Raw genomic sequence first — 115,343 nt, 5'->3', positions numbered from 1 at the left:
AGTTTACGTTGTGCTTTGGTAGTGGCTATTTTGACAATGCGCCAGTTACGTAAGATAAATTCTTGAATTTCGGCTTTGATCCAATGCACGGCAAATGAAATCAAGCGCACGCCTACTTTAGGGTCAAAACGTTTAACCGCTTTCATTAAACCAATGTTACCTTCTTGAATCAGATCGGCGAGTGCAAGACCATAACCCATATAAGTCTGTGCAATATGTACGACGAAGCGTAGGTTGGCAATGATAAGCTTTTTGGCGGCGACTAAATCTTGGTGTTGGTAATAGCGTTCGGCGAGTGCGGTTTCTTCTTCAGCGCTTAATACGGGGATTTGTTTTAACCGCGCAATATAGGCGTCGGTACTGTTAATAGGTAGTGATTGATAAAGTGTTTGTAAGTGAGTATTCATGACCATCTCCGTTGTCTTTAGACTTGTTTTAGTGGGTTCACTTGACTTCATAATGTGCTAGAGTATACCGCAATAGATTCCTATTTTCATCCGCATTTAAAAAATAAAGGAAAATTTTCTATGACAGAATCTGGGCTTTCACCTATCGTACGCCGCATCAGCACACCCGTTCAAGTAGGCTCGGTTCAGCTTGGTGGCGGAGCGCCTATTATTGTCCAATCGATGACCAATACCGATACTGAAGATGCGGCAACCACGGCTCAGCAGGTCATAGAATTAGCTCAATCCGGCTCTGAATTAGTTCGAATTACGGTTAATACCGAACAAGCGGCGCAGCAAGTGCCTTTTATTCGCGATAAAGTCCGGGAGGCGGGCTACTCGGTGCCGATAGTCGGCGATTTTCATTACAATGGTCACCGGCTTTTACAGGCGTATCCGGCCTGTGCCGAGGCCCTAGATAAATACCGTATTAATCCGGGTAACGTGGGTTATGGCGAAAAACGCGATGCCCAATTTACGCAGATGATCGAGGTCGCGCTGAAATATAACAAGCCGGTACGGATAGGCGTGAATTGGGGTAGCTTGGATCAAGATCTGAGCTCACGTGAGATGGATAAAAATGCGGCATTGGCGCGTCCACGCTCGGCGGCGGAAGTGTTGCAGGAAACCTTGGTACTATCGGCTTTACTGAGTGCCGAATTGGCTGAAAAAATTGGCATGCCAGCGAGTATGATCGTCTTATCCTGTAAGGTAAGTCGCGTACAGGATTTGATTGCTATCCATCGTAATCTAGCCGCACGTTGTACCTATGCGATTCATTTGGGTTTAACCGAGGCAGGGATGGGTTCAAAAGGGATAGTGGCGACCACAGCAGCGCTAGCGGTTTTATTACAAGAAGGTATCGGTGACACGATTCGGGCCTCATTAACACCGGAGCCGGGTGGCGATAGAAGTCGCGAAGTGGTCGTTTGCCAACAGATTTTACAATCTATGGGCTTACGCGCCTTTATGCCGTCAGTATCTGCATGCCCTGGCTGCGGACGTACTACCAGTAGTTATTTCCAAGAATTGGCCCAGCAAGTCGAAGGCTATATTAAAGAGCGTATGCCGACTTGGTCACAACATTATACGGGTGTAGAGAATTTATCGTTGGCAGTGATGGGATGCATAGTCAATGGGCCGGGCGAGAGTAAACATGCCAATATTGGCATTAGTTTACCGGGTACCGGCGAACATCCGATTGCGCCGGTATTTGCCGATGGACGTAAAGTCGCCACATTGCGTGGAGATAATATTGTTCAACAATTTCAAGTTATTATAGAAGATTATGTGGTGAGTCATTATGCAAAAAGAGAACAAGTTGTTACAACGCAAAGTTAATCGGTTTAGAGCGAGTGTATTATTGAGTTTATTTTCTTTAGCTACACTTAATTCTGTAGGGGCACAAACTCCATCGGTGATGGTTCCTGCTTATTCACGTCTCGAAAAAAAGTTAGCGTTTTATCAACAAGCAGTACAACATCCTTGGCCTCGTTTACAGACTAACGAAGTGTTATCGGTAGGCATGCAAGATCCAATGGTTGTTGTGTTGCGCCAACGTTTATGTGCGAGTGAAGATTTGCCTGTAAGTGCTTGTACCGACGTGCCCAATCCAAACGATTTTGATGAACAAGTCGAAGATGCAGTTGCTCTGTTTCAAGAACGGCATGGATTAAACGATGATGGCGTGGTAGGCGCGACGACACGACAAGCAATGAATGTTTCTGCGACACAACGTTTACATCAGATTGAATTTAACTTGCAACGTTGGTCACGATTGATTGCTTTAGCCAATCCTTCCTATATATGGATTAATGTACCCGATCACCGTTTACGATTAGTTAAAGATCATCATGCAATTTTAACCGCCCGCGTTATTGTGGGTAAACCATCGCGACCAACACCGGAGATTAATTCCGAAGTGACGCGTATCATATTGAATCCTTATTGGACCGTGCCGCCTGGAATTGCGCGTAGAGATGTTATTCCTAAAGCGATGCGTGATCCTAATTATTTGAGTCGTAGTCACATCCGAATATTTGCTGTCAATCAACCCAATAAAGAATTAGATCCCAATGCAGTGGATTGGTTAGCAGTGAAAAAAAATCCTGGACGTTATATTTTACGTCAGGATCCAGGGCCGCATAATTCATTGGGACAAATAAAATTTGAATTTGCTAATCCACATTTAGTATATCTGCATGATACGCCATCAAAAGCGCTATTCGATGCGGAACGACGTTTATTTAGTTCCGGTTGTGTGCGTTTAGAAGAGCCGTTCGAATTTCTTGAAGCCTTAGAAGAATTCGATCCTAGCTTGCAACAAGCAGCGACACGCATCGAAGCCGCTTTAGAATCGGGACGTACCACGGTGATTAATTTAAAAACACCAATACCCATTCATTTAACTTATATTACCGTCTGGGTAGATAAACATGATGTATTACATTTTTGGGATGATGTGTATGGTCGCGATCCAGCACTCCCAACCAATAAAGAGCAATTAGCCAATGATCTGCCAGAACCTATCTAAGGATAGGTTCTTAGCAACAGTTGGCTTCTTAAGGGGTGAAACTGTTTTGTGGATGATTGTTTGTTATTCCACTATCTGAAGGCGTTAATGGTTGAAATAGTGTGGAATGCTTCTTAGGGCTGTCATCGGTTGGGTTTATTTTGCTTAATAACTGATTGATATAGTGATTTATTTGGCTTATCGAATCCGTTTTTTTGGAAAGTTCAATGATTTCGTCAAAAACTGATTGGCTAAATTTATTCTCTGGAATTCGATAGAACAAATATCCGCCATGTTCTGTGAATTCAAGATTCTTCAAAGCAAATAATATGTTTAAATTTTCTTGTGTGGCAAGTTTGGGACCAATTGCGTTTAAAGCACTGCTAATACGCTGTGGATTAAGATGTGCTTGAAGAGTGTTGCTGTTTTGTGATGTTAAGAGATTATTTTTTTTCAGTTCGCATAATGCGTAAGCTAAAGCTATAGGTTTAATGTGAGCTGCAATTCCTGCTTTATGTTCTGAACTGATATGATTTTCTTCAAGCATTTTTAATGCGGTTTGAATATTTGCTTCTGAAGCCATTTAAAACCTCTCTATAAAATGGCCATCCTTTGCTTCTATGATTTAAATACAATAAAGATTTATACAAGAAGAAACTTAAGGAAATCTTATTTATCTATGACCAAGAATTTTTCGTCATTGCGAGCACCATAGGTGCGTGGCAATCCATGGATGGCCACGGCCTCACTGACGTTTCGGTCTCGCCATGACGGTCTCATTAATTTTTCTGTGAGATCAATGAAAAATTTTTTAAAACTTATTTAATAAAATTGAATAATTTATGTTAAGCTTGATTGAACGGATTTTCTCTCAGGTATTGAGGTTTTATGGCGAAAATTAAACAGCAAAAAATAACTGAACTTCAAAAAAATTTAGCTAAAAAAATAAAGCAATTAAAAGACGAAATTAAAAAGCTTCCAGCTTATGTGCGAAGAAAAAAAGATGAAAAAAATTGGGAGACTTTTTTTCTCACTTTCGCTTTTATTTCCCTAACAGGAATTATGATTTTTGGTACAGGTGGGTGGTTGGCAGTTGCGGCATCGGGCGCGTTGTTAACATTAATCATTGTTGAATCGGGATTATTTTTATCGCTAGCAATTGGTTTCAGTGCTTGGCCAGTATATAACGTTTATTTATGGGCACGTGATTTATTGAGTGCTGAAAAAATAAAAAGTCAAAATAAAGATTATGATCAATGTCACAAAAATCTGATTGAATTAAAAGCGTTAGCGGCTGAAAAAAACTACTTATCTGCAAAAATAAATTTCAAACTGAATAATGCGATTAAGTGTTTTCCATCTGGGCTTTTTGCTCAAGAAAACGCAAACTTTGCGCAACTCGGCTTAACCGATCAAATACACCGATTAGAACAACAAAAGAAAAAACTTCCCGCTTATTCCAGAAAGCAAAAGGATAAACATATTTGGGATAAAATTTTTCGATATTCTGCAGCGATTTCCTGTGCGGGTTTAGGTTTATATGCAATTGCTTTCATTATGACGGCAGGCGCATCGGCTTCAATAGTAATGGGTCCTGTCTTTCCTGTTTTAGTTATTATTGAGGCTATCAATGTTTTAATTATTATTGGACCTGTACTGGTGAGTAGTGTATTGCATGCTTCTTATTTATGCATACGTGATCTGTTTAGTTCTGCTGAAATCAAAGCCAAAAATAAAGAATATGCGCAACTGAAAAAAACTATTAGTGAATTAAAAAAATTGGACAAGCAAGATAGCCAGTTAGATGAAAAAATTAATAGTAAACTTCATGAGCTTGAAGATACCAAGCCATCACAAACTTCGGATGAGAAAGAAACTACAAAAAATCTTTCAGTAAATACTGAAAATAAGAAAAATGAATATGTTTATAAGCTGTTTCAAGAACCTATAGTTCCAGCTAATGAAACAGATCTTATTAAAGCAACTAAATTATCCAGCTTAAAAGTTAACTAATCAGGAGTTTCGCGATTAGAGCCTAACAAAAGGAGAATTTAAGCTTTTCTCCGCTAAGGTCTTAGTCATTGCGATCCCGAAGCGCACGGCAATCCCAGAAGCATACTCACATTGGATGCAGCGCCTATTCAGCAATCAACAAAGCTGCCGCCACGTTGCGTCCTTCAGACATTAATACCGTGTAAGTGCGGCAAGCGGCACCGTTATTCATGACTTCTACACCTATTTTTTGCTGATAAAACACGTTTAATAACGCAGCATCGGGAAAAGCTAAGTTTTCGCCACTGCCGAGTAATACGATGCTAGGATGTAGATCGATAATTATTTGCAAATAGTCGGTAGTTAGGTCAGCGATGCGGTGCGGTGGCCAAGGATCAATCAGCTGATTAGGCATGACAATCAGGCTATGTCGGATTTTTTGCTCATTAACTTGGATAAAATCGTTAGCATAGGCACGAATCTGATATCGACCTTCGCCAGTGTCTAGGTTTAATTCCATAACGGACTATCAAGTTAAAAATATTTACGTTAAATTATACAGTATGACAAAAATAATTATACTCATTGCCTATTTAAGCATGAGTTACTTCCTACTTCCTAGCCATGCGAGTGCTGAAATCATGTCAAATAACTTAAACAATGAATTACGATCCGGTCAGTCACTGCAATTGGTTACACTGGATAGCCCTGAGCATAGTGTTTTAAGGACGCCGGCTAAAACCATTAAGTTTCCGCTCGATAGTGAAACACAACAATTTATTCAGGATTTGCAAAGTTTTTTCCACGATCTGAAGAGTCCTTTAGGCAGTCCAGCGGGATTAGCGGCGCCACAAGTGGGTTATGGATTGCGAATTATCATTATCCAAATACCCGAATCGGCTAAGGCTAGACGTAAGGACGTGTATGATGTAGTTCCACCTACGGTTTTAATTAATCCTTCGTATACGCCCGTAGAGGCTGCTGGTGAGAGTAAAGATTGGGAAGGGTGTTTTTCGGTGCCGGGAAAAATGGGTGAGGTATATCGTTATAATGAAATCCATTACACAGCCTATACAACTGAAGGCAAGCAAATTAGTGCGGTGGCGCGAGGGTTTTTGGCTAGATTGATACAACATGAAGTCGATCATTTAAATGCAGAGCTGTATATCGATCGCTTGCGTCCCGATTGTCGTTATGACTCCGTTGAAAATGTAATGAAAATGATTAAAGCGACGACTGAAAAAAGTGAATAACTTTTTTATAGGCATGGATTGCAAATACGCTTATAGCGCCATGAAGCTTAGGGACACGCCATTAATATCATGAATAAAACCATCTTACGTCGCCAATTTAATTTAGTCGAAAGTTTAAATCATTTACATCCAGTTTTGCAGCGTGTGTATGCGGCACGCGGTATCCAATCCGCAGAGGAGTTGGATTATAGTTTGCAATATTTACTGCATTATCAATCATTAACCGGTATCGAAGCAGCGGCACAGTGTTTGGGTCATGCAGTGATGCAGCAACAACGTTTACTGATAGTCGGTGATTTTGATAGTGATGGCGCAACCAGTAGTGCTTTAGCAGTCAGTGCGTTACGAGCTTTTGGCGCGCAGCAGGTAGATTTCTTAGTGCCGAATCGTTTTGAATATGGGTATGGCTTAACCCCCGAGATAGTTGAATTGGCTTTACGCACGAAAAAACCGGATGTTATTGTCACCGTTGATAATGGTATTTCTAGTCATGAGGGTGTTATCGCCGCAAAAGCTGCTGGATTGAAAGTAGTGATTACCGATCATCATTTACAGGCCGCCACATTGCCAGCCGCGGATGCGCTGGTTAATCCTCAACAGAGCGGGGATCAATTTCCGAGTAAGAACTTAGCCGGCGTAGGTGTTATTTTTTATGTGATGTTGGCACTTAGACACTATTTGCGTAACCAAGATTGGTTTGGAAAAAGCAATAGCGCTATACCGAATATGCTGCAGTTTCTGGATTTGGTGGCGTTAGGAACGGTCGCTGATTTGGTTAGCTTAGATCGGAATAATCGCTTATTAGTCACTCAAGGTTTGCAATGGATTAAAGCCGGTAAAGCGCGGCCAGGGATTTATGCCTTACTAAAACTCGCCAAACGCGACGTGGAATATCTGGTTGCGGGTGATTTATCGTTTAGCGTTGCGCCACGTTTAAATGCTGCAGGTCGTTTGGCGGATATGTCATTAGGGATAGCTTGTTTGTTAGAAACGGATCGCAATCGTGCGCATGAGCTTGCGTTGCAGCTCAGTCAATTGAATGAAGAACGTCGTTCGATAGAAAATACCATGAAGCAAGAAGCTTTTATTATTTTAGAAAAATTAATCGAGAAAGAACCTTTAGAAAAAGGAATTTGTTTATACGATAGCCGTTGGCATCAAGGTGTGATCGGTTTGTTGGCTTCGCGATTAACCGAGCGTTTGCATAGACCGACGATCATTTTTGCTGAGGGTCATCAAGCCGACGAATTAAAAGGTTCTGCCCGTTCTATCACCGGCTTGCATATTCGTGATCTATTGGAAACCATTGCAATGCGTCATCCGCATTTGATTACTAAATTTGGCGGACATGCGATGGCTGCAGGATTGAGTTTGAAAAAAGAATCATTTGTCGAATTTGCTAAGATTTTTCAGCTGGAATGTGAGCAACAATTACGACCTGATAGTTTACAGGCTACCTGTTATACCGATGGTGAATTAACACAACAAGAGCTAGCTTTAGAGTTGGCTGAACTGTTACGTTATAACGCAGGCCCATGGGGTCAAGATTTTCCAGAGCCGTTGTTTGAAGGTGGTTTTCGTTTACTTGCGCAACGGTTGGTGGGTGATAAGCATTTAAAAATGACCTTAGCCAGTCAAGATGTTGGTAAACAAATCGATGCCATTGCATTTAATGTTAATCTAAGTCACTGGCCAAATCATCGTGCCGAACGCATCAATGCGCGCTATCGTTTAGGCGTAAATTATTATCAAGGCCGCAAAATCCTACAATTAATTGTTGAGAATTTAGAACTTATATCCAAGTAGCTTCACGAATATCGTCATGGCGAGCGAATGTAATGAGCGTGGCCATCCATGGATTGCCGCGCACCTTCGGTGCTCGCAATGACGATCGATATTCTAGGTGCTTGCAATGACGATGAATATTTTACGTGTTCGCGAGGATAAATAGATTTTTTGGCGTTCGTCAAAAGTGGAATAAAAAAAGGCCGATGAAATCGGCCTTTATATTTTAACAAAATTAAGTTGTGTAAATTAAGACTTAATTGAGTTTTTTTCTGTTTGATCCTTTTCTGCTGCGGAGTTAAGCGTGTTTAGCTCATCAAGTTTAGCAGTGTCTTTTGCTTGTTTAGGATCTGTTTTTCTTTCCAAAGAAACTTTTTTGTGACCTTTTCTATGATGAACAGCTTCTTTTTTAGCGGGGGTTAGTACTGCAGGTGATTGGTTGTTAGCAGTAGGTAAGCTATTCAGATCAGTCGCTGATTCAGCTGCGAAAGCTGGGATAGCTAAAATCGCGCTGCTTAAACCGATGACGAGAGCTTGTTTCAATTTCATGACGAGGACTCCAAATTGTTATTATTGTAAAACAGGCTTTGTGTAACAAAGCGAGTGAGGCTATCATACCAGTAAAAAACCAGCATGGAAGCCCCCTTACCAGAAATAAATCATGCTAAAGCCGCAGAAACAGTCGATTAGTTCATATATGATAGCACCAATGATGGGTTGGACTACCCGCCATTATCGTTATTTTTTCCGTCTAATTTGTAAAAAAGCACTGCTATACACCGAAATGCTGACCACTGGTGCTATTTTAAATAGTCCACAGCGAGATCGTTTATTAATCTTTGATCCGAGTGAAAAAGCTTTGGCCATACAATTGGGTGGTGGTATCGCTTCCGATCTAGCGCAGGCGGCCAAAATAGCCGAACCCTATGGTTATTCTGAAATTAATCTGAATGTCGGTTGTCCTAGTGATAGAGTGCAATCAGGTTGTTTCGGTGCGGTATTACTTAAAGATCCGATGCGTGTCGCTGATTGCATTGCTGAGATGAGTGCGGCGGTTAAATTGCCGATTACCGTTAAAACCCGAATTGGTGTCGATGATTGCGAAAGCTATGATTATCTGGCCCAATTTATCCAACAAATAAGTTTGGCTGGGTGCCAAACGTTTATTATTCATGCGCGTAAGGCTTGGCTATCAGGATTAAGCCCTAAAGAAAATCGTGAAATTCCGCCTTTAAATTATAACTGGGTGTATCGCATTAAACGCGATTTTCCTCATTTAAATATCGTTATAAATGGCGGGATAACTTGTTTAGACACCGCGCAGGAACATTTGCAGCAGGTTGATGGTGTCATGCTAGGTCGTGCCGCTTGGTATAATCCCTATCTATTTGCTGAACTCGATCAACTGATCAGCCCACAGGATACATGGAGCATTCCTAGTCGATTATCTATCGTTTTACACTATCTACCTTATTTGGAAAAAGCTTTTGTGTCAGGTGAAAACTTGGCGCATTTAATACAACCTTTGTTTGGTTTATTTCATGGTGTCGCGGGCGGCAGACGTTGGCGACAAAAATTAAGTGAAATCTTACAGCTGGGCAATCCGTTAAGGATAAAAGAGATACTGCAAGAAATGTATTGATTGTCTCGGCATGTAAATATTGGTCGTTATTGCGAGCACCGTAGGTGCGCGGCAATCTAGGAATATGAACTGTGGATGGCCACGCGAATGACATTCGCTCGCCATGACGGAATCAATGACTTGGTCGTTCTACCCACTGATAGAGAGCAAATGACTCCGGGGTACATTTAATACAGCGTGTTGCACAATTAGGGGTTTTAAAACATTTTTTTACACAACCTTTATGTATTAATAGTTCTAAAATCGCCAAGGTTTCTTCTTGCTTAGTTCCAAAGGTTTGTAAAATAAGCGCTAGATTAACACATTTTTTTTCAGCAATAAATTTTTTTAAAGCAAGTAAGCTAATCATGACAGTTGCTTCGACTAGATGAAAGTGGAAGCGGTAATTCGGTTAGTGTGGTTGTTTTGGAACGTAAGAAAATACGTGTCGCAAAAAGCGCAGTAGCAACGATGAGATACCAACCCATAGTCATTATGGGATGTTGGCTAAATGTGGCGGTTTGATAAAATAAAGTAGCAACGGCATAGGCAATTCCGGTACTCCATGTCATAGAAAAATAAGCCCAACCTTTGCCGATTTCGCGTTGCATCACTGCCATGGTCGAAATACAGGGAAAGTACAATAAAATAAATAACAAATAAGCAAAAGCACCCAGTTTGCCAGCGAAATAATGTGACATCACACCATAAACGCCTTGTGTTACTTCAGGTGCTTGTGCTTTAAGCGCCATCGGATTGCTTAGAGTTTTGCCGAGATCGTGTAAATTTTTAGGAATAGATAACACAGCGGTTTTTAATTCATCGCCTATTGTGGATTGTTCGGCAGACTCTGTCAGCTGGCCCACTTGCGAATATAAAGTATTTAAGGTTCCGACAACTACTTCTTTGGCTAATAAACCCGTCGCTAAACCGACAGTGGCGGGCCAATTATCACTTTGTATGCCCATTGGAGCAAATACCGGAGTGATGGTTTTTCCAATGCTGGATAATAAGGACTGTTGATTGGCTTCACCGCTGATGAGTTTGCCATGGATGCTAATCGTATTGAAACATCCTATCAACATACAAATTGGAATAATAAAACGACCGGCTTTAAATAAAAATAATTTCAAACGTTGCCAAGTGCTTCGAAAAATACTACCCCAATGCGGCCAATGATAGGTCGGCAATTCTAAGATCATGGGTGTTGTTTCTGCTTTTAAGCTTGTCGAACGCAATAATAATCCAGTGAAAATGGCGGTTAGTATCCCTATACCATATAACGCGAAAATAATCAGTGCTCCGCCTTGCGGGAAAAAAGCAGCGACAAATAAGGTATAGACAGTAAGACGGGCGCCGCAAGACATAAACGGCGCCATCATCACAGTTAAAATACGATCCCGTGGTGAAGCCAAGGTGCGAGTAGCCATTACCGTAGGAACATTACAACCAAAACCAACAATTAAAGGAACAAATGCTTTTCCCGGTAAACCAATGGCCCCCATTAATTTATCGACCACAAATGCTGCGCGTGCCATGTAACCGGAGTCTTCTAATAAGGATAAAAATAAAAACATCGCGCCGATGACAGGTATAAAGCTAATCGTGGTATTAATACCTTTACCTAAACCATTGGCAATTAATGCAATCAACCAAACAGGCAAATGTAATTGCGTTAATACATGAATACTGCCATGAATAAACAATGCGGTACTACCGATATCAAAAAAATCTTGGAAAGCGCCACCGACATTAATAGCAAATAAAAAAAGTGAGTACATGACTAAAAGGAAAATAGGAATACCTAACCAACGATTCAAAATAATACGATCGATGCGTGCGGTGAAAGTTATGCCTGGCGTATGTGTGATTAAACTTTGTTTTAGTATGGATTGTATCCAAGCATAGCGCGCATCGGCTATCAACAAATCAATTTCTTCACCGTATTGTGTTTTGAGTATCTCAATCAATGATTGTGCAAAGTTAAGTTCTTCTGCTGTGACAAAGTTGCGAGCAAGCGCATCATCTTCTAATAGTCGACAGGCTAACCAGTTTCTAGGCACGGTTTTTGCGGATAATTTTTCGGAGAGCGTTTGTACAGCGCTTTCTAATAAGGGTTCAAAAGAATAAGGGAAAGTAGCGTGGGTTGAAATAGTTGACGATAAGGCCTGACGTAATTCTTGAATACCCTTACCGCGAATGGCGGTTAGCGGAATGATAGGGCACTTTAACGATCGACTTAGTTTCTGAATATCGATGTGAATCCCGCGTCGTTTAGCAATATCCATCATATTAAGTGCGATAATAACCGGTATCTGCATTTCTAAGAGTTGTGTCGTCAAATACAGTTGACGTTCAAGATTGCTGGCATCTAATACATTAATAACGACATCGGGACGATTGCTAACCAAGTAATTGCAGGCTATGCATTCATCCATGGCACAATTATTAGCGACTACGCTTAAAGAATAAGTACCAGGGAGATCAACGATTTCATAGCTTGTTGCACCGACATTAAAATAGCCGCTTTTTTGCTCAACAGTGACACCTGCCCAGTTACCGACTTTCTGCCGACTGCCGGAGAGAGCGTTAAAAATGACGGTTTTACCACAATTTGGATTGCCTGCTATGGCAATAATCTTGTTTTTTTGCATGAGTTTTTAGTTTAGTTTGAATATTCTACGTAAATATGACAGGCTTCACTGGAACGTAAACTAAATTGGCTACCTAATATTTGTAATTGTAAGGGGTCACCCAGCGGTGCACGACGAATTAAAGTAATGGTTGTTTGTCGGGTAATGCCCAAATGTTGTAACAGTTTGCGGCATTGCGGTGCGATGTCTGGACTGAAGCCTTGTACCGTAGCAGATTGTCCGTATCGCAATTGCGTCAGTGGTATAGCGCTCATAAATATTTTAAATGAGAATCATTATTATTTATAATAGAGGTTTTTTAGTGACGAAGCAAGTCTTAGTGGATCATAAAATAAAACCATTTAGTGTGTATTTTTTATGCAGTTAAGTCATCTATTAATGGGGTTGGACGTTCCGGTAACAACGGATGTGATCATTAAAGGACTTTGCCAAGATAGTCGTCGACTGCAAACTGGGGATTTATTCTTTGCTTATCCAGGGTTGGGTAGCGATGGACGCCATTTTATACCAGAAGCGATAGCCAAAGGAGCTGCGGCTATTTTATTTGAACCGGATGGCGGAGATTCTATTGATCTTACTACAACATCTATCCCGCTATTACCTATTCGTCATTTAACGGCTCAATTAGGCCCGATTGCGGCGCGATTCTATGATTATCCGAGTCGTTATATGCCCGTACTAGGCATTACCGGTACGAATGGTAAAACTTCCTGTACGCATTTTTTAGCGGATAGTTTGCAGCAGTTACAAAAACCTTGTGGCGTCGTCGGCACCTTAGGTAATGGTTTTTATGGTGATTTAAACCCAGGTCAGTTAACGACACCCGATGCTATTGAACTACAACAATTGCTGGCAGATTTTCGCGATAAACAAGCACAAGCAGTGGTGATGGAGGTATCTTCACATCGTTTAGCTCAACAGCGTTTAAATGGAACAGAATTTTCTGTTGCCGCATTTACCAATTTGACGCGCGATCATCTAGATTATCATGGCAGTATGGAAGCTTATGCGCAGGCCAAACGTTCTTTTTTTGATTTACCTGGTGTGCAGCAGGCGATATTAAATGCCGATGATCCTTATGCACAACAGTGGTTAACTGAACTTGCCCAACAATTACCGGTGTATGCGTATTCATTACATAAGCCCAAAGCGGCCTGGTCACATATTCCACACATTACAGTAAAAAAATTCAATTTTAATCAACAAGGTTTAAGTGCAGAAATCGATACTCCTTGGGGTGAAGTATTTATTGAAAATCCATTTTTAATGGGACGGTTTAATTTAAGTAATTTGTTGTTGGTATTGACGCTATTAAAAAGTTTACATTTTTCTTTAGCAGAAATTTCACAAGTGATATCAAAATTAAAAGGCGTAAAAGGACGCATGCAAGCTTTTCATACCCCGGGAAAGCCTTTAGTTGTCGTTGATTATGCGCATACACCGGATGCCTTGCAGCAAGTGTTGCGTGCTTTACGCCCACATTGCAAAGGCGATCTGTATTGTGTATTTGGTTGTGGGGGTGACAGAGATAAAGGAAAACGGCCAATAATGGCCAAGATTGCCGAGCAGGAAGCTGACTGTATTATATTAACCAATGATAACCCGCGCTATGAAGATCCATTGCAAATTTTGCAGGATATTCAACAAGGTTTTACAGACAAAAAATCCGTCTATCGTGAACCGGATAGACGAGCTGCGATTGCCTATGCCTTAGCAACTGCCCAGCCGTCTGATGTAATTTTAGTGGCGGGTAAAGGACACGAAGCCTATCAATTGATTAAAGGCATCAAATATCCTTTTGATGATGCCGGCGAAGTGCAGCACCTATTAAAAACCTAATTCATTGATGGCAAAAATGGATGTCAGTCCAACTCTTGCTAGCCAGTTATAACCGTATGAATTGAGTAGATTCGATATATCGGAGGTGTTAGCAGCTTCCATGCTGCCAGCATAGTCTTCGATGGAGATAACCTTGGGTTTTACTATCGAGAAATCAAAGTCCTTTATAATTCTTTCGTCATAACCTTCAATATCAATATTTAGATAATCTATATTAAAAAGTTTATTTTCGGAAACAATCTTGTTTATTGATAGCGTAGGTATTTTTACGTGTTCTTTGAAACTACGTTCTAATGCAACATGGGGGCAACACGTAGCAATCGCAGAGAGGCCATGTTTACCGTCTTTTTTACTGGGGAGTGATAAATCAATTTCTTTAATAGTTTTGCATTCTTCTTCGGTAATAACCGCAGCGCAGAGATTGATATCACTTTTCCTTATTTTGTTAAATAAGGCTATAGTTTTTGGATTTGCATCGACATTGACGCCATGCCACCCTTTTAGCCATAAGTAGGCGGTATTAGAATATTTAAAAGGATGATAGGCCCCAATATCTAAATAAATTCCCGACGTTTTTTTTCCTGGAAATAGCCTTCTGACCAAGACATCTTCGGCCCATTGACCGAAATAACATTTACAATCTCCTGATAGAATGGTTTTTAATAATCGCGTGATATACATAAAGGATGCTTAAATTGCGCCAATTTTTTGTAGACTAGCACGGTTTATCCGTCATTGCGAGCGCATAGCGCGCGGCAATCTAGAAAATCTCGCTCGCGTTTGCAATATAGGTTAAGCGCAAAATAGTGACTTATTTTAAAACCTGTTGGTAAGCTTGTAACGTTGCATCGATAAAATATTTTTTGTCGAACTGTTGTATCGCTTTAGTCCTTGCATGCAGTGACATTTGCGTGAGATCTGTTTGCGTTAGTCGCGTTAAAATAGTTATTAGCAGATGAGTCAAGCTAGGAATATCATTAATGGGAACTATCCAGCCATCATATTCAGCGGTTATATTTTCAGGAAGACCACCGAAATTTGAAACTATGACGGGAAGCCCCATCGATATCATTTCTCGACAAGCAAAAGAGATAGTTTCTGATGCATTGGATAATACAAAACCTATATCACCCATAGCAATAATAGGCCTGGTATCGGGAACGAATCCAGTGAAAATGACTTGATCCAGAAGATTAAATTTTTTTACGGTATCATTTATTTCACATTCAGTGGGCTGATGGCCAGCAATAATAACTTTAATTCTATTTTTTAATTGGGGTGATAACGCGGCTATAGCTGCAATAAGGTGAGCCCAATTTTTACATTTAGCTGTTCCAGCATTCGAAACCAAAACAAAATCATCGTCGTTTATGCTATATTCTTGACGTAATAGTCGTTTTTTTTCTGACGAAGAGGGCTGATAAAAATCAGTATCTACCCCATGGGGAATAAGTTTAGTAGATTTCGAGCTGACTGTTTGAAGCAATTGTCGTTGGGTATGTTCACAGGCCGCAATAATGGCGTCAGTGAAGTATCGCATTCTGAGTTTAGCACCCCATTTTGGGATTAAAGCATGATGTTTAGTAAATATTAACTTAGGTTTATGCTTTAAGAAGGGATAAAGGAGTAAAATGACTCGATGACAAGCAGAACCATTGAGGTGAATAATGTCGAAATGGTTTTGAGCGATCCATTGTTTAAATAGATAGAGTTGCTTAAGATTTCTAACCCATTTTTTTAAAATACGGTGATAATCAATGGCGTAGCGAGCAACAGCTGGGCTTAGAGATAAATAGAGTTGAGAAGAGGCTGGGCAGGCTACTGAAATAGTATGATTTTTCTGTAAGTAACCCTCGATCAAGCTCAAAATATAGGTATTATGCCCACCGGTATACCCCGTATGGAAGTTGCAAAACAAAATGCGCATATTATTATTATTTTAGTATTTAAAGCCTGAGATTATAGTATAGAATGTTGTAAGTCTAGAATGAACCATCTAATTTTTGGTAATCTGTGAAATTGTCATTATTGGCTAGAAATATCCAGGGTAAGCTATTGGGTTCGGATGTGAATTACACCGGACTGAGTCTCGATTCGCGTAGCATAAAACCCCATGAGCTTTTTATTGCACTTCGCGGTGAGAAGTTTGATGGACATCATTTTATTGAACTTGCCAAACAGCGTGGCGCTGCAGCTGCTATGGTTGATTATGCAATAGAGACTGATTTACCTTTAGTACGAGTACAGGACACTCGAAAAGCCTTAGGCGAATTAGCCAAACAACATCGACGTCAATTTTCTATTCCTATTATCGCCTTAACGGGTAGTTGCGGTAAAACCACAACCAAAGAAATGATTCGATCTATTTTGGCCGAAGTGGGTCCAGTGTTAACTAATTTTAAGAATTTCAATAATGATATCGGTTTACCCTTAACCTTACTGAATTTAAATACGCAGCATCGTTATGCTGTGATCGAAATGGGCGCGAATCACGCCGGAGAAATTGAATATTTGACGCAACTCACGCAACCGAATGTTGCGTTGATCACCAATATTGGACCTGCACATTTACAAGGGTTTGGATCCATGGCGGGCGTTGCAGAGGCTAAGGCTGAGATTTTTTCTGGTTTAGTCAGAAATGGCGTGGCTATTATTAATGCTGACGATAAGTTTGCTGATACTTTGCAAAAAGCAGGTGCGCCTTTTCGTGTGCTGCGTTTTGGCTTATCCGACGCAGCTGATTTTTTTGCAACGAATATTCAGATGGATGTTGATGGAAAAGCAAGCTTTTTGTTACATGCCCCTCACGGCAAAGAAATGATGATTAGTTTAAGTTTGCCTGGTCAGCATCATGTGTTGAATGCTTTAGCCGCAGCGGCCGCGGCAAGTCAAGTGGGTATTGAATTATCCCATATCAAATCGGGTTTAGAAAAAATGCAGCCAGTGCCCGGAAGAATTATTGTGAGCAAAACAAAATTGGGTGCGACACTGATCGATGATAGCTATAATGCCAATCCAAGTTCAGTGGCCGTAGCTTTAAAATTATTGGCGCATTATTCTGGACAACGAATTTTTGTTATGGGTGATATGGGAGAGTTAGGTCCAAATGCTGTAGATTATCATCGGCAAATCGGACAATTAGCCAAAGAATTAAATATCGATGATGTCTATACTTGTGGTGATTTAAGTAAAGAAACAGCCAAAGCATTTGGCGCTAACGCAAAGCATTATCCTAATCATCAAGAATTAATTTTAGCTCTGAAACCGCACTTGCAAGAGAATGTGACCATTTTAATTAAGGGTTCACGCAGTGCCCAAATGGAAAAAGTAGCTGCAGCTTTAATGGATTAAACATTTTTCGTCATTGCGAGCACCGTAGGTGCGTGGCAATCCATGGATGGCCGCGGCCTCACTAACGTTCGGCCTCGCCATGACGGGCTCATTAATTTTTATCGGGAAAACGAACGACATGTTGTTATGGTTAACGGCCTTTTTATCAAATTATTATCGTGCCTTTCATGTCTTTCAATATTTAACGTTAAGGGCCATTTTAGCTTCTCTCACTGCATTTCTTATCTCACTTTTACTAGCACCTAAGATGATACGTACGTTAAGTCATCGACAAATCGGCCAATCCATACGGTCTGACGGACCACAAGCGCACTTAAGCAAAGCCGGGACGCCGACGATGGGAGGTGCATTGATTTTAATTGCCATCGTTATGACGACTTTATTGTGGGCCAATCTTAACAATCATCTGATTTGGATAGTGCTCTTAGGCATAGTGGGATTTGGTCTGATAGGCTTTGCCGATGATTACCTAAAACTGATGCTAAAAAACAGTCGCGGACTCATTCCACGTTGGAAGTATTTATGGCAATCGCTATTAGGTTTAACCATTGGTGTGCTGTTGTACATGAATGCAGAATTACCGGTAGAAACCCAATTAGTGATACCTTTTTTTAAGAATCTCTTGATTCCCTTAGGAATATTTTATATTCCCTGGGTTTACTTGGTCATCGTGGGTAGCAGTAATGCCGTCAATCTAACCGATGGCTTAGATGGATTAGCTATTATGCCGACGGTATTAGTGGGAAGTGGTTTAGGTATTTTTGCCTACCTTACTGGAAACATTACGTACGCCAAATATTTAGCAATCCCTTTTGTTCCCGGCGCTGGCGAGATAGTCGTCATTTGTGGTGCTATAGTCGGAGCGGGTCTAGGTTTTTTATGGTTTAATACCTATCCTGCGCAAGTATTTATGGGCGATGTGGGTGCTTTAGGGTTGGGTGCGGCATTAGGTTGCATTGCTGTCGTGGTAAGACAAGAATTTGTGTTACTCATCATGGGCGGTGTTTTTGCTTTAGAAACTATTTCAGTGATCCTGCAAGTTGCTTCCTTTAAGTTAACCGGGAAAAGAATTTTTCGCATGGCACCTATACATCATCATTTTGAGCTAAAAGGTTGGCCAGAACCGAGAATTATTGTAAGGTTTTGGATTATTACCTTTATATTGGTGTTGTTTGGGCTAGCCACTTTGAAATTACGTTAATGTACTCTTCGCACTGGAATTTTTGTCTGTGTTGCCACTCAATTCGCAATCCTCATGTATGATAATACACTCCGCTTGCTTCACTACGTGGCCCATTCCAGAAAAATCCCATTGCTGTGAGTACGTCCATTTTATTTATCTTAATACGTCATGCAAAAAAACGAAAAAAAAAATGTCGAACGTAGTTTAGCGCTAGCGGGGGTTTTCCAATCTGCTGCTTTAGTTCGCGATCTTGCTAGGACTGGAAAAACTGAACAGCTTGCATTTGATACCAGTATCCAAAGTATTTACACGCTAGACGTTAGTACAGTGGAACAAGTTTATGGCGGCACGATTAGCGGCTTACGTTTAGGGTTGCAGGAGTTAGTTAATCTGCTCGGTTATACTAAAATCAGACAGGATCGCGAGTTAACACGATATCTAATTGGTTTAATGCACCTCGAACGTAAACTGGTTCGTTCTCCAGAAACCAAAAAAAATTTAAGTCGACGCATTAAACATGCTATTTCTCAAGCTAACTATTTTGCAGCTTCACCCCAGCTTATTATCAATAGTTTAGCGGATATCTATGTCACTACATTAGGTGCATTACCTTTCCGTTTGCATGTCATCGGACAAGGCAAATATTTAGCGCATGCCGAAACGGTCTGCAAAATACGTGCCGCCTTATTGGCCGGCGTTCGCTCAGCGGTATTATGGCGTCAATTAGGCGGTTCGCGTTGGCAGCTTTTTCTCAAGCGCCACACCTTAATAGGTATCGGTAAAAAATTACTGAGCAATCTTAATTCGAAATAAATATACCGGTAGTTCGACCTAGAAGCCTGCGAAACTTTTTAATTTTTTTATAGAGTATTATCAAAAATGATAATTATGTTATAATTTATTTAAATGAGTTAAAAATATAAATCTGTATTAATCGCTCCTTAATAATTATTAAAATAATAATGGGTACTTCAAAGGTTCTTCAGAAAAACAACTTAGAAAATCTTGAATCAACCAGTGAGTTTTCAAGAGTTTTGGTTACATTTACTCAATCCATGCTGAATTCCACTTCCAGTCTATTACAGCAGCATTGGTTTAAATCTATTTGCTTTCCATTAGCTTTTATCTTAGGGCTTTTCGCCAATCTTTTTATGGCGATTAATTTTATTCAAATTGATTTACTCATTAATTTAATCATTTTTTTATTACCGACTAACGAAAAGTCTGCTGAGAATATTCTCACAGTGATGGAAGAAAAAATATTTATTAGTCAGCAAAATTATAAAAAAATAATGTTACAATTTAAGTATTTTAATAATGATGATCAAGACGCTAATAAAAATTGGAAAAATTATGAAGATTTTTATTAACTTTAGCAAAAAAAGATAATTGATGAATTTTGTAAAAACATATACTCACAGCAATTGGATTTTTGGCAAGGCGCCGCGATAATGAAGCAACCGGAGTGTATTAAAATACATGAGGATTGCGAATTGAGCGGCAACGCAGACAAAAATTCAAGTGCGAAGAGTATAATAAGAGGGATGATAAATGAAACCAGATGAAGATAATAAAGTTTTAATCTTAGGTGCTACTGGAACTTTTGGTAGGAAGATTGCAAGGGGATTGGTAGCAAAAAATATTGCCATTATTATTACCGGCCGCCATGAGGAACCTTTATTAGCCTTAAAAAAACAACTTTCTAAAGTAGCCGTCGATACCTGTATTGATATACTTTGTTTTGATTTTAAAAAGAGATTATCCCAGGAGTTAATACGGCTTAAGCCGCCATTGGTTATCAATGCTTCAGGTCCTTTTCAACCCGCTAATTTTACCACAGCAATTAATTGTATACTTTTGGGCGTAAATTATATTGATTTAGCCGACGCAAGAGAGTATGTGAATGATTTTTTAATGTTAGAAGAACAAGCGATCAAGAATAATTGTATCGCCATTACCGGTGCTAGCACGTTACCTTGTTTGTCAGCGGCAGTTTTAAACTATTATAAAGATGAGTTTAAGACGATAGATTCTTTAGTGTATGGAATTACGTTAGGTCAAAAAGCCGAGAGAGGATTAGCTACCTTCAAGTCTATTTTGAGTTATGTAGGACATCGTTTACAAGATTTTCGTGGTATGCCGAAAAAAATGTATGGATGGCAAGATCTCTATCGACAAAATTATCCACTATTAGGAAAACGTTGGATGGCAAATTGTGATGTTCCAGATTTAGATTTATTACCGGGTTTTTTTCCTATTAAATCGATCCGATTTTCCGCGGGAATAGAAAGTAGTGTTGCACATCTGGGTTTATGGTTTTTATCTTGGTTAGTCCGATTGAAATTTCCGATTAAATTAGAAAACCATGCGGAAACCCTGTTAAAATTTAGTCATTACTTTGACTCGTTTGGAACCGATGCCGGCGGTATGCACATGCTCATGTCGGGTACCGATCATAAGGGAAATCATAAGAACATTAAATGGTTTATGGTAGCCAAAAGTGGCGATGGTCCTCATATTCCGACTATCCCGGCCATTCTCTTAGCAAAAAGAATATTACAAGAAGAAATCGTTGAAATCGGGGCGATCCCTTGTATGCATTTAATTTCACTGGAAAGTTATTTGGCGGAATTAAAAAAATTGGATATACATGTCTTTTCAGAAGTCAGTAAAAAATTTTAATATACTCTTCGTACTTGACATTGACTGTGTTGCTGCTCAATATGAGCTTAATTTTTGCAAATTTGCCTATTAGATTCGGTCGTTTGGGTAGAGGATTCTTGATCTTGTCGGCGTTTATGAGCTGGAAAGAAGCTTGCACCGCAAGGATAAATAGATAAATTCGAATGTTTAGATAGAATAGCGAATTTTTTTAATTCCTTGGGGACATCGGGTAAAGAATTTTTTTCTTGTTGTGAGCATATGAGTTGCTCAAACATCGTTTGCGTCAAGCTATTTTGTCTATTAAATCCACTCAGCAGATTGCTTGCAGCTACTAGATGGGGATGAGATAAAACGCTATCGAAATTTCTTTGTGTAAAAAGATCGGCATAATAAAGTTTGAAAAGTATACTGGCCACAGCATGTGGATCGTTTTTTCCTTGAATAGCGGCTCTATTTTCTGAGGTTAATAAGTTAACGCTGTGAAGTAAACGTAATACTAAGGCAATTCCTGTAGGGCTAATATGCCTTTCTAAAGCTTTTTTATTCTCAGCATTTAAAAGATTTGCATCATGCAGTTGAATTAAGCCCGAGGATAGTTCAAATGGGGAGGGGTGTATGAGTATGAGAGAAAAATTTTCTAAATTAAGAATACCTTTATCACGGATGCTAGCTAATCCCATAGCAATATCGAATGGCTTCGTGCTTAATTGATTTAATTTAGTTTGGAAAACATCTCGGGGTGTGCTTTTCCGGGACGTAAAATAGTGATAGAGCTGTGCAATTGATTGATGGTCGTTTTGTTTTTTTGTCAGGGATAAAACCATGGACATTCCTTGTTGTAAATTGAATACTCCCTCTCGCTTTTTTAAAAAAGCGTTTTAAACGGCTGGGCATTATGTCAAGTTTCATTTCATAAATCTATACGCTTCGCACTCGAATCAGAAGCGGTTAAAGGGCAAGCATAGCTTCATGCGACGAGACAAGGACAGAACCAAGTTCGGAATTGAGGAGCCCGCGATAGGCGTGCATTTGCTAAAAAACTTAAGAGTAGAAATATTTATAAAATAAATTTCTTTTTAGGATATTTCAGACCCATCAAACCATTGCTCATCGCCTTCAGCAATTGCTTTTGCATGCTCGGTAATTTTTTCAAACGACCAATTCCACCAAGCTAGTTTGATTAATTTGTGAATTGTCTTATCATCAAATCGTTTGCGAATCAATTGCGCAGGATTTCCGCCAACAATGGAATAAGGTTCTGCATCTTTGGTTACAACGGCTCGCGATGCAATAATGGCTCCATCATCCACTTTTACTCCAGGCATAATTATAGCGCCATAGCCAATCCAAACGTCATTGCCAATGATAGTATCGCCTTTATACTCTGGAGTAAGCGGCACATCTTGCCATTCACTACCAAAGGCACGAAACGGGAAACTCGAAAAACCATTGGTTGCATGATTAGCTCCATTCATAATGAAGCGTACATTGGTGGCTATTTGACAGAACTTGCCGATAATCAGCTTATCGCCAATGAAATCAAAGTGGTACAACACGTTTTTGTTAAAGTTCTCAACACTTTCAGGATCATCGTAATAGGTATAGTCTCCTACGATAACGTTCGGGTTCTTCACAATATTTTTTAAAAAGCACAGCCGATTTATATTAGGCATGGGAAATTTAATATTTGGATTAATCATATTCTCTTTTTTCTTCTAATTTACTCGATCCGGCTTAGTCGATATAAAACATGTCGACAAAGAGAACTGTTTGTTAGTAGCTTTGGGTGATCAAAGTCGTCATGTTGGGTATGATGCATACCAATCTTTTCCATAACCCGACGCGATCGTATATTATTTTCTACGGTAAATGAAACAACTTCTTCTAACTTCAGTGTAGTAAAAGCAAAATCGACTACGGCTTTTGCTGCCTCGGTAGCATAACCCTTCCCCCAGAGTTGAGAATCTAATCGCCAGGCAATTTCAACCGCAGGCGTGAAATGCGCCTCAAATGAAGGAATCAACAACCCTACAAAACCTATAAATTTACTATTTGATTTTAATTCCACAGCGTACGCTGTAAAACCATATTTTTCATAATGATTAATAAAAAGTTGAATTAAAGTTTTTGTCGCTGCTCGATTTCCAACTTGAGGGAGAAATTCACAGACTAAAGGATCTTGATTAATTGCTGACATGGGATCAAGATCTTGTTCGTTCCAAGTTCTAAGTATTAAACGCTTTGTTTTTAAGATAATCATAACTTTTTTAATTGGGTCTAACTCAGCAGAGTAAGATTACAAATAAAGTCTATTCTTCAAATTTTTAATATTTCTGCACAATCGAGAAAGGGTTGCCAAACTTCTCCATTATCTTCAAATGACCACCACGCGGCTAGTGCTGCTTTAGAAAAAGCCCAACCCAAGATTCTTTGCCTATCAAATCCAGAAACTTCAATAAATTGATCGAGTCGGCGTTTAATGGAAATTTTATTAACGTTTCCAGCTTCCGAAATACGAGGAAAAGGAATTTCATATTCTCGTTCGCCTATTACGCCCTTAGGATCAATGCTTAACCAACCGTGTTTATCCGATAATAATATATTAGCGTAATGCAGATCTCCGTGCAGTAAGACTAGGGGGCCCATAGAGGCTAATAATTCTTTGTTTATAGCTTGGGCTCGGTCAATCAGCTTCTTGGGGAAAGGACCGGTTTCGCCTTGGAAGTACTGATAAAGACGATCAAATCCTTGAAACCAATTTGCTAAACTAGGAAATAAAGGAATTTCTTGTTCTTGAATTGTCTTATGTAACTTGTTCATTAATTCTACACTAATGAGCGTATTTTGCATTTCGCTAGAGGATTCTTCTAAGAATGTTCCAGGCGTTAACTTTTCCAATAACATAATGCCGGTATGATGATCTGAGCGAAGTATTTTTACGGCGCCTATCCCACTAAAATGCTGCAATGCGGCTATTTCATTAGTAAATTCTTTACTTGGAATGCTGCATTTTAAAACAGCTGGGCTTCCATTAGTTAAAGTAACCGCTGCACCAACATTAAAGCTGGCATTATTAAAAAAATCTTCTAATATAAATTGCCATTTTTTCTCATAAGAAGATATAAAAGAAGGTAAAGCATCCAACCATTTTTTACCTTGTACACCATGAATATTGATGAGATTTTTAATAAGTTCTTTAGATAAGTTCATTTTTATAAATTGGACTCATGAAAGGATTCCCTTTTTTTATTATGCCATATTGTTTGTTAGAGCCTTTGTTAAAAAAGAAAAATATAATAATAATTCTTATCACATGTAGAATTGGGTAACTTGATTCGAGAGATATTTGTGGTTGCGTATCAAATTATGTTTTACTAAAAATTGAAGAACAACCAGCAGACACGAATTTAATTTTTTGTTTGTAATTTTTTCTATATTGATTCATAGTATGTTACCTGATTGCTTTTTATCTTTTTGAAATTATAATAAAAAATTTAACATTCATCGCCAAGGATTCGTTCATTGTATAACTAAAACGAAAGGTGTCCAGTGCAACTCACATATTCTATTCTAGTCAGATATAATTCCGAAGGTAAATTATCTCAGCTACTAATCACAGAGCTTGGTAATTTTGACTTACTTCCTAGAATAAGAACCAAAATGCGTATATCCGGTGTTGGAAGTAACTCGTTTTTTGATAAAAAAGAGGAAGAACAACCACTCATAGAAAAGAAAAAGGAAGATATTGAGATAAATTGGCGGTCTTATATTTCCGCTGTCCTTAAAGAACATATTGAAAATATTTTAAGTCAAGATCCCTGTTTTAATTGGCCTGAAAAAATTGATCCGCCTAAAAATAGAAAGAATTTGGGGAAGTACGATCATTTTGAAATTGTGATGGCTGAGGTAGATGTTAAACTAGGTTTTTTTGAGAGAAATTTGGGGACGTTAGGAAGTAGCATTAATTTTGTAGCTGCCTTAGCAAATATGGGAGTGCAAATACTTTCGATAGAAATGGCGACTGGTGATGAGAAATCATCAGGTAGAAAATATGCTATTCCGATGTCACTCATTGCATTTACGATGGCCATACTCACATATAACTATTCTGATGCCCCGACTGTTTTGTCAAGCTATGGAAAAAAAATTGATAACTTAAATATTATTAAACGGTTAACTACTCTTTTTCCATTTAAACATATGGGCTCTTATACTGCTTGTGTGGGGACTTGCTGGGGTTCTTTGAAAGCGCATTTTTTCTCGAAAAGTACGACTGAAAGCTTAGAAGATGGTAATGGATCTTATACTAAAAGTACTATTTGTTACAGGTTGGCTAAGCTGGTTCCACCCGCAGTAATTATCGCTATGCAAGTAACATGGACCACTGCTGCTAGCATTGAAGCATTTCAAACCTCATATGCAACAGCTAGAGCATCAAAAAAAGTTGAATCGTTTATGACGGATGATATAGCATATGGGTTGGCGTTTACTCTAGCTATTTCAAGTGGTATTTCTATGGGTAGTTTCTATATTCCATTTATAACAAATTGTATAGCAGAGTGGTTAAAAAAAGTAGATGCGCATTATCAATCATATATATTAGATCCTTCTCATATCCGCTCATACAGTGAAACGAGCAGGCCAAGTAGGAGGAGTGAGGCAGAAGATTGGGATCATGATCTTTTATCGCCGGATATCGAGGTTCCTGTCCAAAGCAGAGCTTTTGCTTACTGAAATTAGATTTCTCTTTATATTTTTCAGCTCTATTTTTACCATTAATATTCTTAAATGGATTTCCCCCCGAAAATGAATAAGACCCGATTTTGAGTTATTAGCCGCTATAGAAAAAACCATGGCTGAAGGTGATATGGCTTATAGCCATATAGAGTTGGCGGAAGCATATAAAAATCTCCAAAAAATGTATGCAGGATTAAAGCATACTACTTTAAGAAAAAAAAATTTGTCCATGGGACTTCCCACTTTTTTGTTGTCAATTCAAGTGGAGCTTGCCGCTTATTTACGAACTCGTATGCCCGCAACCTTTGCAGTAGCGAATAAAATATTAAAGCAAATTTTTTCTTTTAAGCTATCCAACAAAAAAATTGAAAGTATTCTTGATCTTGGTACAGGAACAGGAGCTGTTTTATGGGCAGCAATGGAAAACACAAACCTTAGTAAGGTGAGGTGCGCTTGATCAAGACGCAGCAATGATTAAACTTGCTCAAAAAGTAGCTGGTTATAGTGCCAACCCATTTTGGCAGCGAGTTAATTGGGAAGCATATGAACATTGATAAAAATCTTGAGCTGCCCTTCCCACGATCTTGTAACTCTCTCTTATTTCCTTATAGAGCAACAGAAAGATTTGAGACAAAACCCTTTTTTGAGAAAGTATGGGTGTTAGCCAATCAAGCAATAGTTATTATTGAGCCTGGAACACCAAGAGGGTTTAGTAATTGCATGGAGGGCTCGTGACTTTTTTCTATCAAAAGGGAGGATTTATAGCGGCACCTTGTTCACATCATGGAAGGTGCCCCAATACACACATAATAATGATGATTGGTGTCATTTTGCTGAGCGTATTGAAAGATCTTTCTGGCAGAAATCCCTTAAAAAAGGAACTCTTGGTTATGAAGATGAACCCTATTCTTATTTAATTATTACAAAAGAAGTTGTTGATAGAGAAGGAGATCGGATTTTAAAGCCCCCTTCAAAACATTCAGGTCACATTCTATTTGATGTTTGTGCATCAGATAATATAAAAAAAATAACTATTAGTCGTAAACAAGGGTAGTGTCTTTAAGACAGCTAAAAAAATGAAATGGGGTGAAGCCTTAGAGATACCACGATGAAAATTCTTTCTATATTTGGGACACGTCCAGAAGCAATAAAAATGGCTCCTGTTGTGAAAGCTTTAGCAGCGGAGTTTGGAAGTAACTCCATGACTTGTGTAACGGCACAGCATCGAGGCATGCTTGATCAAGTTTTAGATCTTTTTCAATAAAGCCAAACTATGATTTGGATTTAATGAAGATTAGTCAAAATCTCACCGATATAACAGTCAATGTGCTTAATAAACTCAGAATAGTTTTAAGAGATTGTATGCCGGATAAAGTCATTGTGCATGGTGATACATCGACAACATTTTCTGCTTCATTGGCCGCATTTTATGAAAAAATACCTGTTGTTCATGTTGAGGCAGGCTTACGCAGCGGAGATATGTATTCTCCTTGGCCAGAAGAAATAAATAGGAAACTCACGACAGCCATAGCGGACATACACTTTGCCCCAACAGAAAATGCGAAGATGAATTTGTTACGAGAGGGTATTGAGCATAAAAAAATCATTGTTACAGGGAATACGGTTATTGATGCTTTAATATATGTTGTACGGAGGATAGAAAATGAGCTTGAGTTACGTGCTAGTTTACATGCCAAATTTTCTTATTTGAACGATCAGAAAAAACTGATTTTGATAACCGGACATCGGAGAGAAAATAATATCAAAAAATTTAAATCTATTTGTGAGGCGATTGCTTTGTTAGGGGCGCGCGATGATGTTGAGGTGATATATCCGGTTCATCCAAATCCTGCCGTTAACCACTATGTGCGAGAAACCTTAGGAAATAAAAAAAATATGTTCTTAATAGAACCCCAAGATTATTTATCATTTGTTTTTTTGATGAAAAAATCTTACTTGATATTGACAGATTCAGGTGGGATACAAGAAGAGGCGCCTAGTTTAGGAAAGCCTGTACTGGTTATGCGCGATAATACAGAAAGACATGAAGCGTTGCTTACGGGTACTATAAAATTGGTCGGAACCTGTCAAAAAAGAATATATGCCGAGGCGATAAAGTTATTAGAAGATGAAACGTATTATAATAAGACGAGCTTTTTACAAAATCCCTTTGGCGATGGAAAGGCTAGCCAACGGATTGTTAATAGCTTAAAAAATATTATAAAAGATCAATATGATTTCAGCGCCATGATTAATCTTGATGCGAACTCACAGCGAGCAATATATTCGATCACGTGACAATAGCTTTTAAAATTACAAACTTGCGCGATACTATATCCATGGAAAAAAAGTCGCTAATTGCAGTAGTATATATGTTAACTGCTGTTTTTTTTGTATCTCTTACTTCTGTATTAGTTAAATGGACAAGCGCAACGTATGCGATTACTGAGATTATATTTTTTAGAAATGCCATTGCTGTCATTATGTGCTTGGGAATTCTATCTAAAAAACAAATTAAATATACAAGCTCTCACCTTAAGTGGCATTTCTTGCATGCTTTTTTAGGATTGAGTGCTATGTTTTTTTTTCTATACTGCACTTTCTAAGTTACCCATTGCCGATGTTACTGCAACTTTGTTCTCGGTTCCCTTATTTGTGATTATTTTTTCATCGATTCTTTTGAAAGAAAGGGTTGGTTTTGAAGGTGGGAGTTGTGTTTTGGTTGGATTAATTGGTGCGCTTATGGTTGTACGTAGCAGCGCAAGCATTTTGCAGTTAAACTCAATATTTGCTTTGTTAAGCGCGATATTTACCGCATTAGCTTTGATTACTATTCGTTATATTGGAAAATATGAAAATAGTATTACCACTACTTTTTATTACACCCTAATAACCACTGCGGCTTTATTTCCTATTTTACCGATACACTGGACCACTCAGCGCCAAGCGTGTACGATCTATTGCTATTAATTTTGCTAGGGATTGGTGATTGTTTAGGTCAACTACTTATGACGCAATCTTATAGGGATGCCCCTTCTTATCTTGTTGCCCCATTAGGTTATACTTCTCTTATTTGGACGGTACTTTTTGGATTTATTATTTGGTCAGAAATTCCAAAAACAATAGCTTTTGTAGGCGTTTTTTTAATTATCGCTAGTACACTCTCTCTGATTAGCTTCCAAAATAAAAAAAAATAATGCTTTGCTTGTTAGTTAGATTCTTGTAAATTACAGCCTAAGTAACTTTTCCAGGATGGAACATTTATATGAAGTTAGCTATAAAAAAGATACTTGTCTTAAGCTATTATCACTTATGGATTGCAGGGGGTGGACATAGGCCGCATCAATTATTAGTTGAGGATTTAGGTCTAGTCCGTCAAATAATTTTTGTATGTGCAAGTGATACCGATATAGAAAATGTCAGCAAATGGTATGCTAACGATATTTATAAAAATCTTTCTTTATATGTTTTATCTGGAAATTGTCTAAGGTGTCTAAAACCTTTTTCGGAAAATGAATATAATTCCTTTTCTTCATTAGAGGAGTTAACAGCCACTTTTAAACCAGATTATATACGTGCGCATAATCCCGTTGATTTATACTTGGGATATCTAGAGTTCATCAATAAAAAAAATATCCCATTTATTTATGATCAGATGGACTATTGGGAAGCATTTTCTGTTCAGCCATGGGGAGATAAATATGTAGAAGAACAATACATACAATCAGCCACCCATATCACTACTATCAGCCAGTATTTAATAAATTTACTACCGAAAGAGAAACCAAAATTACTGTTAGAAAATGCAGTTAGTAATCAATTCATACAGAGAATCGAAGAGTCAAAACATGAAAAGGTAATTAATAACAACAGTAAAAATGTTTTATATATCGGCGCAATTTGGCCATCCTGGTTTGATTGGGATTTAAGCATATATTTGGTACGAAAGTTTCCTAAATATAATTTTACTTTCATTGGCGCTGTAACATCGACTATTGATGAAAATGATGGGGTTGATACTGTTAAGTTAGCTGAAGAGTTAGGTTCTCATTCTAATGTCACAATGCTACCTGAAATATTACATACGGATTTAGCGCAATGGTTAATTAAATCTGATGTTGGGATCATTCCCTTTAAAGTGAATGAATTAACACTAGCTTGCTCCCCGCTAAAAGTATTCGAATATTTAGCAGCGGGATTACCGGTAGTTTCTCCAAATCTAACGCAAATTACCGGGTACCCACAAGTTTATACAGGAAATAACTTTGATGAAATTGCTCAGAGCCTTGCGAAAGCGCATAAACAAAATATCGCTGAAAAAGACAAGGCTGATATGGATAAATTTAGGCAGAGTAATACTTGGCAGCATCGTCTCAATGCGCTTGACTATTTTATAGGAGCTCTTTGATGATCATTTTAGGCATTTCTGGAGGACATGATGCTAATTGGTGTATCGTTAAAGATGGAAAGTTGTTGGGTGCTTTTGAGAAGGAACGTTTCACGAAAAAGCGCCATGATTCAGGCGAAATAGTTTCCTTCATTGCACGTTCACTAGGCTATCTTGGCTTGACAGTGAATGATATTGATTGCATTGCTACAAGCGAACCTGTCCATAAAAATACAGAACCTGGATTTTTGACATTAACCGGTAAAAAATACAAGATACCTGAGCAGTGGGAAATGCATACAGTTGAAATATTCAATAAAATTTTACCTGCTGTATCCATTCCACATCATTTAGCGCACGCATCGTATGCGCGTTATACCAGCGATTTTGACAATACCTCCGTTATCACATGGGATGGAGGCGGCGATTTCTATACAGAAGATGCTTATTCCTCTACAACTATTTCTTCTTGGAAAGATAACAAATTAGAGTGGCTAAAACGTATAGATAACTCTGATTTTGGTTCACTCTGGTTTACCTACGCGAACACAATATTTGGCGATGGAAATACGGCAGGAAAACTAATGGGGTTAGCTGCTTACGGTTCCGATGTAATGGTCGATCAATTTAGAGAGCGTTTTTATGCACCTGTTCGTAATATTTTGGAAGGAGCCTTTACCATAAAAAATTGCTGGCCAGATCATTTTTCGCCGCCATTTATATCACCGGGAATATCATGGAAAGAGAAAATTTCAAAAGATGTTGCTTACGCAATACAGTACATAACAGAAGAAGCAGGATTATCAATTGTTGAAAAATTTGCAAAGATTTCCACTTATAAGAATCTTGCTTTATCAGGAGGAGTCGCACTTAATGGATATTTAAATACTCGGATAAGAGAGAGTGGTTTCTTCGAAAATGTATTTGTACCGCCATCTGTTCATGACGGTGGCATTGCAGTAGGTTGTGCCTTGTTTGCAACATATCATGTTTTCGATATGCCATGGCGACCCATTAATAATGAACTTGCTTTTCTAGGGTATTCATATTCAGAAGAGAGTATTTTACAAGCATTAAAAAAATATAATTTGACTGCTAATAAAATAGAGAAGGAAGAAGCTATTGAATTGGCTTCAAAAGCCATTGTAGATGAGCGTATCGTTGCTTGGTATGAAGGACGTTCAGAGCATGGGCCAAGAGCGTTAGGAAACAGGAGTATTTTAGCTTTACCTCATGCCAAACGAAGTAAAGATATTTTGAATGAAAAAATTAAGTTTAGAGAATCATTTCGCCCGATTGCTCCCGTTGTTATGGAAAAGAATGTATCAAAATACTTTGATACGAATGAATCATCCCCCTATATGATGTACATTTTGAAAAGTCATGAAAAGGCTAAGCAATTAATACCGTCTGGGTTACATATTGATGGCACAGCTAGAATACAGACTGTTACAGGAGAATCTTCTTTGGGAAAAATTACTAGCACTATTGAGAAACTCTCAGGTGTTGGGTGTGTGTTAAATACTTCTTTTAACATTAGAACCCCAATAGTGGAAACACCCGATGACGCAATTGAGGCATTCCTACAAGTACCTATTGATATTCTTTATCTTGGAGGGCATCTAATAAAAAAGAGCGTAAAAGTTACAACGAGTGCTCAGAAAACTGAGAAAAGAGACTATGTTAATGCCACCTGCTAAACCTACTGTCTATATCATTATTCCCGCTTATAACGTAGAACAGTGCATTAAACGCTCTGTTATGAGTGTGCTTGATCAAAAAGAAATCGATATAAAAATATTAATTGTTAATCATGGATCATCAGATGGGACCAGTGATGTTATAGCTACTAACTTTCGACAAGAAAATCGGGTTATCTATCTCCCATTAAAAAGAATACCTCAAGAAAAGCCAAGTGCCTCCAGGCCATTAAATGCAGGTTATGCTTATATTAAAAAAAATTACTTGCTTGATGATTCTTGCTGGATAATGCGACTGGATGCAGATGACTTTTTAGTCGATCAATATATCATTAGTCACTCATTGCAGCTTGGAAAATATAATAAAATAATTTGTGGAATATTAACATTTTTTGATGAAAAAACTTATGTTTCAACACTTTATGGAACAAAAATAAAATTTAGAACAAAGCAGGGAATGCTAAAAAAAGGCGCCTATGCTGCAGCCCATCCTGCAATTTTTGTAAGAGGAGACTTTTTAAATTCGTTACCTTTATTTCCTGTAGTTTATGACGAAAATATAACTTATGGTGAAGATTTAGATGTAACTCTGCGTTTATTTAGGCATGGCTTTGATTTTGATTGTGAGTTTCTTGAGAAATCAGTTCTATTTAAGTCATTAAATGAATTTTCCTTGACTTCCATCACGTCTAAGAAAAATCAATGGAAAGATATTTATTATGTTTTTAAAAAAAACCAGTCTATATCTAAATTGCTTTTAGTATACTTTTTTTGCGATCTTCTCCTAAGAAATAAAAAACAACGATTTTATTTTTTACGGAAGATATTTGGGCTTCCAGCAAATAAAGTGGGTGATATTATTTCAATTTCGTCTAAATTTGTTTTAAAAAGGCTCCAAGAAATTGAATAAAAAACATTCTTATTCTTTAGTCGTAGATAAACTCTATATTCCTATGAGAGATAATCTGCGGCTTGTTGCTGACTTTTTAATTAAATCGGATGGTATCCCTCATCCTGTGCTTTTGTTGCGAACGCCTTATATGCGTCAGGATGCATTGTCACACATAGATGCGATTAATTTAGCGCGACTAGGTTGGGCGGTGGTTGTGCAAAATGTTCGAGGGAGGGTGGAATCTGAAGGAAGTTTCTTGCCATTCATTCAAGAGATTAATGATGGCAAAGATACGATTGAATGGATAAAAAAACAACCTTGGTGTAATGGAAAAATAGCAATGTCAGGCACATCTTATGTGGGTTATGTCCAATGGTGTTGTGCCCATCAAGATATTCCGGGACTAGGGGCAATCAGTCCGCAAATAACAGCAAGTGGTATTTATAAGCATTGGTTTTTTGAGAACGGAACGTTTAGGCATGCCTTCGCACAATCTTGGGGATTAAGCTTTGCATACACTGCTTTTTCTAAGTCTGAAAAAAAGACTAAAGAGATGCAAGAGTATGTTTATAAATTGGAAAAACTCTATGAGTATGCGCCTGATTGTTCACCGCTTAGGCAGTTTTTTAAACCTTATAATGATTGGTTAAAACAAGCAGATGATCAATTTTGGCAACGATTACCAAGCATTGAGAAAAAAATACCGTCTATTCCCGCATTTCACTTAGCTGGATGGTACGATATTTTTTGTGAGGGGAGCTTGGAAGATTATTCCTTGATGAGAAATCAACTTCCGAAGGGATACGCTCAAGAAAGTCAGAGATTAGTCATTGGTCCATGGTCACATACGCAATTATATTCACCGATTGTGGGTCAATTAGATTTTGGAGTTAATGCGGATGGTTTTTTTAGCGATACGATGAATGAAATACATGAGTGGCTGTTGTCCGCTTTAGAAAAAAAACCAGTCAAAGGAGGTGCGCGAGTTTTTATCATGGGCGAAAATAGTTGGCGTGAATTTACAACTTGGCCTCCCACTGCGGAAACAAAAGTGATTAATCTATACTTACATAGTAAAGATAATTCGAAATCACCTCCATTAAGGCATAATTTAGAGTTCTCTAAACCAGTTGACTTCAATGAGGGAAAATTTTTTTATGAGCCAGCATCTTTGCCATCTCCTCTTGGCGGGAGATTTTTAGATCCTACTCTTTTTGGTGCTCCAGGTCCCTTCAACCAATCTTTCCACTTTGATAGGTATGATTTACTGTTATTTGTTTCATCTAAATTAGCAGATAGCTTAACAATTGTTGGGAAAGTAACTGCGCGGATATATCTAAGCGCAAACGTTGAATCGCTTGATATCGTTATGACATTACTAGATATATATCCTGATGGTTCTATATATAATATGGTTTCAAGTGTTCATAGAGAACGATTAAAAAAAAATGATATAAATATTTTTGACTTGGATGTGGGATCAACAGCGGTAACTTTTCGATCAGGACATTGTATCGGCTTTAAAGTTGCTTCTTCTAATTTTCCACATACTGATTTGAATCCCAATAGGGCAATAGTAAAAATTTATATGGGACCCAATCATTTATCACATATAAACCTGCCAGTATTGGGAGATTATCCAAAAAATGGGATATCCTTTTAAAGTCTTAGAAATTAGCATTACCAAAATATTCCTTTGCTAGATGCAGATTTTCCGCATCGATATTCATAAGTCTAAAGAAGTAAATCTAAGTCCCGCACGGGAATTTGAGGTAAAGTCTGAAAGTGATATAACTGTTTGATTTATCTGGTGGCCGAAGGTGGAATCGAACCACCGACACAAAGATTTTCAGTCTTCTGCTCTACCGACTGAGCTATTCGGCCTAAAAGATCTGCACAAAAGATTATGCTAATGCATAGGCTGTGTATTAAAGCGTTTAGTTAAAGTTGAGTCAAGCGAATCATGAAATTTATTAATCAATAGAAGTCCAAGACGGTATTTTAAAATACCTGGATAGCAGGGCGGGTATGAGCATTGAAACTCCTATATTAGATGCTATTTCTCAGCTTTAAATTTGCTGTCAGTTGCTGTATGATTCCCGCCATAAATGATAGAATATTAACCAAATAGGGTCATGGGACTATTTTATGGCACGGGTTCCTACAGCAGCACATTGGCGTGATTCAGCGCGCATACCTCGATTTTTTTTAATCGATGCGCGTGCGGCTTTCCCATTACTCTTATTTTTGTTACATATTCGCGTTTGGAGCTTTGTATTGGCGTTACTGGCCATGGCCTTTTTTGGCTTATTAGAGCGCTATGGTTTTTCGGTTACGGTTTTTTTACGTTGGTTGCGTACGGTATTGGCTGGGCCGCGTAAGATAGCTATTCCATGGTGGAAGGAGTAGACCCTATGGAATTAAAAAAAGCATTACATTCCATTGCCAAGGCCTTACGGGCCAATTTTACTTTAAAGGGTAGACCCATTACCTATGATGAGGTTTTTTCTGAAGTGGGGTTGTTGCCTGCTATTGCTCGTCGAGCTGATCAACTATGTTCGCTTTGTTTAGGCTATGGAATTGGTGTTAGTTTTGATGAGATAGAACAATCTTTGCTAGGCGTGAAAGCAAATTTTGATGAAGTCACACCAAATATTTTACGTTATCTTTGTATTACGGATGTATTATGTGAGTTGATGCAAAATGGAGGCTCAACTACTCAAACCCCGCTTGATGAACTCATGTACGACTAGTACAACATTTAAAAGGCAACCATGAATAATTCTGCAAAGAATGTTGGTTCATGCTTTTAGAAATATATAAAAAAATAATTTGTGGAATTAATATAGAGGCAAATAATGTCGTTTCCCTTAATATCAGTTAAGAAAAATCCGTTAAGATTGGCTATAGCACAAGCTTATTATGCTGATGAAACGTCGTGTGTTAAACAGTTATTGCAGCAAGCGGCTTTACCTCGTCAGGTGACCGAAAAAATTGCGCAACGTGCGGCTAAATTAATTGAGCAGGTTCGTGCGCAGCGTTTATCGAAAGGTGGCTTGGACGCGTTTTTATACGAATATGATTTATCGAGTGAGGAAGGGATTGCATTGATGTGCCTGGCAGAAGCACTATTACGTATACCGGACAGCGATACCATCGATGCCTTATTAAAAGATAAAATTACTAACGCCGATTGGGCTTCGCATCTTGGTCAAAGCGCTTCTTTTTTTGTTAATGCCAGTACCTGGGGTTTAGTATTAACGGGGAAATTATTACAGTCGGATCAAACCAGCGGTTTAACGAATGTATTCCGTCGCTTTGTGGGTAGAACCAGCGCGCCTATTATCCGTAAAGCAGTCAAGCAAGCCATGCAGATGTTGGGGCGCCAATTTGTGATGGGTCAAGGAATTGATGAAGCATTAAAACGAGCTAAAGCTTATGAAGCAAAGGGTTATCGTTTTTCTTATGATATGTTAGGTGAGGCGGCACGTACCGAGAAGGATGCTGAACGTTATTTTCAAGCCTATCAAACCGCCATCATTGCTATTGGTAAGGCGGCATCAGGCAAGTCACTGAATGATGCACCGGGTATTTCAGTCAAGTTATCGGCGCTGCACCCGCGTTATGAATTTGCTAAAAAAGAAGTCGTCGTTCCTTTTTTAATTAAGCAATTAAAAACATTAACATTAGCTGCCAAAGCTAACAATATTTCACTCACCGTCGATGCCGAAGAAGCGGATCGCTTGGATATTTCCTTAGATATTATTGGTGCGGTATTTTGTGATCCTGACTTAGCGCATTGGGAAGGATTTGGCTTGGCCGTGCAGGCTTATCAAAAACGCGCACCTTTTGTTATTGATTGGCTAGTTGATTTGGCTAAACAACAAAATAAACGTTGGATGGTACGATTAATTAAAGGCGCTTATTGGGATACCGAAATCAAAACTGCACAAATAAAAGGTTTGCAAGCCTATCCAGTGTTTACGCGTAAAGCAGCAACTGATGTTTGTTTTGTTGCTTGTGCAAAAAAATTGTTGGCACACTCGGCACATATCTATCCGCAGTTTGCCACACATAATGCCTATACCTTTGCGACGGTACTCGAGTTGGCCGGAAAGAATCGAGATTTTGAAATGCAATGTCTATATGGTATGGGATATACCTTGTACGATCATATCGTAGGTCCTAAACAGCTTAATATTCCTTGTCGGGTTTATGCACCTGTCGGCGGGCATGAAGATCTACTCGCTTATTTGGTGAGACGTTTGTTAGAAAATGGTGCGAATACATCATTTGTGAATCGTATTATAGATCCAAGCATTCCTATCGAAGAAATGTTGGAAGATCCCGTGCAAAAATTATATCAATTGGATAGGATTCCACATCCTAAAATTCCTTTACCGAGAGATATTTATGGAGCGGGTCGGAAAAATTCTCGAGGTATCGATTTTGCCGATAGCGAAACTTGGGAACCACTTGCTAGTGAAATAGAGAGTGCCGCTAAAAAATCTTATAACGCAGGACCTTTAATTAATGGTGTTTTAGAAGCAGGCGAAAAAACACGTGCTATCGGCAATCCGGCCAATCCACAACAAATTGTTGGACATGTTAGTTTAGCGAGTAGCGAACAATTAGAGCAGGCGATAAGCAACGCCCATCAGAGAAACTTTGCTTGGGCAAATACACCGATAGAGACACGTGCGGCTTGCTTAGAACGTGCTGCCGATCTTTTTGAACAACGCTTGAGTGAATTTATGGCCTTAGCGATCAAAGAGGGTGGCAAAACACTCAATGATGCACTCGCTGAAGTCCGAGAGGCGGTTGATTTTTGTCGTTATTACGCCATGCGCGCCCGCTTAGATTTAATGCCACAATTATTGCCTGGTCCGACGGGTGAGGAAAATTGGTTAAGTTTTCAAGGTCGGGGTGTTATTGCCTGTATTAGTCCCTGGAATTTTCCTTTAGCGATTTTTATTGGTCAAGTGACGGCTGCTTTAGTGACGGGTAATACCGTTATTGCTAAGCCTGCGAGTCAAACACCGTTAATCGCAACCGCAGCGGTACAACTCTTACATGAAGCGGGGATTCCAGGTGATGTACTACAGCTTTTACCCGCCAGTGGTGCGGTCATCGGACCAAAAATAACCTTCGATCCGCGCATTAAAGGAATCGTATTTACGGGTTCAACTGAAACAGCACGTGAAATCAATCAAGGTTTGGCAAATCGTGAGGGTGGAATTTTACCTTTCATTGCAGAGACGGGTGGACAGAACGCCATGATCGTCGATACTTCAGCGCTTAAGGAACAAGTGGTGGTTGACGTATTGAATTCGGCTTTTGGTAGTGCTGGACAACGTTGTTCGGCGTTACGTGTATTGTTTGTACAAGAGGAAATGGCGGACTCCTTAATTGAAATGCTCTGCGGTGCGATGGCCGAGCTTAAATTAGGTGATCCTAGCGACTTATTTACCGATGTCGGTCCCGTGATCGACAGCGCTGCCAAGCAGACCTTACAAGAACATTTTGATCGTATGTCACAAGAAGCTAAATTACACTATCAATGCAAGCTGCCGAGTGGATTAGATCAAACCAATTTCTTTGCCCCCAGTCTATTTGAATTATCGAGTTTAGATCTTTTAAAACGCGAGGTTTTTGGTCCTATCTTGCATGTGATTCGTTATGCCGCTAAAGATCGTGAACACGTGATCCATGCTATCAATCATACCGGATATGGTTTGACCTTAGGTATACAAAGTCGCATTCAACATACCGTCGATACGATTTCACGACAGGTGCATGTTGGAAATCAATATGTTAATCGTTCTATGATAGGCGCGGTGGTGGGTGTACAACCTTTTGGTGGTGAAGGTCTTTCTGGAACGGGACCTAAAGCAGGCGGACCGCATTATTTACCTCGTCTTTGCTTAGAGCGCTCATTGTCCATCAACACGACGGCGGCTGGAGGTAATGCCTCTTTGCTTTGCCTGGAGGAATAATGGATCACAATTTTGTCTTTTCTATTTTTGTCATTTTTACTGGCGCTGCTGTATTAGCGACGATAGCCCTATATACTCGTCAATCTTTATTAGTCGCTTATATTTTATTAGGTTTGATATTAGGTCCTAGTTGTCTAAAGTTAGTACCTAACATAAGTTTGGCGCGCGGCATTGGCGATGTCGGCATTATCTTTTTGTTATTTTTAGTGGGTTTAGATTTAACACCCCAAGAGTTTTATCGCAGCTTACGTAAAACTGCCATAGTGACCTTAGTTTTCAGTGCTTTATTTACTACAATAGGTTTTGCAGTCGGTTATTTATTTAGTTTCACGCTCTTAGAAAGTTTATTAATAGGCGCTAGTTTAATTTTTTCGAGTACCATCATCGGTCTTAAGTTATTGCCCACCTTGGCGTTGCATCATAAACCGATTGGTGAAACGATGATCAGCGTGTTGTTACTGCAAGACTTATTAGCTATTGGAATGTTATTATTCTTACACGGTGCACATATGACCGGTTCCAAATTAGCTGATCTCGGTTTAACCTTAATTACCTTTCCTTTGTTATTGGTTTTTGCTTTTGTCGTACAACGTTATTTCATTAGTAAATTGTTTGTTCGTTTTGATCGCGTGCAAGAATATCTTTTTTTAGTGGCATTAGGTTGGTGTTTAGGGTTAGCAGAATTGTCCCGCGCATTAGGTTTATCGGCAGAAATAGGTGCTTTTTTAGCCGGTGTATCGATAGCAGAAGGGCCGATTGCAGTTTTCATTGCCGATAATTTAAAACCATTGCGCGATTTTTGTTTAATTATGTTTTTCTTTGCTATAGGTGCGAGTTTTGATTTGCATTATTTACCGATGGTATTTATACCCGCCTTTTTATTAGCGGCGCTGGTATTATTAATCAAACCTTGGTTGTTTCAGGTACTATTGCAAATGTCGGGTGAAAAAAAATATATAGCCCGCGAAGTGGGCATACGTTTAGGACAAGCCAGCGAATTTTCTTTATTGATTGCTTATTTGGCCGCTGAAACAACCCCTGCCTTAATCGGCAGTAAAGCCAATTATCTGATCCAAGCGGTCACTATTTTGACATTTGTGGGCTCATCTTATTGGGTGGTATTACGTTATCCTACACCTTTGGCCTTGAATGAAAAGATGCGAGTAGACTAAACTAGGTTTTTTTAATATATACTCATATTTTGGTTTCAGCCTTAACAAAGCATTTTTCGTCATGAGCGCGAAAAATATTAATCGTCATTGCGAGCACCGTAGGTGCGTGGCAATCCATGGATGGCCACGGCCTCACTGACGTTTCGGCCTCGCCATGACGGGCTCATTATTTTTTGTACTGTGCTGAAATAATATATACTCAATGCGAAGAGTATAAAACAATAATTTTTAAACATTAGGGCTGGACGCCCGGAGGAAGATCATGACATTTATTACATTGTTACTGTGCTTAGGACTGGAACGTTTCTTACATCGAGGTAACTTTTTAGCTCGTTTTAATTGGTTTGAACAATATGTCAGCAAAATTAATGACATGACTAAAAATATTACATGGGCACAGCAATATTTTATTCCTTTAATATTAGTTGTATTGCCTATAGTGATACCTGCAGCAGTGATTTATTTTTTAAGTGCCGCTTTTATTCAAGGTTTATTAGCTTTTTTAATTGGCGCTGTAGTGCTTTTTTATTGTTTGGGCCCTATCAATATTTTTGATACTAAGAAAATACATCAGCCGATATTTTGGCAAGCCAATGAGTCTTTGTTCGCAGTGATTTTTTGGATGGCTTTATTAGGCCCGATCGCGGCATTGGTCTATCGTTTAGTTGAACGTTCTGCTCATATTCATGCCAGTTATCCCGCTTTAGGGAAGTCAGCGCAACAAATTCGAGCGTTGTTGGATTGGTTGCCCGTGCGTTTATTTTCGATATTGTTCGCCTTAGCGGGTAATTTTGTGCAAACCAGTCAATTTTGTTTAGATTATTTACTAAAAGATGTTTCATTTAATCGCGAACTGATTGAAAAAAGTGGACGTATCGCATTAGGACTCGATGAAACGACTGAGTTTACTAATGAAAACTATGGTTCCGCTTTAAAGCTCATAGACCGTGATTTAATCCTTTTTTTAATTATCGTATTCGCCGTGACACTGGGTGTGCTGTTATAATTGGCTCACTAAATAATTAGTTTAAATAACAATCAATTATTAAAAGAATTTCTAAAGGTAAGCCTCCTATGACACAGCAAACCCCTTATGTCGATAAGGATCCGCTTGAAACTAAAGAGTGGATAGATGCACTTTCATCTGTATTGAAGTTTGAAGGTGCAGATAGGGCGCAATTTCTTATCCAACAGCTTATCAATAAGGCCCGCCAACGGGGTTTAGATATAACGGCTGGTCTCACACCCTATGTAAATACCATTCCTGTTGAGTTAGAGCCCGCTTTTCCTGGGGATGAAAAGCTAGAGAAACGGATTGCCGCTTTAATTCGTTGGAACGCGGTAATGATGGTCTTACAAGCAGGTAAAATTTCTTCTGAGCTAGGTGGACACATAGCGACCTATGCTTCGGCGGCGACGCTGTATGAGGTTGGCTTTAATCATTTTTTTCATGCCGCTAATGCTGAACATCCTGGCGATTTATTGTACATCCAGGGACATTCTTCACCGGGTATTTATGCGCGTGCCTTTTTGGAAGGACGTTTAACAAAACAGCAACTAGCACATTTTCGCCAAGAAATCGGCGGAAAAGGTCTTTCTTCTTATCCTCATCCCTGGCTAATGCCAGAATTTTGGCAGTTTCCCACCGTTTCTATGGGCTTAGGTCCGATGCAGGCCATTTATCAAGCCCGTTTTTTGAAATATTTACAAAATCGTGGTCTCTTAGACAACCATGATAGAAAAGTGTGGATGTTTTGTGGCGATGGAGAAATGGATGAACCCGAATCGCTCGGAGCACTTTGTATTGCTGCACGAGAAAAATTGGATAATCTAATTTTTGTTGTTAATTGTAATCTACAACGACTGGATGGGCCGGTACGTGGCAATGGCAAGATAGTCCAAGAATTAGAAGGTGTATTTCGCGGTTCAGGTTGGAATGTGAATAAAGTGTTATGGGGTAGCGCTTGGGATCCGTTATTTAAAAAAGATAAACAAGGCTTATTACCTCAATTAATGATGGAAACCATTGATGGTGAATATCAAAACTTTCGTGCTAAAGATGGTGCTTATATTCGTGAACATTTTTTTGCGAAATATCCAGAATTAAAAGCGATGGTTGCCGATATGAGTGATGAACAACTTTGGCTTTTAAAGCGCGGCGGTCATGATATTAAAAAAGTTTATGCCGCTTATAAAGCCGCCGTCGAACATAAAGGCCAACCCACGGTTATTTTAGCAAAAACCATCAAAGGTTATGGTATGGGCACAGCCGGCGAAGGTCAAAATATCACGCATCAACAAAAAAAGATGACGCAAGAACAATTACTTGCGTTTCGCGATCGCTTTAAACTGTCGATGACTGATGCTGAGGTTGAAAATTTAAGTTTTTATCGTCCAGATGAAAAAAGTCCAGAAATTAACTATTTAAAACAACAGCGTAAAAAACTTGGCGGCTATTTACCCGCGCGTCGTACACATTCTGACGAAAGTTTAGCGGCGCCGCCATTAAGCAATTTTGATAATATATTACAAGGTTCTAAAGGGCGAGAAATCTCTACGACGATGATATTTGTGGAAATTTTGCGTCATCTGTTAAAAGATAAAACCTTAGGTCCGCGTATTGTGCCGATAGTACCCGATGAATCACGTACGTTTGGTATGGAAGGATTATTCCGTCAAATCGGTATTTATTCTCCCGTAGGCCAACTGTATGATCCGGTCGATGCCGGTCAATTAATGTATTACCGTGAAGATAAGAAAGGTCAATTACTCGAAGAAGGAATTAATGAAGGCGGCGCATTTTGTTCGTGGATGGCGGCTGCCACTTCTTATAGTACGAATAATTTAAGCATGATTCCTTTTTATATTTATTACTCGATGTTTGGTTATCAACGCGTGGGTGATTTTGTTTGGGCCGCGGGTGATATGCAAGCGCGTGGATTTGTTTTGGGCGCAACAGCGGGCAGAACAACCTTAGCGGGTGAAGGTTTACAACATCAAGACGGACATAATCTGTTATTTTTTTCGGTAGTGCCTAATTGTGTGGCTTATGATCCTTGTTTTGGTTATGAATTAGCGGTCATTATTCAAGATGGTTTGCGTCGTATGATGCAAAATCAAGAAAATGTATTTTATTACCTGACCTTAATGAATGAAAACTATGCGCATCCTGCCTTAAGCGAAGTTAATAAAGAAGGCATCCTTAAGGGAATGTATTGTTTATCCGAAACTAAACCTAGTAAACGACACGTACAATTATTAGGTTCAGGTACGATATTAAATGAAGTGATAGCCGCTGCGGAATTATTAAAAACAGATTTTGGCGTGACGGCGGATATTTGGAGTGTGACAAGTTTTTCAGAATTACGTAAACAAGCGTTAAGTGTTGAGCGAGAAAATTTATTACATCCTGATAAAACCGAGCAACAAAGTTATGTGTCACAATGTTTACAGAATCGATTAGGCCCGGTGATTGCAGCTACTGATTATATCCGTTTAAATGCCGACCAAATTCGCGGATTTGTTAAAGCACCTTATGTGGTGCTCGGAACGGATGGTTATGGACGTAGTGATACACGCGAGCAATTACGTCAATTTTTTGAAGTAAATCGCTATTATATCGTCATCGCCAGTTTACATGCATTAATGACAGAGGGTTTAGTGACTCCTGTTGAGATCGAACAGGCGTTTGAAAAATATGCTATCGATCCTAAAAAACCTAATCCTTTTACCATTTAATGTTTATGTGTATACCCATCATGGCGAGCGAATGTAGATTGCCGCGCGCTACGCGCTCGCAATGACGACCAATACTTTCGTGCTCGCAATGACAAAAGAGGAGAAAACGTTTGTCTAGTTTAAAAGAAATCTATGTTCCAGATTTAGGTAATGTGACCGCGGCGGCTATTATTGAAATACCCGTTACAGTGGGCCAAGTAATCGATGTAGAAGATGCCTTAATTACCTTAGAAAGTGATAAAGCATCGATGGATATTCCTTCGCCTTTAGCCGGAAAGCTGAAAGAATTAAAAGTTAAAGTGGGTGATAAAGTTTCTAAAGGTGATTTGATTGCTATTTTAGAAACAACCGAATCAAATGCTAGCGATGAAAAATCACAGACTACTTCTGCTGCTTCAGCGAGTGCAGAAAAAAAATCCATCCCAGATGCAAGTGCTACCACGCCTGCGCCAGAATTAACCAAGGTAGAAATTTCTTCTCGATCGGCAGAATTGAAAGATGAAGGTGATGAAGAAAATGATGAAGATCAAGAAGATATTCATGCCGGTCCTGGAGTTCGACGTTTAGCGCGAGAGTTTGGACTCGATCTGAATAAAATTACCGGTACCGGACAAAAAGGTCGCATCATTAAGGAAGATTTACAAAAATTTGTTAAAGCACATCTCAGTCAAAGTGCTCATGGCCAAATGGGTTTACCCTCGGCGCCGGAGATTGATTTTAATCAATTCGGCAAAACAGAAAAGCAGGCTTTATCTCGAATTAAAAAATTAACTGCGCAATATTTACATCGTAACTGGTTGTTGGTGCCGCATGTCACGCAATTTAACGATGCAGATATCACCGAACTAGAAGTTTTTCGCAAAGCACAAGCAGGGTTTGCTGCCAAACAGAATATTAAATTAACGCCGTTAGTTTTTATTATGAAGGCAGTGGTAACCAGTTTAAAAGCATTTCCGTCGTTTAATGCCTCTTTGTCGGCCGACGGTGAGGAATTGATTTTAAAAAAATATTATCATATTGGGATTGCTGTTGATACACCCGAAGGTTTAGTGGTTCCGGTGATACGTGATGTGGATAAAAAAAGTCTTTTAGAATTAGCGCAAGAATTGGGAACGGTCAGTCAAAAAGCACGTGCCAAACAACTGACAGGTGCTGATTTACAAGGTAGTTCATTCACCATTTCAAGTTTAGGTGGTATCGGTGGTACGGCATTTACGCCTATCGTGAATGTACCGGATGTCGCCATTTTAGGTGTATCCAAGGCGCAGTTTAAACCCGTTTATCAAGACGGCGAGTTCGTTCCGCGCTTAATGTTACCTTTATCTTTATCGTATGATCATCGTGTGATCGATGGTGCGGAAGGAGCTCGTTTTATTATGCATTTGACGGCCTGTTTGTCGGATATACGGCGCTGGTTATTATAGGCTCGACTGATCCGTTTATTTATATAAATTATTTTAGAGGAAACTATGGCTGAATTAGAAATTAAAAAAACCGAAGTACTCGTGTTAGGTAGCGGGCCAGGGGGTTATAGTGCAGCGTTTCGTGTTGCCGATTTAGGCAAAAAAGTTATTTTAGTGGAAAGAGAATCGACCTTAGGTGGAGTGTGTTTAAATATTGGTTGTATCCCTTCTAAAGCGTTATTACATGCTGCTAAAGTGATAGAGGATGCCAGCGCCATGGCGGAATTTGGTGTGAGTTTTGGCAAACCTAAAATTGATATCCAACAATTGCGTACTTGGAAAGACAATGTAGTAAAAAAATTAACCGGCGGTTTATCCCTGTTAGCCAAACAACGTAAAGTTGAATGTGTTTTTGGAGAAGGAAAATTTACGGGTAAAAATGAGCTAACCGTAGGAAAACAAAAAATTGTTTTTGAGCAAGCGATCATTGCTGTGGGTTCACAACCGATACGCTTGCCTTTTTTACCGGATGATCCGCGGATTTTTGATTCAACCGGTGCGCTCGAATTAAACGAAGTGAAAGGTAGTTTATTAGTTTTAGGTGGTGGGATTATCGGGATGGAAATGGCCACCGTTTACCACGCGCTGGGCAGCGATATTACCGTAGTCGAAGCAGGCGATATGATCATCAATGGCGCTGATAAAGATATGGTGATGCCACTTTATAAGCGTTTACAAAAACATTATAAATTCTTATTAAAAACCAAAGTAACCAAAGTCGAAGCTAAGAAAGATGGACTATGGGTTACATTTGCAGGTGAGGGAGACACAAAGCCACAACGATTCGATCGAATTTTATCTGCTGTAGGGCGTAAACCGAATGGAAAATTGATCGGTGCTGAAGCCTTAGGTATCAACGTCACTGAACAAGGCTTTATTCCGGTCGATAAACAACTCCGAACCAATATCCCACATATCTTTGCTATTGGTGATGTCATTGGTAATCCTATGTTGGCACATAAAGCCGTAGCTGAAGGTCGTGTCGCAGCCGAAGTAATTGCCGGTAAGAAACACTTTTTCGAACCGCGTTGTATTCCTTCCGTGGCTTATACGGATCCGGAAATTGCTTGGGTTGGTTTAACGGAAATTGTTGCCAAAGAAAAAAATATTACGTATGAAAAAGCCGTTTTTCCTTGGTTAGCCAGTGGCCGTTCCTTGGGACAAGGGCGTGATGAAGGTCTGACCAAATTATTATTTGATCCTAAAACACAGCGTGTTTTGGGTGCGGGCATCGTCGGTCCTAATGCCGGCGAATTGATCGCTGAAATTGCACTCGCAATAGAAATGGGTTGTGAAGCTGAAGACCTAGCATTAACGATACATCCACATCCAACACTGTCCGAGAGTGTGATGTTAGCGAGTGAAATCTTTGAAGGTACGATTACCGATTTGTATATGCCGAAGAAGAAAACATCCTAGATTGCCGCGCGCTACGCGCTCGCAATGACGAGGAGTGCTACGCGCTCGCAATGACGATCATTACGCTGCCATGACGAATAGATCAATGTCATGGCAGCCTGTTGAAAAAATAAAAAGAAGTGTATTAGGTTTTATTTTAAGTATAAAATAAAACCCTTGCATACTAACAATGATAAATTTTTAGGGAAGAAAATGCCGAACAATAAAAACCATTCCGAAACAACGATTATCGAAAGCAAATGTCGAGCTTGCCTAACAAGAACCCTTACCGATCCAGATTTACATGCCCGATTAAAAGAAGAAGAAAAAAATTCGCTGAAAAAAAATAGTTTACAGCGATCTCGAACGCAATCATTTTCGAGTGTTTTTTCTGATGATACGGCAAGTTCATTACCCCGCACACCTTATCACACACCGAGTTCATCATACGCTAGCATAGTAAAGTTTTATTTTTCGTCATCTTCATCATCTGAAATATCTGAAACTGATTGCAATGATACTAATAATTCAGCTTACAGACGTTACACGTTCTAGCACGCATGCTTGAAAGAAATAAAAATAAATTTCTGTTAAGTGAGTAAATAATAAAGCTGCATTTTTGGTGAAATGCTAGAGGGAAAAAAAATGCCAAACAATGAAAATAATTACCGCATTCAATTAGAATTCGCCTCTTTTTTAAGAGGTTTACCAGGTTTCAGAATAACTAGGGAATCAGTAGGTTTTGTCAACGTGGAGATTAGCCAGGTTCAGGGCTACCATCCGCATTACATCATTGAGCAGTTATTTAAGGAATTAGAAAAAGATTATGTCGATCATGAAGAGCTGATGCATATTGGAAGGATTTTTAAAAAGTATTTGTTGTTGTTAAAACAAATAGATATTGATCGTACGTATTATAGAGTGACGCCGGGTTTGATGGCAGGTCTTTTTATCGTTTTACATCTTAGCTTATTATTTTTTCCTGATAACAGGACATTAATGTACAGTAGTTTAATGGCTGATCTGTATGGTTTAGGTTTTTGGGTATTCTCAGTTTGGTCATCTAGTCAACATGAGCGAGCCTTAGGCTCATTAGAAAATAAACTCATCAAAAAAATAAGTTTCCTTAAATCACTTTCTTTTCCTAGGCAAATAAACCCTTATTATCTGGGATCTTCTGCATCCAGACTTCCTTCCTATGAGGATGTATTGTTGGAAGATGCGACGAGCGTGGAAACGCCCACATTGTCTGTGACTACATCTTTAAATAGGCCCAATTTTTTTTATTCTTCGTCATTAAACAACGAGCGTGAGTATGATACGGACAATACTGATCCAAGACCAGAAAGATGTTATTCTGTTTAAATCGTCATTGCGAGCGCGCAGAATATTGACGTCATTGCGAGTGGTGTAGCACACAACCCTCGTCATTGCGAGTGGTGTAGCCACAACCCTCGTCATTGCGAGCGCGAAGCGCGCGGCAATCTAGTACTTAATTGAAGAATGGATACTGCCATTCATTTGCAAGGAGAAAAGTATGAAGACTTATCGGATAAAAAGCCAATTTGCATATTTTTTAATGGGTTTGCAAGGACTGTACATAACCCCATCAGAATGCATACATTATATGAATGTCAAAGTGTTTGATCATCAAGTCGTTCTAAATGATTTATGTGCACGCCATGGGCTGACTAGTTTGCCGAAAAATTGCGATGGTGAATTAGTCACTGCTATTTTCGAACAAATACAACTTGGTAAAGCAACTGTTGCATCAGTCAAAATGCTGAGCGAATATCTGCGATGTGCTGAAAAAAAAGATAAAAATAATGAAATAAAATCTGATATAAAATCTGATATAAAGGCATCGCTTAAGGAAATTTTTTTGGGCTTATTGCTTATTGTAGGGGGTGGTGTCGGTGGTTTGGCGTTGATGGTTGTTCTTATGGGTTTGTTTCCAGCTGTTGCCAGTTGGATAGCTTTACTTAGCATTCCGACAATGGCTGCTGCGGTTTGTGGAATTATAACTGCGGTGATAGGTTGTCTGAAGCTGGGGATAGGAATTTTCTCATTTTGTTTTAGAGAAAAAAATACTGAAGAGTTGCCGGTGTTAGAAAATGCATTAAAGAACTCCTTCTTTCAACCGCCACTTTACGATGAGGTGAAGGAAAATTACACGACATATCCTACTGCGCCAGTATTGTATTCAGAACTTCCTAATTATCAACAAGCAATTAAGAATATAGCGGCACCATCCACCAGGATAGTAACGCCATCTATGGATATTCCTGCATTGGTTTTGCCCCAGCATTCGCCGCATTTTTTTCATCATCATCCTCCTCATTCCGTTGCTAGCAACAGTGCAATGAATGCTAATCTTCCACCTGCTTATTCTCATAGGTGTCAGTGATAAAACAGTTAGCAAAAGCAGTAGGCTCATTTAAACCTTGCTATAGCTGCCATCGTTGTTTTCTGCCCAACGTTGAATGATGGGCTCGATTAAATAGGGATATTCGGTGTGCAGCGTGCTGCTAAGATTAAGGACATGCGGAATTAAATCATGATCGCGTTTTAGATCGGCAATACGCAGTTGTTTCCAGCCGGTTTGGCGCAAACCCCAAATTTCACCAGGACCGCGTAATTCTAAATCGCGTTGCGCAATCATAAAGCCATCATTGCTATTGCGCATAATACCTAAACGTTCTTTGGCTAATGGCGATAACGTTTGATACAGTAAAATACAAAAACCTTTGGTTTCACTTCGGCCTACACGGCCGCGCAATTGATGAAGTTGTGCTAAGCCTAAGCGTTCGGCATTTTCTATTACAATTAAATTAGCGCTACTGACATCAACGCCGACTTCGATGACTGAAGTAGCTACTAATAAGTCTATCTCACCATTTTTAAAATCACGCATAATACGTTCTTTTTCTGCGCTAGGTAGTCTTCCATGTATCAATCCTAAGCGTAGATCAGTTAAATCAGCCTTTAAGGTTTTGAAGGTCGTTTCAGCGGCTTGATAATGTTGTAAATCCGATTCTTCTATGAGTGGGCATACCCAATAGACTTGTTTTTGTTGTGTACACGTGGCTCGTACTCTTTCTATGACTTGTGAACGGCGATGATCAGAAAGAACTATCGTTTGTACGGGTAGACGACCGGGTGGTAATTCATCCAGAAAAGAAATATCTAGATCGGTAAAACTTGTCATCGCTAAGGTTCGCGGAATCGGTGTGGCGGTCATAAAAAGTTGATGAGCTTGTAATTTTTCTTGCTGACCTTTTTTCCATAATGCTAAACGTTGTTGCACGCCAAACCGATGTTGTTCATCGACGATGATGAAACCTAAGTTGGCAAACTGCACACCTTCTTGAAAAAGAGCGTGAGTGCCGATAGCAATATGCGCTTTACCGCTTTTTATTTCAGCCAGCGTTTGATTCTTAGCTTTGCTTTGTAAGCCGGCGTTTAAACAAACCACATGAAAGCCTAAGGGTGCTAACCAGCGATAAAAGTGCTGATAATGTTGTTCACTTAACAGCTCGGTGGGAGCCATCAAGGCGACTTGGTAATGATTAGCAATGGCAAGTAATGCCGCAAAGGCGGCGACTACGGTTTTACCGGAACCGACATCTCCCTGTAATAAGCGCTGCATGGGAATGGTGACTTGCATATCCTGATTAATTTCTTTGATAACGCGTTTTTGTGCTTGGGTTAATTGAAAGGGTAAGGCGGTTAGAAAACGTTTAATCAAAGCAGGATCGGATTTTAAACGGGGTGCTGTTTCCGTCGCACGTTTTCTTTTCATTTGTTGTACGCTGAGCGAATGGGCCAGTAATTCCTCTAAAGCTAAACGTTGTTGAGTGATATGTCGGCCACTGGCTAACTCTTCTAAGGGGGCATCAGCAGGAGGGCGATGGATGTAATATAAAGCTTCCAAAAGCGAAGGAAATTTTATCCGTTTTAATAAATCTTCAGGTAAATATTCGGGAAAATAATGTTGTTGTTTTTTAATGAGTTTAGTTTCAGCATGCGTGAATAATAAATGAAATACTTGGGCGATCAGTTTATGCCACAGTCGTTGTGACATGCCGGGTGTGCTGGGATAAATACCAGTTAGATAACGGGGTAAAATAAGCGGATTATTATTGCGCAAGAATTCATAATCTGGATGGAGCATTTCACATTCAAAAAATCTATTTTTTTTGGCACGAACTTCACCAAAGCAAAGTAGACGCAGTCCTTCTTTAAATTGATGAAATTGTTTAGGTTTGAAATGAAAAAATCGTAGCTTGATACTACCGGTTTCGTCGCTGAGTTTGCAAGAAAAGCTTTTTTTGCTTTTAACCGCATGTAAATCGTGATGTATAACGCCTGAAATCAGTGCAGGAGTTCCACAGCGAGCATCTTTGATTGCGGTGAGTTGCGTTCTATTTTCATAACGTAAGGGTAAATGTAGCAGCAGATCTTGTAAGCTAAGTATTCCACATTTGCTGAGATAATTACTAATTTTTGGACCAACGCCAAGCAATTGTGTACAACTAATCTCTGACAAGGTCAACTTGTGAGCGCCATTCGGGTTTTTCAAACCTAGGTTTTGCATAATGCGATTCTCAATACTACAGCAGTCTCAGCTTAGCAAACATAAGTATATAAAGACTAGCAAAGTTAGCTAGGATATGCTCCAATATGCAGCATATTGTTGTTTGAAAAAGAGGCCGTTTTTTATGGATTCGGAAAAAATTAATCAGCTTATTAAACTCCTAAATGAGCATGGTTTGACTGAAATTGAATTTTCTGAAGGGGACCAATCGATACGCATTAAGCGTGAGTCTTCACCTGCTCGAACAACACTCTTACAGCCTAGTCCTTCGAGTGGGATTATGCCACCTCAATCGATTTCTGCAGAAGCTGAAGTAAGCGGTCATAAGGTGCGTTCTCCGATGGTGGGTACCGTTTACTTGGCGCCTAATCCAGATGCTGCTCCTTTTGTAAACTTAGGACAGATCGTTAAATTAGGTGAAGTATTGTGCATCGTTGAAGCCATGAAAATGATGAATCAGATTGAAGCAGATAAAGCAGGCGTGATTAAAGCGAGATTGGTAGAAAATGGTATGCCGGTAGAATACAATCAACCCTTATTCATCATTGAATAGTATAAAAAACACGTCATGGTGAGCGAATGGGTAGATTGCCACGCACCTTCGGTGCTCGCAATGACAAAAACCAACTATCCGTCATGGCGAGCTCACGAAGTGAGCGTGGCCATCCAGTTGGATTGCCACGCACCTGCGGTGCTCGCAATGACGATTAACATTTTACGCGCTCGCAATGACGATTAATGTTTTACCCGCTTGATGTAGAGCTAGAAAAATTGATAGGTAAAAATAATGCTAAATAAAGTCGTTATTGCAAATCGTGGCGAAATTGCTTTACGTATTTTACGTGCCTGTAAAGAATTAGGCATACAAACGGTTGCCTTGCATTCTACTGCCGACGTTAATTTAAAGCATGTGAAATTAGCCGATGAAACGGTATGCATTGGTCCTCCCCCTGCAACGGCTAGTTATTTAAATATTCCCGCTATTATTAGCGCCGCTGAAATTACTGATGCGATGGGCATACATCCAGGCTATGGTTTTCTTTCTGAAAATGCAGATTTTGCTGAGCGTGTACAACAAAGTGGTTTTGTTTTTATCGGACCTGAACCTGAGACCATACGCCTGATGGGCGATAAAGTATCGGCAATTGCTGCGATGCGTAAAGCTAAAATTCCTTGCGTGCCGGGTTCTGAAGGTGAATTAGATAATGATGATAAAAAAAATCTAAAAATTGCGCAAAAAATTGGTTATCCAGTTTTGATTAAAGCGGCCGGTGGTGGTGGTGGGCGAGGGATACGCGTAGTGCATAGTGAAGCAGCGTTGTTAAATGCGATTGCGATTACACGTGCCGAAGCACAAGCTAATTTTAAAAATGCGAGTGTTTATCTGGAAAAATTTTTAACCAATCCCAGACATATCGAAATCCAAGTGTTAGGTGATGGACAAGGTCATGCTATTCACTTAGGTGAACGTGATTGTTCTATGCAACGCCGTCATCAAAAAGTGATTGAAGAAGCACCTGCAGTTGGAATTACTGAAAAACAACGTCATCACATGGGTGAATTATGTGTAAAAGCTTGTCGTGATATGAATTATCGTGGTGCAGGTACATTTGAGTTTCTATATGAAGATGGACATTTTTATTTCATCGAAATGAATACACGTATCCAAGTCGAACATCCCATTACTGAAATGATTACCGGCGTTGATTTAGTGGTCGAGCAGTTGCATATCGCATCCGGTGAAAAATTAAATTATAAGCAAAAGCAAATAAAAATACGGGGTCATGCCATTGAGTGTCGTATCAATGCCGAAGATCCGAAAACGTTTATGCCATCTCCCGGAACGATTACCTTATATCACGCTCCGGGGGGGCCGGGGATCCGTGTCGATACGCCGATATATACCGGATATTGTGTTCCTCCTTATTATGATTCCTTGATAGGTAAATTAATTGCTTATGGTGAGACACGCGAAATTGCACTCGCGCGATTACGCAATGCCTTAGATGAAATTGTGATCGAAGGTATACAGACGAATATTGCGATGCATCAAGCCTTAGTACGTGATGCCAATTTTATTAAAGGTGGAACGAATATTCATTATCTTGAGCAACGTTTAGCGTTGTAATGCTATGACTGCTTGTTTGCAATTACATCTGAATACATTGCGCGAGTATACCGAAGCGGTAAGTGATTTTTTAGAAAACGCCTCCGCTTTATCGATTACCTGGCAAGCAATAGATGAACAAAGTTTATATGAGCCTCCGCTAAATAGCACTCCGCTTTGGGAGCAGGTTAAAATCAGTGCTGTATTTCACGAACATACTTCGTTGTCTACGTTGATGGATGCTTTACATCAAGCATTTGATGAAAAAATTATTTTCGCCAGTCATAGCGAAATATTAGCCAATCAAGCTTGGGAACGACAATGGTTGCAAGATTTTAAACCGATGCGCTTTGGAAAAAAGCTGTGGATTTGTCCTAGCACTTATGAGCCGCCGGTGAAAACCGCTGTGAATATACGTTTAGATCCAGGGTTAGCGTTTGGTACCGGTACACATCCTAGTACGGCCTTATGTTTAGAATGGTTAGATACCCATCCACTGCAAGAAAAAACCGTCATTGATTATGGTTGCGGCTCCGGTATTTTGGCAATAGCTGCAATAAAATGTGGCGCAAAACAGCTTATGGCAGTGGATCATGATCCACAAGCATTAGCTGCAACCAGAATGAATGCCGAACAAAATGACATATCGACAGAACAACTAAAGATTTTTTTTCCAACAGATTTTCAGTTGCAAGAACCGGTTGATATTGTGCTGGCTAATATTTTGGCGCAACCATTGATTGATTTAGCCACTTATTTTAGATCCTTAGTTAAACCAACAGGCTATTGTGTATTAGCAGGGATTTTAAATGAACAAATTGATGCGGTGCAGCAAGCTTATAGTGCCGCAGGATTTAAAATAATCGATATTCGTCATCAACAAGAATGGGCGAGTCTGGTGGGGAGCGCAATATAAAATTTTATGAAATTGCTTGCCTGTGGAATTAATCATGAAACAGCTGATCTCGCGATCAGGGAGCAGCTTAGTTTCAATAAAGATTATTTGGCAAGTTCGTTGCGCGAACTGTTGCAGGACACACAAACTGAAGAAGCGGTGATTCTATCGACGTGTCATCGTACTGAGTTTTATTGTATCAATGGCGATGCGCAAACTACCATGAACTGGTTGTATCGACATAAAAAACTTCCGCAAGAGTGCCTCAAGTCACATTGGTATGTCTATCAGCAAGAACAGGCTTTACGTCATTTAATGCGTTTAGCCAGCGGTTTAGACTCTAAAATTTTAGGTGAACCACAAATCTTAGGTCAGATAAAATCGGCTTATTCTCTTGCCTATTCCTTAGGCAGTGTGGGTGCGCATTTTAATCGTTTATTTCAATATGTGTTTTCTGTCAGCAAACAAGTACGTTGTGCCACCGATATTACCGCCCATCCTGTCTCTCTAGCATTCGCCATGGTGACTTGTGCCAAACAGATCTTTGCTCGTTTAGCCGATACACAGGTTTTGTTAGTGGGGGCGGGCGAGACCGTTGCTTTAGTCGCTAAACATTTGTTTGCGCAAGGCGTTCGTCATTTCTGGATTGCCAATCGTACGCCGCAATCAGCCGAAAAACTAGGCAAAACTATCGGCGGTCAGGCGATATGCTTAAATGCAATTCCTTATTTTTTAGCCAAGGCCGATATCATTATTGCCGCGACGAGTAGTGATGTACCACTCATTAGAAAGCTGATGTTGGAACAAGCCTTAAAAGAACGCAAACGTCGACCTTTATTTATCGCCGATCTCGGTATGCCTAGGGATATCGAATCCAGTGTAAATGAGTTGGAAGATGTTTACCTTTATACGCTGGATGATTTGCATAGCTTGATCCAGAAAAATCAACAAGGTCGAAAAGCGGCGGCTGTGAAAGCAGAAAGTCTGATAGAAGAAAAGGTGCAACATTATCTGCAACAATTAAAAATTGCAGCCGCTGCACCGATCATTTGTTCTTATCGTCAGCAGGCCGAACAATTCCGTGATGCAGAAGTTAAAAAAGCCTTAGCGTTGTTAGCAAAAGGCCATGAACAAGACGAGGTTATCAAACAATTAGCTTATCGTTTAACCAATAAACTTATCCATACGCCGAGCGTTGCTTTAAGCAACGCTGCCAAACTGAATCAAAAAGATCTATAGTAAAAAGTATTCATCGTCATTGCGAGCACCGAAGGTGCGTGGCAATCCATGGATTGCCACGGCCTCACTGACGAGCTACTTTTATTTTTGACTGTGCCGGCTAGCTGGTTATACATGTAGGAACAAAAGTCCTTTGTTCATGATCATATAATATATTTTCGGCTTTTAATTTTTCTACTGTATTAAAAAAACCAAAGCGTATGGAGTTATCGATATAATAATCATCGGGTATTGTTTGTGTAGCCGCTTCAACCCTTAATGGTTGTCTTTGCTTGACATGAGATATTTGTTTGTTACTGATAGGTTCTTCCGCTTTTTCTATAATAGCTTCTGGTTTAGTCGTTATTTCTAAGATTTTTTCCTGCCATTTGTTTTTTTCATGAGAATATTCTGCAATCCACTCTGGATCAATAAGTCTTTCGCCGACAAAAGCAGGGATGACAGAACAGAATAATAAGGTAGCTCCTATTGCTAGGCTTGTTACTCCAACTAAAGTAGCTGCTCCAGCTAATAGCGGTAAAGCGAAAGGGAAGCCAATAGCGAGACCGATAATAATGGCGATAGAAACTAAAGCGCGTTTTTTGTGGCGTGAATCCTCTTGTTGCTTCCTGACTTCAGGATCATAAGGCTTTAGCCTTTCTGAAAGATAGTGAGTTTCGATTTCAGCTAATTTATTTTCGATAGCGAGTTTTAATTGATTTTCCTTTAGTAATCGATTCCACTCAGCTCTTGATTCCATGAGTTGATCTAAATTTTCTGTGCCTGTTTCTACAAAAGCATCCAAAGTAAGTTGTTCAGTTAGCAGCAGGTCCCAAGTAATGCAACTAGAATCGATTCCCGTCTTGCCAACTAATAAACGACTTAAATACTTTTTATTGTCTGGGCAAAGTTCTTCGGTAACTATTCCTAGTTCAGTAACTATCGGCATAATGACCTCGTCTCAACTTATGGGCTTATCCCATGGTACTGACCTAAGCTTAAGGTAAACTTAGCTCAGTTCGTCATGGCGAGGCCGAAACGCGAGTGAGGCCGTGGCCATCCATGGATTGCCGCGCGCTTCGCGCTCGCAATGACGATCAATATTCTTCAGTGCTCGCAATGACGATGAATATTTTACGCGCTCGCAGGACAAAGCTGAAATGCTAACAGCACTTCAGCCTCAACGGGGTGTAGATCAAAGAGAAGCGGAGTGTAAATTAATAAGATCACATTCAATGGCTTGATCACTAGATCTTACTGAGGGTAATGATCTAAAAAAGCTAGAGCCAGATCCTTGACCGAGGTTTCTTTTTTCAGATATTGTCTCGGATGAACTTCTTTCAAGAGTTTTTATCTGGGATGAGGAAATTGAAAACTCAGCAATTGCTGCTTTAACTTCGATATCAGCCTTGATATTTTTTATTTCCTGAGATACGTTTCCGCTTGCATCAAGTTTTATTTGGCTTTTATGTTCTGCTTTTGCTGATATTAAGCTAGGTATGAGTACAGCTAAGCTTGGTAACAGTGATGTAAGCAATAATAAAGGCGACCAGCTTCCAATAGCAGTAGATATAACAGCAAATAATGGTAGGGTAAACGCAGCCACAGCTGGAACAAATAGGATTGATGCAGTTGCAACGGCAAGTAACACTATAGTGAGTAAGGTCACACCGATAGTCCAGAGACGCAGTTTCTTTGCTTTGCTTTGAGCTTGTTGATGAAGCGATTCACAGCTGTCCTTATGATTATTCTCGAACATAAGTAAATTGTCTAGAATTTGCCTCTTTCTTTGTGGTTTATCCTGATAAGGTTCTTCGTTGCCATTTTCATTGATTTGAAAACAAAGGTCTTCCAAATCTAGATTATCAGGTAGTGAAAAACCATTTAAATCTGTTAAATATTCACGACTTTCCGGACAAAGTAAACGTGTATCTATGGTGTTTTCATCACGGTTAAATAGAGAAACTGGCATGCTCACCTCGTTTTATTATTTAGATATTTATAGAAATTAGGTTATGATAAATAATTATCATTTTTAATTCTATATCATCAAGCTTAAAAAACTATTAAACGCTAAAAAAATATTTTAAGCTCAACCAGCGTACGAGACTGGCGAGACTAGCGAGTATAAACAGTAAGCTAGCAAACCAGAGTAAGCTACCGGTGTAGGTAAAACTAAATAAAAAACTGGCTAAGCTGCAAAATAAACTAATCGAAGTTGCATACACGGCCATGCGCGCACCCATGGGTTGCTCAGGGCTCGCTTCGATACAGAGTCGTTGTAATGGGCCGGAAAGTGCGGTACCAAAACAGAAAATCATTAAGCAAATGACCAACCCTATAAGTTGGTTGGGAAAAATAAAACTCAAACAAATTGCTAATAAACTGGCGAATAAGGAAATGCTTAAGCCTTGATTAATTAAACGATTGACTTCCACGCGATGGATAACACGTTTGACTATTTGTGCGCCGAGAATCTGACTGCCAAATACTAAGATCTGGATCAGGCCAAAATATAAAGTATTCAATTTAAATTGACTAATGATTAGAAACGGCCCGCCCACGATCCAGGCAACTTTGGCTAAGACATTAAAACTAATAATAAATAGATTAAGCATGAACGCTTTGTTTATCAGTATTTGGTGATAATTGATTAGCACCTGTGACCATCGGAACATGTATCTTTGCGTGCTGGAATGAGTTTCTGTCATGACCAAATATAAGCCTAGCCAAATGATGCTGGCACTCAGCGCTAAAAAAACAAATATTCCCCGCCAGTTCAGCCATTGTAAAAAAATTCCACCTATTAAAGGGCCAAAGGCAGGCGCTAACATCACGACACTGCCCATCAGCGCTAAAATTTGGATGGCTTGTTTACGATTATAGGTTTCATGAATGCTGGCATAGCCGGCGGTGCTTAAAGTCGATACCACAGCGCCTTGAATAAATCGCGCGATCAGTAAAACGTTAATACTCGCTGTAAAAGCGCAAATCCAAGTGGCGGTAGTAAACAATACCCCACCTATCAGTAGTACCGGCCTTCTGCCAAATCGATCCGAGACCGGACCTAATAATAAATGTAACGAGCTCGCACCGAAAAACCAAGCGGTTACGGTTTGTTGCGCTAAGCTGGTAGTGATCCCGAGATCGTGAATCATACTCGGCAAAGCCGGCAAATACATATCGTTGGCTAAATAATTAATTATTTCGTAACAAACTAATAGTAGGGGAAAAAATTGGATCATTACGCTTTTATTTTTTAAATATTCCATTTTTAAGTTTTTTCTTTGCGAGTATAGCAAATTATATTTATTTTTTAGAAGTTTTTTATATGCTTAGTTAATATAAAATTAATATTAAATGATGCAATTTAATTTTTATTTAATATAGGCTTAATAAAATCTATTTATACTCATCAAATATTTTTTTGCTATAAAAAATTATAGCGCTAATTTTAACATTGATTGAGGATAAACATCTGTATGTTACTGGTACGAAAACCCATTAAGAAAACAAATCGTTATTATTCGTTGCGAAAAAAAGTGAATGGTTTGAAAAAAACCAGCAATGACAAAAAAGTTTATGTTTGGGTTGAGGACATGATACAAAAAAATGATCGTTACTTAAATGTCATTACTTTATTCCCTGAAAGCTTAAATGTGCAGGGGATGAGCAATATACCGCTCGTATGTGAAGATGCGAAAAATTAAAAAATTTACTCATCATTGCGAGCGCTTAGCAACGCTCGTCATTGCGAGCGCGTAGCGCGCGGCAATCCAGAAAATACCGTAAATTGGATGGCCACGCTCATTACATTCGCTCGCCATGACTCCGAAAGTCCATCTTAGCTCAAATTTCTTAAGCAAAAACAATTAATTTCATTGAGTATTTTTTGTGCAGCGAGGTTGGCAGCCAGTGCTCCACCATAAGGATCATCGTGCGCTGCGGTTTGTACGACGACAAAATCCTGTGTGGCGATGACATGTCTGGATCGGGCGTCGATGAGTTGCGCACGTATGGCTATGCGGAAACGACTGGGAACGGTGATAAACTCCTGTTGAAAGCTGAGTAATTGTGTATTCAATACCCAATCATAATAAGTGGTGGAAGGGGTGTTAATAATGGCTTGAAAATAACCAGTGTGTTGTAAAGAGTTGATTAATAAAGATTGTAACATTTGTGTGGGCATATCAGCCCAGCGGTTTTGTGCAAAATATTGAATTTGATAACACGCTGGGATATAAATCATGCGTTGACTATTATAAATCGCATTAGCACGCGGTTGGTTGACTAATATCGTGGTGCGTCCTTGTTGTTCGCAGCAATCCCAATTGGGATCAGGCATGGCTAACGTAAAATAATGCATCGGTGGAGTTTTAATAGGTTCAAATATCGAGCAGGCCGACAACACTAAGAAACTCAGCAAACAACAGATCACTCTTTGGAAATTATTTTTCCCGAAATCAATGCCACGTAGAAAGTTAAGCACGTTATTGCTCTCCAGGTCCTAAAGGTGGCGGTTTTTGTCCCCGTATTAATATGCTGGGGTTTTGTCGTAGATTGTCAGAAAGTTCAAGTAAGTTATCCGTCATAATGCTTAAATTAGTTAATACTTGATTGGTAGAAGGAAGCGTTTGTTGCGTTAAGGTATTCATTAAGGACGGAAATGCGCGTGTTGAACGGGCAGTATTGATTAAAATAGCATCCAGACGTTTACTTTGCGCGGCTAAATGATTACTAGTAATAGATAAATTATTTAAAATCTTGCTAAATAATATCGGATTTTCACCACCTAATACACCATTAATGTCGTGTGTAATCTGATTCATATTATTATTTAAGTCACGTAATGTTGTATCTAAACGTAAGAACAAAGAAGGCGCGCTTTTAATAATAGGATATTTTTCACCAGGAATGAGTGGAATAGGATTTAAGTTAGAATCACTCCCTTGCAATGCCAAGTAGGTGATACCGGTTAAACCTTGACTATTTAAAGTTGCTGTCGTGCCTTCGGTAATCGGTGTATGTTCTTCAATTTGTAGCAACAAGCGTACTTGTTCAGGATTCTGGTCGTTTAAAGAAATTTTCTTAACGGTACCCACATTAACACCATTATATTTAACCGAAGAGTTAACACCTAAGCCCGCCACGGATTCATGCATAATGACCTGGAAATTTTTATAATGCTTAGTGGATAACCCAGCCGATAACCACGTAATAAAAATAATGAGAGCGATGGTTAAAATAAGTACAAAAGCACCGACTAAGGTATAATTGACTTTAGATTCCATGATTGCCCTCATAAAGATGTTGTGTCATGCGCCCCCGTGGCCCTTGAAAATAAGCCACTATAGGCGCCTGTTTGGATTGCGTCAGTTGTGCCATAGGTGCAAATTCTAAAACGCGTCCTGCACTTAAAAAAGCAACTTTATCGGTAATTTGCCATAGTGTGTCCAGATCATGTGTGACCATGACGATGGTTAATCCTAAAATACTGCGTAAATTTAAAACTAATGCATCAAATTCTTCCGCGCCTTGTGGGTCGAGACCTGCAGTGGGTTCATCGAGTAACAGTAATTCAGGATCCATGACTAAAGCACGCGCTAACGCAGCGCGCTTAAGCATGCCACCACTGAGTTCAGATGGATATTTTGTGGCTGAGTCCATCGGTAAACCTACCGCCAATAATTTAATTAAAGCTAGTTCTTGGATGGTCGTTTTGTCCAATTGGGTATGTTCTTGTAGCGGGAATGAAATATTTTCAATCACATTAAGCGAAGTAAAGAGTGCCGACTGTTGAAATAATACGCCCCAGCGACACTGTAATCTGAGTAACTCAGCTGAAGAAATCTTGCTTAAATTTTTACCGAATATTTCAATATCACCAGAAGTGGGCGTCAGTAAAGCTAAAATTTCACGCAGCAAGGTGGATTTTCCTGAGCCACTGCCTCCGACTATGCCAATAATTTCCCCACGTTGCACTTGTAAATTAATACCGCGATGGATCGATTGGCCAGCGAGGGTAAGTTTAACATTTTCGACTTTTATAATTGGGTCAGATGCTTGCATAATCTCAGTATAGCGCTTTATTTGATGACAGCAGTGAATTATGGCGATTAGATATTTAACTGGCTAAATAAAATCGAAAACAATGCGTCGGCGACGATAATAAAAAAAATGCCTTGTACGACACTACGCGTGGTTTGTCTGCCGACACTATCGGCACTACCACCGACACGTAAACCTTGAAAACACGCCGTGTTGGCGATAATCAATGCGAATACCGGTGCTTTAGCGACACCGATGATGAGTGATGAGGGTGAAACAACTTTAGGAAAACGTTGTAAGAAATCCGTGTAACTAATATTTAACATATTATGGGTCATGGCCATGCCACCGAGTAAGCCAAAAATATCTGCCCAAACCGTGAGTAGCGGCAATGCAATTAACAATCCCCAAATACGCGGCAAAATTAATAATTGACTCGGCAAAACACCCATGGTGTTTAATGCATCGATTTCTTCTTTGATCTTCATCATGCCTAGTTGTGCAGTAAAAGCCGATCCACTGCGGCCCGCTATCATAATCGCTGTTAACAACGGAGCAAACTCACGTAATATCACTAAGCCCAATAAATCAATAATAAACAGTGTTGCGCCAAAATTTCTTAATTGAAAACCCATTTGATAGGTTATGACTATACCTATCATAAACGATAGTAAGGCAATAATACCTAGGGCATCTAAACCGGTATTTTCAATGATGCTTAGGATGGCACGACCACGCAGTTGATTGGGATGAATAACCGTTTGCCACCCGGTAATAAAGGTTTTGCCAATAAAACGCAAGAATGATTTGAGTTCATGCCACTGGTCGAATACTTTTTTACCCAGTAAAGCTAAACCGGTATAACGTTTGGGATGGGGTAAAGGTTTTAATTGATGCGCTGCTTTTTCTATCATGGTAAACAGTGCGTGGTGTTTTTTGCTCAAACCGATGAGTTGTACGTCTTTTTTTTGGGCAAGTTGTTTTTTCCATTGGTAAAGTTGCCAGGCACCACTACTATCCATACGTGTGATCGCTTCCGCATTTAAAATAATCGGCGATGTTGTGCTGCGGTCCAGCTTTTTAAAAGCCCTATCTAAATTTTTTTTACGAATGCCATTTAAGGTCCAGGAACCGAAACAATCAATTTGATTTTCTTGCTGGGTTGAAAGCGTAATAGAAGCATTAATTGTTGACATGATGCATAACCTAAAATTAATTTAAATTTTACCAGGCTTTTTATAAATTGAATTGAATAATAGTAAAAAAATATGCAAAAATCACTGTCATGGCGAGCGAATGTAATGAGCGTGGCCATCCATGGATTGCCGCGCGCTCCGCGCTCGCAATGACGATCAATATCCTTTGGTGTTCGCAATGACGATCAATATCCTTCGGTGTTCGCAATGACGACTAATATTTTGCGTGTTCGCAATGACGAGGGTTGTCTATCAAGCGAAGAGTATACGCACAAAAAAATATCCCTTCACAGGGAAGGGATACCTAAATTTGCCCGTTCCTTTATTAGAAAGGTTGTGAAGTATGCCAATAAATAGTTGGGCCTCGGTTTGGAATTAATTTATTGGTAGCGAGATAATGATATTCGCTGCAAACATAACGATATTGACATGATGCAATATTTGTACAAGCACGTGGTGTGACGTTGATTCTGGACAATAACTGACGTATGGTTGCCGAGTCATAATACGCTCCAGAAACAAAACCAGCCTTTTTTACTAAGTGAGCATCAAACGCACAAGCACTTTGGCCTGGGTGGGCAATTGCCACATTGATACTACCTAATAAACCCATGCAAATAGCTGAAGCCATTAGTAATAATTTTTTCATACTATCCCCTTAGGTTACTAAAGTGTAAAACCTTATAGCGCCCGCTATAGCGGTCTACTCCTTTTCAGAATAGCTTATGAATCATTAAGATTCAATTTTGCCAGCCTTATATAACACCCTATTCAGCACTCGACTTCGGGGTTGGCTTTAGGTATAAAGTGGTCGTATGAAGACCTCTTTATTCAATAGATTGACCTTAATCGTCGAACGTTACGAAGAATTAACTGCTTTATTGGGTGATATGGACGTGATTAAGGATCAAAATCATTTCCGTGATTTATCTAAGGAGTATGTTCAGTTAGGCCCTGTCGTACAATGTTTTCAGCAATATCGGACTAACTTAACTATCCTAAATCAAGCCGAGCAATGTTTACATGATGCTGATTCGGCAATGCGAGAGCTTGCTGCAGAAGAAATTAAAATTGCACAGCAAAAGCAAGTCGAATTAGAAAAAGAACTAGAACGCTTGTTGTTACCACAAGATCCTAATGATCAACGGAATGTTTTCTTAGAAATTCGTGCGGCTGCTGGAGGAGATGAAGCGGCTATTTTTGCCGGTGATTTATTTCGAATGTATTCCCGTTACGCAGAAAATCAGGGCTGGACGGTGGAAATTATTCATATGAACCCTAGCGAGCAAGGTGGTTATAAAGAAATTATTGCACGTATTATAGGGACTGCTGTTTATGCACATTTGAAATTCGAATCGGGTGCACATCGCGTGCAGCGTGTCCCCGAAACCGAAGCGCAAGGCAGAGTTCATACATCAACCTGTACGGTGGCGATATTACCCGAGATCGATGTCGTGGATGATGTCACCATCAATCCAACCGATTTAAAAATAGATACGTTTCGTGCTTCAGGCGCTGGAGGACAGCATGTACAAAAAACCGATTCTGCCATTCGTATTACGCATTTACCCTCCGGCTTAGTGGTCGAGTGTCAAGATGAGCGCTCGCAACATAAAAATCGTGCTCGCGCGATGTCTTTGTTGCAATCCAAACTTTTAGCGGCACAGAAGGCCAAGCAACAACGTGAGGAAGCAGAAACACGTCGAGATTTGGTCGGTAGCGGTGATCGTTCAGAGCGTATCCGCACCTATAATTTTCCTCAAGGTCGTTTAACTGATCACAGGATAAATCTAACGCTGTATCAATTATCTGATATCATGGAAGGCCATTTAGAGCCGGTTATTCAATCCTTGACGCGTGAATATCAAGCCGATGAGTTAGCGGCCTTGGGCGAATAAAATTATAAGTAATGGAAAAGAGCAAAAGAATCATTGTCATGGCGAGCGAATGTAATGAGCGTGGCTACCCATGGATTGCCGCGCGCTTCGCGCTCGCAATGACGATCAATATTCTTTGGCGCTCGCAATGACGACTAATATTTTGCGTGTTCGCAATGACGAGTAAAGAAGGGAATCCCTTTTTTTGAAAATAACGATTTATTTCACACTATCCATAATGGAGAAATAGTAATGCTTCGATCACTAGCTATTGCATTGTTTATCCTGTTATTGCTGATTATTGGCGGCCACATCGCACTGGCTTTATTTACCGGAGCCGTGGTGATAGGTTTTAGTGTTTGGGGATTTTTGGTCGCTTCAGTATTCTTTTTTTCGTTAAGTATTTTATTGCTGTTTATTTTAACCTGGGCTGGCGCATTAATAATCGGCGCGATAGCCGTTATTTGGACTATCGTCGCGATTATTTTATTTCCCGTCTTGTTACCCGTGTTATTACCCTTATTGATTATCCTATTTTTTGTCTCTTATATTAGACGTAAGCAAATCCCCAAAGAGTTTTAAGTTATACTCTTCGCACTTGACATTGCCTATGTATCGCGGAGATCGCAATCCTCATGTATCTTGAAGAAATGAAGGTTGCTCATTCTCGCGACGCCTTGTCAAAAATCCAATTGCGGTGAGTATAATTACTGCTAAGGCTCATCTTATGTTGTTAATTTCCTGTTGGCGTAGGGCAATCAAAGAACTAAGCCTAAGCAGTCCCAGTGCTTATTTAGATACGGAATTGTTATTTTCTCATGTTTTAGGACTGACTCGGGCACAATTACATAGTCAACGTCCGGATAGGTTACTGACAACACGCCAGCAAAAACACGTCAAACAACTGATTGCACGTCGCCAAAAGGGAGAACCGATCGCTTATTTACTAGGCCGACAGGAATTCTGGTCACTGTCGTTTGAAGTGACGCCGGAGGTACTCATACCTCGACCGGAAACGGAGTTATTGGTGCAACAGGTTCTTGCTAGCTTTGGCACTGAACAACGAAAAATAGCGGATTTGGGAACAGGCTCGGCGGCAATTGTTGTCGCATTAGCGTTGAGCAGACCTACCTGGGAGTTCGTTGCAACCGATAATTCCCCCCGCGCTTTAGAGGTTGCCGAACGCAACATACGCCGTTATCACAGTCAAACGATAGAACTACGTCAAGGTGATTGGTGCCAGGCATTATTAGTCGATGAAAAGTTTGATGTTATTCTTAGTAATCCACCTTACCTTGCATGGGATGATCCACACTGGCAAACAGAATGTGCTTTGGCTTACGAACCGAAAAGTGCTTTAATTTCAGGTGAAAAAGGATTAAATGATTTAGAAATTATAATTCAACAAGCACGTCAACATCTTCTGAATGGTGGTATTTTATTTTTAGAACATGGGTATCAGCAGGCGGCGTTTGTTGAGGAATTTTTTTTAAAATATGGCTATCAGCAGATAAAAAATTACAAAGATTTGGCCGGTCATCAACGAGTTAGTAGTGGAAAATGGAATTAATTGAAAATATGATCTATAAATCATTAATAAAAAGAAGAGACATGGCAGGTGCTTTGAAATGATTGCCATGTCGAATAATTTTTGGTATAGATGTGTTTGGTTTATGTGTGTGTGCCAATTCCGGCAAATGTTAAATTCTCAAGAGGAGAACTTTTTATGCCAGTAAAAAGAAAACCTGCAGCTGCAAAGCGTCGTAAAAAACGCACTACCGCTGCAAAGTCCACACCTACACGTAAGAAAGCTACAAAACGAAGAAAGAAGAGAGCTGCAACGGGTGTGAAAACAACGCGTCGTCGTAAAAGAGTAGGCGCTAAAAAAGCAACTCGAAAACCACGTCGTAGAAAAGCTGCAACACGTAAGAAACCAGCGACTCGTCGTAAGACTGTTCGCAGAAAGACTAAAAAAAAAGCAGTTAGTCGCGTAAAAAAAAAGCCTAGTAAAAGCAAAACCTCAAAGAAAACGTCGACGTCCTCCCGTGTTACCAGAAGTAGAAAGCCTATAGCTAAAAAAAAATCAACAAAAGTAGCGAAGGCACAAGTTATCCGAGCTCCTTCTAAAAAAAAACAACAGCAAGCAAAGTCTGATTCCCAGGCGCTACCTGCGGTAAAACAACAACCATCAATAGAAACTAAAATGGCAGAACATAAAAAACCTAAGAAAGAATCTAAAAAACAACGTTCTTTACCAGAAACAAGGCTAGAATTGACTTCTATTAATTCGGAAATCGATTTAAATATAGCGCCTTATAAGGAACGTCCTGGGGAAGACTATATGAGCTCGAGCCAGCAGGCGTATTTTCGCCGTTTATTATTACAGCGAAAACGCGTGTTGTTGGAAGATATGGGTCGAACCGTACATCATCTACAAGATGAGGGTACTTCTTTACCTGATATTAGCGATCGCGCGACTCAGGAAGAGGAATTTAATCTAGAACTACGTGCACGCGACCGTGAACGTAAGCTCATTAAAAAAATTGAGGATGCCTTACAGCAACTCGATGAAGGTCACTATGGCTTCTGTAATTCTTGTGGCGTTGAAATTGGTATTCGCCGCTTAGAAGCTCGTCCTACCGCCAATCTTTGTATCGATTGTAAAACGTTGGATGAAATTCGAGAAAAACAAACGGGTGGTTGATAGGTTGGTCAAAAAATGCGAATTTTTCAAATAATGATGAAAGATCCTTGCATGGCTGAAGCTAACCGAGCGTGTGCGCAGCCATTCAAGTAGCTAACCGCAGCGAAACTTTCCTTTAAAATCCCCACCACGATTAAAAACACAACTATTAGTACTCTTCGCATAATGATAAAATCAAGTCTATTACGCAGGTTATGTAAAAGGTCTAATGCAAAACTCATTAACACAACTCTATAAATCTTCTTTAGTGTTATTAACCGATTTCTACCAGTTGACCATGGCCTACGGCTATTGGAAAGCGGGGATACACGAACGTGACGCCGTTTTTTATCATAGCTTTCGGCAAGCACCCTTTAATGGTAGGTATGTTATTTGTGCAGGTTTAGGCACATTGATTGATTATCTTTTGAATTTTAAATTTACCGAAGACGATATCGATTATTTAGCTGGATTGACCGATACACAAGGTAAAGTTTTATTTCCTGCCGATTTTTTAAATTATTTACAACAAATAAAATTTTGTTGTGATATCGATGCCGTTGAGGAAGGATCCGTGGTTTTTCCTCAAGAACCTTTAATCCGTGTTAAAGGACCTTTATTACAATGTCAGTTATTAGAAAGTATTTTACTGAATATTATTAATTTTCAGAGTCTCATTGCCACTAGCGCCGCGCGCCTGTTGCAAGCCACACGGGGTGAGCCGGTATTAGAATTTGGATTACGTCGTGCTCAAGGTTTTGATGGCGCCTTAATGGCGAGCCGCGCCGCTTATATTGGTGGTTGTTCTGCTACGTCTAATGTATTAGCTGGAAAATTACTTGATATTCCGGTACGTGGAACACATGCACATAGTTGGGTGCTAAGTTTTGCTAACGAACTAGAAGCTTTTCGCGCCTATGCACAAACCTTTCCCGATCGCTGTATTTTTTTAGTGGATACCTATAACACGCTCGCAGGCGTTAAAAATGCGATCAAAGTTGCCGAAGAATTAAAACCCAGTGGTTTTAAATTAGCAGGGATACGTTTGGATTCCGGTGATTTAGCTTATTTAAGTCAACAAGCGCGACAACTTTTAGATGCGGCGGGTTACCATGATGCGGTCATTGTCGGTAGCAACGATCTGAATCCGTTAGTGATTACCAGTTTGAAAGAGCAAGGCGCCAGTATTAATGTATGGGGCGTAGGCACGCATTTAATTACTGCGTATGAACAGCCAGCGCTCGAAGGTGTCTACAAACTTAGTGCGATTAAGTCTGCACAGGGTGAATGGGAAAACAAGCTTAAGTTATCGGAACAAACCATTAAAATTTCCACTCCTGGGATTTTATCCGTGCGGCGTTATTATGCTGATAAAGTGGATGGTTTAGCGATGGCTGATGCTATTTATGATGAAAAATTAGGAATTTCAGTCGATAATATCACGATTATTGATCCTATCGATCCGACCAAACGGCGCTCTATTCCTGCAGCAACACCATACCGCGATTTATTAACCCCGATTTTTCGCTTAGGGAAATTAGTTTATAAAGTACCTTCATTAAAATCCAGCCAAGAAAAAACTCATCAGGAATTAGAGCAATTTCATGAAAGTATTCGCCGCCTATTAAATCCCCATGCTTATCCAGTCGGTTTAGAAGAAAATCTATATCATTTAAAATTAGCTCGTATTTTAAAAGCAAAATCTTCTGTACAGTAAAATTAATGAGCCGCGGCCATCCATGGATTGCCGCGCGCTACGCGCTCGCAATGACGATCATATTCTTCGGTGCTCGCAATGACGATCAATATTCTTCGGTGCTGACAATGACGACTAATAATTTACGCAACGACTGAATTTTTTTAAATTTTTCATCGTTTAACTATATTTTTTAAAGACTATATTTTTTTATTTAATTAATATATATTTTCAAAAATTTTTTAAAAATAATTATTTTCATTTTTAAAAAAAATGACCAGGAAGTCATATGCCAAAAGATCCTTTGTTAAGCGCAGATTTTTTTTCACTGCATTTATTATCTGACGATGAAATTAGGCTTGCTGTCGAGGAATTAAATCGACTAGAGCAATTAATTAAACAAAAACTCTATCCGTATTTAACGGCTGATCAACCACCGACTTATTATCAAGGTGGTCGCAACTTAAACGATTTAAACAAATTTGTTTATCAAGATGAAACAAGTAGTCTGCATAGTGATAAGTTTAAACTTTTGCAAGTAGAACTAAAGCTGAGTGTCACGCATATTCAGTTATGGGCCGTCAGTCATAAACTTGAAGGGGGTGAAACTTTATCGGTTTTTTTAAAAAAACTAGAGCAACCTAGCGATAATATGGCTTTACTTTATGGCGATGGAAAACTATTGCTAGAAAAAATAGCGGTGCTATTAGATGAGCCACTGATTAAATTAGAAGAACGAAAAAAAATTATCATTAATTTACTAGCGGATAAAGAATTAGAAAAATGTATTGCCGGTTGTTATTCACGTATTAGCAGTGCCGCTTTGCAATTACAAGAAAATTTAGAAGGAGATTTACAGATTAAGCAATGGTTACGCGCTTATGCTAAGACTATGGCAAGCCATGTCGCCGCAAAACGTCCGTTTGCCATGCCAGATACGTATCAAGTTATGGTATGCAAAGCGTCGGATAGTGCTGTCGATCAGAATCTATTGCATGCGAATAATTATTTATTGATGCAAGCCAAGGAACGTGGATTTCCGATTGATAGTCAACGCGATCAAGGGGCGATTGAACTAGGAAATGGTCTCAGTGCATTAAGTAAAAAGGCCATTGTCGATTTATATATCAAGGACCTGGAACAACATATCACCGCGAAAAATTTAGTTGGTTATATCAGCGAAAAATTACATACTAGTTTTACACAAATACTGTCCGAAGATAGTGATTACGCCGATAAATCCACACGTATTCTGAATAAATTGAATCTATTAGGGGTAGATGATTGGTTTAAAACCAATAAAGTAGGATTAGAAGAGATTTTAACTGACAGTGGCGAATTGAAAACGGTCGATGCCTTACAAATAACCGTTACACAGCGGTTACTGGCTAGAAAATTATTAAAAGCTTACGAAGCAAAAAGAATAAACTTAAATAGAGGAGGGTCGCTGGAATATTATGAGTTTAATTCTGAAATAGGCTTTACTTGGTTTTGGGTAGGCAATCAAAGAGTATCGATAATTGAGCTTATCAAAGCAGATCGTTTACCTACACTTATTCCTTTAACGCATCTGCAAGAAAACCAGCGTCGTATTAATATTATTCGAATAATCCATGATTTTATTAAAGACATCGATGGTTTAATTAGCGTAATAAAAAATCTTCCTGCCGCTTACGGTGATTTTTTTACCGATTCTTTATCATTACGGCGAATAGTAACTCTTTGTAAAAATAAGGATTCAGTTAGACTTTTTATAGAATTATTAACCCATATACCTGACCAGGCAAAACGCAGCGTATTTCTTGCAGAATGTGATACAGCGTTTGTGCAAAGGATGTTATATCACGCTTTAAACAAAGCAGATATTAAACATGTGCTGCCTGGGTTAGCGGTTAATTATTTAAAGGAAGATTATAACGCGATGAGCAAGCAAGAGGCGTTAAGTGTTACCAAAGGCTTGATTTCGACGCTGCTTGACAATGAATTTAACAGTTTTTCAAATCTTAATTTTATTAAATTGCCACACGCCTATTTAGAAGGGCTAGACTTTTCTAATGTCATTATTAAATTTACGAAATTTTATCAGTCTATTCGTCATTGCAAATTTGATCGGGCTGATATGGAAGGAGTTAGTTTTTTTGCAGAGTTAGAACATATATCATTTAAAAATACCGATATTAGAAAAGTTAATTTTAATAAACCTTTTAGCACGCCTTACTCAAACATTGATTTAGAAAATGCCCTGTTATCGACTGAATCATTTAAAGGGTTAAGATCCGCTTATGTCGTGGATTTTGTCGGATCAAATTTGCAAGAGGTTAATTTTCAAGATGAATTTGTTAAACCTCGTTTGCGATTTCTCGATTTTACTAATGCTAATTTAGGGTCCTGTGATTTAAGTAAACTTGAATTGCAAGGGGTTACTTTATGGGAAGCTAATTTAGCCCGGGCAAATCTTGTCGGCACAAATTTAAATCAAATCGCTATTAATCCTCACACTAATCTAGAAGCGAGCCAATTCGATCTGGTTACCGTTGATTACTTATATAAAAGAGGGATTAAGAATTTTGCCAGCTGTAAAATTTATATAGAAAAGAGACCTGAAGATCCCTACGAATTCTATAGTTTTCATCAAATGAATTTTAAAAAAACTGAGTTTATTGGTGAAATCTTGTATATAAATTTTATAAAATCTGATCTAAGTGCGGCCTTATTTACGCCAAAAATAGTGACTCAGCATGCATCAAATATGAAGCTTAGTATTGCAATCAAGGAATCGCAATTGGATAGCGCTACATTTCGGCATGTTAAATTTAGCAGTGATAGTATACTTTTAAGACCTGCCTTCTCACAACTTAATTTTGATCAGGTTGAAATGTCAGCAAATTTTTTATTTGCTTTGTATGATAGTGGACAGCGAGATTTTACAGGAATAAAAGCACTGCAAGGGCCGATTCCACAAAAATTAGTCGCACTTCCTGTATTAGGTGCCAAGCTTAAGAAAGAGAGCTTTTTACATCTCTATCGACAAGGATTGCGTGATTTTCGCGGTAGTAATTTAAATAGTTTTTACTTGAGTCAAGTGCTCACCGAACAAGCGATATCGGCCATCGATCTTAAATTAGAAGGCGCTGAATATAAACAATCACCGCTAAGTTGTGTTTCTGGTACGCGCCATAGAAGGAGCATTTTATCTAACCCTTTTTGTACGATACATTTTCTTTTCCAAAAAACCTATATTGAGAAAAGAATTTCAGTGACCGATATTGAAGCATTTGCTGTGCCTAGCCGAGAACGTTTTTCCATAAAAGAGTTAGTATTGGGACCCAAACCACTTTATATATTGTCTGACGAGGTCAATGAAGTGAATTTTTATTGGGGATATCGGCCCGATGAGGATGTGTTCATTAAATTAGACAGCTTTACTAAGAAGAGTATTACTGCATTCGAAGTCTCGGAGCGTAAGAATATTAATCTACGTTTCCATTTTTCTAAAATATTTAGCGATGCAACGCCGTTAAGCGAATTCGCTGATAATATCGGCCGACTGGGATTTTCTGATGTGAAATTGAATTACTATAATCAACACACACAATTATCTCGCGTAGAATTGATAAATGGAAGGCCTACGATCACCACGCTGAGTATGACTCAGCATCAAATCCTACATACCGAAAAATTTCGTGGATTATTAAAAGATGTCAAATTAAATACACGCAAAGCTTATGATAGAGAAGAAGATCGTGCTCGCTTACGCAGTATAAATTCAGAAGTGAGAAGAAAACTAGGATCGGGGTTGAGAACGGGGGTGCGTAATGGCGCTCATTATGAACTAGGAGCAGCGATCATCTACTTCATTGGTGAAGCGATCAATAATCCCAAAACAGCGGATATCCAGTTTATAGACGCAGAAAACAAAACCGTGTTAAAGCTACTGGCCTACCATCTCGCACAAGAAGTAGGCCAGGAAAGAGGTGCCGATGAAAGACAAATAAATCTCACTACGATAGCGGCAGAGCAATGTATCGATCGAGGCGAATGTTCCACTGAAAAACAAGTGATACACGATGTGGTGGATTCTATGCAGCGAATTCGACCTGATTTAATGATAGGCAATGAATACGGTTGGAATATTACCAAAGAGTTCTTCGTCAATATCGGTAGTTATGTATCGGAAAAATTTGATGAGCTAAAGATTTTTTTCACTACGACTCCTAACCGATCACTGCCAACCGATCCCAGCTATTGGGGGCCACCAACAGGTGTTATTCAATTACCAAGAATTCAAAAAAGAAGTCTATATAATTGGTATGAATCTCCGCTGCTGTTGCGATTAATTAAGAATATTGAAAGTGTATTTGGCGGTTTTGAATTTGATTTGCAACAAGATGAATATTTTTCCGAAGCAAAACTAGCAGGCTATTTATCTGAGCTTTGGCAAGCGTTAGCCAGCTGTGGAGTCAGTAATAATGTCACGGAAGAATTTACTTTAAGTCTGTTAGCCAAATTAGAAAATACTAGTTTTTTAGAAAGTCTTCTCATTAGTTCACCGGGGGCGTGTGTTACCGAGATGGAATTTACAACTGCGACAGAGATTCCTTTAGCCGCTACTTTTTCTGCTAAGAGCAGAAGACGCCAGGTTAGAGATATTTCCATAACAGATAAATTTGATTTTGTAAAACAAGAGATAGAAACCGACGACGCGATTCTAGACCTTGCCGATGATTATCTTTTGCAATATGAAAGCAGAAAAAAACAGCCTAAGGAAAATAACCATAGGCAAAAAAATATTAGTGTTAGTTCATTGAATAGGCAACAGCGACTCTCAGAAAATAACAATAGACACATGGTTGAACACGAAAAAAAGTATAAACAAAAAATAAAATTAGATCCAAAACCAAACTCATTAAATAAATATGACAATAAAAATTATCAACAATACAAACCTGCTTTTTTATCGCCTTTTAAATTTTTAAAGCAGCCGTTGCTAGATATAAAAATACAGACTCCCGCGTTTAAAAATAATCAGCTAAGTCCTTTAGGCATAGAGGGTAGGCATTCGAAAAGACAGTTAAAACAAGCGAATGGAAATTATCCTCTTTTACAAAGAGAGCATGCATTTTTTCGTCCAAAACATTCTGGAATAACTGAAGTAACCGCACGTAGCGAGTTACATACTTCTCTTTTTGCTTTAAATTTCTGTATTAAGTGTTTAAACAAAGAAAAAAATTCCTTTTATGCTAATAGGGTTAAAGTTTCAAAACTAGTCAAACTGGAAAAAATGCAAGAACGGAAAATTGAAATTCAAAGAAATTTTTATAAAACATCATTTTCTAAAAAATAATTTATTTTAATCCATGCATAATTTTAATTTGGTAAATTTGCCAATATCTAGAATCTGCAAATGACTAATTATTTTTCTCTTTCCTGAGATGCAAAAAAAGATTAAAATAAAAAGGTAGTTAGTGGCATTGTGCTCGCCTCATTAATATAATAATTTTTTGTTCATGGAACCTAACTTTTATGAAAAGAGCCTTGATCTTAGTGGATTTACAAAATGATTTTATGCCTGGAGGTTCATTAGCGGTGGAAAATGCTGATGAAGTGATTCCAGTGGCTAATCGCGTTCAGCAACATTTTAAATATGTTATCGCCACACAGGATTGGCATCCCGAAGATCACTCTTGTTTTGCTGACAATCATACAGGTCGTTTTCCTGGAGAGTTTATTCAACAAGCCGGGTTGTCACAAATGTTATGGCCTGTCCATTGCGTACAAAATACCAAAGGTGCCGAGTTTGTAAAAAATCTTAAATTAGATCACATTATCAAAGTATTTCGCAAAGGTAGTGATCCAGAAGTTGATAGTTACAGTGGTTTTTTTGAAAATGATCATCAAAAACAAACCGGTTTAGCTGAATTTCTCAAAGAATTACAGATTACTGAAGTGTATATTATGGGTGTGGCCACAGATTATTGCGTTAAATATACGGTATTAGATGCCTGCAAATTAGGTTTTAAAACTTATTTGATTGAAGATGGATGTCGAGCGGTGAATGTCAATCCAGAAGATGGACGGCTAGCTATTTCTGAAATGAAAACTATCGGCGTAAAAATCATTCAAAGCGATGAAGTAGAATGAGTATTCCATCGCGATCGTAGTTTTTTACTCATCATTGCGAGCACGAAAATATTGCTCGTCATTGCGAGCGCGAAGCGCGCGGCAATCCAAACTAGATGGCCACGCTCACTTCGTGAGCTCGCCATGACGGACTTTTTAGATGGTGTTAAGCGCGTTGGATGGGAAAGCTGATGACTTCCGCTACCTCATCCATTTTTGCCATGAGCATTAATAGACGATCAATACCTAAAGCTACGCCTGAGCATTCAGGAAGCCCGTGCGTCAAAGCCGCTAATAAATATTCATCGATGGGTACGGGTGAATAGCCGTGCTTAGCACGTGTGCTGAGATCATTCTGAAAACGTAGTCGTTGTTCGTTGGCATCACTTAATTCATGAAACCCATTGGCAAGTTCGATACCGTTTAGATAAACCTCAAAACGTTCTGCCACAGATGTTGTATCGCCACGTATTTTAGCTAAAGCCGCTAAAGTAACCGGGTAATCATAAATAAAAACTAATTGTTTAGGTAACTGTGGTTCGATGACATGAGACATTAAGAAATTTAAATAATCTGCAATGTTGTTTAGACCTAAATTTTCAGTGCCTAGACCTAAACGAAGAACAAGCTGTTTTAAATCTTTAAGTGACAGTCGATGTGGATCACACTGCAAATAACGTTGAAAAATTTGCGTATAACTAAAACGCTGTGCGGGTTCACAGGCTAATAATTTTTTTAATAAGGCTTCTACTTCGTCCATTAATTGATGATGATCATAGCCAGGTCGATACCATTCTAATAAGCTAAATTCAGGATTGTGATAACGTCCCGATTCTCCTTGGTTACGAAATGCTTTGGAAATTTGATAAATGGGTCCTGATCCAGCTGCCAATAAACGTTTCATCGCAAATTCAGGAGAAGTTTGCAGATAAAGCGTTAGGTGGTGTTCGTTATTGTCCAAACAATAGGGCGTTTGAAAACTATGTAAATGAGGATCGGTGACAGTAGCCTGACTGAGTAAGGGAGTTTCTACTTCTAATACTTGGCATTCGGCAAAAAAAATCACGAATGTCGGATAAAAGTTTGGCGCGACAAACGCAACATCGATAAGCTAGCAGCAGGTCGCCAAGTGTTGTTGTTAAACACCATCATGGTGCTCGGAAAATTCCGCACTAAGCATTAAGCGTTTATACACCCGTTCACTGATGAAACCGGCGTCAAATTTACGTTTGGCATCAACAGACATCGGTTGACCATGTTCTTTTAACATGCGTCGTGTCGTGGCACTGATATTATCCAGTTTAGAATCTAATAAAAAATCCCTTAATTTTTCATCAAAAACTAAAAATTCGCGTAATGCAATGCGCTTTCCATCCATGCTAGGGACTAATTGTTGCCAAATGACGACACGTATGGTTTCGATAATATCGATCATTCTGGCTTTAGCTTCTTCAGCTGGGAAGGAGTTGACTAATCGTCTTAAGGTTTCTGCCACGCCATTACTATGTAAGGTGGTATAAACGGGATGCCCTGTTAATGCTGCTTCGATAGAAGCACCAATGGTTTCCGGATCGCGCGATTCGCCAACTAATATGAGTCGGGGTTTGCGCCGCAGGGCATTGCGTACGCCCGCGGCGAAGCTGGGCAGATGTCTAGGTATCTCGGATTGACTGACGATAGCACTGGGCATGTCAATTGAGTCGTAGACAAACTCTATCGGGGCTTCGTACGTAAGAATCTTACGATGCGAATCTTCTTTTTCAGCCAGATCGCGGATAATAGCGGCTAACAAGGTGGTTTTACCGGAACCGGTCGCTCCGGTGACGTAGACGATGCCTTGTGCAGGGGCTAACGCAGCGATTAATTCACTTTCTAAATTCAGATCCGACATTTTAGGTGGCGTACTGGGAATAGTACGAAAACTTATTTGTATTGCATCATGACCTTCTACTAAACAGCCGGTGGCATTGACTCGGAATCGATAACGTTCGTTACGATTAGGCCGAAATTCATAGTGCGTATCAATATCAACGCCACTTAAAATTTGCGCGCTACCATTAGGCCCATAGATTAGATTGAGTGTCTCAGCGACTTCGGTGTTGGATAATTTACGTTGCGTGATGCGGAGTAAACGACCATAACTTTCAGCAAAAACGGGTTCGCCGGTTTGCAGCGTAATATCCGAAGCGCCCAGCTTTTGGCAGTGAATAAGTAGACGAGCTAAGCAAGCCGACGTGAAGCGTACCGGTTCATCGTGAAGTAGATGTGCTGTCATCATCGTGCGTCACGATGGATTTCCATCGACCTGGATTAACTTGTAATTTTGGTAATGAAGTGATACGCAATATTTGATCGTTAATATGTAAATCAGAACTATCACCGGTGACACCGAGATCGGTATGTGCCACAAAAGGCTTACTGACCATACCTTTCAACAATAAATTTTGATATAAAGCCATACCCGTGTAATCGCGGGTTAAACGCGCTAAATTCTCATTAAAAATAGCATCGGCTTGATCGATACCATCTTGCCAACCCAAGGTGGCATATTTTCTCCAGACGAGCCGTTCTTCAGGTGTTTTCGGCAAAAAAGCGGGTAAGGGTAATTCAGGATGTTGGTAATCCATCCATATATAATTATGCCATTGAGGCGGTGCGGTAGTGAAACGTGCCTGACTAATAATTTGGTAAGTACGATCATTGATACGTAAGGTTTGTCCATCGGCGAGCTTCAGTGAATTATTCCCTTGGACGAGTACAGGAGGGATGACGTTATGGTCGAGTAAAATTAAATTGAAATTAAAAATCCGATCTAACTGTGAAGAATTTTTAGTTAATACCTGATTAATCTGTTCAGAACGCCACGCTAAACCGGCTTGAGCACCGACACTCATCGCGATATCTTGCAGTGCTTGTGAACGTAAAGCAGTCATTTCCTTTTTGTCCTTCGACACCTGGGCATGTAAATTTTGTAGTTGTGTTAAATTATCTAAACTACCGACGGTTTTATAATTAGGTTGTGTGGTGCTACAGGCGCTGAGCAGCGCAAATAGACTTAGGCCAAATATGATTCGCAGATATTGTTGTAATAAATTTCCGAAATACTTAATATTAATATTTAGCATAACGTAGTTCTATGGTCTTAATGCCAGGATAGACGATGATATTGGCTTTTTTACCTGCCTGAAGATTGGCATCGCGGATGATATAGTTCAGCGGCGTATTTTGTGAGGAAATCGTCACTAAAACGGGAACAGCTGGCAGTTTTCCTATGATTTGCAAATGGAAATGAGCAAGTTTGGCAATACGCTGTAATAGCGGCTCTATGGGACCCGACCAATCGACTGAGGCGATAGTTTTTTCTAGTCCCGAAGAGCTGGGATAGGGTAGTGGCTTGCTAATAGGAGGGCTAGAAGCCTTCTCCAGTTCTTTTAACTCATTTAATGACTGACTAACAGAGCGTGCTGCTTCGGCTAGCCTAATTGAGGCATCATCTGAGTGAGCGTTGATAGCGGGGGTTATGGAATTTGGTAAGTTTTGTGAAGCACACCCCGAGAGTAGACCCACAAAAAGCGCCACTGTTATTTTTTTCATGCTTATCTTATTTTAGATAAAATTCTGTAACCTACGAATGCATTGAAGCAAGAAGGTAATATAATGTCAAGCCATGCTTTTAGGGGGTGGATTTAATTAAGGTATATTGCACCTGACCGGCGGTTTTGGCCTGCTGAATCTCCCAATTTTCTGGCAATACCAGCTTTTTAAGGCTGGCTTCGGCTTCCAAATAAATCATACTTTCTGGCGCCAATAGACCTTCTTTGACTAGCCAGGTGCAGGCCGAGCCTAGCAAATTGTGATGAAAAGGAGGATCCAGAAAAACGATATTAAAGAGCGGTTTTTTTGTTTCAAATAGTTTTGTTGCCGCAAAAGGAAATTGAGCCTGATAAACCTGGGCGCGGTTTTCAGCCCCGAGCTGCTTCAGCTGCGCTTTTAAATAGGAAACTAATAGCGAGGACTGTTCAATAAAGCTCACTGATTTAGCGTAACGCGAGAGTGCTTCAAACCCTAAAGCGCCACTGCCAGCAAATAAATCTAAACAGTTGGCATCGCTAAGATAAGGGGCTAACCAATTAAACAAAGTTTCGCGGATGCGATTCGGAGTTGGACGTAAATCGGGGATAGCAGGGAAATGAAGTTTTCTACCGCGCCATAGTCCGCCGATGATTCTGATTTCACCTTTTTTCATAAAAAATATACTCTAACAGATTGCCGCGCGCTACGCGCTCGCAATGACGATCAATATTCTACGCGCTCGCAATGACGATCTATATGTTACGCGTTCGCAATGACGATCTATATGTTACGCGTTCGCTACGAATAGAACAGCGTCATGGCGAGCGAATGTTAATGAGCGTGGCCATCCATTTGCGGAACTCTGCGTTGCGTTAAATGTAATAAGTCATTTATTATAAACGTTTTCCAGCTACCCTACATAGACTATGTTTAAATTTTTAAAACGCAAAGAATCTCAGCCCGATGTTTCTAATGAAGAAGCTTCGCTTAATAGTAAAAATAGTTTTTTTAATCGTATCAAAAATAGTTTACAGAAAACGCGTCATCAATTAACCGAAAGTCTTGCCAGTTTAGTATTAGGTAAAAAAAAGGTTGATGCCGAATTAATTGAAGAAGTTGAAGATTTGCTTTTAACAGCCGATGTCGGCCCTATGGTGACACAAGAAATTATTCAGCTTTTAACATTGAAATTGGTTCGCAATCAATTAGCCGATGGTCAGGCGGTATGGGATGTATTGCAACAACAATTAGGTGAATTATTACAACCCTGTGAACAGGCTTTAGTGATTAACGCGGCACACAAACCCACCGTTATTTTAGTGGTAGGTGTGATGGTGTTGGTAAAACAACGAGTATAGGCAAGCTTGCGCATTACTTGCAGAAGCAAGGTAAGCAAGTGATGCTGGCTGCAGGTGATACGTTTCGTGCTGCAGCAACCGAGCAATTAACCATTTGGGCTGAACGTAATCATATTCCGATCGTTGCTCAACATCAGGGCGCCGATAGTGCTTCAGTTATTTATGATGCGTTTCAAGCCGCCAAAGCAAGAAATATAGATGTGTTAATTGCGGATACCGCAGGACGTTTGCATACCAAGCAGAATTTAATGCAAGAATTACAAAAAGTAAAAAAGGTCATTAGTAAATTGGATGTGACAGCGCCACACGAAATCATGTTAATACTGGATGCGGGCACCGGTCAGAATGCATTGCTGCAAGCTGAAGCTTTTAACGAAGCCATCTCCTTAACGAGTGTGATGTTAACCAAATTAGATGGCACAGCTAAAGGTGGCGTGATTTTTGCCATCGCAAAAAAATTAGCGTTGCCGATCCGTTTTGTTGGTTTAGGTGAAGGTATTGATGATCTGCAAGTTTTTTCAGCACAGGAATTTGTCCGCGCTTTATTTACTATTGAAAAATAAGTTGTTTAAAAATACACTCGCCGCACATTGTATTGAAAAACTAAAACAAATAAAAAAAAGAGTTTTTATGATCGAAGAAAAAAAAATACGTGAAAAGCGTTTTGTATTCGAACGACCTATTGGGGGTTTAAGAAAGTTATGGTTTAGTCAGCCCGGTCAGCGTTTAACACTGACCTATGCTTATTCAGATACGGCTTTGCAAAAGCCTGATTACATGGATACCATCGAAATAGCAGTAGAAAGCTTTAATCAGTTAGGCTTAGCCAATTTACGTTACGCTCCGAAGGTTATGGGTACGCTGCCTGGAAATTGTCCTTTAGATACTCTGTATCTTAAGGAAAAATATCAAAATCAGATATTTTTCACTCGAAATTCTAACGAAAGTGCCGACGAATGGGGATGCGGGACGCGATCGAGCTTATTGTATAGCAAAACGGTGAAAGATTTTTTTGGTCATCCGTCTTCTACTGCCAATCTCAGTTTACCGCCTTTTTCCATGATCACTTGCACCACTGAAAATAACTATTTTTTACGTTATGGGACGGGTGTGATAGCGCATGAAATCTATCATTTATTCGGCATCAAACATGCGCATTTTAGTGCCGATAACAGCAATCACATTTTAAATATCAATATACCAGCACCTGACGTAGATGATATCTATTATGATGATACGATACCTTGGGACGAAAGACTTGAGAAGTTGCAGAAATTTATTAACATTTATCCTTTTAGTGATATTTTACTCACGACTCCCTATACCTTGATCTCACCTTTCTCACTACAGCATTATCGCGTGCAAGATTTGGCGCCTTATCTCAGTTTTAATACCACGCGTATGGAAGAGATATTAGATAGTTACAATGCCAGTACGAGTCAAAAAAAGGATTATTTTTATTTAGTGGATAAATATGCTGGCTACCCCGTGGTGCGCACCTATCAAGATGTGTTTGGCTTGGCCAAGGCAATTTATTCTATCGCCCCGGATAGCTTGACGGGCCTTGCATTTGATTTTCCGAGTTATTATTTAATGGAAGGGATTTATATTTCAAGTCAAGATCAATTAAAACTTACGCAAATGATCGAATATTTACGTGCGCAGGAAGCATTTGTTTATCCTATTTTAGCACAGGAAAAAATGAGTTTAACCAGTTATCTCAATAACCACTTTTCAATCGATTTGATTGAGCAATTTAAAGTAGTGAGTTTAAGTCCGAAATTTATTAGCTGTCATTTATTACCCTATGATGTTTCTTTGTCACTCATCCTTGATCGGGATTGTCAGCTAAAAGGCAGCAGTAATGCGACGGGTATTTTTTCACTTGAGGTAATGATAAGTAATAATATTACGCGACTGCAACGCAATGTCACGTTGGTGGTCAAAGAAAAAATGCCAGTAAAAAATAGGGTCTTATTAAGTAATCCGGGTCCGCAGTATTTATTATTCGATAATGCAACGTCTCTTGATTTGATTGAATTGTGTCAAGCAGTGGCTATCCCTCGAGAAAAAAAATTGCACTGCCTATTGACTGAAACTTCTACAAACACCAGCTTAGAGCATTGTCATATTGAGCTTGATAATCGCACTGAAGATTATAATATCAGTGTTATTTTTACACAGACAGAAGCTAGAAAAACCTGTCATATTCAAATTTTTAATCGACAGAATAGGACAGCCGTTAATAACGTTACAGCGTATGCTATGCCTGCGATAGTAGTAGAAGATCATCCCATTGCTGAAGCATTGGTGAACAAGCAAGCTCCGCTAGGGGTGTCGATAGCGGATCAGCCGATCATGGATAAAGTGTTTTTTCAACGTTTACAGCACTGCTCTCAATTGCTAACGATACCGTTACTACAAGGATTTTTTGAAGGTGTAATCGATGCTTGTCATATCGGACACACGCGTAAAACATTATTAAAATTTATACCGCGCGCGACTTTACTTGTTTTAGGTTATACGAGTTTTTTAAGTTGTGGAATGGCCACGCTGGCATCCCTACTGACCGATTTTATGCGAGAAAACTCAAAAGATTTTGTCTCTAGCAAATTAGAAACTTGTATCAAGTTATTGTTTTTTATTGTGGTTACCGAGTTAGAATATGCACCTTCACAGCTTTGGAAATTAAGCGGTCAGCTGGAGATTTTTCCCGAAACAGTGTCTTTATTAAATAAATTATTCGTGCAAATGGCTTTAGTGCCGGCATTCAAAACCGGTGCTTATCTGGCTAGCCAAGCGCTCATGCAATGTTTAATGTCATCTGCTGAAAAGCGTGATACTTCTGAACAACAAACATTAAGTCCAAGATCAGATTTTTTTAGTGCATTGAGCGTTGCGCGTGATACGGTATTTTCGAGAAAAATATTGCGACCCCTTACATTCTTTGCTAGGCCTGCTGCGAATAATCAGCTCAGCCAAATAGCTGAAGCATATGATGTCGGTAGGCCTTTGACAGCAAAAACTGCTTAAAAACTTTGCTAAAGGGGAATAATTTCTTTATATTCTAGCGAATGTAGATTGCCACGCGCTCCGCGCTCGCAATGACGATCAATACAAATAATAAAATTCAACGAGTTAATTCATAAAGAGTGGAAAAATGACAGCAGACGCAAACGTTTTTAGAAAATATATGTGCTTACTATGCGGCTATGTTTACGATGAGGAGCATGGCTGGGAAGAAGATGGTATTCCGCCGGGTACGCGTTGGGAAGATGTCCCTATGACATGGCGTTGTCCTGAATGTGGTGCAATGAAAGAAGATTTTGAAATGGTGGAGTTATAGACCAGGGTGTACCTCAGCGACGATAACAATGGCGATAAGCAATAAGGTCGGAAACTCATTCAGCCAGCGATAAAATAAGCTGGAGTGTGGGTTATTATCAACTTTAAAATCGCGTAAACATTTTCCGCAATAGAGATGAAATACGATTAACACCGCCACTAAAGCTAATTTTAGATGCATCCAAGTGGCAGAAGCATAGTAGTTGCTGGCAAAGCTAAACAAAATAAACCCGAACAGCAGCGTTAATAAAGCCGCTGGCGTCATAATATAATAATAAAGACGGTGTTCCATGATCTTAAAGCGTTCAATACTGATACTATCCTTGGCATCGGCATGGTAAACAAATAAGCGTGGTAAATAAAAGAGGCCCGCAAACCAAGCGACCATGGCGATAATATGCAAGGCTTTAATCCAGGGCATGTCATGCTCCAAATTCTAATGGTGGATTAATTTTAATTAAAAAATTGTATGATGAATTATGACCTAATTATTCCGGCAATAAAAGATTATTTTCTGGGGTTACAGACCAAGATTTGTTTGAGTCTCGAAAATGAAGATCATCAAGAAAAATTTTTAATTGATGATTGGACACGAACGGAAGGTGGCGGTGGAAAAACCTGTGTTTTGAGCGCTGGGCCAGTTATAGAACGCGGAGCAGTTAATTTTTCGCATGTCTTTGGTGGCGCCTTACCTCCCAGCGCCAGCCAACGTCATCCTGCTTTAAGCGCCGCCGCTTTTCAAGCAACCGGTATTTCTTTAGTCATCCATCCGCGTAATCCTTATGTGCCAACGGTACATATGAATCTACGCTTTATTGGTTTGCAAGGGTCGGATCAACAAGCAGCACAATGGTGGTTTGGTGGTGGATTTGATTTAACGCCTTATTACCCTTTTTTAGAAGATTGTCGCCATTGGCATTTAACTGCTAAACAAAGCTGTAATCCGTTTGGTTTAGAGCTTTATCCGCAATTCAAAAAAAATTGTGATGAATATTTTTATTTAAAGCACCGACAAGAGGCACGCGGTATCGGCGGACTATTTTTTGATGATCTGAACCTATGGGAATTTAGTCAATGCTTTGAATTTATTCAAAGCGTTGGCGATCATTTTTTATCAGCCTATCTTCCTATCATACAACGACGTAAAGACGCTGTTTATGGTAAGCGCGAACGTCAGTTTCAAGCCTATCGACGTAGTCGCTATGTGGAATTTAATCTGATTTATGATCGCGGGACATTATTTGGTTTACAAAGTGGCGGGCGTGTGGAATCGATATTAACATCACTGCCGCCACAAGCGAATTGGCAGTATAATTGGCAACCAGAGGCTGGCTCGAAAGAAGCAGAATTAACCGAAAGTTTTTTGGTCGCTAGAGATTGGCTGGCTTAATTTTCTGGATTGCCACGCGCTCCGCGCTCGCAATGACGAATAAAAAAAACTGCGCTCGCAATGACGATCTATATTCTACGCGCTCGCAACGACGAATAAAAAAACCGCGCTCGCAATGACGAATAAAAAACACGCGTTCGCAATGACGAATAAAAAAACCGCGCTCGCAAAGACAACTAGAACAGCGTCATGGCGAGCGAATGAAATGACGAAAAGATAACGTCATGGCGAGCTCACGAAGTGAGCGCGGCCATCCATTTTGACTAAGCTAAAGGATCTAATTTCTTTTTCTTTGCCGACGCATGCCGAGCACGCAATTCGACATCGATATATTGATCGGTAATCGCACTCGAACTATGCCCGGCGTCGTCGCGGACATGTTCACGTGGCCGATGTTTGATATCTTCGGATATTCCTGTGTGACGTAACCAATGTACCGTTGCGGTTTTTAATTCTACGGCTTCGTCTTTGAGACCGTCTTTAACCATACGTGCAAAAGCAGCATCAAAACAAGCTTGCACGATACTACGAATTTGTCGCGTACTCTGAATAGCGGCCTGACCATTGGCTTTGCTAATTAAAGGGGTGGTTTCGCCGCGACTAGGCAAACTCATCAGGCCTAAACTCTCCCGGTAACGTTTTAATGCATTTAACATATCGTCACTGACACTAATTAGACGTTCTTTATTTCCCTTGCCGACGGTTAAAAACCACCAATTACCATCCGCATCTTTTTGAAAATGACCCATCTGTGGTTCCCAGCGTGCGCTCGCGGCGAGTTCAGAAATTCGTAGATACATGCCATATAAGGCCTTCATAATAAATAAGGTTCTATTATGCAGATCCGGTTTTTGCTCAAAGAGTACTTCTGCAGTTTCTATCACATACGACCATTGTAGTTCACTCAAGCGCCGCACTTGATGATTGCTTTTTTGCTGCCTGATGAACTTACTTTTTTGGCGAATTTGGGCGACCGGATTGAAATGGATATAGTCTTCCTGAATCAGATAATTATAAAAACTTCCACAGACCGCAAAAATCGCTTGTAGCGCTTTTTGAGATAAGGCGTATTTTTTTATATCCGGCATGATGCCTTGTTGACTAGCCATTTTATTAATCGTCGCAACAAAAGGTCGCCAATCGGGATGCGGCTTTCTATGGCCCTGATGCATAAAATAACGCGCAACGGTTTTAACACCTATCCAGTGTTTAGGAGGTTGCTGGCAAAATTCTATAAAGGTTTCAAAGTCATCACGGCGCAATTCTTTAATAGATTTTCCCAAAACGAACCAGCTCCATTGTAATAAGCGTTCAATTTCACGGCGATAAGCATTAAATGTGGCCTCGCTGCCACGATAACTATACAAAAACTGTGCGGCTTGAGAATAATCTTGGCCGGCATACGCGTTACTTTGCTTAATGTCTAGAATTTGTTGCGGATATTTTTTGGGTTCGATAAATTTTAAACTATCAAATAGCGGAATCGGAGAAATAAGTGACATAAGCAAGTATCTTAGTAAAATTCCATCTAGTTTAACAAGCTTTTATGAAAAAATAATGAATGAATAAAAAAAATAATATTTTACAAGAAATTTTTAAAAAAGTTTAGTATAATGCCGGCCTTCCTTTTAGGAGGTAAATAAACTTAATGCCCAGGTTTGTTTCTGACATAAAGAAACATATCACTACCACTGAGTTTTGGCGGGCCTTGTCGTTCGTCTTGAAGCGCCTCGAAAGTATCGCGAAATATCTGACTAGTCTTCCTTTACCTTTTACGTTTAGCCTTTATTTTTTACATCTGATAAGAGCCGCTTTAAGAATAGTTAGCTATTTTTACAAAACTAAAAATAAAAACTTGGGCGATACCTGTAAGTTGTTATTTGCCCTATTTAAAGTCTCCATAGCCGTTATCGCCATCGTTTTACTCGGGTGCGGTCTCGCTACGCTGCCTGCCATTTTGTTAAGCTCATTTTTTGCCTACAGTATTCTAAAACTTATTCATAGTGCGATAGTTTTGCTAGTGAGTACGGTTTTCTATCTAAAAATCGATAAAAATTGCATCGAACAGCAATGGAGGCGCGCCCAATATCGAGACAATATTAGCAAACATGTTTGTATGTTGGGTGCGGGGCTACTGTTTGTATTATTAACGTGTATGGTCCTCGCCGGTACTAGCATTTTAATCTGGACCAATCCATTGATGTTATTGGTAGATGGGGTGATTTGCGTGGCATTATTTGCTACCGTCGCTTATTTTGCTTACAAAGTCGCTAAAAATATACGTACTTCTGGCGAAAATTCATTGTTAAAAAAAGATCAGATTGCAAAAATCAAAAAATTTTTATGGATGTTTGGTCTTGGCATAATAGCTTTGCTATTAACGGCCGCTACGCCTTGGGTAGGCGTTTCTGTCATCACATGCGCACTGATATTACTTAGTGCGCAAGATGCCTTATTGACGATTTATTATTATTTTTATGCTGTTTATATACCGGATCCTGAACCGGCTAACCTTAGTGAAGCACAATTAAATGAACGGTTTGGTCAAACCAGTCGAGATTATTACCAAAATTTTTCTCCAATATACTATTTACAGACACAAATTTCAGAAAAATTCCCTCAGGTTGACGATGTCAATAAAGCCAATAAAAAACTACTGTTAAAAGTAACTTTGCTAAAAATACTGCAATTAAGAAGTAAAAGAGAAAAAACTGCAAAATTAGGCGTAGTGAATCAATTTTTTTCACTCGAAGAAAAATTTAAGGTCAAAGAAGAATATTTACTGCGTGAGTTAGCTTGGACCTTAAATACGGATAATCTCGAAGATTTAATCGAGCTTATTCTAGCGAATAGCGATTTGCTAGAAAATAAACGATCGGGGGTTTTAGACGATCTTGAACTGCAAAAAATCTTAGGCCAACTGGTTTTTTTTGCCGAGCAGGAAAAACGCACCCAACGAGCAGAAGTGGTTAAACCCAAGTTATTTTATCAATCTTTTTGGAAAAAAGTCGGCGCTTGCGAAGCCTTGTCACAGGCATTTCGCGCATCACGAAACATAGAGGAACAGGTACCAGTATCCAATTTTTCCTGGGAGATAGGTTGAGCTAATTAAACCAAAAAATTATTTGTTGTGGTGTTAAGGATAGTAAAAGGAAACATAACTATAATGAGCCCCTTCATGTCACGAGGGTTGAAATTAAGAAACATGTCATAGGGTAAAAGACTATGCCTTACGTGCTTAACGATTGGTTTCTTTTAAAAATAGCGATATATATTACCCAGCGTAAGATCTGGTTGGTTTTAAATGAGCTGCGGCGTTTAAGTTTGCAATGGTTGTTTTCACTTTTACAGGAAATAATTAAAGCATTTAGTTCCATCACCGGTTGGCGGCTGATCTTACAGGTAATGAAACGTATCGGTTGTATTGTCAAGACCGGTTTGAAGTATATTTTCCTTGATTTACCGGTTCCTGCGCTTGAGTTTTTGTATATCCTGCATTTTGCTCGGGCATTTTTGACATTGGTTGATTTTTTCCAAGATAGCGATAATAAAAATTTAGTTGAAATAACCAAATTTTTATATGCTTGCTTTAAGATTGTTATTTCGCTGGTGATGTTGAGTTTTCTAATCGTACTCTTAGTCCATGGTATGGCACCTTTGGGACTAGTGGCTTATGCGCAGATCAAAACTTTGTTTCGTGTTTATACCTTTTCAAAATTTGGCATTAGTTTGCTGACCTTAGGATTTAGTTACTACAGGACTAAATCTTGCCGTAACGATGCTGAATATGCTTGGTTACAGGCCCAATATCAAGCGAATATTCAAAAACATACGCATATCTTAGTGCTTGGCACCTTAATTACTGGATTGTTAACACTGGTCAGTGTAGTTGGATTTGGTTTGGGGCCGATAGGATTAGCGGTGGCTATTGTGTTGGGAGCATGTTTGCTTATAGTCGATATTGCCAAAGCGATTTATTTTTATAAAAATGGTTGTATTATTCCACAACCTACAGTTGGCAGTTTAGAGCAGAAGAATTCGCTTATTGATTTTTCAACGAATGATTATTATTACAGAAAATGTCGTAGCGGTAGGCTGTATGAAATAAATAACCTTAAAGATTATGAAGCGAATAAAATTTATCTGTTAAAAGAAATTGTCGTAAAAATTATTCAATTGGAAACTAAATTAAAAAATAATTCAGTGTCACGATTTGGTTTTTTTTCAGAAAAACCAAAAATACAAAAGAAAATCGATGGTTTAATCCGAGTAGGGAATTCGCTTTTAAGTGATAATTATAGTGAAAATGAAGCCTTATTTAATACTGTTATTACATCGCTAGAGAGCGATTATGTGGAAATGGAAGCAAGCAACGCGGGTAAATTAGCTTTCGAAACACTAGCAGCAAAGGATTTTTCCGAATTTAATACGTCCAATAATTCTAATTTATGCGATATTTTCTGGAGAATACTTCTATCCGATGCCAAGAAATCATCACCATCACAAGCTTTTGGACAATCGTTTTTTAGAAAAAAAGGTGATTGTGAAGATATTCGCGATGCTTGTCAGGAGTTCTTAACACAGCAAAAACCCGATGATGAAATAGTGGAACCGCGAGCCAGTATGGCAGCTGGATGAATACCTATGTTAGTATAGGTTAAATTTTAACCAGAGCTACCCATTATGTCGCTTTCATTATTACTAATTCTTATTATACCCATAGCAATACTGTTGTTTAAGAGCTTTTTCACTGTGAATCAACAATCCGTTGACGTTATTGAACGCTTTGGGAAATATACCCGCTGTGCACATGCCGGCTTAAATTTCAAAATTCCTTTCATCGAACGTATTGCCGGCGCTATTTCGCTACGTATTTATCCCCTGGATGTCACCCTAGATACCAAAACCCAAGATAATGTGATCGTCAAAATTCAGGTTTCCGTACAATACCGCATTAAAGAAGACCGTGTGTATGATGCATTTTATAAATTAGAGAATGCGAGAGAACAAATCACCGCTTATGTTTTAGATTTGGTGCGTGCTGAAGTACCGACCATGAGTTTAGATGCCGTCTTCGAAAAGAAAGATAGTATTGCGAATGCGGTAAAAAATGAATTAACCGGCACCATGCAAGAATTTGGCTATGAGATTGTGAAAGCCTTGGTCACGAATATTGATCCGGATGAGAAAGTGAAAAATGCCATGAATGAAATCAATGAGCAACAACGCTTGCAAGTGGCAGCACAAGCCAAAGGAGAAGCGGAAAAGATTCTGAAAGTAAAACAAGCGGAAGCCGAAGCAGAAAGTAAGCGCTTACAAGGTGAGGGTATTGCTAATCAACGTAAAGCCATTATCGGTGGTCTGCAACAATCGGTAGGTGAATTTCAAAAAGCCATTCCTGGTGTGACAGCGGCAGATACCATGAATTTGGCCTTGATTACGCAGTATTTTGATACACTGAAAGAAATTGGTGCTAATAACAAAAGCACGACTATCTTGTTGCCACATTCTCCGGGTGGTTTAAAAGATATTGCAGCCCAACTCCAAGAAAGTATTATTACCGGAAATTTAGTCGCGAATTCAGAAAAGGCAGAATAATTTAACATGGATTGCCGCGCGCCTGCGGCGCTCGCAATGACGAAGGTGAGTATGTACTCGCAATGACCCGAAGATTGCTATGTGTTCGCAATGACCCGAAGATTGCTATGTGCTCGCAATGACCGACGGTTGCTATGTGTTCGCAATGACTAGCGCTTCTGTTATTGCGAGCGAGGTGTGCGCAATGCCCAATCGTTCTCGTCATTGCAAGCTCGTTGTTTAATTTGTCATTGCGAGGTGTGCGGCAATGCCAATCGCTCTCTCGTCATTGCGAGCGCGTTGTTTAATTCGTCATTGCGAGCGCGTAGCGCGTGGCAATCCAGATAAAATACTATGCTAAAACAACCCGCCGTTTATATTGTTACCAATAAAAAGAAGGGAATCCTTTACACCGGGGTAACGTCAATGCTAGTTAAAAGGGTCTATGAACATAAAAAAGGGATAATTCATGGCTTTACTAAAAAGTATCATTGTAAATTATTAGTATTTTACGAATTACACGAAACAATGGAGTCAGCCATCGTGCGAGAAAAACAAATAAAGGCGGGCTCTAGAAAAAAGAAAATGCAGTTGATTGAAATGAAAAACCCAAGTTGGAACGATTTATATGAAGAAATCATATAGAAGATTGCCGCGCGCCTGCGGCGCTCGCAATGACGAAGGTGAGTATATGCTCGCAATGACGAAGGTGGGATAGCTCGCAATGACGAAAGTGGGTATGTGCTCGCAATGGCGAAAGAACAGGCCTTCGCAGTGAGTCGATTGTGTCATTGCGAGCGAATGGAATGAGCGTGGCAATCCAATATAGAATTTTATAATTAATCTATTTAAATTTAGGTTTGCGCGGAGTTTCGACCGACTTGCTGGATAAAATAACGATGTAAATAATTATCTTGACTCAGCTCAGGATGAAAGCTAGCGGCAATGATATTATTTTCTTGTACCGCAACGACTTGGTCTTGGTATTGCGCTAGTATTTTAATGTTAGTGTTGGCTAGGAGTGTGAGTTTAGGTGCGCGGATAAAAACCATTTCCATTGCTTGTTTTCTTACTACACAATGTCCGTTTACCACGCGACTAGCGAGCTGTCTGCCGTAAGCATTTCGTGTGACACAGATATTAATACGTCCTAAACTATCTTGTGTCGGTGATATTACTGATTTAGCTAAAAGTATCGCTCCCGCGCAGGTGCCTAAGATGGGTTTGTCATAATCCATGAGACTCGTCCAGAGCTGATACTGTTTGAGTAATTTGATTAATACCGAGCTTTCTCCACCGGGTATAATCAATGCATCGCTGGCTATCAATGTACGGCGATCACGCACTAACGAACAAAACACACCGAGCTTATTTAAGCAGTTGATATGCGCTTGATAGCCACCTTGTAAAGCTAGAACACCGATATTCATAAGAGGGTTTTAAACCAAGCTGGTGATTTCTTCTTCGGACTTAAGATTAAATCCACTCATGCCTTCGGCTAAATCACTCGACACATTGAGTAAAATTTCCGGATTATCAAAATGTGTAGTGGCTTGTACGATGGCACAGGCACGTTTTTCAGGATCTGCTGACTTAAAGATTCCTGAACCGACAAACACACTTTCTGCGCCGAGCTGGCGCAGTAAAGCGGCATCGGCGGGTGTCGCGACACCACCAGCCGAGAAATGCGGTACCGGTAGTTTACCTTCTTCAGCAACCCAGCGTACTAATTCTAAAGGAGCATTTAAGCTTTTTGCTTTTGTGTAAAGTTCTTCATTATTTAAAATGGTCAGTTGTTTAATTTCACGTGTGATAGCGCGCATATGACGTACCGCTTCGAGAATATTTCCCGAGCCCGCTTCGCCTTTAGTACGTATCATGGCGGCACCTTCGGCAATGCGTCTTAACGCTTCGCCAAGATTACGACAGCCACAGACAAAAGGCACATCAAAAGCATGTTTATCAATATGACATTCATCATCGGCACTGCTTAACACTTCACTTTCGTCAATAAAATCGACATGCAATGATTGCAATATTTGGGCTTCGACAAAATGGCCAATACGCACTTTTGCCATCACGGGTATCGAGACAGCTTGCATAATATCGTGAATGATTTTAGGTGAGGCCATACGCGCGATGCCACCCATTTTACGAATGTCTGCAGGTACACGTTCTAAAGCCATGACGGCGCAAGCGCCAGCGGCTTCGGCGATGAGTGCCTGCTCAACGTTAGTGACGTCCATAATGACGCCACCTTTCAGCATTTCAGCGAGACCGGTTTTGATGCGTTGAGAATCATCGAGAAAATTCATAGCCTATCACCACAATAAAAGTTTTATTCTATTCCTTCAAAAATAGCGGGGCTATTGTACAATAAATTTCAGTAATGCGTTATTTGATTTACTCGTCATTACGAGCGCCGTAGGATATCGATCGTCATTGCTGCATGTTGTATAGAATATTGAACGTCATTGCGAGCGCGTAGCGCGCGGCAATCCACTTGCAATGACGGTGAAGCGAATGGCAGAGATATTGGATTAGTCGGTGGTTTTTCTTCTTCTGTTATTACCAGCAAAACTTTTTTGATAATTCACGCGCGGTTTTGGCTTTCGCGGCGCTGAGTGCTGATGAGCATAGGAAAATTGTCTGGGGCGGTCTGCTGTGGTGAGTTCAGCGGGGGCTTTGGCTTTCGCTTTATAATCAAATTCAGGGATAATACATTCTTCTAAACGTTTTTTAATGAGATGTTCAATAGAACGAATTTGTCGTCTATCACCGTTGGTAATCAAACTAAAGGCGGCACCTAATTTAGATGCACGTCCTGTACGTCCAATGCGGTGCGTATAATCTATTGCTGTATTCGGCATATCGAAGTTAATCACATGTGAGATATGATCGATATCAATTCCGCGTGCCGCAATATCGGTAGCGACTAAGAATTTTAATTCACCATGGCGAAATTTGCCGAGTGCAATCTTGCGTTTACTTTGCGATAAATTCCCCTGAAAGGAAGTCGCTTTGTAACCAAGATGTCCAAGGTGTTCGGCCAAACGCTTGGCGCGATGTTTGGTGCGCGTGAAAATTAATGCAGATTGGACGGCATTGTTTTGTAAAATGATTTCCAATAAGTCGGTTTTGAGCGCTTCTGGAACCGGGTAAAGCGTTTGTGTGACGGTGTTGGCTGGAGCGGACTCACCAATTTTTATCGAAACAGGTTTATTCAGTACTTTGTCTGCTAATAAGCGGATATCGGCCGACATGGTGGCAGAAAAAAGTAAGTTTTGGCGCTGTTTAGGTAAATATTTTAAAATATGATAAATAGGCTCGCGGAATCCCAGATCAAACATATGATCAGCTTCGTCTAAGACTAATATTTCAACATGGTTAAGATTCGCCTGCTCACGGCTGTTTTTGCCACCTTGGAGTAGGTCGAGCAAACGACCCGGACAAGCGACGACGATATCGATACCGCCGCGTAATGTTCGATATTGTTCACGATAATTGACGGTACCACCATAAATAGTGGCGCAGCGTAGACCGGTTTTGGCACCGAGTTTATTGATAGAAACACAAATTTGGTCGGCTAGTTCTCGCGTCGGCGCAAGGATCAGGCCGCGTAATTGACCTTTAGGTCCTGCCATCAGGTGTTGTAGTAACGGTAAGGCGAAAGCAGCGGTTTTACCGGTTCCCGTCTGAGCCAAGCCAACGACATCTTGGCCTTGTAGGATAGCGGGTATGGCTTTTGCTTGGATAGGTGTGGCTACTTCGTAACCTTCGGCTTGAATACCGGATAAAATTTGGGCGTTTAAGTTAAATTCTGTAAAGTTCACTAAAAAGTTCCTGGCTATAGTAGGTGAGCCAAGTAACATCTTTAGCTCTAAAAGTGGGCTAGTCTATCAGGCTTATGCAACAAATGATAGGAAAATTGCACTAAAAATAGACGGCCGCTAGTGGGCGCTATTCAGGTGAAAATTCAAGGATCCGAGTTGCTTGTTTTTCTCATCTTCCCATTGACTATAGCAGTCGAGTGGATGATTAACAGTCATCCACTCGTATTGGTGTCAGATGTTTTAATAGTGACTGTTTAATGTGAAATTGCTATGCTAGGGTATGCAATCTACACAGCTTGAACAAAACACTAACTCCCACGATTCCAAGATAGAAAATTGGCAGAATGATGCTTTACATCCGGATCTTTTGGCAACTAAAGATTTGGTTTATAGCCCGCTGCATTTTCACTATTCTATACCCCAAGTCGAAGCTGACAATGCCGAGTACGGGGCTTATTTTTTTACATTACAGGGACGGCGGATAAAGTTTCGGGTGGCGAAAATCACACCGACTAAAATAGGGCAGTTTGTGACTGTATGGAAGAGAGTCGGTAAGCAACCTATCCAACCCTATGATGTGTTAGATCCGTTTGATTTGCTAGTGATTAGCACGCGTCGCGGCGAGCTTTTTGGCCAATTTGTCATGCCAAAATCGGTGTTAGTGCAGCAAGGTATTCTTTCCAAAGCAGGTCAAGGAGGCAAACGAGCGCTGCGCGTCTATCCTCCTTGGGACCAGGCTTGCAGTCGACAAGCGCAAACTACGCAACATTGGCAGCTACGCTACTTTCTAGAGATACCGCACAATAAACCCTTTGATCGGGTACGCGCGCAGCATTTATATCAGCAAAAATAAAGCTTCACTAAAAAATGAGGCGTGCATAAATAAATTCATTTCAACCCTTGACCCATTTCAGCTCTGCTATTACTATAAGCGGCCTTAACGGCTCTTAATTCCCCGATAGCTCAGCTGGTAGAGCAAATGACTGTTAATCATTGGGTCACAGGTTCGAGTCCTGTTCGGGGAGCCAGTATCATCATCAAAGATTTTGTAACAGACCCTCATTTGGAGAGTATAAATGTACGCAGTTATTTCCACTGGTGGAAAACAATATAAAGTCGCCGAAGGCGAAATTATTAAGCTAGAAAAGCTATCGGCAGAGGTCGGCGAAATCATTGAGTTTCCGGTGTTGCTGCTGGCTAATAAAACCGATGTTAAAGTAGGATCACCTTTCTTAGCGGAGTCTAAGGTTAAGGCCTCTATTGTGGAGCATGGTCGCGGTGATAAAATCAAAATTATTAAATTTCGACGTCGTAAGCACCATAGAAAGCAAATGGGCCACCGACAACATTATACAGCGGTTAAAATTACCGAGATTTTATAGGGGTATATTTCAATGGCACACAAGAAAGCAGGTGGTAGTACCCGCAATGGTCGCGATTCACACTCAAAACGCTTGGGCGTAAAACACTTCGGTGGTGAGTCGGTTAAAGCAGGAAATATTATCATCCGTCAACGAGGAACACATTACCACCCAGGTAATAATGTCGGTATCGGCAAGGATCACACCCTATTTGCCTTAGTGCAAGGAGTGGTTAAATTTGCGCGTAAAGGGGCTAAACTAAGATGTTACGTGAATGTGGTTCCTGCATTAGCAGAGCAGGCTAAACACGCTGCTTAATTTACTCGTCATTGCGAGGTAGGCGACCAATCCTCGTCATTGCGAGCACCGAAGGTGCGCGACAATCCCTGGATGGCCACGGCCTCACTGAGGTTTCGGCCTCGCCATGACGAAGTTTTTTATATAAACAAAAATAGTTTTTTAATAATAGTTTTTAATGGTTACCCCGCTTAGCGGGGTTTTTTATGAAATTTTTAGATGAAGTTGAGATACTAGTAGAAGCAGGAAAGGGCGGCGCAGGCTGCGTTAGTTTTCGTCGCGAAAAATTTATTCCATTAGGCGGCCCCGATGGTGGGGATGGCGGTGATGGCGGCAGTGTTTATTTAAAAGCCAATGTTAACCTCAACACGCTGATTGATTTTCATTATAATCGTCTCTATAAAGCCGCCCGTGGCGAAAATGGTAAAGGTAGCGATTGTGCGGGAAAAAAGGGTGACGATCTCTTTTTAGACGTGCCTATCGGTACCGAAATCTTTGATGCGGATACACAAGAATTGATTGGTGACTTAACCGCCAAAGAGCAAACACAATGCGTCGCAAAAGGCGGTTGGCATGGTTTGGGTAATGCGCGATTTAAAAGCAGTAGGAATCGTAGCCCACGTCAATTTACGTCGGGTCATCCCGGCGAAACGCGGCGCTTAAAACTTTCTTTAAAATTATTGGCGGATGTAGGCTTGGTCGGTTTGTCTAACGCCGGAAAATCCAGTCTGATACGAGCCGTATCGGCGGCGACGCCTAAAGTCGCTGATTATCCATTTACGACCTTGCAGCCACACTTAGGTGTGGTGCGCTTAGAAGCGGGACGTAGTTTTGTGATGGCAGATGTTCCGGGATTGATTAGCGGTGCAGCCGAAGGCTTAGGCTTAGGAATAAATTTTCTTAAGCATCTCGATCGTACGCGTTTATTACTCCATGTATTGGATATCCAACCTATCGATGGGAGTGATCCGTTAAAAAATATGGCGTTGATTGAGAATGAGCTGATAAAATACAGTCCTGAATTAGCCGCCAAACCCAGGTGGTTGGTGTTAAATAAAATCGATTTACTACCCGCTGAGGAGTTACAGGAGTATGTGCAACTTATAAAGACTCAACTCCCTGCGCATGTGCCGGTATTTGAAATTTCGGCTTTACAGCGTGTCGGGACACAAGCATTATGTTATGCTCTTGGAGACTTTTTAGAACAAAATGCGCACTAAAATGAGCCAGTCATGGCGAGGCCGAAACGTTAGTTGAGGCCGTGGCCATCTGGATTGCCGCGCACCTTCGGTGCTCGCAATGACGAGGGTTGTTATGTGCTCGCAGTGACAAGTAATATTTTACGCTCGATGGAAGATTCTTTAATAGGCTGAAGAAATTTAGGTTAATTATTCAATGGGATTCATTTCAGTCTGATGAATAGCTTTGTTAACACAATACTTGAGTGTTTTACCCATTTTAAAATGGATGCGATATTTTTCAGGCGCTAAAAAATGTTCTCCGGTTTTGGGGTTAAAAGCAGAACGTGCTGCATTATAATGAGGTGAAAAACTTCCAAAGCCGCGTATTTCTATGCGTTGGCCCTGGTATAATGTTTGTTCCAGCAGTTGGATTAGATGCTCCACACTTTTCTTAACAGTGGCAGCCTGAAGTTGAGGGAACTTTACTATAAGTTGGTTAATGAGTTCTGGTTTCAGCATGGATCACCTATGATAAGTTTGATTAAGCCAAAAAAATGATGCAAATACAACTACGTCATCTACCTAATTTGATTACTTGTATGCGCTTTATCCTAATAGGTCCCATTTTATGGGCCTTGTTGACAAAGTGCTATCCCCTGGCCTTTTATTTATTTGTGGTAGCGGGCGTGAGTGATGGCTTAGACGGTTTGTTAGCGCGTTTTTTTGATTGGACGACGCCTTTAGGTGCTTTATTGGATCCTTTAGCTGATAAACTCTTACTCATGGGCAGTTTTGTTGTATTGGCTTATCTGCAACAAATTCCTGTATGGCTGACGATCATGGTGATAGGGCGCGATATTTGGATTATGGGCGGCGCTTTATTGTATCGCTATTGGGTCGGACCTTTAGATTATAAACCGGTTTGGATCAGTAAGTTAAATACATTTTTTCAATTAGTATTAGTGAGCTTACTGATTATTAAATTAGCTTTTTTTGATATCCCTGCCGAATTAATTCCACGTATTATCGAGGCCGTTTTTGTTACTACCTTATTGAGTTTTATCCAATATACGTGGATGTGGTTTTGGCAAGCGGCTTATTATTTAAAGTTAGCCAGTAAAAAATTAAGCGCCAAGAATCGAAAACAGGGTTGGTCTTAAATGACGCAATTAATTTTGCCTATCCAACCTCCGGATGCATGTTGTTTTGAAAATTTTTATACCGGTCAGAATGCTATTCTTTTAAATTGCTTACGACAATTTTCGCTTAAAATAGGTGAGCCTTATATCTATATTTGGGGTAATCCGGGTGCAGGTTGTACGCATTTACTGCAAGCGTGTTGTCATGCGGCACAACAGCAAGGATTTTCCGTCGTTTATTTACCTTTAAACACATTAAAAAAAAATAACAGTAGTGAGATATTGCGTGGTTTAGAGTCAGTCGATATGGTGTGTATCGATGAACTTGACAGTCTTGCGGATGATAGTATTTGGCAAGAGTCATTATTTCATTTCTATAATCGTTTACAAGAACAGTCACGTTTTTTGTTGATCGCGGCTAAGCATAGTCCACAACAATTAAATTTTTCCTTGCCTGATTTAATTTCACGTTTATCTAGCGGTGTTTTATTTCAAGTACGCGAATTAAATGACGCGGAAAGACTCATTGCCTTACAACAACGCGCTTACTTAAGGGGTTTAGAACTTTCCGAGGAAGTGGGTCAATTTTTATTGTTACGTCTTCCACGGGATTCGCAAGCGCTTTTTTCCGCTTTAATGCAACTTGATAAAGCCAGCTTAAGCTTAAAGCGTAAGTTAACCATTCCTTTAGTTAAATCTATTTTAAAATTATAAATTTAACGTTAGTATTGTCTAAGCAGTAAAGAATACTTCGTCATTGCGCGGGTAGCAACCTTCGTCATTGCGAGCAGCGTAGCAACCTCGTCATTGCGAGCACCGTAGGTGCGTGGCAATCTAGTTCTATAGGAAAATAAAAAAATGCCTAATGATAGAAAGGCTGAAGAGCATCCAATCGCCCCGAAAGAGAATAGCAACATTGTGTATTGGCTATTTACTAACATGGCTATGGGTATAGGGTTGGCGTCAGTTCTTCTCTATTTTTTGGTGCGCAATCAATCAAACTCTGGCTTGAATAGTGTAAAAAGTGGAAAGTCTTCTGGTATTGCTAATCAAGCTGCTTTTTTTCCTTCTCCTGCGCTGCCTTGTGTCAATGAAGAATGTGTTGAATTTGCTTACCATCAGTCTTTTAGGGGTAATAAATTTCGTGTAGTTGTTAATAAAAACTTAGCAACTCTAAAGAAAATAGTGGCATCACTACCTTTAACATTGGCTAATCGAGCGGCTTTAGCGAAGGCAACGATTCGTCTCGTACCCGTTAGTCCTTTACGTTCTGGTGCAAGTGGCTTTATTGAAGGGCTGGGGCAAATATTTATAGTGATGAATGAATATCTTGATGAACAAGATCTTAGGGGAACTTTGTTAAATGAAATACATCATTTAACGGTTATGGAGATAAACAAACACAAATTAGGAAATAATTGGGATGATTTCTCGAGTGGTCAGGTAGCCGGCCTGCCGTTTATGACAAAAGACGGTAAGATAAGTACAAAGCTCAAAACACAATTAGAAAAATCTTTATTACAGATTAAAAATAAGATGAGTGAGTTTGATTCTTTATTAAATAACCAAGAGCAGCTATCAGGTGAAGCAAAGAAAAAACTCGCTACTTATCTTGCTGCCATGGATGATTATGTGCCTACGGTTTATAATCGTATTTTGGATATTAATCTGTTTAAACATGTTGATAGACATCAGCATAGTATAGAAATTAAAATGACTTTGGACACGGATCAGGAAGTTTATGGTAAGCCTGTTTTTAATTATAAAAAGGATGAAGTTTTAGTATGGTATTCGCTTAATCGGGATCGATCGCCATTAGAACTTGCTAAAGCGTTTATCTATGATTTTAAGCAAAGAGAAGAACGAAGCAATACAATTTATACCTCTGCGTATGCAAGAGAAGAAAGAGCAGAGTCGCTAAGTGACTATTTATTAACAGAAGCAGCAAGTGACATGGATGAGTTGTTAACACCTAAGCTGAAAAAAGTGTTCGCTCCGCTTTTCATGGATTATTTTGATCGCTATGCTGATCCTTATTTGCAAAGTATATTTATTCCCAGCCTAAGTCGTATGGCTCAACGCTAGAATAGTTGGAATAAACTCAGTTGAGAGCGCTAGCTTATTAATGTAATTTCAAGGCAATGTGTGCTAAGCGTTTACCTAAGGCTTGGCAAAGTCGTTTCTCTTCGTCGCTAATCGGATTTTTACTGTCTTTGCCGGCCATATGCGTCGGTCCGTAGGGGGTTCCGCCGGTTTGTGTGGTACTTAAATCGGATTCCGTATACGGAACGCCAACGACAATCATGCCGAGATGGATCATTGGCAGCATCATGCTCAGCAGCGTGGTTTCTTGCCCACCGTGTAGACTAGACGTCGAGGAAAAAACCCCCACCGGTTTATCGACTAATTCACCTGAAAACCATAGACCACTTAAGCTATCGATAAAATGTTTTAAAGGAGCGGCCATATTACCAAAACGCGTCGGACTGCCTAAGGCGATGCCGATAGCGCCGCGAACATCTTCTAGCGTGGCATAAGGCGGGCCAGCCGGTGGGATTTTCTCTTCCACGGCTTCACAAACAGTCGAAATATTGGGGACGGTGCGAATTCTTACTTCTACACCTTCAATCGACTCGATGCCTCTTGCGACTTGTTGGGCCATTTTTGCCACAGCACCATAGCGGCTGTAGTAAAGCACTAATAGGTAAGGCATAGCCTTGACTCTCCTTAAATTATGGATAAGAACCCGATAGGCTGGGCTTGATGTTGATGCAACAAGTCATTCTATGGTATAAAACACCGCGCTGAAAAGCGATATTTCACACACCTAGTATCTAAGTTATTTGAGGGTGGCTATTTCAAAGATAGTCTTCAAATAATACGAGGTGGAGGTTTAACCCAATTGGAGATTATATAAAGTGTCAGCAACAGCAACATTAAGACAGTTATTTGAAGCCGGTGTCCATTTTGGTCACCGTACGTGTTTTCGTGAGCCGAAAATGGCTCCGTATATCTACGGCGTGCGTAATGGTATTAGCATCATCGATCTAGAGAAAACTCGAGACTACATTACTGAAGCGCTTAATTATATCGCAAAAATAGCCGCTCGGCCTGGTAGCAAAATCTTATTTGTCGGAACAAAACGTGCCGCACAGGATTTAGTGAAAGAACAAGCCTTACGCTGCGGTATGCCTTATGTTAACCATCGCTGGTTAGGTGGCTTGTTAACTAATTATCGGACTATCCGTCAGTCTATTAAACGGCTGAAAGAATTGGAAGCACAAAGCCAAGATGGTAGCTTTGACCAATTAACTAAAAAAGAAGCGCTGAATTTACAGCGACAAATGGATAAATTGGAACGCGGTTTAGGTGGGATCAAAGATATGAGTGGTTTGCCGGATGCCTTATTTGTGATTGATAGAGGCTACGAGCACATTGCTATCTGTGAAGCACAAAAGCTAAAAATACCGGTGATTAGTATTGTCGATACGAATCATTCGCCTGAAGGTATTGATTATATCATTCCAGGTAATGACGATGCTGCTCGTGCGATTACACTGTATACACAGATGGTCGCGGATACTATTTTAGATGCACGCGCTGCTGCTAAAAAACCGACCGACTTAAAACTCCCTGAAGAAAAAGCCGAAGCTCAAGAACCTGTGGTGGAATCGACTAAATCTACCGAAGGAAAAGAGGAATAAGCACATGACGCCAACAATAATAACGGCCGCCATGGTTCAAGCTTTACGTGCTCGAACCGGGGCAGGCATGATGGATTGCAAAAAGGCTTTAGAGTCCGTGGGCGGTGATCTGGATGCGGCGGTTAAGGCAATGCGTGAATCCGGTCAAATTCAAGCGGAGAAAAAGTCCGGGCGTGTCGCCGCTGAAGGTTTGGTTGTGATTAAATCAAAATCAGCGCTAGGTCCTGCCGTCATTTTAGAAGTCAATTGCGAGACGGATTTTGTCGCGCGCGATGAAAATTTCAAACAATTTGCTGAGAAAGTTGCACAATGTGCACTGGATCATCAGATTGCCAGCATAGCATCTTTGTTAGCGTATATATGTGCTGATAGCGGCGAGAGTGTAGAAAAAACTCGCGAAGGCTTGGTCGCAAAATTGGGCGAAAATATTCAGTTAAGACGTTTACAGCTTGTTACAGAGCAGGCCGATATTGTTCTGGGATCCTATGTGCATATGGGCCGTATTGGCGTTATTGTGCAATTAAAAGGCGGCGACGAACCATTAGCTAAAGATTTAGCTTTACATATTATTGCTAATAATCCCATGGTTATCTCAGCAGATGATATTGCTGAGCAAATTTTGGCGAAAGAGCGCGAAATTATTATGACGCAATCTCAGGGCAGTGGTAAACCCCAAGCGGTTATCGATAAGATGGTAGAAGGACGACTGAATAAATTCCGTGATGAAATGAGTTTATTAGGGCAAACGTTTGTAAAAGATCCCGATATTCGAGTCGGACAGTTATTAAAAAATGCAGGAGCAGAGGTCATAAGCTTTGTGCGGTTTGCTGTCGGTGAAGGGATAGAAAAACCCAGCGAAGATTTCGCTGAAGCAGTGATGGCGCAAGTTAAAGACGCTTCTTAATCTTTATGTTTATCGTCTTGCGAGTATGTTTATCGTCATAGCGAGCGCGTAAAACATTAGTTGTCATTGCGAGCACCGTAGGTGCGCGGCAATCTCATAGATGGCCACGCTCACTTCGTGAGCTCGCCATGACGGCGGTGCGAGTGGGAGTGTGCGACAATCAAAATAAAAGGAATTAATGTATGCCGAACAATAATATCATTTCTCCAGAACAAAGAAAAAAATGTATTCGCTTTTTAGTGGCGGCAGCCACGGGAAATTTAACGCAAGTTAAGGATCTGTGTGATGAATATACGTTGAATGCAAGCAACTCGAAAGGTAATACGGCTTTACATTTAGCATCCGAAAATAATCACGATGACATCCTAAAATTCCTTTTCCGTCAACCCAACATCAATCTTCATCAAGCCAATATAGCAGGCAAAAAAACCGTTGATATTATTGCGCATTTATCAACAGCAGCGCTATGGCAAAAAATGTTAACCATGGAGAAAAATATAGTACAAGGCTCAGTATTCTTTCAAAAAAATCAACTTAAAAAAAATTATGCTTTTGAACTTAATACCGAAAATATTAGTAATCAATCATTAACCATCGACGACTTATCTCAGATCAATGCTTATGTTAAGCAAGCGCTTCCTTACGGTGCTCCTAATTGGGATCAAGAGCAATTTCCTCATCAACAAATGCCCCCTGCCTCGCGATGGAAAAAAAAGGATGCCGATTATTATCGTATTGATGTTTTACAAGACATCCTGTTAAGCATACAAAAGAAAATTGCTGAAGAATTGCACGATACTGTTTCGCGTTTACTTGCTTTTCGAATAGTACATAGCTCCTTAGCGGAAGTTCTACAGGTCGGCCGTTGTGATGAACAGGTCGCAGTGGCATTTAATCAACTGTTATTTACTGAGAAAAAAGGTCGCTTGCAATGGATACAAGCGATTAATTTACGCGAGGTGGGCGGCCAGAACTTTATTATTATCGATAAAGAAGGCGGGGAAAAACCCGAAACGTGGAAAAGTGGCCTATTGATTGATCCGATGGATGACAGAGTGGAGTCTCTACAAGAAAGTGCGCCGAAGTTAATGGAACATTTAGTAAGAATTATATCTCAGCCCGATACAGAACAAATTAAGTTAATTGATCATATAACCTTATGTTTGCCTTTTAAAGCGAAGCATCATGCTTCGTTAGCGGAAAATTTAGCCAGAATTATCTGCTCAGTACGAATTTTTTTTGAATCTAGTTGGCATTTGATTTGGCCAGAAATGAAAAAAGAGTATCCACGTTTAAAAGAGAAAAACGTAAAAACTTGGCTGGAAGAAGTTTGGAAGCTATTAGATAAAAACGTAGACATCCATGCCGCTATGGTCAATAAACTGCAACTTGATGAAATACAAAATTCGCTCACTCGTCTCGAACAACGTTTCGAAGTCTTAAATACCGAAACACACGCGTTGGCATTAGCTTAGATTAAGCAGATAAAAATGAGTGACCGACTAGAAACACTGCGCTGCATAGGTTATCATCCCATCTCTTTAAACCTATTATTTTCTCATGGCACATCCATTAAAATATCGACGTGTTTTGCTTAAGCTCAGTGGAGAAGCGCTCCATGGAGAAAGCTCGCAAATGCTGGATCCAGTAGAGCTTAACCGTATTGTATCCGACATTGTTGCTGCGGTGGATTTAGGTGTGCAAATAGGCATCGTGATTGGTGGTGGTAATCTTTTCCGTGGCGAAGTCTTAGCACGCAGCGGTATTGATAGAATTACCGGCGATCAAATGGGTATGTTAGGCACCGTTATCAATGCATTGGCGTTACGTGACTCACTTGAGAAGCACAAAAAAATAGCCAAAATCATGTCAGCGATTCCCATCGGTGGCTTCGCACCGCTTTTTGAACGCTACAAGGCCATACGTTATTTAGAAAAAGGCTATGTGGTTATCTTTGCCGGCGGTACTGGGAATCCTTTAGTTAGTACAGATTCTGCCGCGAGTTTACGTGGTATCGAGATCGGCGCCGAATTATTGCTCAAGGCCACGCATGTTGATGGTGTATACAGCGCTGATCCCAAAAAAGATCCCAAAGCCGTGTTATATTCTCATGTGAGCTATGAAAAGGCATTAGAACAAGAATTAGGTATCATGGACTTAGCGGCATTTACACAATGTCGTGATCATGATTTACCGATACTGGTATTTAATATTAAATGTAAAAACGCATTATTAAATATTTTACAAGGCAAAAGTAAAGGTACATTAGTGAGTAAGAGGAATTTAGTATGATAGGAACGATAAAATTAACAACTGAACAAGGTATGCAAAAAGCATTGGAAGCTTTAAAAATTAACCTAGCTAAGTTACGAACCGGCAGGGCTCATCCGAGTTTACTAGAGCAATTACGCATTCCCCAATATGGTGGTCAAGAAGTCCCATTGAATCATGTTGCTAGTATTACCGTCGCTGATGCACGAACCTTATTGGTTACGCCTTGGGAAAAATCGTCTATTCCCACCATCGAAAAAGCCATTATTCAGTCTAATTTAGGTTTGAATCCTTTAACCGCAGGCAATGTTATTCGTGTTCCTTTAGCGATGCTAACCGAAGAACGTCGCCGCGATATGAGTAAGTTAGTCAAACAAGAAGCCGAGGATGCACGCGTATCGATTCGTAATTATCGTCAAGATGCCAATCATCAACTTAAAGAATTGCTTAAGAAAAAGCTCATCACTGAAGATGAAGAACGTCGCGCCAAAGACATGATACAAAAAATGACCGATCAGAATATCACCGAAGTAGAAAAGCTAGCAAAGACCAAAGAAGAAGAGTTAATGCAAATTTAATCTCACCATTCTATGTCAACTCCAGACAAAGTTCATGAACTAAAACGTCCTCGCCATATCGCTATCATTATGGATGGAAATGGTCGTTGGGCGAAGCATCGTCATTTACCTCGGGTGTTAGGCCATCAAGAAGGCGTAAAAGCGGTTCGTAAGGTGATTAAACTCTGTGGTGAAATCGGCATTGAAGTACTTACCTTATTTGCCTTTAGCAGTGAAAATTGGCAACGTCCTGAACAAGAAGTTAATTATTTAATGACGTTATTTCTGAATACCTTGAAAAACGAAATCGATAAGTTAGCTAAGAATAATGTGCAATTAAGAATGGTGGGTAATTTGGAAGGTTTTAATCAGCCGCTACGTGAATGGATCGATAAGTCTCAGGCTTTAACGGCTAAAAATACCGGTCTGCAGTTGGTGATTGCGGTAAATTATAGTGGTCAATGGGATATTGTTCAGGCTGCGCAGAAGATCGTAAATGAAGTTAAGTCAGGCGCGTTGGAAACTGAAATATTAACTCGGGAAATATTTGCTAATTATGTAAGTTTAGCTGATTTGCCAGGCGTGGATCTGTTAATTCGCACCAGTGGCGAATATCGAATTAGTAATTTTTTACTTTGGCAATTAGCTTATACTGAACTGTATTTTAGTGATATTTTATGGCCGGATTTCGATGAACAAGAACTGAATAAGGCTTTGAATTTTTATGCGCAACGAGAACGGCGATTTGGATGCACGAGTGAACAACTTGCGGAAATAAATGCTTAAACTTAGAATTTTAACAGCACTAATACTGATTCCTTTAGTTATAATTGGAATTTTTTATACATCAGAATTTTATTTCAAACTGTTTACCGCGGCTATTATGTTATTAGCGGCTTGGGAATGGTCACGTTTGAGTGCTTGGCAGAATTTGCCGCAGCGATTTTTATATATAGGTGTGCAAGCGGCGATCTTATTTCTTATTTTACCTTATTTATCCTACGACTGGCTTTTGAAAGGTGGCTTGGTTTTTTGGTTATTGTTAAGCGCTTATTTAATTTGGGCAGGCAGCAAACCTTTACTGCCGATGATCAGTCCTGCAATCACAGCTGGCTTAGGTTGGCTAATCATTAGCTTATGTTGGGTGGCGTTACAAAAACTGCAAATGACACCTGTTTATTTATTATTTATGCTGTTGATTATTTGGTTAGCCGACACAGCGGCGTTTGTCAGTGGTCGTTTATGGGGACAGCATCTTTTAGCGCCGACCTTGAGTCCAAAAAAAACCTGGGAAGGTTTTATTATCGGGTTATTGTTTACTTTTTTTGCGGCGATGCTGATGTTTTATTTTTTCCGAGGAGTTAAACCCACACTGGGTCAAATGTGTTTATTGGTATTATTGACGAGTTTAGCGGCAGTGGCTGGGGATTTATTTGAAAGCCAATTAAAACGACTACGAGGTTTAAAAGATAGTGGTCAATTATTACCCGGTCATGGTGGAATTTTGGATCGGATTGATAGCTTATTGGCTGCAGCTCCCGTGTTTACAGGATCTTTATTACTGCTCGGTTTAGTAACATGAAATCTTTAACTATTTTAGGTGCAACGGGGTCGATAGGTGTGAATACCTTGGATGTTATCAGCGAACATCCAACGCTTTTCAATGTGATTGCCTTAACCGCGCACTACAACATTGATTTATTATTTCAACAATGTCTGAAATTTAATCCTACCTATGCAGTGGTTGGCAGTGAAAATTTAAGTCAAAATCTTCAGCAACGTTTGTGTGCAGAGTCTTCAAAAACGGAAGTATTATTTGGTAGGGATGCTTTAGCTTTTGTTGCCAGTCTCGATGACGTGGATACGGTGATGGCCGCCATTGTGGGTGCCGCAGGATTATTACCGACTTTAGCCGCTATTAAGGCCAAGAAGCAAGTACTACTGGCGAACAAAGAAGCTTTAGTGATGGCGGGTCCTCTATTTATAGAAGAAGCGCAACGAGCGCAAACTACGCTAGTACCCGTAGATAGTGAACATAATGCTATTTTTCAGTGTTTACATGGACAAGTTTCGCCAGGTAGCACGTGTAAGAGTCTTGCGAAAGTTATTTTGACTGCGTCAGGCGGCGCTTTGCGACATAAACCATTAGAGCAATTGCAAGCGACTACACCCGCACAGGCCTGTCAACATCCCAATTGGCGTATGGGACGCAAAATTAGCGTTGATTCGGCGACGCTCATGAATAAGGGTTTTGAAGTCATAGAAGCCTATTTTTTGTTTGGCCTTACACTCTCGCAAATTGAAGTGGTGTTACATCCACAGAGTATTGTGCATTCATTAGTAGAATATTTAGATGGATCGCTGTTGGCACAATTAGGCAGCCCTGATATGCGTATTCCTATCTCACATGCCTTGGCTTTTCCAGAACGAATTAATAATTCTGCGGCTACTTTAGACTTATTAAAAGTTGCACGCTTGGATTTTTTAGCGATTGACGAAAAACGCTATCCCTGCTTAAGCTTAGCCTATCAGGCGTTGCGTATCGGTGGGACAGCAACAACCATACTGAATGCTGCGAATGAAATTGCTGTACAAGCATTTTTGGATGGCAAAATCTATTTTACTGATATTGCCAAGCTCAATCAGGATGTATTGGAAAAAATCCATTCACGACCCGTTTCTAATCTCAGTATTATCTTGGAGGATGATAATTTAGCTCGTGAGATTGCTAAAGAGATGATTTTAAAGCATTATAGCGCTTCAGAAACGAAAATAGTGCGAAGAGAATCAGTCATCCATTAAGAATGTGTCATAAAGGCTAGAGTTTTTTGACTTTTTTATAGCGATCTTTTTTTGGCTAAAAAATAACGACTATGTTGCGACTTATATCGAGAGTTTTTTTAGTAGGATCGTTATCGATCATTTTTTTCCTCGCTTTGCCCGCGCAAGCTTTTACTGTTAATCGGATCGAGATCGACGGTCTACAGGGCATCAGTCGTGATACAGCACTCAGTTATTTGCCGGTTAGAACCGGTCAATCTTTTCAATCCTATCAATCATCTAGTGTCATCAATGCGCTGTATGCGACCGGATTTTTTAGTAATGTCACCTTAGAAGAGCAAGGTAATACCTTGATTATACGAGTGGTGGAAAGACCAACCATCAGTGAAGTTGATATTACCGGTAATAAAGAAATTCCTAAGGATAAATTAAAACAAATTGTTAAAAAAATTGGTTTAGTTCGCGGCCGCTTATTTGATCAAGCCACTTTAGATCGTTTTATTGCGCAGCTGCGGTCACAGTATGACAGTATGGGTAAATATTCGGCGCGCGTCACACCAACCGTCACGCCATTGCCCAATAACCGAGTATCGGTGCGTATTGTTATTTCTGAAGGTCTCACCGTAGAAATTGCCGATATTTCTATCGTCGGTAATCATGTTTTTAGTGAGAGAAAATTACGTGGTGCCTTACCATTGGGTACGCACCATTTTTGGTCATTTTTTACTAATAGTGATCAATATAGTCAGGATCGATTATCCGCCACGTTAGATGCCTTACAATCCTATTATATGGATCGGGGTTATCTTAAATTTAAAATAGATTCTACGCAGGCGAGCTTAACGCCCGATAGGAAACATGTTTATCTTATTATCCATGTCACTGAAGGATCTATATACAAATTGAGTGGTTATCAATTCACAGGAAATGCCGTAGTTTCGCAAACTAAATTACACAAGCTTTTAGTTCCTTTACAATGTGGTCAGATATTTTCGCGTGAAAAAATTGTAGCAGCAGAGCAGGGTATTAAAAAAGCGCTGGGTGATTTTGGTTATATATTTGCAACGGTAAATACCGTCCCGCAAGTCGATGAGGAAAATAAAACCGTCTTTTTAACCTTCTATGTTGATCCGGGTAATCGTGTGTATGTACGACACATTAATATTGCCGGTAATCTAAAAACTCAAGATTTGGTGTTTCGGCGTCTGTTGCGTCAACAAGAGGCGAGTCTGATTTCAGAATCCGATATGAAGGCGTCGATAAGACAACTTAATCTCAGCGGTTTTCTTGAAGGGGAGCCACAGTTAACGCCAATACCTATTGCTGGGTATACCGATCAAGTGGATCTCGATGTCAATATAAATGAAGCGCATGCAGCGCAGGCTTTATTCAGTTTGGGCTATGGTACCAACGGACCCGTAGTTGGCGCATCCTTAAATCAAAATAATGTTTTCGGAACCGGGAATCAATTAGGTTTGAATTTTAACAATACCCGCGCAGCCACTATTTATAGTATTAGTTATAACAATCCTTATTACACCTTAGATGGTATACAACGCGGATATGATCTGTTCTATCAGCGATCGACACCCGGTGATCTGAATACCACGACCTATAATACGAATACCTATGGTGGCGATATCCATTATAGTATTCCTTTTGATGAACGCGGGGATACTTTACAGATTCAAGGCGGTTTACAAAAACTGCAACTCAATTTGCCACCGACTAATCAACAATCGCTAGAAGTGCAAAAATTTGTCACGCAACATGGTGTACAATTCAACCAGTTTTTATTCACGCTGGGTTGGTCACGCAATAGCTTAGATCGATTGATATTTCCTAAAAGTGGGATTTTTCAAACTGCCAGCGTCCAACTTGCCTTACCGGTTGGCGGTCAACCTTTATACTATTATAAAGGGAATTACTCGGGTATTGGTTATTTGCCTTTCAAGCATAATTTTATTCTGCAAAGTCGTCTAAGCTTAGGTTATGGTAATGGTTTTGCCTCTACGACTGGATTGCCTTTCTTCACCAATTATTACGCGGGTGGTATCGGCACCGATGGTCAGGTGAGAGGCTACGAAATCAGTTCTTTGGGACCTAGAGATACCAATGGTTATCCTCTAGGGGGTAATGTGATGACAGTCGGTAGCTTAGCTTTAATTGTACCCAATCCGGTCTCTGATAAATTAAGAACCAGTATTTTTGTCGATGCAGGTAATACTTATTCCACTCTAGGCATTACTCGAGTGAATCCGCCACCTCCTATTGTTAGGGGCGGGACAGGCTCGGGACCGCTGCGTTATTCCACTGGAATAGATGTGGATTGGCGAGTTCCGGTTTTTAATGTAACATTAAGCTTTAGCATAGCGAAGGCTATGAATCCTCAACCAGGCGATCAAACCCAAGTTTTCCAGTTTAATATTGGAACAGGTTTTTAATTTTAGCTTATTTAAGGAGCTGATAATGAACAAAGTTTGCTTAGTATCTATCGTGACGTTAATGACAGGTCTATTGGCCGTATCGGCTCAGGCAGAGGAAGTGAAATTAGCTGTCGTTGATATGCAAGTGGTATTACAAAAAGCTCCACAGATTGCCAAAATTAATGATGCATTAACTCGTCAATTTAAAGGTCGGCAAGATAGTATCGTCAAAGAGCAAAACCAATTACGCAAAGAAGCTGAAAATTTACAAAAAAATGCAGCAGTCATGAAAGCGGCGGATCGAAGTGCCTTAGAAAATAAGCTCATGACCGATGAGAATAAGGTTAAATCGATGGTTGCCTCTTTTCAAAGTGATTTATCTAAACAACAAAGTGAATCATTACATAGTTTTAGCCAGCAACTAGATAGTGTAGTGAGTAAAGTAGCTGCGCAATCGGGTTATGATTTAGTCATTCAAAAAGGTAGCACCTTATATGCTAAAAATAATCTGGATATAACACAGCAAATTTTAGAGGCACTAAAAAGAGCTTAATTAATACTCTTCGCTTTAAAAAAGCCCGTCATGGCGAGCGAAACGTCAGTGAGCGTGGCCATCTATGGATTGGATTGCCGCGCACCTACGGTGCTCGCAATGACGAGAGTTTACTACGTGCTCGCAATGACGGTTAATATTTTATACGCTCGCAATGACGAAAAATTCTTGACTACAGGCTGAAACAAAAAATAGAGTTAGGTATGCAGCGTCGACATACATTACAAGAAATTGCCGATTTAATCGATGCGGATTTGAAAGGCAATCCGAGTTGTTCGATCAGCGGAATTATGGCGTTGCAAAGCGCACAGCCGGGGCAAATTTCTTTTTTAGATAATAAACGTTATCTGAAATATCTTACTTCTACGCAAGCTTCAGCGGTTATTCTACGTGCGGAAAGTTTAAAACATGCTCCGAATAATGCCTTAGTCGTTGCTGATCCTTATCTTGCATTTGCTAAAGTAGCTAAATTATTTGAGCGAGTGCCGCAGGTCATAGTCGAAATTCATCCGACCGCCGTTATTGGCAGAGATTGTCATATTCATCCTAGCGTAAGCATAGCCCCCTACGTGGTAATAGGCGCTAACACGCGCTTAGCTGAGGGCGTGGTAATAGGTGCCGCGTGTGTGATCGGTGAAAGTGTTGTTATTGGTGCCCATACGCGTTTAGCTTCGCATGTCAGTGTCTGTGCAGATACACAAATAGGCGAACGAGTGATTATTCACAATGGTACCGTTATTGGTAGTGATGGCTTTGGTTTAGCAAAAGAAAATAATAAATGGGTTAAGATCCCTCAATTAGGGAAAGTGCAAATAGGTCATGATGTAGAAATCGGCGCTAATGTCAGTATCGATCGTGGTGCGCTGGATGATACGATCATCGGTGATGGTGTGAAATTGGATAATCAAATACAGGTAGGTCATAACGTTACGATTGGCGAAAACACAGCTATTGCAGGATGCACAGGTATTGCCGGAAGTACGCATATTGGTAAAAATTGTATGATTGGTGGAGGAGTTTGTATCAATGGGCATATAGAAATTGTGGATAATGTGTATATTACTGGCATGTCGAGTGTCGTACATTCTATCCGACATCCTGGAATTTATTCTTCCACACATTCCATTCAACCACACCGAGAATGGCAAAAAAATAGTGTCAGGTTTCGTCAGTTGGATCAGTTAGCTAAAAGATTGCGAAAAACGGAAGCATTAGTTAATAATAAATCGAGCGATTAATAGAAAAAATAGTAGTAGGTAAGCATTATGAGCGACATTATGGATATCCAAGAAATACTATCTTATTTACCGCAGCGTTATCCTATTTTAATGATCGATAAAGTCATTTCAATAGTACCCGGTAAATCGATAGTGGCGATAAAAAATGTAACCGTTAATGAGCCCTATTTCTTAGGCCATTTTCCTGGTAATCCTATTATGCCAGGCGTCCTTATTCTAGAAGCTATGGCGCAAGCAACAGGTATACTCGCTTTACATGCGAATAGAGAACGTAAAGAAGGTTTTTTATATCTTTTTGCAGGCATTGATAATGCGCGCTTTAAACGACCGGTAGTTCCTGGCGATCAATTACTGATCGAAGCAGAAGTATTAAAAGTCAAAGGTAATATTTGGAAATGTAAAGTCACTGCAAAAGTAGACAATGAATTAGTCTGTGAGGCAGAACTCATGGGTGCTGGGAGAAAATGCTAACATGATAGATGCGCTGGCTATTGTTGATCCTGCGGCTAAGTTAGGTCCCAATGTTAGTGTAGGGCCCTGGAGTTATGTTGGACCTGACGTAGAGGTAGGTCCTAATACTATCATTGGATCCCATGTTGTATTGAAAGGGCCCACGCGTTTAGGTGCACATAACAAAATTTATTCTTTTTCATCGGTCGGTGATGATCCGCAAGATAAAAAATATCAAGGAGAAAAAACCTACCTAGAAATAGGTGATCATAATGTTATTCGCGAGTATTGCACGATTAATCGTGGTACTGCGCAAGATAAAAGTTTAACTAAAATTGGTCACCATAATCTTTTCATGGTCGGTTCTCACATTGCGCATGATTGTGTGATTGGTGATCATGCTATTTTTGTTAATAATGTGGCGTTAGCGGGTCATGTGACCATCGGAGATTATGCCATCTTAGGTGCTTATAGCGCGGTGCATCAGTTTTGTCATATTGGTGATCATAGTTTTATAGCAGCATCAAGTATGGTACGGCAAAATGTTTTACCTTATATTTTGGTTGAAGGCGGACATGAAGCCCGCGCTTGTGGTCTTAACAAAGAAGGTCTAAGAAGAAGTGGTTTCAGCGATGAAGCGATTAGTATTTTACGTTGTGCGTATAAACTCATTTTTCGTAAAAATTTAACCGTGGAACAAGCCTTAGAAGAATTAAAACCTTTAGAACTCAATTCTCCTCCGGTAAGACTCATGGCACAAGCACTTAAAAATTCTGAACGTGGCATCATTCGTTAAACTTCCACTTCGTATTGGCATCGTGGTGGGTGAGACCTCAGGCGATTTGCTGGCTGCGGATCTGTGTAAAGAATTAAAACGCCGACAAATCCCATTTACTGTTTTTGGGATTACGGGCCCAGAACTTCAGCGCCAAGGTGCGCATTCTCTATTTCCCATGGAGCGTTTGTCTGTGATGGGTTTGGGTGAAATCCTGAAACAGTTGCCACAGCTATTGCGTTGCCGTCGGGAAATCACTGAATATTTTATTTCACACCCACCGGACGTGTTTATTGGTGTTGATGCACCTGAATTTAATCTAGATTTAGAAAAAAATTTAAAAAGGCATGGTATACGCACGATACATTATGTTAGTCCGAGTGTTTGGGCCTGGCGTCGCTGGCGATTAAAAAAAATTGCAAAAGCGGTCGACTTGATGTTATGCCTTTTTCCATTTGAAAAGCATTTTTATGAGGAACATAACATTCCCGTGCAATTTGTCGGCCATCCCAGTGCTGATGAAATTCCATTCATTACCGATAGTTTAGCTGCACGTAAAACCTTAGGCTTGCCCGAGTCTGCATCCATTGTTGCGATACTTCCTGGAAGTCGACGTAATGAAATTAATTATTTAGGAGAATTATTGCTTCAAACTGCACAACGTTGTTATCAACAAGACCCTAAGCTTGTTTTTGTCATTGCCATGGTCAATCAAGCAAGGGAGCAGCAATTTCTTCAGTTGGTCAAACAAATAACACCTAATCTTCCTTTGCATATAATACGCGGTCAGTCTCGTCACGTCATGGCGGCGGCTAATGTGATATTGTTAGCTTCTGGTACAGCCACCTTAGAAGCGATGCTACTAAAAAAACCGATGGTGGTCGCTTATAGGATGAGTAAACTTTCTTATTGGATGGCAAAACTTTTAATTAAAGTTGATTATATTGCCTTACCTAATTTATTAGCTAAGAAATTATTGGTTCCGGAATTTATTCAAGAAAAAGCTAGCGTTGATAATTTATCCCAAGCAGTATTTTATTATTTGAACAATCCAGATATTGTGAGTAAACTAGAAAAAGAATTTTTAGTACTCCATCAACAACTACGTTGTCATGCAAGTAAACAAGCAGTGGATGCAGTATTGAAAATTTTAAACACACGCCACTTCTAATGAAATAGTTTTCTGTAGATGTGATTTAATTTTTTTGATTCCATAAGTTTTGTTCTCATGGAAAAGCGTTCAAGTGCGAAGAGTATAGCGGGTGTTGATGAAGCGGGGCGTGGCCCCTTGGCCGGTCCAGTGTTTGCAGCAGCGGTTATTTTGGATGACAAAAAATCAATTGCAGGTTTAGCCGACTCGAAACAGTTAAGCGCAAAAAAACGCGAATACCTCGCCAAAAAAATTCAAGA

Annotated in this window: 109 protein-coding genes, 2 tRNA genes and 1 pseudogene (2 of these 112 running past the window's edge); 77 read left to right on the top strand and 35 right to left on the bottom strand. The window is 39.8% G+C overall.

The window, feature by feature from the left end; all coding sequences use genetic code 11:
* Positions 1–407, bottom strand: the beginning of a protein-coding gene (gene rpoH, locus AAHH40_RS05035; protein ID WP_342219591.1) for an RNA polymerase sigma factor RpoH. 463 nt of this gene lie to the left of the window's left edge; 407 of the gene's 870 nt are visible here — the first part of the coding sequence; its start codon is at positions 405–407; its stop codon lies off the left edge, out of view.
* Between the two features lie 120 nt (positions 408–527).
* On the opposite strand from rpoH, the gene ispG reads away from it, so the two are divergent.
* Together ispG and AAHH40_RS05025 are read left to right on the top strand one after the other, a co-directional pair.
* Positions 528–1,787 carry a flavodoxin-dependent (E)-4-hydroxy-3-methylbut-2-enyl-diphosphate synthase gene (ispG, locus tag AAHH40_RS05030; RefSeq protein ID WP_342219590.1) on the top strand — a complete coding sequence of 420 codons (1,260 nt, stop codon included), beginning with the start codon at positions 528–530 and terminating at the stop codon, positions 1,785–1,787.
* Positions 1,750–2,979: a L,D-transpeptidase family protein gene (locus AAHH40_RS05025; RefSeq protein WP_342219589.1), complete on the top strand. Its 1,230-nt coding sequence runs from the start codon at positions 1,750–1,752 to the stop codon at positions 2,977–2,979. The genes ispG and AAHH40_RS05025 overlap by 38 nt, the downstream gene beginning before the upstream one ends.
* A gap of 28 nt (positions 2,980–3,007) precedes the next feature.
* On the opposite strand, the gene AAHH40_RS05020 is transcribed toward AAHH40_RS05025, so the two are convergent.
* The gene (locus AAHH40_RS05020; protein WP_342219588.1) at positions 3,008–3,541 is read right to left on the bottom strand and encodes a hypothetical protein; all 534 of its coding nucleotides are present in this window, start codon (positions 3,539–3,541) and stop codon (positions 3,008–3,010) included.
* 305 nt (positions 3,542–3,846) lie between these two features.
* Here AAHH40_RS05020 and AAHH40_RS05015 point away from each other — a divergent pair, with 305 nt between their 5' ends.
* Entirely contained in the window at positions 3,847–4,971 is a 1,125-nt protein-coding gene (locus tag AAHH40_RS05015) for a hypothetical protein (protein WP_342219587.1), read from the top strand.
* Between the two features lie 124 nt (positions 4,972–5,095).
* On the opposite strand, the gene AAHH40_RS05010 is transcribed toward AAHH40_RS05015, so the two are convergent.
* Positions 5,096–5,470, bottom strand: a complete 375-nt coding sequence (locus AAHH40_RS05010) for an Mth938-like domain-containing protein (RefSeq protein WP_342219586.1) — start codon at positions 5,468–5,470, stop codon at positions 5,096–5,098.
* A gap of 43 nt (positions 5,471–5,513) precedes the next feature.
* Here AAHH40_RS05010 and AAHH40_RS05005 point away from each other — a divergent pair, with 43 nt between their 5' ends.
* Both AAHH40_RS05005 and recJ read left to right on the top strand, forming a co-directional pair.
* Positions 5,514–6,203: a peptide deformylase gene (locus AAHH40_RS05005; RefSeq protein ID WP_342219585.1), complete on the top strand. Its 690-nt coding sequence runs from the start codon at positions 5,514–5,516 to the stop codon at positions 6,201–6,203.
* 69 nt (positions 6,204–6,272) lie between these two features.
* Positions 6,273–8,009 carry a single-stranded-DNA-specific exonuclease RecJ gene (gene recJ / locus AAHH40_RS05000; RefSeq protein WP_342219584.1) on the top strand — a complete coding sequence of 579 codons (1,737 nt, stop codon included), beginning with the start codon at positions 6,273–6,275 and terminating at the stop codon, positions 8,007–8,009.
* A 228-nt stretch (positions 8,010–8,237) separates the two neighbouring features.
* On the opposite strand, the gene AAHH40_RS04995 is transcribed toward recJ, so the two are convergent.
* Positions 8,238–8,537: a hypothetical protein gene (locus AAHH40_RS04995; protein ID WP_342219583.1), complete on the bottom strand. Its 300-nt coding sequence runs from the start codon at positions 8,535–8,537 to the stop codon at positions 8,238–8,240.
* 112 nt (positions 8,538–8,649) lie between these two features.
* Between AAHH40_RS04995 and dusA the strand changes: the two genes are divergently transcribed.
* A complete protein-coding gene (gene dusA / locus AAHH40_RS04990; RefSeq protein WP_342219582.1) occupies positions 8,650–9,630 on the top strand; it encodes a tRNA dihydrouridine(20/20a) synthase DusA in 981 nt (326 codons plus the stop codon).
* A 112-nt stretch (positions 9,631–9,742) separates the two neighbouring features.
* Here the strand turns inward: dusA and AAHH40_RS04985 are convergent, their stop codons facing one another.
* Genes AAHH40_RS04985 through AAHH40_RS04975 form a run of 3 tightly spaced genes read right to left on the bottom strand, consistent with a single transcriptional unit; the run spans position 9,743 to position 12,517 of the window.
* On the bottom strand, positions 9,743–9,979 hold the full coding sequence (locus AAHH40_RS04985; RefSeq protein ID WP_342219581.1) for a FeoC-like transcriptional regulator: 237 nt from the start codon (positions 9,977–9,979) through the stop codon (positions 9,743–9,745).
* Positions 9,972–12,263: a Fe(2+) transporter permease subunit FeoB gene (gene feoB / locus AAHH40_RS04980; protein ID WP_342219580.1), complete on the bottom strand. Its 2,292-nt coding sequence runs from the start codon at positions 12,261–12,263 to the stop codon at positions 9,972–9,974. Before feoB ends, AAHH40_RS04985 begins: the two co-directional genes overlap by 8 nt.
* A gap of 11 nt (positions 12,264–12,274) precedes the next feature.
* The gene (locus AAHH40_RS04975) at positions 12,275–12,517 is read right to left on the bottom strand and encodes a FeoA family protein (RefSeq protein WP_342219579.1); all 243 of its coding nucleotides are present in this window, start codon (positions 12,515–12,517) and stop codon (positions 12,275–12,277) included.
* Between the two features lie 103 nt (positions 12,518–12,620).
* On the opposite strand from AAHH40_RS04975, the gene AAHH40_RS04970 reads away from it, so the two are divergent.
* Positions 12,621–14,102, top strand: coding sequence for a UDP-N-acetylmuramoyl-L-alanyl-D-glutamate--2,6-diaminopimelate ligase (locus AAHH40_RS04970; RefSeq protein ID WP_342219578.1), 1,482 nt, complete (start codon positions 12,621–12,623; stop codon positions 14,100–14,102).
* Here the strand turns inward: AAHH40_RS04970 and AAHH40_RS04965 are convergent.
* Positions 14,091–14,783, bottom strand: coding sequence for an FkbM family methyltransferase (locus AAHH40_RS04965; protein ID WP_342219577.1), 693 nt, complete (start codon positions 14,781–14,783; stop codon positions 14,091–14,093). The genes AAHH40_RS04970 and AAHH40_RS04965 overlap by 12 nt on opposite strands.
* Positions 14,784–14,913: 130 nt before the next feature.
* Complete coding sequence (locus AAHH40_RS04960) at positions 14,914–16,020, bottom strand: glycosyltransferase family 4 protein (RefSeq protein WP_342219576.1); 1,107 nt, start codon at positions 16,018–16,020, stop codon at positions 14,914–14,916.
* A 95-nt stretch (positions 16,021–16,115) separates the two neighbouring features.
* On the opposite strand from AAHH40_RS04960, the gene AAHH40_RS04955 reads away from it, so the two are divergent.
* From AAHH40_RS04955 to AAHH40_RS04935, 5 genes are all read left to right on the top strand, one after another.
* Positions 16,116–17,453 (top strand): UDP-N-acetylmuramoyl-tripeptide--D-alanyl-D-alanine ligase, encoded by a 1,338-nt coding sequence (locus tag AAHH40_RS04955; RefSeq protein WP_342219575.1) that lies wholly within the window; start codon positions 16,116–16,118, stop codon positions 17,451–17,453.
* A gap of 118 nt (positions 17,454–17,571) precedes the next feature.
* Positions 17,572–18,654 carry a phospho-N-acetylmuramoyl-pentapeptide-transferase gene (gene mraY, locus AAHH40_RS04950; protein WP_342220805.1) on the top strand — a complete coding sequence of 361 codons (1,083 nt, stop codon included), beginning with the start codon at positions 17,572–17,574 and terminating at the stop codon, positions 18,652–18,654.
* Positions 18,655–18,804: 150 nt separating this feature from the next.
* Positions 18,805–19,449, top strand: a complete 645-nt coding sequence (gene hflD, locus AAHH40_RS04945; protein ID WP_342219574.1) for a high frequency lysogenization protein HflD — start codon at positions 18,805–18,807, stop codon at positions 19,447–19,449.
* Between the two features lie 149 nt (positions 19,450–19,598).
* Complete coding sequence (locus tag AAHH40_RS04940; protein ID WP_342219573.1) at positions 19,599–20,006, top strand: hypothetical protein; 408 nt, start codon at positions 19,599–19,601, stop codon at positions 20,004–20,006.
* A 181-nt stretch (positions 20,007–20,187) separates the two neighbouring features.
* Positions 20,188–21,318 carry a hypothetical protein gene (locus tag AAHH40_RS04935; RefSeq protein ID WP_342219572.1) on the top strand — a complete coding sequence of 377 codons (1,131 nt, stop codon included), beginning with the start codon at positions 20,188–20,190 and terminating at the stop codon, positions 21,316–21,318.
* Positions 21,319–21,365: 47 nt separating this feature from the next.
* Here the strand turns inward: AAHH40_RS04935 and AAHH40_RS04930 are convergent, their stop codons facing one another.
* The 4 genes from AAHH40_RS04930 to AAHH40_RS04915 all read right to left on the bottom strand — a co-directional run bounded on the left by AAHH40_RS04930 (position 21,366) and on the right by AAHH40_RS04915 (position 24,510).
* The gene (locus AAHH40_RS04930; protein WP_342219571.1) at positions 21,366–22,124 is read right to left on the bottom strand and encodes a hypothetical protein; all 759 of its coding nucleotides are present in this window, start codon (positions 22,122–22,124) and stop codon (positions 21,366–21,368) included.
* 252 nt (positions 22,125–22,376) lie between these two features.
* Positions 22,377–23,000, bottom strand: a complete 624-nt coding sequence (locus AAHH40_RS04925) for a CatB-related O-acetyltransferase (RefSeq protein WP_342219570.1) — start codon at positions 22,998–23,000, stop codon at positions 22,377–22,379.
* A 20-nt stretch (positions 23,001–23,020) separates the two neighbouring features.
* Positions 23,021–23,560, bottom strand: coding sequence for a GNAT family N-acetyltransferase (locus AAHH40_RS04920; protein ID WP_342219569.1), 540 nt, complete (start codon positions 23,558–23,560; stop codon positions 23,021–23,023).
* A gap of 56 nt (positions 23,561–23,616) precedes the next feature.
* Positions 23,617–24,510, bottom strand: coding sequence for an aminoglycoside phosphotransferase family protein (locus AAHH40_RS04915; RefSeq protein ID WP_342219568.1), 894 nt, complete (start codon positions 24,508–24,510; stop codon positions 23,617–23,619).
* Positions 24,511–24,960: 450 nt separating this feature from the next.
* On the opposite strand from AAHH40_RS04915, the gene AAHH40_RS04910 reads away from it, so the two are divergent.
* The 11 genes from AAHH40_RS04910 (at position 24,961) to AAHH40_RS04860 (ending at position 34,679) form a co-directional block, all read left to right on the top strand.
* On the top strand, positions 24,961–26,034 hold the full coding sequence (locus AAHH40_RS04910) for a hypothetical protein (protein WP_342219567.1): 1,074 nt from the start codon (positions 24,961–24,963) through the stop codon (positions 26,032–26,034).
* Positions 26,035–26,152: 118 nt separating this feature from the next.
* The gene (locus AAHH40_RS04905) at positions 26,153–26,494 is read left to right on the top strand and encodes a small ribosomal subunit Rsm22 family protein (protein ID WP_342219566.1); all 342 of its coding nucleotides are present in this window, start codon (positions 26,153–26,155) and stop codon (positions 26,492–26,494) included.
* 228 nt (positions 26,495–26,722) lie between these two features.
* The gene (locus tag AAHH40_RS04900) at positions 26,723–27,091 is read left to right on the top strand and encodes a small ribosomal subunit Rsm22 family protein (protein ID WP_342219565.1); all 369 of its coding nucleotides are present in this window, start codon (positions 26,723–26,725) and stop codon (positions 27,089–27,091) included.
* Between the two features lie 54 nt (positions 27,092–27,145).
* Entirely contained in the window at positions 27,146–27,301 is a 156-nt protein-coding gene (locus tag AAHH40_RS04895) for a hypothetical protein (RefSeq protein WP_342219564.1), read from the top strand.
* Between the two features lie 23 nt (positions 27,302–27,324).
* Entirely contained in the window at positions 27,325–28,335 is a 1,011-nt protein-coding gene (wecB, locus tag AAHH40_RS04890) for a non-hydrolyzing UDP-N-acetylglucosamine 2-epimerase (RefSeq protein ID WP_342219563.1), read from the top strand.
* A gap of 273 nt (positions 28,336–28,608) precedes the next feature.
* Positions 28,609–29,007: an EamA family transporter gene (locus tag AAHH40_RS04885; protein WP_342219562.1), complete on the top strand. Its 399-nt coding sequence runs from the start codon at positions 28,609–28,611 to the stop codon at positions 29,005–29,007.
* Positions 28,986–29,234, top strand: a complete 249-nt coding sequence (locus AAHH40_RS04880) for an EamA family transporter (RefSeq protein WP_425287954.1) — start codon at positions 28,986–28,988, stop codon at positions 29,232–29,234. The genes AAHH40_RS04885 and AAHH40_RS04880 overlap by 22 nt, the downstream gene beginning before the upstream one ends.
* 68 nt (positions 29,235–29,302) lie before the next feature.
* Positions 29,303–30,445: a glycosyltransferase gene (locus AAHH40_RS04875; protein WP_342219560.1), complete on the top strand. Its 1,143-nt coding sequence runs from the start codon at positions 29,303–29,305 to the stop codon at positions 30,443–30,445.
* Complete coding sequence (locus AAHH40_RS04870; RefSeq protein ID WP_342220804.1) at positions 30,445–32,124, top strand: carbamoyltransferase C-terminal domain-containing protein; 1,680 nt, start codon at positions 30,445–30,447, stop codon at positions 32,122–32,124. Before AAHH40_RS04875 ends, AAHH40_RS04870 begins: the two co-directional genes overlap by 1 nt.
* Complete coding sequence (locus AAHH40_RS04865) at positions 32,105–33,034, top strand: glycosyltransferase family 2 protein (protein ID WP_342219559.1); 930 nt, start codon at positions 32,105–32,107, stop codon at positions 33,032–33,034. The genes AAHH40_RS04870 and AAHH40_RS04865 overlap by 20 nt, the downstream gene beginning before the upstream one ends.
* On the top strand, positions 33,027–34,679 hold the full coding sequence (locus AAHH40_RS04860) for a CocE/NonD family hydrolase (RefSeq protein ID WP_342219558.1): 1,653 nt from the start codon (positions 33,027–33,029) through the stop codon (positions 34,677–34,679). Before AAHH40_RS04865 ends, AAHH40_RS04860 begins: the two co-directional genes overlap by 8 nt.
* 145 nt (positions 34,680–34,824) lie before the next feature.
* On the opposite strand, the gene AAHH40_RS04855 is transcribed toward AAHH40_RS04860, so the two are convergent.
* Positions 34,825–34,900: transfer RNA gene (locus tag AAHH40_RS04855), tRNA-Phe, on the bottom strand.
* Between the two features lie 264 nt (positions 34,901–35,164).
* On the opposite strand from AAHH40_RS04855, the gene icmT reads away from it, so the two are divergent.
* From icmT to AAHH40_RS04800, 11 genes are all read left to right on the top strand, one after another.
* Complete coding sequence (icmT, locus tag AAHH40_RS04850) at positions 35,165–35,425, top strand: IcmT/TraK family protein (protein WP_342219557.1); 261 nt, start codon at positions 35,165–35,167, stop codon at positions 35,423–35,425.
* A gap of 5 nt (positions 35,426–35,430) precedes the next feature.
* The gene (locus AAHH40_RS04845) at positions 35,431–35,769 is read left to right on the top strand and encodes a type IV secretion IcmS family protein (protein ID WP_342219556.1); all 339 of its coding nucleotides are present in this window, start codon (positions 35,431–35,433) and stop codon (positions 35,767–35,769) included.
* A 105-nt stretch (positions 35,770–35,874) separates the two neighbouring features.
* Positions 35,875–39,012, top strand: a complete 3,138-nt coding sequence (gene putA, locus AAHH40_RS04840) for a bifunctional proline dehydrogenase/L-glutamate gamma-semialdehyde dehydrogenase PutA (protein ID WP_342219555.1) — start codon at positions 35,875–35,877, stop codon at positions 39,010–39,012.
* The gene (locus tag AAHH40_RS04835) at positions 39,009–40,184 is read left to right on the top strand and encodes a cation:proton antiporter (protein WP_425287980.1); all 1,176 of its coding nucleotides are present in this window, start codon (positions 39,009–39,011) and stop codon (positions 40,182–40,184) included. Before putA ends, AAHH40_RS04835 begins: the two co-directional genes overlap by 4 nt.
* Before the next feature lie 262 nt (positions 40,185–40,446).
* Complete coding sequence (locus AAHH40_RS04830; protein ID WP_342219553.1) at positions 40,447–41,190, top strand: hypothetical protein; 744 nt, start codon at positions 40,447–40,449, stop codon at positions 41,188–41,190.
* A 68-nt stretch (positions 41,191–41,258) separates the two neighbouring features.
* Positions 41,259–43,922, top strand: coding sequence for a pyruvate dehydrogenase (acetyl-transferring), homodimeric type (gene aceE, locus AAHH40_RS04825; protein WP_342219552.1), 2,664 nt, complete (start codon positions 41,259–41,261; stop codon positions 43,920–43,922).
* A gap of 110 nt (positions 43,923–44,032) precedes the next feature.
* On the top strand, positions 44,033–45,346 hold the full coding sequence (gene aceF, locus AAHH40_RS04820; RefSeq protein ID WP_342219551.1) for a dihydrolipoyllysine-residue acetyltransferase: 1,314 nt from the start codon (positions 44,033–44,035) through the stop codon (positions 45,344–45,346).
* Between the two features lie 45 nt (positions 45,347–45,391).
* On the top strand, positions 45,392–46,804 hold the full coding sequence (gene lpdA / locus AAHH40_RS04815; protein ID WP_342219550.1) for a dihydrolipoyl dehydrogenase: 1,413 nt from the start codon (positions 45,392–45,394) through the stop codon (positions 46,802–46,804).
* Positions 46,805–46,996: 192 nt separating this feature from the next.
* The gene (locus AAHH40_RS04810; RefSeq protein ID WP_342219549.1) at positions 46,997–47,338 is read left to right on the top strand and encodes a hypothetical protein; all 342 of its coding nucleotides are present in this window, start codon (positions 46,997–46,999) and stop codon (positions 47,336–47,338) included.
* Between the two features lie 90 nt (positions 47,339–47,428).
* Complete coding sequence (locus AAHH40_RS04805) at positions 47,429–48,148, top strand: hypothetical protein (protein WP_342219548.1); 720 nt, start codon at positions 47,429–47,431, stop codon at positions 48,146–48,148.
* Between the two features lie 172 nt (positions 48,149–48,320).
* Positions 48,321–49,190 (top strand): hypothetical protein, encoded by an 870-nt coding sequence (locus AAHH40_RS04800; RefSeq protein WP_342219547.1) that lies wholly within the window; start codon positions 48,321–48,323, stop codon positions 49,188–49,190.
* Between the two features lie 30 nt (positions 49,191–49,220).
* Here AAHH40_RS04800 and recG read toward each other — a convergent pair whose 3' ends face one another.
* Positions 49,221–51,380 carry an ATP-dependent DNA helicase RecG gene (recG, locus tag AAHH40_RS04795; protein WP_342219546.1) on the bottom strand — a complete coding sequence of 720 codons (2,160 nt, stop codon included), beginning with the start codon at positions 51,378–51,380 and terminating at the stop codon, positions 49,221–49,223.
* 124 nt (positions 51,381–51,504) lie between these two features.
* Here recG and accB point away from each other — a divergent pair, with 124 nt between their 5' ends.
* The 4 genes from accB (at position 51,505) to hemA (ending at position 55,621) form a co-directional block, all read left to right on the top strand.
* Complete coding sequence (gene accB / locus AAHH40_RS04790) at positions 51,505–51,933, top strand: acetyl-CoA carboxylase biotin carboxyl carrier protein (protein WP_342219545.1); 429 nt, start codon at positions 51,505–51,507, stop codon at positions 51,931–51,933.
* 234 nt (positions 51,934–52,167) lie between these two features.
* A complete protein-coding gene (accC, locus tag AAHH40_RS04785; RefSeq protein WP_342219544.1) occupies positions 52,168–53,508 on the top strand; it encodes an acetyl-CoA carboxylase biotin carboxylase subunit in 1,341 nt (446 codons plus the stop codon).
* Positions 53,509–53,512: 4 nt separating this feature from the next.
* Entirely contained in the window at positions 53,513–54,403 is an 891-nt protein-coding gene (gene prmA / locus AAHH40_RS04780) for a 50S ribosomal protein L11 methyltransferase (RefSeq protein ID WP_342219543.1), read from the top strand.
* A gap of 6 nt (positions 54,404–54,409) precedes the next feature.
* The gene (gene hemA / locus AAHH40_RS04775) at positions 54,410–55,621 is read left to right on the top strand and encodes a glutamyl-tRNA reductase (RefSeq protein WP_342219542.1); all 1,212 of its coding nucleotides are present in this window, start codon (positions 54,410–54,412) and stop codon (positions 55,619–55,621) included.
* A gap of 100 nt (positions 55,622–55,721) precedes the next feature.
* On the opposite strand, the gene AAHH40_RS04770 is transcribed toward hemA, so the two are convergent.
* The 3 genes from AAHH40_RS04770 to AAHH40_RS04760 form a co-directional block, all read right to left on the bottom strand.
* Positions 55,722–56,549 (bottom strand): hypothetical protein, encoded by an 828-nt coding sequence (locus AAHH40_RS04770; RefSeq protein WP_342219541.1) that lies wholly within the window; start codon positions 56,547–56,549, stop codon positions 55,722–55,724.
* 246 nt (positions 56,550–56,795) lie between these two features.
* Entirely contained in the window at positions 56,796–57,572 is a 777-nt protein-coding gene (locus AAHH40_RS04765) for a hypothetical protein (RefSeq protein ID WP_342219540.1), read from the bottom strand.
* Between the two features lie 94 nt (positions 57,573–57,666).
* The gene (locus tag AAHH40_RS04760) at positions 57,667–58,872 is read right to left on the bottom strand and encodes an MFS transporter (protein ID WP_342219539.1); all 1,206 of its coding nucleotides are present in this window, start codon (positions 58,870–58,872) and stop codon (positions 57,667–57,669) included.
* 210 nt (positions 58,873–59,082) lie between these two features.
* Here AAHH40_RS04760 and AAHH40_RS04755 point away from each other — a divergent pair, with 210 nt between their 5' ends.
* Positions 59,083–59,310 carry a hypothetical protein gene (locus AAHH40_RS04755; protein WP_342219538.1) on the top strand — a complete coding sequence of 76 codons (228 nt, stop codon included), beginning with the start codon at positions 59,083–59,085 and terminating at the stop codon, positions 59,308–59,310.
* A gap of 134 nt (positions 59,311–59,444) precedes the next feature.
* On the opposite strand, the gene AAHH40_RS04750 is transcribed toward AAHH40_RS04755, so the two are convergent.
* The 5 genes from AAHH40_RS04750 to AAHH40_RS04730 form a co-directional block, all read right to left on the bottom strand.
* The gene (locus AAHH40_RS04750; protein ID WP_342219537.1) at positions 59,445–60,089 is read right to left on the bottom strand and encodes an ABC-type transport auxiliary lipoprotein family protein; all 645 of its coding nucleotides are present in this window, start codon (positions 60,087–60,089) and stop codon (positions 59,445–59,447) included.
* A 1-nt stretch (position 60,090) separates the two neighbouring features.
* Entirely contained in the window at positions 60,091–60,891 is an 801-nt protein-coding gene (locus AAHH40_RS04745; protein WP_342219536.1) for an MlaD family protein, read from the bottom strand.
* Positions 60,881–61,669 carry an ABC transporter ATP-binding protein gene (locus AAHH40_RS04740; protein WP_342219535.1) on the bottom strand — a complete coding sequence of 263 codons (789 nt, stop codon included), beginning with the start codon at positions 61,667–61,669 and terminating at the stop codon, positions 60,881–60,883. Before AAHH40_RS04740 ends, AAHH40_RS04745 begins: the two co-directional genes overlap by 11 nt.
* Positions 61,670–61,716: 47 nt before the next feature.
* Positions 61,717–62,844 carry an ABC transporter permease gene (locus AAHH40_RS04735; RefSeq protein ID WP_342219534.1) on the bottom strand — a complete coding sequence of 376 codons (1,128 nt, stop codon included), beginning with the start codon at positions 62,842–62,844 and terminating at the stop codon, positions 61,717–61,719.
* 325 nt (positions 62,845–63,169) lie between these two features.
* On the bottom strand, positions 63,170–63,493 hold the full coding sequence (locus tag AAHH40_RS04730) for a hypothetical protein (RefSeq protein ID WP_342219533.1): 324 nt from the start codon (positions 63,491–63,493) through the stop codon (positions 63,170–63,172).
* Positions 63,494–63,659: 166 nt separating this feature from the next.
* Between AAHH40_RS04730 and prfA the strand changes: the two genes are divergently transcribed.
* The 7 genes from prfA to pncA all read left to right on the top strand — a co-directional run bounded on the left by prfA (position 63,660) and on the right by pncA (position 75,241).
* Positions 63,660–64,742: a peptide chain release factor 1 gene (prfA, locus tag AAHH40_RS04725; protein ID WP_342219532.1), complete on the top strand. Its 1,083-nt coding sequence runs from the start codon at positions 63,660–63,662 to the stop codon at positions 64,740–64,742.
* 231 nt (positions 64,743–64,973) lie between these two features.
* Positions 64,974–65,303, top strand: coding sequence for a hypothetical protein (locus AAHH40_RS04720; RefSeq protein ID WP_342219531.1), 330 nt, complete (start codon positions 64,974–64,976; stop codon positions 65,301–65,303).
* 145 nt (positions 65,304–65,448) lie between these two features.
* Positions 65,449–66,291, top strand: coding sequence for a peptide chain release factor N(5)-glutamine methyltransferase (prmC, locus tag AAHH40_RS04715; protein ID WP_342219530.1), 843 nt, complete (start codon positions 65,449–65,451; stop codon positions 66,289–66,291).
* A gap of 633 nt (positions 66,292–66,924) precedes the next feature.
* A complete protein-coding gene (gene dksA, locus AAHH40_RS04710) occupies positions 66,925–67,425 on the top strand; it encodes an RNA polymerase-binding protein DksA (protein WP_342220803.1) in 501 nt (166 codons plus the stop codon).
* A gap of 208 nt (positions 67,426–67,633) precedes the next feature.
* Complete coding sequence (locus AAHH40_RS04705; protein ID WP_342219529.1) at positions 67,634–69,121, top strand: nicotinate phosphoribosyltransferase; 1,488 nt, start codon at positions 67,634–67,636, stop codon at positions 69,119–69,121.
* A gap of 268 nt (positions 69,122–69,389) precedes the next feature.
* Positions 69,390–74,444 (top strand): pentapeptide repeat-containing protein, encoded by a 5,055-nt coding sequence (locus tag AAHH40_RS04700; protein WP_342219528.1) that lies wholly within the window; start codon positions 69,390–69,392, stop codon positions 74,442–74,444.
* Between the two features lie 179 nt (positions 74,445–74,623).
* Positions 74,624–75,241 (top strand): bifunctional nicotinamidase/pyrazinamidase, encoded by a 618-nt coding sequence (gene pncA, locus AAHH40_RS04695; protein ID WP_342219527.1) that lies wholly within the window; start codon positions 74,624–74,626, stop codon positions 75,239–75,241.
* 145 nt (positions 75,242–75,386) lie between these two features.
* Here the strand turns inward: pncA and epmA are convergent, their stop codons facing one another.
* The 5 genes from epmA to rsmD all read right to left on the bottom strand — a co-directional run bounded on the left by epmA (position 75,387) and on the right by rsmD (position 79,466).
* Positions 75,387–76,286 (bottom strand): EF-P lysine aminoacylase EpmA, encoded by a 900-nt coding sequence (epmA, locus tag AAHH40_RS04690; RefSeq protein ID WP_342219526.1) that lies wholly within the window; start codon positions 76,284–76,286, stop codon positions 75,387–75,389.
* A 72-nt stretch (positions 76,287–76,358) separates the two neighbouring features.
* A complete protein-coding gene (dotB, locus tag AAHH40_RS04685) occupies positions 76,359–77,495 on the bottom strand; it encodes a Dot/Icm type IV secretion system ATPase DotB (protein ID WP_342220802.1) in 1,137 nt (378 codons plus the stop codon).
* Positions 77,470–78,345, bottom strand: coding sequence for a type IV secretory system conjugative DNA transfer family protein (locus AAHH40_RS04680; RefSeq protein WP_342219525.1), 876 nt, complete (start codon positions 78,343–78,345; stop codon positions 77,470–77,472). The genes dotB and AAHH40_RS04680 overlap by 26 nt, the downstream gene beginning before the upstream one ends.
* Positions 78,332–78,814, bottom strand: a complete 483-nt coding sequence (gene dotD / locus AAHH40_RS04675; RefSeq protein ID WP_342219524.1) for a type IVB secretion system lipoprotein DotD — start codon at positions 78,812–78,814, stop codon at positions 78,332–78,334. The genes AAHH40_RS04680 and dotD overlap by 14 nt, the downstream gene beginning before the upstream one ends.
* 79 nt (positions 78,815–78,893) lie before the next feature.
* Positions 78,894–79,466 carry a 16S rRNA (guanine(966)-N(2))-methyltransferase RsmD gene (gene rsmD / locus AAHH40_RS04670; protein ID WP_342219523.1) on the bottom strand — a complete coding sequence of 191 codons (573 nt, stop codon included), beginning with the start codon at positions 79,464–79,466 and terminating at the stop codon, positions 78,894–78,896.
* 253 nt (positions 79,467–79,719) lie between these two features.
* Here rsmD and ftsY point away from each other — a divergent pair.
* The 3 genes and pseudogenes from ftsY to AAHH40_RS04655 all read left to right on the top strand — a co-directional run bounded on the left by ftsY (position 79,720) and on the right by AAHH40_RS04655 (position 83,497).
* Positions 79,720–80,714 (top strand): annotated as a pseudogene (gene ftsY / locus AAHH40_RS04665) (signal recognition particle-docking protein FtsY).
* A gap of 67 nt (positions 80,715–80,781) precedes the next feature.
* Positions 80,782–83,184 carry a hypothetical protein gene (locus AAHH40_RS04660; protein ID WP_342219522.1) on the top strand — a complete coding sequence of 801 codons (2,403 nt, stop codon included), beginning with the start codon at positions 80,782–80,784 and terminating at the stop codon, positions 83,182–83,184.
* Positions 83,185–83,311: 127 nt separating this feature from the next.
* Complete coding sequence (locus AAHH40_RS04655) at positions 83,312–83,497, top strand: rubredoxin (RefSeq protein ID WP_342219521.1); 186 nt, start codon at positions 83,312–83,314, stop codon at positions 83,495–83,497.
* Here the strand turns inward: AAHH40_RS04655 and hemJ are convergent.
* The gene (gene hemJ / locus AAHH40_RS04650) at positions 83,492–83,917 is read right to left on the bottom strand and encodes a protoporphyrinogen oxidase HemJ (protein ID WP_342219520.1); all 426 of its coding nucleotides are present in this window, start codon (positions 83,915–83,917) and stop codon (positions 83,492–83,494) included. The genes AAHH40_RS04655 and hemJ overlap by 6 nt on opposite strands.
* A gap of 51 nt (positions 83,918–83,968) precedes the next feature.
* Between hemJ and hemF the strand changes: the two genes are divergently transcribed.
* Complete coding sequence (gene hemF, locus AAHH40_RS04645) at positions 83,969–84,886, top strand: oxygen-dependent coproporphyrinogen oxidase (RefSeq protein WP_342220801.1); 918 nt, start codon at positions 83,969–83,971, stop codon at positions 84,884–84,886.
* A 263-nt stretch (positions 84,887–85,149) separates the two neighbouring features.
* Here hemF and AAHH40_RS04640 read toward each other — a convergent pair whose 3' ends face one another.
* Positions 85,150–86,388: a tyrosine-type recombinase/integrase gene (locus AAHH40_RS04640; protein WP_342219519.1), complete on the bottom strand. Its 1,239-nt coding sequence runs from the start codon at positions 86,386–86,388 to the stop codon at positions 85,150–85,152.
* 146 nt (positions 86,389–86,534) lie between these two features.
* On the opposite strand from AAHH40_RS04640, the gene AAHH40_RS04635 reads away from it, so the two are divergent.
* The 4 genes from AAHH40_RS04635 to AAHH40_RS04620 all read left to right on the top strand — a co-directional run bounded on the left by AAHH40_RS04635 (position 86,535) and on the right by AAHH40_RS04620 (position 91,108).
* Positions 86,535–87,989, top strand: coding sequence for a hypothetical protein (locus AAHH40_RS04635; RefSeq protein ID WP_342219518.1), 1,455 nt, complete (start codon positions 86,535–86,537; stop codon positions 87,987–87,989).
* A 122-nt stretch (positions 87,990–88,111) separates the two neighbouring features.
* Positions 88,112–89,524, top strand: a complete 1,413-nt coding sequence (locus AAHH40_RS04630) for a hypothetical protein (RefSeq protein ID WP_342219517.1) — start codon at positions 88,112–88,114, stop codon at positions 89,522–89,524.
* 45 nt (positions 89,525–89,569) lie between these two features.
* Positions 89,570–90,484 carry an SPFH domain-containing protein gene (locus tag AAHH40_RS04625; protein WP_342219516.1) on the top strand — a complete coding sequence of 305 codons (915 nt, stop codon included), beginning with the start codon at positions 89,570–89,572 and terminating at the stop codon, positions 90,482–90,484.
* 333 nt (positions 90,485–90,817) lie between these two features.
* Complete coding sequence (locus tag AAHH40_RS04620) at positions 90,818–91,108, top strand: GIY-YIG nuclease family protein (RefSeq protein WP_342219515.1); 291 nt, start codon at positions 90,818–90,820, stop codon at positions 91,106–91,108.
* 209 nt (positions 91,109–91,317) lie between these two features.
* Here the strand turns inward: AAHH40_RS04620 and pdxT are convergent, their stop codons facing one another.
* From pdxT to AAHH40_RS04605, 3 genes are all read right to left on the bottom strand, one after another.
* Positions 91,318–91,893: a pyridoxal 5'-phosphate synthase glutaminase subunit PdxT gene (gene pdxT / locus AAHH40_RS04615; protein WP_342219514.1), complete on the bottom strand. Its 576-nt coding sequence runs from the start codon at positions 91,891–91,893 to the stop codon at positions 91,318–91,320.
* A gap of 9 nt (positions 91,894–91,902) precedes the next feature.
* Positions 91,903–92,778: a pyridoxal 5'-phosphate synthase lyase subunit PdxS gene (gene pdxS, locus AAHH40_RS04610; protein ID WP_342219513.1), complete on the bottom strand. Its 876-nt coding sequence runs from the start codon at positions 92,776–92,778 to the stop codon at positions 91,903–91,905.
* 225 nt (positions 92,779–93,003) lie between these two features.
* Positions 93,004–94,296, bottom strand: coding sequence for a DEAD/DEAH box helicase (locus AAHH40_RS04605; protein ID WP_342219512.1), 1,293 nt, complete (start codon positions 94,294–94,296; stop codon positions 93,004–93,006).
* A 280-nt stretch (positions 94,297–94,576) separates the two neighbouring features.
* On the opposite strand from AAHH40_RS04605, the gene AAHH40_RS04600 reads away from it, so the two are divergent.
* From AAHH40_RS04600 to cgtA, 5 genes are all read left to right on the top strand, one after another.
* Positions 94,577–95,149, top strand: coding sequence for a MepB family protein (locus AAHH40_RS04600; RefSeq protein ID WP_342219511.1), 573 nt, complete (start codon positions 94,577–94,579; stop codon positions 95,147–95,149).
* A 99-nt stretch (positions 95,150–95,248) separates the two neighbouring features.
* Positions 95,249–95,324: transfer RNA gene (locus AAHH40_RS04595), tRNA-Asn, on the top strand.
* Between the two features lie 48 nt (positions 95,325–95,372).
* Positions 95,373–95,678, top strand: a complete 306-nt coding sequence (gene rplU / locus AAHH40_RS04590) for a 50S ribosomal protein L21 (RefSeq protein ID WP_342219510.1) — start codon at positions 95,373–95,375, stop codon at positions 95,676–95,678.
* A gap of 12 nt (positions 95,679–95,690) precedes the next feature.
* Complete coding sequence (gene rpmA, locus AAHH40_RS04585; RefSeq protein ID WP_342219509.1) at positions 95,691–95,975, top strand: 50S ribosomal protein L27; 285 nt, start codon at positions 95,691–95,693, stop codon at positions 95,973–95,975.
* A gap of 185 nt (positions 95,976–96,160) precedes the next feature.
* Positions 96,161–97,174 carry an Obg family GTPase CgtA gene (cgtA, locus tag AAHH40_RS04580; RefSeq protein WP_342219508.1) on the top strand — a complete coding sequence of 338 codons (1,014 nt, stop codon included), beginning with the start codon at positions 96,161–96,163 and terminating at the stop codon, positions 97,172–97,174.
* Between the two features lie 168 nt (positions 97,175–97,342).
* On the opposite strand, the gene AAHH40_RS04575 is transcribed toward cgtA, so the two are convergent.
* On the bottom strand, positions 97,343–97,654 hold the full coding sequence (locus AAHH40_RS04575; protein ID WP_342219507.1) for an HU family DNA-binding protein: 312 nt from the start codon (positions 97,652–97,654) through the stop codon (positions 97,343–97,345).
* Between the two features lie 35 nt (positions 97,655–97,689).
* Between AAHH40_RS04575 and AAHH40_RS04570 the strand changes: the two genes are divergently transcribed.
* The 3 genes from AAHH40_RS04570 to AAHH40_RS04560 all read left to right on the top strand — a co-directional run bounded on the left by AAHH40_RS04570 (position 97,690) and on the right by AAHH40_RS04560 (position 100,359).
* Entirely contained in the window at positions 97,690–98,295 is a 606-nt protein-coding gene (locus AAHH40_RS04570) for a CDP-alcohol phosphatidyltransferase family protein (protein ID WP_342219506.1), read from the top strand.
* Positions 98,296–98,988: a DnaA regulatory inactivator Hda gene (gene hda / locus AAHH40_RS04565; RefSeq protein WP_342219505.1), complete on the top strand. Its 693-nt coding sequence runs from the start codon at positions 98,296–98,298 to the stop codon at positions 98,986–98,988.
* 144 nt (positions 98,989–99,132) lie between these two features.
* Positions 99,133–100,359 carry a hypothetical protein gene (locus tag AAHH40_RS04560; protein ID WP_342219504.1) on the top strand — a complete coding sequence of 409 codons (1,227 nt, stop codon included), beginning with the start codon at positions 99,133–99,135 and terminating at the stop codon, positions 100,357–100,359.
* Between the two features lie 37 nt (positions 100,360–100,396).
* Here the strand turns inward: AAHH40_RS04560 and wrbA are convergent, their stop codons facing one another.
* The gene (wrbA, locus tag AAHH40_RS04555) at positions 100,397–100,987 is read right to left on the bottom strand and encodes an NAD(P)H:quinone oxidoreductase (protein WP_342219503.1); all 591 of its coding nucleotides are present in this window, start codon (positions 100,985–100,987) and stop codon (positions 100,397–100,399) included.
* Between the two features lie 205 nt (positions 100,988–101,192).
* Between wrbA and rpsB the strand changes: the two genes are divergently transcribed.
* From rpsB to rnhB, 15 genes are all read left to right on the top strand, one after another.
* Complete coding sequence (gene rpsB, locus AAHH40_RS04550; RefSeq protein WP_342219502.1) at positions 101,193–101,978, top strand: 30S ribosomal protein S2; 786 nt, start codon at positions 101,193–101,195, stop codon at positions 101,976–101,978.
* Positions 101,979–101,982: 4 nt separating this feature from the next.
* Positions 101,983–102,882, top strand: coding sequence for a translation elongation factor Ts (gene tsf, locus AAHH40_RS04545; protein ID WP_342219501.1), 900 nt, complete (start codon positions 101,983–101,985; stop codon positions 102,880–102,882).
* A 182-nt stretch (positions 102,883–103,064) separates the two neighbouring features.
* Positions 103,065–104,357, top strand: a complete 1,293-nt coding sequence (locus AAHH40_RS04540; protein ID WP_342219500.1) for an ankyrin repeat domain-containing protein — start codon at positions 103,065–103,067, stop codon at positions 104,355–104,357.
* 85 nt (positions 104,358–104,442) lie between these two features.
* Positions 104,443–105,174 carry a UMP kinase gene (pyrH, locus tag AAHH40_RS04535; protein ID WP_342219499.1) on the top strand — a complete coding sequence of 244 codons (732 nt, stop codon included), beginning with the start codon at positions 104,443–104,445 and terminating at the stop codon, positions 105,172–105,174.
* A complete protein-coding gene (gene frr, locus AAHH40_RS04530; RefSeq protein WP_342219498.1) occupies positions 105,171–105,731 on the top strand; it encodes a ribosome recycling factor in 561 nt (186 codons plus the stop codon). The genes pyrH and frr overlap by 4 nt, the downstream gene beginning before the upstream one ends.
* A 12-nt stretch (positions 105,732–105,743) precedes the next feature.
* Positions 105,744–106,496 (top strand): isoprenyl transferase, encoded by a 753-nt coding sequence (locus tag AAHH40_RS04525; RefSeq protein ID WP_342219497.1) that lies wholly within the window; start codon positions 105,744–105,746, stop codon positions 106,494–106,496.
* Entirely contained in the window at positions 106,489–107,292 is an 804-nt protein-coding gene (locus AAHH40_RS04520) for a phosphatidate cytidylyltransferase (protein WP_342219496.1), read from the top strand. Before AAHH40_RS04525 ends, AAHH40_RS04520 begins: the two co-directional genes overlap by 8 nt.
* Positions 107,289–108,512 (top strand): 1-deoxy-D-xylulose-5-phosphate reductoisomerase, encoded by a 1,224-nt coding sequence (gene ispC / locus AAHH40_RS04515; RefSeq protein WP_342219495.1) that lies wholly within the window; start codon positions 107,289–107,291, stop codon positions 108,510–108,512. Before AAHH40_RS04520 ends, ispC begins: the two co-directional genes overlap by 4 nt.
* A gap of 71 nt (positions 108,513–108,583) precedes the next feature.
* Positions 108,584–110,935 carry an outer membrane protein assembly factor BamA gene (gene bamA, locus AAHH40_RS04510; protein WP_342219494.1) on the top strand — a complete coding sequence of 784 codons (2,352 nt, stop codon included), beginning with the start codon at positions 108,584–108,586 and terminating at the stop codon, positions 110,933–110,935.
* A 25-nt stretch (positions 110,936–110,960) separates the two neighbouring features.
* Positions 110,961–111,470, top strand: a complete 510-nt coding sequence (locus AAHH40_RS04505; RefSeq protein ID WP_342219493.1) for an OmpH family outer membrane protein — start codon at positions 110,961–110,963, stop codon at positions 111,468–111,470.
* A gap of 203 nt (positions 111,471–111,673) precedes the next feature.
* Entirely contained in the window at positions 111,674–112,708 is a 1,035-nt protein-coding gene (gene lpxD / locus AAHH40_RS04500; protein WP_342219492.1) for a UDP-3-O-(3-hydroxymyristoyl)glucosamine N-acyltransferase, read from the top strand.
* A gap of 27 nt (positions 112,709–112,735) precedes the next feature.
* Positions 112,736–113,179 carry a 3-hydroxyacyl-ACP dehydratase FabZ gene (gene fabZ, locus AAHH40_RS04495; protein WP_425287953.1) on the top strand — a complete coding sequence of 148 codons (444 nt, stop codon included), beginning with the start codon at positions 112,736–112,738 and terminating at the stop codon, positions 113,177–113,179.
* 1 nt (position 113,180) lies between these two features.
* Positions 113,181–113,954, top strand: a complete 774-nt coding sequence (gene lpxA / locus AAHH40_RS04490) for an acyl-ACP--UDP-N-acetylglucosamine O-acyltransferase (RefSeq protein WP_425287979.1) — start codon at positions 113,181–113,183, stop codon at positions 113,952–113,954.
* Entirely contained in the window at positions 113,938–115,104 is a 1,167-nt protein-coding gene (gene lpxB / locus AAHH40_RS04485) for a lipid-A-disaccharide synthase (RefSeq protein ID WP_342219490.1), read from the top strand. The genes lpxA and lpxB overlap by 17 nt, the downstream gene beginning before the upstream one ends.
* A 57-nt stretch (positions 115,105–115,161) precedes the next feature.
* Positions 115,162–115,343, top strand: partial view of a ribonuclease HII gene (gene rnhB / locus AAHH40_RS04480; protein ID WP_342219489.1) — the 5' portion only. Its footprint extends 415 nt past the window's final position; 182 of the gene's 597 nt are visible here — the first part of the coding sequence; its start codon is at positions 115,162–115,164; its stop codon lies off the right edge, out of view.

The organism is Rickettsiella endosymbiont of Miltochrista miniata (genome assembly GCF_964031245.1).
Classification (GTDB): domain Bacteria; phylum Pseudomonadota; class Gammaproteobacteria; order Diplorickettsiales; family Diplorickettsiaceae; genus Aquirickettsiella.
Note: the sequence above shows the minus strand (reverse complement) of the source record. Positions and strands in the feature narration are given on the sequence as shown.

Excerpts from the sequence above, each read along its gene's own strand:
- AAHH40_RS04620 (WP_342219515.1), top strand. The coding sequence starts at position 90,818 with ATGCTAAAACAACCCGCCGTTTATATTGTTACCAATAAAAAGAAGGGA.
- rpmA (WP_342219509.1), top strand. The coding sequence starts at position 95,691 with ATGGCACACAAGAAAGCAGGTGGTAGTACCCGCAATGGTCGCGATTCA.
- wrbA (WP_342219503.1), bottom strand. The coding sequence starts at position 100,987 with ATGCCTTACCTATTAGTGCTTTACTACAGCCGCTATGGTGCTGTGGCA.
- AAHH40_RS04560 (WP_342219504.1), top strand. The coding sequence starts at position 99,133 with ATGCCTAATGATAGAAAGGCTGAAGAGCATCCAATCGCCCCGAAAGAG.
- frr (WP_342219498.1), top strand. The coding sequence starts at position 105,171 with ATGATAGGAACGATAAAATTAACAACTGAACAAGGTATGCAAAAAGCA.
- feoB (WP_342219580.1), bottom strand. The coding sequence starts at position 12,263 with ATGCAAAAAAACAAGATTATTGCCATAGCAGGCAATCCAAATTGTGGT.
- recG (WP_342219546.1), bottom strand. The coding sequence starts at position 51,380 with ATGCAAAACCTAGGTTTGAAAAACCCGAATGGCGCTCACAAGTTGACC.
- AAHH40_RS04540 (WP_342219500.1), top strand. The coding sequence starts at position 103,065 with ATGCCGAACAATAATATCATTTCTCCAGAACAAAGAAAAAAATGTATT.
- AAHH40_RS04805 (WP_342219548.1), top strand. The coding sequence starts at position 47,429 with ATGCCAAACAATGAAAATAATTACCGCATTCAATTAGAATTCGCCTCT.
- AAHH40_RS04995 (WP_342219583.1), bottom strand. The coding sequence starts at position 8,537 with ATGAAATTGAAACAAGCTCTCGTCATCGGTTTAAGCAGCGCGATTTTA.
- AAHH40_RS04920 (WP_342219569.1), bottom strand. The coding sequence starts at position 23,560 with ATGATTATCTTAAAAACAAAGCGTTTAATACTTAGAACTTGGAACGAA.
- putA (WP_342219555.1), top strand. The coding sequence starts at position 35,875 with ATGTCGTTTCCCTTAATATCAGTTAAGAAAAATCCGTTAAGATTGGCT.
- hemF (WP_342220801.1), top strand. The coding sequence starts at position 83,969 with ATGAATTATGACCTAATTATTCCGGCAATAAAAGATTATTTTCTGGGG.
- AAHH40_RS04970 (WP_342219578.1), top strand. The coding sequence starts at position 12,621 with ATGCAGTTAAGTCATCTATTAATGGGGTTGGACGTTCCGGTAACAACG.
- AAHH40_RS04730 (WP_342219533.1), bottom strand. The coding sequence starts at position 63,493 with ATGAAAAAATTATTACTAATGGCTTCAGCTATTTGCATGGGTTTATTA.
- AAHH40_RS04740 (WP_342219535.1), bottom strand. The coding sequence starts at position 61,669 with ATGCAAGCATCTGACCCAATTATAAAAGTCGAAAATGTTAAACTTACC.
- AAHH40_RS04525 (WP_342219497.1), top strand. The coding sequence starts at position 105,744 with ATGTCAACTCCAGACAAAGTTCATGAACTAAAACGTCCTCGCCATATC.
- prfA (WP_342219532.1), top strand. The coding sequence starts at position 63,660 with ATGAAGACCTCTTTATTCAATAGATTGACCTTAATCGTCGAACGTTAC.
- pdxT (WP_342219514.1), bottom strand. The coding sequence starts at position 91,893 with ATGAATATCGGTGTTCTAGCTTTACAAGGTGGCTATCAAGCGCATATC.
- AAHH40_RS05020 (WP_342219588.1), bottom strand. The coding sequence starts at position 3,541 with ATGGCTTCAGAAGCAAATATTCAAACCGCATTAAAAATGCTTGAAGAA.
- hflD (WP_342219574.1), top strand. The coding sequence starts at position 18,805 with ATGCAAAAAAACGAAAAAAAAAATGTCGAACGTAGTTTAGCGCTAGCG.
- AAHH40_RS04940 (WP_342219573.1), top strand. The coding sequence starts at position 19,599 with ATGGGTACTTCAAAGGTTCTTCAGAAAAACAACTTAGAAAATCTTGAA.
- AAHH40_RS04975 (WP_342219579.1), bottom strand. The coding sequence starts at position 12,517 with ATGAGCGCTATACCACTGACGCAATTGCGATACGGACAATCTGCTACG.
- hemA (WP_342219542.1), top strand. The coding sequence starts at position 54,410 with ATGAAATTGCTTGCCTGTGGAATTAATCATGAAACAGCTGATCTCGCG.
- prmC (WP_342219530.1), top strand. The coding sequence starts at position 65,449 with ATGTTGTTAATTTCCTGTTGGCGTAGGGCAATCAAAGAACTAAGCCTA.
- AAHH40_RS04770 (WP_342219541.1), bottom strand. The coding sequence starts at position 56,549 with ATGCCGATAGTTACTGAACTAGGAATAGTTACCGAAGAACTTTGCCCA.
- AAHH40_RS04810 (WP_342219549.1), top strand. The coding sequence starts at position 46,997 with ATGCCGAACAATAAAAACCATTCCGAAACAACGATTATCGAAAGCAAA.
- AAHH40_RS04705 (WP_342219529.1), top strand. The coding sequence starts at position 67,634 with ATGCAAAACTCATTAACACAACTCTATAAATCTTCTTTAGTGTTATTA.
- AAHH40_RS04870 (WP_342220804.1), top strand. The coding sequence starts at position 30,445 with ATGATCATTTTAGGCATTTCTGGAGGACATGATGCTAATTGGTGTATC.
- pdxS (WP_342219513.1), bottom strand. The coding sequence starts at position 92,778 with ATGAATTTTCTCGATGATTCTCAACGCATCAAAACCGGTCTCGCTGAA.
- AAHH40_RS04655 (WP_342219521.1), top strand. The coding sequence starts at position 83,312 with ATGACAGCAGACGCAAACGTTTTTAGAAAATATATGTGCTTACTATGC.
- rsmD (WP_342219523.1), bottom strand. The coding sequence starts at position 79,466 with ATGAAAAAAGGTGAAATCAGAATCATCGGCGGACTATGGCGCGGTAGA.
- AAHH40_RS05025 (WP_342219589.1), top strand. The coding sequence starts at position 1,750 with ATGCAAAAAGAGAACAAGTTGTTACAACGCAAAGTTAATCGGTTTAGA.
- AAHH40_RS04925 (WP_342219570.1), bottom strand. The coding sequence starts at position 23,000 with ATGATTAATCCAAATATTAAATTTCCCATGCCTAATATAAATCGGCTG.
- fabZ (WP_425287953.1), top strand. The coding sequence starts at position 112,736 with ATGAGCGACATTATGGATATCCAAGAAATACTATCTTATTTACCGCAG.
- AAHH40_RS04640 (WP_342219519.1), bottom strand. The coding sequence starts at position 86,388 with ATGTCACTTATTTCTCCGATTCCGCTATTTGATAGTTTAAAATTTATC.
- AAHH40_RS04755 (WP_342219538.1), top strand. The coding sequence starts at position 59,083 with ATGTTACTGGTACGAAAACCCATTAAGAAAACAAATCGTTATTATTCG.
- AAHH40_RS04760 (WP_342219539.1), bottom strand. The coding sequence starts at position 58,872 with ATGGAATATTTAAAAAATAAAAGCGTAATGATCCAATTTTTTCCCCTA.
- AAHH40_RS04895 (WP_342219564.1), top strand. The coding sequence starts at position 27,146 with ATGAAAATTCTTTCTATATTTGGGACACGTCCAGAAGCAATAAAAATG.
- AAHH40_RS04875 (WP_342219560.1), top strand. The coding sequence starts at position 29,303 with ATGAAGTTAGCTATAAAAAAGATACTTGTCTTAAGCTATTATCACTTA.
- pncA (WP_342219527.1), top strand. The coding sequence starts at position 74,624 with ATGAAAAGAGCCTTGATCTTAGTGGATTTACAAAATGATTTTATGCCT.
- AAHH40_RS04575 (WP_342219507.1), bottom strand. The coding sequence starts at position 97,654 with ATGCTGAAACCAGAACTCATTAACCAACTTATAGTAAAGTTCCCTCAA.
- cgtA (WP_342219508.1), top strand. The coding sequence starts at position 96,161 with ATGAAATTTTTAGATGAAGTTGAGATACTAGTAGAAGCAGGAAAGGGC.
- AAHH40_RS04735 (WP_342219534.1), bottom strand. The coding sequence starts at position 62,844 with ATGTCAACAATTAATGCTTCTATTACGCTTTCAACCCAGCAAGAAAAT.
- lpxD (WP_342219492.1), top strand. The coding sequence starts at position 111,674 with ATGCAGCGTCGACATACATTACAAGAAATTGCCGATTTAATCGATGCG.
- AAHH40_RS05005 (WP_342219585.1), top strand. The coding sequence starts at position 5,514 with ATGACAAAAATAATTATACTCATTGCCTATTTAAGCATGAGTTACTTC.
- pyrH (WP_342219499.1), top strand. The coding sequence starts at position 104,443 with ATGGCACATCCATTAAAATATCGACGTGTTTTGCTTAAGCTCAGTGGA.
- lpdA (WP_342219550.1), top strand. The coding sequence starts at position 45,392 with ATGGCTGAATTAGAAATTAAAAAAACCGAAGTACTCGTGTTAGGTAGC.
- AAHH40_RS04865 (WP_342219559.1), top strand. The coding sequence starts at position 32,105 with ATGTTAATGCCACCTGCTAAACCTACTGTCTATATCATTATTCCCGCT.
- AAHH40_RS04635 (WP_342219518.1), top strand. The coding sequence starts at position 86,535 with ATGCCCAGGTTTGTTTCTGACATAAAGAAACATATCACTACCACTGAG.
- AAHH40_RS04765 (WP_342219540.1), bottom strand. The coding sequence starts at position 57,572 with ATGCCAGTTTCTCTATTTAACCGTGATGAAAACACCATAGATACACGT.
- wecB (WP_342219563.1), top strand. The coding sequence starts at position 27,325 with ATGAAGATTAGTCAAAATCTCACCGATATAACAGTCAATGTGCTTAAT.
- AAHH40_RS04905 (WP_342219566.1), top strand. The coding sequence starts at position 26,153 with ATGGCTGAAGGTGATATGGCTTATAGCCATATAGAGTTGGCGGAAGCA.
- AAHH40_RS04660 (WP_342219522.1), top strand. The coding sequence starts at position 80,782 with ATGATCGAAGAAAAAAAAATACGTGAAAAGCGTTTTGTATTCGAACGA.
- ispC (WP_342219495.1), top strand. The coding sequence starts at position 107,289 with ATGAAATCTTTAACTATTTTAGGTGCAACGGGGTCGATAGGTGTGAAT.
- AAHH40_RS04600 (WP_342219511.1), top strand. The coding sequence starts at position 94,577 with ATGCAATCTACACAGCTTGAACAAAACACTAACTCCCACGATTCCAAG.
- AAHH40_RS04845 (WP_342219556.1), top strand. The coding sequence starts at position 35,431 with ATGGAATTAAAAAAAGCATTACATTCCATTGCCAAGGCCTTACGGGCC.
- hemJ (WP_342219520.1), bottom strand. The coding sequence starts at position 83,917 with ATGCCCTGGATTAAAGCCTTGCATATTATCGCCATGGTCGCTTGGTTT.
- rplU (WP_342219510.1), top strand. The coding sequence starts at position 95,373 with ATGTACGCAGTTATTTCCACTGGTGGAAAACAATATAAAGTCGCCGAA.
- dusA (WP_342219582.1), top strand. The coding sequence starts at position 8,650 with ATGCTAAAGCCGCAGAAACAGTCGATTAGTTCATATATGATAGCACCA.
- dksA (WP_342220803.1), top strand. The coding sequence starts at position 66,925 with ATGGCAGAACATAAAAAACCTAAGAAAGAATCTAAAAAACAACGTTCT.
- prmA (WP_342219543.1), top strand. The coding sequence starts at position 53,513 with ATGACTGCTTGTTTGCAATTACATCTGAATACATTGCGCGAGTATACC.
- mraY (WP_342220805.1), top strand. The coding sequence starts at position 17,572 with ATGTTGTTATGGTTAACGGCCTTTTTATCAAATTATTATCGTGCCTTT.
- AAHH40_RS04520 (WP_342219496.1), top strand. The coding sequence starts at position 106,489 with ATGCTTAAACTTAGAATTTTAACAGCACTAATACTGATTCCTTTAGTT.
- AAHH40_RS04830 (WP_342219553.1), top strand. The coding sequence starts at position 40,447 with ATGACATTTATTACATTGTTACTGTGCTTAGGACTGGAACGTTTCTTA.
- dotB (WP_342220802.1), bottom strand. The coding sequence starts at position 77,495 with ATGACAGCACATCTACTTCACGATGAACCGGTACGCTTCACGTCGGCT.
- tsf (WP_342219501.1), top strand. The coding sequence starts at position 101,983 with ATGACGCCAACAATAATAACGGCCGCCATGGTTCAAGCTTTACGTGCT.
- dotD (WP_342219524.1), bottom strand. The coding sequence starts at position 78,814 with ATGAAAAAAATAACAGTGGCGCTTTTTGTGGGTCTACTCTCGGGGTGT.
- AAHH40_RS05010 (WP_342219586.1), bottom strand. The coding sequence starts at position 5,470 with ATGGAATTAAACCTAGACACTGGCGAAGGTCGATATCAGATTCGTGCC.
- icmT (WP_342219557.1), top strand. The coding sequence starts at position 35,165 with ATGGCACGGGTTCCTACAGCAGCACATTGGCGTGATTCAGCGCGCATA.
- AAHH40_RS04985 (WP_342219581.1), bottom strand. The coding sequence starts at position 9,979 with ATGATTAGCTTACTTGCTTTAAAAAAATTTATTGCTGAAAAAAAATGT.
- lpxA (WP_425287979.1), top strand. The coding sequence starts at position 113,181 with ATGATAGATGCGCTGGCTATTGTTGATCCTGCGGCTAAGTTAGGTCCC.
- AAHH40_RS04700 (WP_342219528.1), top strand. The coding sequence starts at position 69,390 with ATGCCAAAAGATCCTTTGTTAAGCGCAGATTTTTTTTCACTGCATTTA.
- AAHH40_RS04930 (WP_342219571.1), bottom strand. The coding sequence starts at position 22,124 with ATGGTTTTATCCCTGACAAAAAAACAAAACGACCATCAATCAATTGCA.
- aceE (WP_342219552.1), top strand. The coding sequence starts at position 41,259 with ATGACACAGCAAACCCCTTATGTCGATAAGGATCCGCTTGAAACTAAA.
- AAHH40_RS04910 (WP_342219567.1), top strand. The coding sequence starts at position 24,961 with ATGCGTATATCCGGTGTTGGAAGTAACTCGTTTTTTGATAAAAAAGAG.
- AAHH40_RS04570 (WP_342219506.1), top strand. The coding sequence starts at position 97,690 with ATGATGCAAATACAACTACGTCATCTACCTAATTTGATTACTTGTATG.
- AAHH40_RS04800 (WP_342219547.1), top strand. The coding sequence starts at position 48,321 with ATGAAGACTTATCGGATAAAAAGCCAATTTGCATATTTTTTAATGGGT.
- AAHH40_RS04720 (WP_342219531.1), top strand. The coding sequence starts at position 64,974 with ATGCTTCGATCACTAGCTATTGCATTGTTTATCCTGTTATTGCTGATT.
- AAHH40_RS04630 (WP_342219517.1), top strand. The coding sequence starts at position 88,112 with ATGCCTTACGTGCTTAACGATTGGTTTCTTTTAAAAATAGCGATATAT.
- AAHH40_RS04965 (WP_342219577.1), bottom strand. The coding sequence starts at position 14,783 with ATGTATATCACGCGATTATTAAAAACCATTCTATCAGGAGATTGTAAA.
- recJ (WP_342219584.1), top strand. The coding sequence starts at position 6,273 with ATGAATAAAACCATCTTACGTCGCCAATTTAATTTAGTCGAAAGTTTA.
- AAHH40_RS04625 (WP_342219516.1), top strand. The coding sequence starts at position 89,570 with ATGTCGCTTTCATTATTACTAATTCTTATTATACCCATAGCAATACTG.
- accC (WP_342219544.1), top strand. The coding sequence starts at position 52,168 with ATGCTAAATAAAGTCGTTATTGCAAATCGTGGCGAAATTGCTTTACGT.
- hda (WP_342219505.1), top strand. The coding sequence starts at position 98,296 with ATGACGCAATTAATTTTGCCTATCCAACCTCCGGATGCATGTTGTTTT.
- accB (WP_342219545.1), top strand. The coding sequence starts at position 51,505 with ATGGATTCGGAAAAAATTAATCAGCTTATTAAACTCCTAAATGAGCAT.
- AAHH40_RS05015 (WP_342219587.1), top strand. The coding sequence starts at position 3,847 with ATGGCGAAAATTAAACAGCAAAAAATAACTGAACTTCAAAAAAATTTA.
- ispG (WP_342219590.1), top strand. The coding sequence starts at position 528 with ATGACAGAATCTGGGCTTTCACCTATCGTACGCCGCATCAGCACACCC.
- AAHH40_RS04680 (WP_342219525.1), bottom strand. The coding sequence starts at position 78,345 with ATGCTAAATATTAATATTAAGTATTTCGGAAATTTATTACAACAATAT.
- AAHH40_RS04745 (WP_342219536.1), bottom strand. The coding sequence starts at position 60,891 with ATGGAATCTAAAGTCAATTATACCTTAGTCGGTGCTTTTGTACTTATT.
- AAHH40_RS04505 (WP_342219493.1), top strand. The coding sequence starts at position 110,961 with ATGAACAAAGTTTGCTTAGTATCTATCGTGACGTTAATGACAGGTCTA.
- bamA (WP_342219494.1), top strand. The coding sequence starts at position 108,584 with ATGTTGCGACTTATATCGAGAGTTTTTTTAGTAGGATCGTTATCGATC.
- AAHH40_RS04935 (WP_342219572.1), top strand. The coding sequence starts at position 20,188 with ATGAAACCAGATGAAGATAATAAAGTTTTAATCTTAGGTGCTACTGGA.
- AAHH40_RS04915 (WP_342219568.1), bottom strand. The coding sequence starts at position 24,510 with ATGAACTTATCTAAAGAACTTATTAAAAATCTCATCAATATTCATGGT.